This window comes from Komagataeibacter sucrofermentans DSM 15973, assembly GCF_040581405.1.
Classification (GTDB): Bacteria; Pseudomonadota; Alphaproteobacteria; order Acetobacterales; family Acetobacteraceae; genus Komagataeibacter; species Komagataeibacter sucrofermentans.
Window position 1 is genome coordinate 2,236,660 of record NZ_CP137157.1, and the last position, 114,858, is coordinate 2,351,517.

Annotated in this window: 105 protein-coding genes and 2 tRNA genes (1 of these 107 only partly in view); 29 read left to right on the plus strand and 78 right to left on the minus strand. The window is 64.5% G+C overall.

The window, feature by feature from the left end:
* The 9 genes from R5N89_RS10610 to rpmH all read right to left on the minus strand — a co-directional run bounded on the left by R5N89_RS10610 (position 1) and on the right by rpmH (position 7,092).
* Positions 1–642 (minus strand): hypothetical protein, encoded by a 642-nt coding sequence (locus R5N89_RS10610; RefSeq protein WP_208624602.1) that lies wholly within the window; start codon positions 640–642, stop codon positions 1–3.
* Entirely contained in the window at positions 642–1,796 is a 1,155-nt protein-coding gene (gene dapE, locus R5N89_RS10615; protein WP_110566911.1) for a succinyl-diaminopimelate desuccinylase, read from the minus strand. Before dapE ends, R5N89_RS10610 begins: the two co-directional genes overlap by 1 nt.
* Positions 1,797–1,832: 36 nt before the next feature.
* A complete protein-coding gene (gene dapD, locus R5N89_RS10620; RefSeq protein WP_078526649.1) occupies positions 1,833–2,681 on the minus strand; it encodes a 2,3,4,5-tetrahydropyridine-2,6-dicarboxylate N-succinyltransferase in 849 nt (282 codons plus the stop codon).
* Between the two features lie 139 nt (positions 2,682–2,820).
* Entirely contained in the window at positions 2,821–3,726 is a 906-nt protein-coding gene (argB, locus tag R5N89_RS10625) for an acetylglutamate kinase (RefSeq protein WP_110566651.1), read from the minus strand.
* Between the two features lie 81 nt (positions 3,727–3,807).
* The gene (gene yihA / locus R5N89_RS10630) at positions 3,808–4,491 is read right to left on the minus strand and encodes a ribosome biogenesis GTP-binding protein YihA/YsxC (RefSeq protein ID WP_373320371.1); all 684 of its coding nucleotides are present in this window, start codon (positions 4,489–4,491) and stop codon (positions 3,808–3,810) included.
* Positions 4,488–6,251 carry a membrane protein insertase YidC gene (gene yidC / locus R5N89_RS10635; RefSeq protein ID WP_110566653.1) on the minus strand — a complete coding sequence of 588 codons (1,764 nt, stop codon included), beginning with the start codon at positions 6,249–6,251 and terminating at the stop codon, positions 4,488–4,490. Before yidC ends, yihA begins: the two co-directional genes overlap by 4 nt.
* Positions 6,251–6,535 carry a membrane protein insertion efficiency factor YidD gene (gene yidD / locus R5N89_RS10640; protein ID WP_110566655.1) on the minus strand — a complete coding sequence of 95 codons (285 nt, stop codon included), beginning with the start codon at positions 6,533–6,535 and terminating at the stop codon, positions 6,251–6,253. The genes yidC and yidD overlap by 1 nt, the downstream gene beginning before the upstream one ends.
* The gene (gene rnpA, locus R5N89_RS10645) at positions 6,532–6,882 is read right to left on the minus strand and encodes a ribonuclease P protein component (RefSeq protein WP_061271552.1); all 351 of its coding nucleotides are present in this window, start codon (positions 6,880–6,882) and stop codon (positions 6,532–6,534) included. Before rnpA ends, yidD begins: the two co-directional genes overlap by 4 nt.
* Before the next feature lie 75 nt (positions 6,883–6,957).
* Entirely contained in the window at positions 6,958–7,092 is a 135-nt protein-coding gene (gene rpmH, locus R5N89_RS10650) for a 50S ribosomal protein L34 (RefSeq protein ID WP_078526639.1), read from the minus strand.
* 152 nt (positions 7,093–7,244) lie between these two features.
* Here rpmH and R5N89_RS10655 point away from each other — a divergent pair, with 152 nt between their 5' ends.
* Positions 7,245–7,472: a hypothetical protein gene (locus R5N89_RS10655; RefSeq protein ID WP_110566915.1), complete on the plus strand. Its 228-nt coding sequence runs from the start codon at positions 7,245–7,247 to the stop codon at positions 7,470–7,472.
* 6 nt (positions 7,473–7,478) lie between these two features.
* Here R5N89_RS10655 and gloA read toward each other — a convergent pair whose 3' ends face one another.
* The 20 genes from gloA to folK all read right to left on the minus strand — a co-directional run bounded on the left by gloA (position 7,479) and on the right by folK (position 26,750).
* Positions 7,479–7,874: a lactoylglutathione lyase gene (gene gloA / locus R5N89_RS10660; RefSeq protein WP_110566657.1), complete on the minus strand. Its 396-nt coding sequence runs from the start codon at positions 7,872–7,874 to the stop codon at positions 7,479–7,481.
* 14 nt (positions 7,875–7,888) lie between these two features.
* Entirely contained in the window at positions 7,889–8,758 is an 870-nt protein-coding gene (locus R5N89_RS10665) for an LpxI family protein (RefSeq protein ID WP_110566659.1), read from the minus strand.
* Positions 8,748–9,599 carry an acyl-ACP--UDP-N-acetylglucosamine O-acyltransferase gene (gene lpxA, locus R5N89_RS10670; protein ID WP_110566917.1) on the minus strand — a complete coding sequence of 284 codons (852 nt, stop codon included), beginning with the start codon at positions 9,597–9,599 and terminating at the stop codon, positions 8,748–8,750. The genes R5N89_RS10665 and lpxA overlap by 11 nt, the downstream gene beginning before the upstream one ends.
* 102 nt (positions 9,600–9,701) lie before the next feature.
* Positions 9,702–10,187: a 3-hydroxyacyl-ACP dehydratase FabZ gene (gene fabZ, locus R5N89_RS10675; RefSeq protein WP_078528062.1), complete on the minus strand. Its 486-nt coding sequence runs from the start codon at positions 10,185–10,187 to the stop codon at positions 9,702–9,704.
* A 93-nt stretch (positions 10,188–10,280) separates the two neighbouring features.
* Complete coding sequence (lpxD, locus tag R5N89_RS10680) at positions 10,281–11,363, minus strand: UDP-3-O-(3-hydroxymyristoyl)glucosamine N-acyltransferase (protein WP_244192020.1); 1,083 nt, start codon at positions 11,361–11,363, stop codon at positions 10,281–10,283.
* 10 nt (positions 11,364–11,373) lie between these two features.
* On the minus strand, positions 11,374–12,228 hold the full coding sequence (locus tag R5N89_RS10685; RefSeq protein WP_110566919.1) for an OmpH family outer membrane protein: 855 nt from the start codon (positions 12,226–12,228) through the stop codon (positions 11,374–11,376).
* 7 nt (positions 12,229–12,235) lie between these two features.
* Entirely contained in the window at positions 12,236–14,653 is a 2,418-nt protein-coding gene (gene bamA / locus R5N89_RS10690; protein ID WP_110566662.1) for an outer membrane protein assembly factor BamA, read from the minus strand.
* Positions 14,654–14,845: 192 nt separating this feature from the next.
* The gene (gene rseP, locus R5N89_RS10695; protein WP_110566664.1) at positions 14,846–15,955 is read right to left on the minus strand and encodes an RIP metalloprotease RseP; all 1,110 of its coding nucleotides are present in this window, start codon (positions 15,953–15,955) and stop codon (positions 14,846–14,848) included.
* Between the two features lie 48 nt (positions 15,956–16,003).
* Positions 16,004–17,161: a 1-deoxy-D-xylulose-5-phosphate reductoisomerase gene (dxr, locus tag R5N89_RS10700; RefSeq protein ID WP_110566666.1), complete on the minus strand. Its 1,158-nt coding sequence runs from the start codon at positions 17,159–17,161 to the stop codon at positions 16,004–16,006.
* Between the two features lie 43 nt (positions 17,162–17,204).
* Complete coding sequence (locus R5N89_RS10705) at positions 17,205–18,050, minus strand: phosphatidate cytidylyltransferase (protein WP_110566668.1); 846 nt, start codon at positions 18,048–18,050, stop codon at positions 17,205–17,207.
* Positions 18,034–18,708: a polyprenyl diphosphate synthase gene (gene uppS, locus R5N89_RS10710; protein ID WP_244192037.1), complete on the minus strand. Its 675-nt coding sequence runs from the start codon at positions 18,706–18,708 to the stop codon at positions 18,034–18,036. The genes R5N89_RS10705 and uppS overlap by 17 nt, the downstream gene beginning before the upstream one ends.
* Positions 18,709–18,839: 131 nt before the next feature.
* Complete coding sequence (gene frr / locus R5N89_RS10715; protein ID WP_061271562.1) at positions 18,840–19,406, minus strand: ribosome recycling factor; 567 nt, start codon at positions 19,404–19,406, stop codon at positions 18,840–18,842.
* A gap of 63 nt (positions 19,407–19,469) precedes the next feature.
* Positions 19,470–20,210 (minus strand): UMP kinase, encoded by a 741-nt coding sequence (gene pyrH / locus R5N89_RS10720; RefSeq protein WP_110566672.1) that lies wholly within the window; start codon positions 20,208–20,210, stop codon positions 19,470–19,472.
* 118 nt (positions 20,211–20,328) lie between these two features.
* The gene (era, locus tag R5N89_RS10725; protein WP_110566674.1) at positions 20,329–21,243 is read right to left on the minus strand and encodes a GTPase Era; all 915 of its coding nucleotides are present in this window, start codon (positions 21,241–21,243) and stop codon (positions 20,329–20,331) included.
* The gene (gene rnc / locus R5N89_RS10730; protein WP_110566676.1) at positions 21,240–22,016 is read right to left on the minus strand and encodes a ribonuclease III; all 777 of its coding nucleotides are present in this window, start codon (positions 22,014–22,016) and stop codon (positions 21,240–21,242) included. Before rnc ends, era begins: the two co-directional genes overlap by 4 nt.
* Before the next feature lie 2 nt (positions 22,017–22,018).
* A complete protein-coding gene (lepB, locus tag R5N89_RS10735) occupies positions 22,019–22,825 on the minus strand; it encodes a signal peptidase I (RefSeq protein WP_373320370.1) in 807 nt (268 codons plus the stop codon).
* 120 nt (positions 22,826–22,945) lie between these two features.
* Positions 22,946–23,359, minus strand: coding sequence for a holo-ACP synthase (gene acpS, locus R5N89_RS10740; protein ID WP_110566680.1), 414 nt, complete (start codon positions 23,357–23,359; stop codon positions 22,946–22,948).
* A 7-nt stretch (positions 23,360–23,366) separates the two neighbouring features.
* The gene (locus tag R5N89_RS10745) at positions 23,367–25,658 is read right to left on the minus strand and encodes a bifunctional (p)ppGpp synthetase/guanosine-3',5'-bis(diphosphate) 3'-pyrophosphohydrolase (protein ID WP_110566921.1); all 2,292 of its coding nucleotides are present in this window, start codon (positions 25,656–25,658) and stop codon (positions 23,367–23,369) included.
* Between the two features lie 76 nt (positions 25,659–25,734).
* Positions 25,735–26,130, minus strand: a complete 396-nt coding sequence (gene rpoZ / locus R5N89_RS10750; protein ID WP_110566682.1) for a DNA-directed RNA polymerase subunit omega — start codon at positions 26,128–26,130, stop codon at positions 25,735–25,737.
* 80 nt (positions 26,131–26,210) lie between these two features.
* On the minus strand, positions 26,211–26,750 hold the full coding sequence (gene folK / locus R5N89_RS10755; protein ID WP_244192021.1) for a 2-amino-4-hydroxy-6-hydroxymethyldihydropteridine diphosphokinase: 540 nt from the start codon (positions 26,748–26,750) through the stop codon (positions 26,211–26,213).
* Positions 26,751–26,943: 193 nt separating this feature from the next.
* Here folK and R5N89_RS10760 point away from each other — a divergent pair, with 193 nt between their 5' ends.
* Positions 26,944–27,561, plus strand: a complete 618-nt coding sequence (locus tag R5N89_RS10760) for an NYN domain-containing protein (RefSeq protein ID WP_110566684.1) — start codon at positions 26,944–26,946, stop codon at positions 27,559–27,561.
* 62 nt (positions 27,562–27,623) lie between these two features.
* Here R5N89_RS10760 and R5N89_RS10765 read toward each other — a convergent pair whose 3' ends face one another.
* Positions 27,624–29,117, minus strand: coding sequence for a malate:quinone oxidoreductase (locus R5N89_RS10765; protein ID WP_110566686.1), 1,494 nt, complete (start codon positions 29,115–29,117; stop codon positions 27,624–27,626).
* Between the two features lie 321 nt (positions 29,118–29,438).
* Positions 29,439–30,392 carry a bifunctional enoyl-CoA hydratase/phosphate acetyltransferase gene (locus R5N89_RS10770; protein WP_110566688.1) on the minus strand — a complete coding sequence of 318 codons (954 nt, stop codon included), beginning with the start codon at positions 30,390–30,392 and terminating at the stop codon, positions 29,439–29,441.
* Positions 30,393–30,693: 301 nt separating this feature from the next.
* On the opposite strand from R5N89_RS10770, the gene R5N89_RS10775 reads away from it, so the two are divergent.
* Positions 30,694–31,569, plus strand: a complete 876-nt coding sequence (locus R5N89_RS10775) for an NAD(P)-dependent oxidoreductase (protein ID WP_110566690.1) — start codon at positions 30,694–30,696, stop codon at positions 31,567–31,569.
* 101 nt (positions 31,570–31,670) lie between these two features.
* Here the strand turns inward: R5N89_RS10775 and R5N89_RS10780 are convergent, their stop codons facing one another.
* Entirely contained in the window at positions 31,671–32,519 is an 849-nt protein-coding gene (locus tag R5N89_RS10780; protein ID WP_244192039.1) for a squalene/phytoene synthase family protein, read from the minus strand.
* Between the two features lie 129 nt (positions 32,520–32,648).
* On the opposite strand from R5N89_RS10780, the gene R5N89_RS10785 reads away from it, so the two are divergent.
* On the plus strand, positions 32,649–33,257 hold the full coding sequence (locus tag R5N89_RS10785) for a superoxide dismutase (RefSeq protein ID WP_110566925.1): 609 nt from the start codon (positions 32,649–32,651) through the stop codon (positions 33,255–33,257).
* Positions 33,258–33,314: 57 nt separating this feature from the next.
* Here the strand turns inward: R5N89_RS10785 and R5N89_RS10790 are convergent, their stop codons facing one another.
* On the minus strand, positions 33,315–34,757 hold the full coding sequence (locus R5N89_RS10790; protein ID WP_110566694.1) for a sugar porter family MFS transporter: 1,443 nt from the start codon (positions 34,755–34,757) through the stop codon (positions 33,315–33,317).
* A gap of 90 nt (positions 34,758–34,847) precedes the next feature.
* Complete coding sequence (gene yajC, locus R5N89_RS10795) at positions 34,848–35,237, minus strand: preprotein translocase subunit YajC (RefSeq protein ID WP_110566696.1); 390 nt, start codon at positions 35,235–35,237, stop codon at positions 34,848–34,850.
* Positions 35,238–35,409: 172 nt separating this feature from the next.
* Here yajC and R5N89_RS10800 point away from each other — a divergent pair, with 172 nt between their 5' ends.
* The 3 genes from R5N89_RS10800 (at position 35,410) to mutT (ending at position 38,686) form a co-directional block, all read left to right on the plus strand.
* Positions 35,410–36,282 (plus strand): ATP-binding protein, encoded by an 873-nt coding sequence (locus R5N89_RS10800; protein ID WP_110566698.1) that lies wholly within the window; start codon positions 35,410–35,412, stop codon positions 36,280–36,282.
* Positions 36,283–36,563: 281 nt separating this feature from the next.
* Positions 36,564–37,685 (plus strand): aromatic ring-hydroxylating dioxygenase subunit alpha, encoded by a 1,122-nt coding sequence (locus R5N89_RS10805; RefSeq protein ID WP_373320369.1) that lies wholly within the window; start codon positions 36,564–36,566, stop codon positions 37,683–37,685.
* Positions 37,682–38,686: an 8-oxo-dGTP diphosphatase MutT gene (gene mutT / locus R5N89_RS10810; RefSeq protein WP_110566700.1), complete on the plus strand. Its 1,005-nt coding sequence runs from the start codon at positions 37,682–37,684 to the stop codon at positions 38,684–38,686. The genes R5N89_RS10805 and mutT overlap by 4 nt, the downstream gene beginning before the upstream one ends.
* Positions 38,687–38,941: 255 nt before the next feature.
* Here the strand turns inward: mutT and R5N89_RS10815 are convergent, their stop codons facing one another.
* Complete coding sequence (locus tag R5N89_RS10815) at positions 38,942–39,853, minus strand: SMP-30/gluconolactonase/LRE family protein (protein WP_110566702.1); 912 nt, start codon at positions 39,851–39,853, stop codon at positions 38,942–38,944.
* An 82-nt stretch (positions 39,854–39,935) separates the two neighbouring features.
* Between R5N89_RS10815 and R5N89_RS10820 the strand changes: the two genes are divergently transcribed.
* On the plus strand, positions 39,936–40,694 hold the full coding sequence (locus R5N89_RS10820) for a molybdopterin-binding protein (RefSeq protein ID WP_110566929.1): 759 nt from the start codon (positions 39,936–39,938) through the stop codon (positions 40,692–40,694).
* A gap of 107 nt (positions 40,695–40,801) precedes the next feature.
* On the opposite strand, the gene R5N89_RS10825 is transcribed toward R5N89_RS10820, so the two are convergent.
* The 3 genes from R5N89_RS10825 to R5N89_RS10835 all read right to left on the minus strand — a co-directional run bounded on the left by R5N89_RS10825 (position 40,802) and on the right by R5N89_RS10835 (position 43,022).
* The gene (locus tag R5N89_RS10825) at positions 40,802–41,758 is read right to left on the minus strand and encodes an acetyl-CoA carboxylase carboxyltransferase subunit alpha (RefSeq protein ID WP_110566931.1); all 957 of its coding nucleotides are present in this window, start codon (positions 41,756–41,758) and stop codon (positions 40,802–40,804) included.
* Positions 41,759–41,881: 123 nt separating this feature from the next.
* Positions 41,882–42,802: a tyrosine recombinase gene (locus R5N89_RS10830; RefSeq protein WP_110566704.1), complete on the minus strand. Its 921-nt coding sequence runs from the start codon at positions 42,800–42,802 to the stop codon at positions 41,882–41,884.
* A gap of 16 nt (positions 42,803–42,818) precedes the next feature.
* Complete coding sequence (locus tag R5N89_RS10835; RefSeq protein ID WP_110566706.1) at positions 42,819–43,022, minus strand: hypothetical protein; 204 nt, start codon at positions 43,020–43,022, stop codon at positions 42,819–42,821.
* Between the two features lie 134 nt (positions 43,023–43,156).
* Here R5N89_RS10835 and aroB point away from each other — a divergent pair, with 134 nt between their 5' ends.
* The 5 genes from aroB to R5N89_RS10860 all read left to right on the plus strand — a co-directional run bounded on the left by aroB (position 43,157) and on the right by R5N89_RS10860 (position 50,065).
* Entirely contained in the window at positions 43,157–44,890 is a 1,734-nt protein-coding gene (gene aroB, locus R5N89_RS10840; protein ID WP_110566708.1) for a 3-dehydroquinate synthase, read from the plus strand.
* A gap of 288 nt (positions 44,891–45,178) precedes the next feature.
* The gene (locus R5N89_RS10845; RefSeq protein WP_110566710.1) at positions 45,179–46,399 is read left to right on the plus strand and encodes an OmpA family protein; all 1,221 of its coding nucleotides are present in this window, start codon (positions 45,179–45,181) and stop codon (positions 46,397–46,399) included.
* 405 nt (positions 46,400–46,804) lie between these two features.
* Complete coding sequence (locus tag R5N89_RS10850; RefSeq protein WP_110566712.1) at positions 46,805–47,917, plus strand: OmpA family protein; 1,113 nt, start codon at positions 46,805–46,807, stop codon at positions 47,915–47,917.
* 363 nt (positions 47,918–48,280) lie between these two features.
* The gene (locus R5N89_RS10855) at positions 48,281–49,393 is read left to right on the plus strand and encodes an OmpA family protein (protein WP_110566714.1); all 1,113 of its coding nucleotides are present in this window, start codon (positions 48,281–48,283) and stop codon (positions 49,391–49,393) included.
* Positions 49,394–49,525: 132 nt separating this feature from the next.
* Positions 49,526–50,065, plus strand: coding sequence for a GtrA family protein (locus tag R5N89_RS10860; protein WP_244192022.1), 540 nt, complete (start codon positions 49,526–49,528; stop codon positions 50,063–50,065).
* Here the strand turns inward: R5N89_RS10860 and tenA are convergent.
* Positions 49,987–50,691, minus strand: a complete 705-nt coding sequence (tenA, locus tag R5N89_RS10865; RefSeq protein WP_110566716.1) for a thiaminase II — start codon at positions 50,689–50,691, stop codon at positions 49,987–49,989. The two genes, R5N89_RS10860 and tenA, sit on opposite strands and share 79 nt — an antisense overlap.
* A gap of 156 nt (positions 50,692–50,847) precedes the next feature.
* Between tenA and alaS the strand changes: the two genes are divergently transcribed.
* From alaS to R5N89_RS10880, 3 genes are all read left to right on the plus strand, one after another.
* Positions 50,848–53,499: an alanine--tRNA ligase gene (alaS, locus tag R5N89_RS10870; protein ID WP_110566718.1), complete on the plus strand. Its 2,652-nt coding sequence runs from the start codon at positions 50,848–50,850 to the stop codon at positions 53,497–53,499.
* 295 nt (positions 53,500–53,794) lie between these two features.
* A complete protein-coding gene (locus tag R5N89_RS10875) occupies positions 53,795–54,484 on the plus strand; it encodes a carbonic anhydrase (protein WP_110566720.1) in 690 nt (229 codons plus the stop codon).
* 40 nt (positions 54,485–54,524) lie between these two features.
* A complete protein-coding gene (locus R5N89_RS10880) occupies positions 54,525–55,358 on the plus strand; it encodes an endonuclease/exonuclease/phosphatase family protein (RefSeq protein WP_110566722.1) in 834 nt (277 codons plus the stop codon).
* 14 nt (positions 55,359–55,372) lie between these two features.
* Here the strand turns inward: R5N89_RS10880 and R5N89_RS10885 are convergent, their stop codons facing one another.
* A complete protein-coding gene (locus tag R5N89_RS10885; protein ID WP_110566724.1) occupies positions 55,373–55,720 on the minus strand; it encodes a hypothetical protein in 348 nt (115 codons plus the stop codon).
* 122 nt (positions 55,721–55,842) lie between these two features.
* On the opposite strand from R5N89_RS10885, the gene R5N89_RS10890 reads away from it, so the two are divergent.
* Positions 55,843–56,616, plus strand: a complete 774-nt coding sequence (locus R5N89_RS10890) for an NADPH-dependent F420 reductase (RefSeq protein ID WP_110566726.1) — start codon at positions 55,843–55,845, stop codon at positions 56,614–56,616.
* Here R5N89_RS10890 and R5N89_RS10895 read toward each other — a convergent pair.
* Complete coding sequence (locus R5N89_RS10895) at positions 56,595–57,143, minus strand: HdeD family acid-resistance protein (protein WP_110566728.1); 549 nt, start codon at positions 57,141–57,143, stop codon at positions 56,595–56,597. The genes R5N89_RS10890 and R5N89_RS10895 overlap by 22 nt on opposite strands.
* Before the next feature lie 307 nt (positions 57,144–57,450).
* On the opposite strand from R5N89_RS10895, the gene rpsD reads away from it, so the two are divergent.
* The 4 genes from rpsD (at position 57,451) to R5N89_RS10915 (ending at position 61,958) form a co-directional block, all read left to right on the plus strand.
* On the plus strand, positions 57,451–58,068 hold the full coding sequence (gene rpsD, locus R5N89_RS10900; RefSeq protein WP_025437534.1) for a 30S ribosomal protein S4: 618 nt from the start codon (positions 57,451–57,453) through the stop codon (positions 58,066–58,068).
* 118 nt (positions 58,069–58,186) lie between these two features.
* On the plus strand, positions 58,187–59,749 hold the full coding sequence (locus R5N89_RS10905) for a peptide chain release factor 3 (protein ID WP_110566730.1): 1,563 nt from the start codon (positions 58,187–58,189) through the stop codon (positions 59,747–59,749).
* A 65-nt stretch (positions 59,750–59,814) separates the two neighbouring features.
* Entirely contained in the window at positions 59,815–61,179 is a 1,365-nt protein-coding gene (gene cysS / locus R5N89_RS10910) for a cysteine--tRNA ligase (protein WP_110566732.1), read from the plus strand.
* Positions 61,176–61,958, plus strand: coding sequence for an RNA methyltransferase (locus tag R5N89_RS10915; protein ID WP_208624605.1), 783 nt, complete (start codon positions 61,176–61,178; stop codon positions 61,956–61,958). The genes cysS and R5N89_RS10915 overlap by 4 nt, the downstream gene beginning before the upstream one ends.
* A gap of 118 nt (positions 61,959–62,076) precedes the next feature.
* On the opposite strand, the gene gltX is transcribed toward R5N89_RS10915, so the two are convergent.
* The 4 genes from gltX to R5N89_RS10935 form a co-directional block, all read right to left on the minus strand.
* Positions 62,077–63,414, minus strand: a complete 1,338-nt coding sequence (gene gltX, locus R5N89_RS10920; protein ID WP_110566737.1) for a glutamate--tRNA ligase — start codon at positions 63,412–63,414, stop codon at positions 62,077–62,079.
* A 146-nt stretch (positions 63,415–63,560) separates the two neighbouring features.
* Positions 63,561–63,926, minus strand: coding sequence for a hypothetical protein (locus R5N89_RS10925; protein ID WP_078526548.1), 366 nt, complete (start codon positions 63,924–63,926; stop codon positions 63,561–63,563).
* A gap of 14 nt (positions 63,927–63,940) precedes the next feature.
* Entirely contained in the window at positions 63,941–65,110 is a 1,170-nt protein-coding gene (locus R5N89_RS10930) for a nicotinate phosphoribosyltransferase (RefSeq protein ID WP_110566739.1), read from the minus strand.
* Positions 65,111–65,141: 31 nt separating this feature from the next.
* Positions 65,142–66,545: a class II 3-deoxy-7-phosphoheptulonate synthase gene (locus R5N89_RS10935; RefSeq protein ID WP_110566741.1), complete on the minus strand. Its 1,404-nt coding sequence runs from the start codon at positions 66,543–66,545 to the stop codon at positions 65,142–65,144.
* Positions 66,546–66,852: 307 nt separating this feature from the next.
* On the opposite strand from R5N89_RS10935, the gene R5N89_RS10940 reads away from it, so the two are divergent.
* Positions 66,853–67,197: a hypothetical protein gene (locus tag R5N89_RS10940; RefSeq protein WP_110566743.1), complete on the plus strand. Its 345-nt coding sequence runs from the start codon at positions 66,853–66,855 to the stop codon at positions 67,195–67,197.
* A 167-nt stretch (positions 67,198–67,364) separates the two neighbouring features.
* Here the strand turns inward: R5N89_RS10940 and gorA are convergent, their stop codons facing one another.
* Both gorA and R5N89_RS10950 read right to left on the minus strand, forming a co-directional pair.
* Entirely contained in the window at positions 67,365–68,765 is a 1,401-nt protein-coding gene (gene gorA / locus R5N89_RS10945; protein ID WP_110566745.1) for a glutathione-disulfide reductase, read from the minus strand.
* Between the two features lie 132 nt (positions 68,766–68,897).
* Positions 68,898–69,776, minus strand: a complete 879-nt coding sequence (locus R5N89_RS10950) for a ferredoxin--NADP reductase (protein ID WP_110566747.1) — start codon at positions 69,774–69,776, stop codon at positions 68,898–68,900.
* 293 nt (positions 69,777–70,069) lie between these two features.
* On the opposite strand from R5N89_RS10950, the gene R5N89_RS10955 reads away from it, so the two are divergent.
* Positions 70,070–72,538, plus strand: a complete 2,469-nt coding sequence (locus R5N89_RS10955) for a helicase-related protein (RefSeq protein ID WP_110566750.1) — start codon at positions 70,070–70,072, stop codon at positions 72,536–72,538.
* A 95-nt stretch (positions 72,539–72,633) separates the two neighbouring features.
* Here the strand turns inward: R5N89_RS10955 and serS are convergent, their stop codons facing one another.
* The 8 genes from serS to R5N89_RS10995 all read right to left on the minus strand — a co-directional run bounded on the left by serS (position 72,634) and on the right by R5N89_RS10995 (position 80,065).
* Positions 72,634–73,899: a serine--tRNA ligase gene (gene serS / locus R5N89_RS10960; protein WP_110566752.1), complete on the minus strand. Its 1,266-nt coding sequence runs from the start codon at positions 73,897–73,899 to the stop codon at positions 72,634–72,636.
* Entirely contained in the window at positions 73,899–74,708 is an 810-nt protein-coding gene (gene tatC, locus R5N89_RS10965) for a twin-arginine translocase subunit TatC (protein WP_208624606.1), read from the minus strand. Before tatC ends, serS begins: the two co-directional genes overlap by 1 nt.
* A 7-nt stretch (positions 74,709–74,715) precedes the next feature.
* A complete protein-coding gene (gene tatB / locus R5N89_RS10970; RefSeq protein WP_110566754.1) occupies positions 74,716–75,276 on the minus strand; it encodes a Sec-independent protein translocase protein TatB in 561 nt (186 codons plus the stop codon).
* Positions 75,277–75,354: 78 nt separating this feature from the next.
* Positions 75,355–76,050 (minus strand): SMC-Scp complex subunit ScpB, encoded by a 696-nt coding sequence (scpB, locus tag R5N89_RS10975; protein ID WP_244192023.1) that lies wholly within the window; start codon positions 76,048–76,050, stop codon positions 75,355–75,357.
* Positions 76,050–76,871 (minus strand): ScpA family protein, encoded by an 822-nt coding sequence (locus R5N89_RS10980; RefSeq protein ID WP_110566937.1) that lies wholly within the window; start codon positions 76,869–76,871, stop codon positions 76,050–76,052. Before R5N89_RS10980 ends, scpB begins: the two co-directional genes overlap by 1 nt.
* A gap of 57 nt (positions 76,872–76,928) precedes the next feature.
* Positions 76,929–77,903: an SPOR domain-containing protein gene (locus tag R5N89_RS10985; protein WP_110566756.1), complete on the minus strand. Its 975-nt coding sequence runs from the start codon at positions 77,901–77,903 to the stop codon at positions 76,929–76,931.
* Complete coding sequence (gene argS / locus R5N89_RS10990; protein ID WP_110566758.1) at positions 77,900–79,705, minus strand: arginine--tRNA ligase; 1,806 nt, start codon at positions 79,703–79,705, stop codon at positions 77,900–77,902. Before argS ends, R5N89_RS10985 begins: the two co-directional genes overlap by 4 nt.
* A 111-nt stretch (positions 79,706–79,816) precedes the next feature.
* The gene (locus tag R5N89_RS10995) at positions 79,817–80,065 is read right to left on the minus strand and encodes a hypothetical protein (RefSeq protein ID WP_244192024.1); all 249 of its coding nucleotides are present in this window, start codon (positions 80,063–80,065) and stop codon (positions 79,817–79,819) included.
* Between the two features lie 128 nt (positions 80,066–80,193).
* On the opposite strand from R5N89_RS10995, the gene R5N89_RS11000 reads away from it, so the two are divergent.
* The 3 genes from R5N89_RS11000 (at position 80,194) to R5N89_RS11010 (ending at position 81,720) form a co-directional block, all read left to right on the plus strand.
* The gene (locus R5N89_RS11000; protein WP_244192025.1) at positions 80,194–80,394 is read left to right on the plus strand and encodes a hypothetical protein; all 201 of its coding nucleotides are present in this window, start codon (positions 80,194–80,196) and stop codon (positions 80,392–80,394) included.
* Between the two features lie 178 nt (positions 80,395–80,572).
* Complete coding sequence (locus tag R5N89_RS11005; protein WP_078526520.1) at positions 80,573–80,938, plus strand: iron-sulfur cluster assembly accessory protein; 366 nt, start codon at positions 80,573–80,575, stop codon at positions 80,936–80,938.
* On the plus strand, positions 80,935–81,720 hold the full coding sequence (locus tag R5N89_RS11010) for an exodeoxyribonuclease III (RefSeq protein WP_110566760.1): 786 nt from the start codon (positions 80,935–80,937) through the stop codon (positions 81,718–81,720). The genes R5N89_RS11005 and R5N89_RS11010 overlap by 4 nt, the downstream gene beginning before the upstream one ends.
* Here R5N89_RS11010 and R5N89_RS11015 read toward each other — a convergent pair.
* The 16 genes from R5N89_RS11015 to R5N89_RS11090 form a co-directional block, all read right to left on the minus strand.
* Positions 81,695–82,585: an EipB family protein gene (locus R5N89_RS11015; protein ID WP_244192026.1), complete on the minus strand. Its 891-nt coding sequence runs from the start codon at positions 82,583–82,585 to the stop codon at positions 81,695–81,697. The two genes, R5N89_RS11010 and R5N89_RS11015, sit on opposite strands and share 26 nt — an antisense overlap.
* A gap of 5 nt (positions 82,586–82,590) precedes the next feature.
* Positions 82,591–84,387, minus strand: a complete 1,797-nt coding sequence (gene aspS, locus R5N89_RS11020) for an aspartate--tRNA ligase (RefSeq protein WP_110566762.1) — start codon at positions 84,385–84,387, stop codon at positions 82,591–82,593.
* A gap of 134 nt (positions 84,388–84,521) precedes the next feature.
* Entirely contained in the window at positions 84,522–85,613 is a 1,092-nt protein-coding gene (gene mtnA, locus R5N89_RS11025) for an S-methyl-5-thioribose-1-phosphate isomerase (RefSeq protein ID WP_110566941.1), read from the minus strand.
* Positions 85,614–85,920: 307 nt separating this feature from the next.
* Positions 85,921–87,807, minus strand: a complete 1,887-nt coding sequence (htpG, locus tag R5N89_RS11030) for a molecular chaperone HtpG (protein ID WP_110566764.1) — start codon at positions 87,805–87,807, stop codon at positions 85,921–85,923.
* Positions 87,808–88,023: 216 nt separating this feature from the next.
* On the minus strand, positions 88,024–88,653 hold the full coding sequence (locus R5N89_RS11035; RefSeq protein WP_110566767.1) for an NUDIX hydrolase: 630 nt from the start codon (positions 88,651–88,653) through the stop codon (positions 88,024–88,026).
* Complete coding sequence (locus R5N89_RS11040) at positions 88,650–89,108, minus strand: cupin domain-containing protein (protein ID WP_110566769.1); 459 nt, start codon at positions 89,106–89,108, stop codon at positions 88,650–88,652. The genes R5N89_RS11035 and R5N89_RS11040 overlap by 4 nt, the downstream gene beginning before the upstream one ends.
* A gap of 149 nt (positions 89,109–89,257) precedes the next feature.
* Positions 89,258–89,920: a hypothetical protein gene (locus R5N89_RS11045; protein WP_110566943.1), complete on the minus strand. Its 663-nt coding sequence runs from the start codon at positions 89,918–89,920 to the stop codon at positions 89,258–89,260.
* 11 nt (positions 89,921–89,931) lie between these two features.
* Complete coding sequence (locus R5N89_RS11050; protein ID WP_110566776.1) at positions 89,932–92,139, minus strand: beta-glucosidase; 2,208 nt, start codon at positions 92,137–92,139, stop codon at positions 89,932–89,934.
* 213 nt (positions 92,140–92,352) lie between these two features.
* Positions 92,353–92,823, minus strand: coding sequence for a cellulose biosynthesis protein BcsD (gene bcsD / locus R5N89_RS11055; protein ID WP_061271618.1), 471 nt, complete (start codon positions 92,821–92,823; stop codon positions 92,353–92,355).
* Complete coding sequence (locus tag R5N89_RS11060) at positions 92,823–96,803, minus strand: cellulose synthase subunit BcsC-related outer membrane protein (RefSeq protein ID WP_110566779.1); 3,981 nt, start codon at positions 96,801–96,803, stop codon at positions 92,823–92,825. The genes bcsD and R5N89_RS11060 overlap by 1 nt, the downstream gene beginning before the upstream one ends.
* Positions 96,804–96,805: 2 nt before the next feature.
* Positions 96,806–99,208: a cellulose biosynthesis cyclic di-GMP-binding regulatory protein BcsB gene (locus tag R5N89_RS11065; RefSeq protein WP_354680679.1), complete on the minus strand. Its 2,403-nt coding sequence runs from the start codon at positions 99,206–99,208 to the stop codon at positions 96,806–96,808.
* A 7-nt stretch (positions 99,209–99,215) separates the two neighbouring features.
* Positions 99,216–101,480: a UDP-forming cellulose synthase catalytic subunit gene (gene bcsA, locus R5N89_RS11070; RefSeq protein WP_110566783.1), complete on the minus strand. Its 2,265-nt coding sequence runs from the start codon at positions 101,478–101,480 to the stop codon at positions 99,216–99,218.
* Positions 101,481–101,655: 175 nt separating this feature from the next.
* Positions 101,656–102,690, minus strand: coding sequence for an endoglucanase (locus R5N89_RS11075; RefSeq protein ID WP_244192028.1), 1,035 nt, complete (start codon positions 102,688–102,690; stop codon positions 101,656–101,658).
* Positions 102,687–103,781: a glycosyl hydrolase family 8 gene (locus R5N89_RS11080; protein WP_110566785.1), complete on the minus strand. Its 1,095-nt coding sequence runs from the start codon at positions 103,779–103,781 to the stop codon at positions 102,687–102,689. Before R5N89_RS11080 ends, R5N89_RS11075 begins: the two co-directional genes overlap by 4 nt.
* 592 nt (positions 103,782–104,373) lie before the next feature.
* Positions 104,374–104,449, minus strand: a tRNA-Glu gene (locus R5N89_RS11085).
* A 77-nt stretch (positions 104,450–104,526) separates the two neighbouring features.
* Positions 104,527–104,883, minus strand: a complete 357-nt coding sequence (locus R5N89_RS11090) for a hypothetical protein (RefSeq protein WP_110566788.1) — start codon at positions 104,881–104,883, stop codon at positions 104,527–104,529.
* Between the two features lie 48 nt (positions 104,884–104,931).
* Between R5N89_RS11090 and R5N89_RS11095 the strand changes: the two genes are divergently transcribed.
* Together R5N89_RS11095 and rpoH are read left to right on the plus strand one after the other, a co-directional pair.
* Positions 104,932–105,903, plus strand: coding sequence for an RluA family pseudouridine synthase (locus R5N89_RS11095; RefSeq protein WP_110566790.1), 972 nt, complete (start codon positions 104,932–104,934; stop codon positions 105,901–105,903).
* 243 nt (positions 105,904–106,146) lie between these two features.
* Positions 106,147–107,043: an RNA polymerase sigma factor RpoH gene (gene rpoH, locus R5N89_RS11100; RefSeq protein ID WP_110566792.1), complete on the plus strand. Its 897-nt coding sequence runs from the start codon at positions 106,147–106,149 to the stop codon at positions 107,041–107,043.
* Between the two features lie 199 nt (positions 107,044–107,242).
* Here the strand turns inward: rpoH and R5N89_RS11105 are convergent, their stop codons facing one another.
* The 5 genes from R5N89_RS11105 to argC all read right to left on the minus strand — a co-directional run bounded on the left by R5N89_RS11105 (position 107,243) and on the right by argC (position 112,190).
* A complete protein-coding gene (locus R5N89_RS11105; RefSeq protein ID WP_110566946.1) occupies positions 107,243–108,532 on the minus strand; it encodes an adenylosuccinate synthase in 1,290 nt (429 codons plus the stop codon).
* 89 nt (positions 108,533–108,621) lie between these two features.
* Positions 108,622–109,773, minus strand: a complete 1,152-nt coding sequence (locus R5N89_RS11110; RefSeq protein WP_110566948.1) for an ATP phosphoribosyltransferase regulatory subunit — start codon at positions 109,771–109,773, stop codon at positions 108,622–108,624.
* An 83-nt stretch (positions 109,774–109,856) separates the two neighbouring features.
* Positions 109,857–111,029, minus strand: coding sequence for a phosphoserine transaminase (locus R5N89_RS11115; protein WP_110566794.1), 1,173 nt, complete (start codon positions 111,027–111,029; stop codon positions 109,857–109,859).
* Between the two features lie 65 nt (positions 111,030–111,094).
* Positions 111,095–111,178, minus strand: a tRNA-Leu gene (locus R5N89_RS11120).
* Between the two features lie 76 nt (positions 111,179–111,254).
* The gene (argC, locus tag R5N89_RS11125; protein ID WP_110566796.1) at positions 111,255–112,190 is read right to left on the minus strand and encodes an N-acetyl-gamma-glutamyl-phosphate reductase; all 936 of its coding nucleotides are present in this window, start codon (positions 112,188–112,190) and stop codon (positions 111,255–111,257) included.
* Between the two features lie 95 nt (positions 112,191–112,285).
* Here argC and mazG point away from each other — a divergent pair, with 95 nt between their 5' ends.
* The gene (gene mazG, locus R5N89_RS11130) at positions 112,286–113,080 is read left to right on the plus strand and encodes a nucleoside triphosphate pyrophosphohydrolase (RefSeq protein ID WP_110566798.1); all 795 of its coding nucleotides are present in this window, start codon (positions 112,286–112,288) and stop codon (positions 113,078–113,080) included.
* Positions 113,081–113,172: 92 nt separating this feature from the next.
* Here mazG and R5N89_RS11135 read toward each other — a convergent pair whose 3' ends face one another.
* Together R5N89_RS11135 and hflX are read right to left on the minus strand one after the other, a co-directional pair.
* Positions 113,173–114,009: an inositol monophosphatase family protein gene (locus R5N89_RS11135; RefSeq protein ID WP_110566800.1), complete on the minus strand. Its 837-nt coding sequence runs from the start codon at positions 114,007–114,009 to the stop codon at positions 113,173–113,175.
* 239 nt (positions 114,010–114,248) lie between these two features.
* Positions 114,249–114,858, minus strand: the 3' portion of a protein-coding gene (gene hflX, locus R5N89_RS11140) for a GTPase HflX (RefSeq protein WP_110566802.1). 701 nt of this gene lie beyond the right edge of the window; only the last 610 of its 1,311 coding nucleotides appear in the window; the start codon falls outside the window, past its right edge; the stop codon is at positions 114,249–114,251.

The following is a 114,858-nucleotide window of genomic DNA, read 5'->3' on the forward strand; positions in this document are numbered from 1 at the left end:
TTAATGCGGCTGGGCCTGCTGGACCATCAGCGGGTAGAGAAAATCATGCCATGCCCGCTGATGCGGCGAAAGCAGCCCTGTTGCGGCAACCAGCAGCCCAAGGCTACCCAGAATGGCAAGGACCAGCACCACAGCCTGCCCGCGCCGCAGCAGCAGTCCCACGCGGGCGACGTACCAGGTCAGCCACAGGCTGTAGCCAAACTCCACGCCATTGAGAATGCCCGCCCCCGTTGCCGATTGCAGCAGCCTCGGCGAGGAAATCGCCATGAGCAGCGCCACCACGAGGCCAACAAACAGGGTGACCCAGTCCGTCCACCATGTCGCGGTGATATAGCGCATCCACAGCCCTTCACGCTTCCAGTGGCGGGCCAGGGCATTGGTCACGACCGCAGGCAGCAAGATCAGGCATAGCGCGAACAGCACCTTGACGCCGCTGATGGCCTGCGGGGCAGTACCCAGCGTCAGGCCGCCAAGCACCAGCCACATCGCCAGCCGGGGCGCGAGGGCAGCGAGCACGGAATCGCGCGTATTGCCAAAATAGGCGATTCCTTCCGCGCGCCCCCGTCCCAGCAGCATCATGCCTTTGAGAATACCGCCAAACCCTGATGCGTTCGGGGTTGGAGAGGGGCCGCGATCGGACATTAGCCCATTACCTTTTCAAGAAAACCACAATAGATCGCCGTCAGCTGCGTCAGGTCGGTCAGCGCCACATGCTCATCCACCTTGTGCATGCTGGCCCCGACAAGACCGAACTCGGCCACCGGGCAGTAGCGGCTGATGAAGCGGGCGTCAGACGTGCCGCCCCCCGTATCGAGCCTGGGCACCTGGCCCGTTACCGCGCGCACGGCCCGGCGCAGGGCCTCGACAGGAGCATCGGGACTGGTGAGGAAGGATTCCCCGCTGATGGCAATGGCCACATCAGCCTTTGGCGCATGCCGGGCCACCACCGTGCGGATCCAGCCTGCAAGGTCCGCGCCGGTATGCAGGTCGTTGAAGCGGATGTTGAGCCGCGCCTGCGCCCGTGCCGGTATGACATTGGTGGCCGTATTGCCCACGTCAAGGCTTGTGACCTGCAGGCTTGAGGGTTCAAACCACTCGCTGCCCGCATCAAGCGGGGCCGCCGTCAGTTCGCCAAGCAGCGGAAGCAGCCGGTGAATGGGGTTATCCGCCCGGTGCGGGTAGGCCACATGCCCCTGCGTGCCGTGAACGGTAATGCAGGCATTGAGGCTGCCACGCCGCCCGATCTTGATGACCTCGCCCATCTCGCCCGGATTGGTGGGCTCGCCCACAAGGCAGAAATCGGGGATCTGCCCGTTGGCCTGCATCCACTCCAGCACGCGCACGGTGCCGTTGGTGGCAGGGCCTTCCTCATCACCCGTAATCAGCAGGCTGATCGTGCCCCGGGGCTCAGGCGTCTTTTGCAGGTAAAGGCGCACGGCGGCGACAAAGGCGGCAATGCCACCCTTCATGTCACACGCGCCGCGGCCGAACAGGATGCCGTCGTGTATTTCGCCGCCAAAGGGATCGTGCGCCCAGGCGGCATCGCCCACCGGCACCACATCCGTATGGCCCGCAAAGCACAGATGCGGCTGCCCCGTGCCAAGGCGGGCGAACAGGTTGGGAGTGCGGGCCGCCCCTTCGCCAAAGGGCAGCAGGGTCACGCTGAAGCCGATGCCCTCGAGCACGGCTGCGAGCGCGTTGATGCCACACCCGTCATCAGGCGTGATGGAAGGGCAGCGGATCAGTTCGCGCGCCAGTGCTATAACGCCACCGGGGTCCTGTTCCAAACCAGCCATTCCATCATCCGCCATCAGGTGTGTCTCCGTTGCCGATCAGCCGCGCAGCAGTTCGTTGATCGAGGTCTTGGAGCGGGTGCGCTCGTCCACGCGCTTGACGATCACCGCACAGTCAAGCGAAGGCAGCGGCTTGCCATCGGTCGAAGTGGCCTGGCGCGGCGGCAGGGTGCCGGGCACCACCACCGAGTAAGCCGGAACCCGGCCCATGAAGACCTCGCCCGTGGCGCGATCCACGATCTTGGTGGATGCGCCAAGGAACACGCCCATGGACAGCACGCTGCCGCGCTCGACCACAACGCCCTCGGCCACTTCCGAACGCGCGCCGATGAAGCAGCCATCCTCGATGATGACGGGCGCGGCCTGCAGCGGCTCGAGCACGCCACCAATGCCCACGCCGCCGCTGATGTGGCAGTTCTTGCCAATCTGCGCGCAACTGCCGATCGTGACCCACGTATCGACCATCGTGCCGCTATCAACATACGCACCGGCATTGACGAAGCTCGGCATCAGCACCACGCCCGGCGCGATATAGGCGGAACGACGCACGACGGAGCCGGGCACCGCGCGGAAACCGGCGGCGGCAAAGGCGGCCTGGTCCCAGCCAGCAAACTTCAGCGGCACCTTGTCGTAGCTCGGCGCGCCCGCGCCACCGCCCTCGACCAGACGGTTGTCGTTGAGGCGGAAGGACAGCAGGACCGCCTTCTTGAGCCATTCATTCACCACCCAGCCGCCAGCGCCCGGCGTGGCCACGCGCAGCTTGCCCGAATCCAGCGCCAGAAGGGCGGCTTCAACGGCATCACGGTCGGCGCCTGTCGTGGTGGTGGACAGCGTCTCGCGACGCTCCCACAGGGCCTCGATCTGGCTCTGGAGGGATGTATCGGTCATATCTGCAAAATCCTGTCTGGGCTGGTTTTCCGGGCCTGTCGTGGCCGCAAACCTGTATTAATTTGCCAGCGGACCATGCGGAGGATCAGGGGGAATGTCAACGCATCCCCCCGCCCGCAAGCCCGCAAGGCACTGCGCATCATGCGCTGCGAATGAGGGTTCCAGGCCCGGCTTCGGTAAAGAGTTCGAGCAGGCAGGCATGCTGCACCCGGCCATCGAGAATGACGGCAGCCTTGGCACCGGCGCGCACGGCCTCAAGGCAGGTTTCCACCTTGGGGATCATGCCACCCGAGATCATGCCGCTGGCAATGCCCTTGCGGGCGTCCTCGGCGGTGAGTTCGGGGATCAGCTTGCCATCGCCATCCAGCACGCCCGGCACGTCGGTCAGCATCAGCAGGCGGCTGGCATTGACCGCGCCTGCGATGGCACCAGCGGCCGTATCGGCATTAATGTTGTAGGTCTCGCCACTGGCACTGCTGCCAATCGGCGCAATGACCGGAATCAGCCCCGAGCCAGACAGTGCATAGATCACGCGCGGGTCGATGCGCTCGGGTTCGCCCACGAAGCCAAGGTCGAGCAGGCGGTCGGTTTCAACGCCGTTTTCACGCGCGCGGCGAAGCAGCCTGCGCGCAGTGATCAGGCCGCCATCCAGCCCCGAAATGCCCACAGCCAGTGCGCCAGCGCGGTTGATGAGGCCGGCCACCTGCTTGTTCACCTTGCCGCCAAGCACCATCTCGATCACGTCGATCATGGCGGCATCGGTCACGCGCAGGCCGTCGATGAAGGTGGATTCGATCTGCAGGCGCTTGAGCATGGCGCTGATCTGCGGGCCACCACCATGCACCACGACCGGGTTGACCCCCACCTGCTTGAGCAGGGCGATGTCATGGCCAAACGCGGTGGAAAGCGTGGTGTCAACCATGGCGCTGCCGCCATATTTCACCACTACCGTATCACCCGCATAGCGCCGCAGATAAGGCAGCGCCCTGGCCAGAACCTCGGCGCGCGCCTGTGCGTCCTGATCAGCTGATCCTGTTCCTGTCATCCGAACGGTTCCTTCGCTCCTGACTGCTTCATATCCATTACCCCCGCCCTGTATCAGCGCAGGAGCAGGCGTGCATGCGGCCTAGACCGGGTTGGCGAGGCGGGCGAGTTCGGCCCGCAGTTCCTCGATCCCGGCCCCGGTCGTGCTGCTCGTGGCCAGCACATCGGGGAAGGCTGCGGCATGCGCGCGCACGATCTCGCCCACCGCGCGCAGCTTGGCTGCCAGCGCTGGCGGCTTGGGTACGTCGCACTTGGTCAGCACGACCTGAAAGGTCACGGCCGCGCGGTCGAGCATCTTCATGATCTCTTCGTCGCTGGCCTTGAGTTCCACCCGGCTGTCAAGCAGCAGCACCACGCGGCGCAGCGTGGGCCTGCCGCGCAGGTAGGAGAACATCATGCCCTGCCAGTCTTCCTTCACCGCCTTTGCCGCCTTGGCAAAGCCGTAGCCCGGCATGTCAACGAGCGTAAGACGGTCGGCAAGCTCGAAGAAGTTGAGCTGCTTGGTCCGCCCTGGCTCGGACGAGGCGCGCGCCAGCGCCCTGCGCCCGGTCAGCGCGTTGATAAGGCTGGACTTGCCCACGTTGGAGCGACCGGCAAACGCGATCTCGGGCAGGATCGGGTCAGGCAGTTGCCCGAGCTTCTGCGCGCCGAACACGAAGTTGAATTCACCGGCAAACAGCACGCGACCGGTTTCACGGTCGCGTTCCATTTCCTCTGGCGTGGGGGCTGGGGTCGAGAAATCCACGATGTTGGTCCCTGCGGTCATTTCTTCCCGGCGGGAAGCTTGGGCTGGCTCGCGGCCCCTGCGGCCTTGGCGTTCATGCGGCGCTGGATCACGGTCTGCTGCAGCATGGTCAGCAGGTTGTTCCAGCAATAATAGATCACGAGGCCAGCAGGCTGACGCGCCATGAAGAAGGTGAAGATGATCGGCATGAACTGGAACATCTTCTGCTGCGCCGGGTCAATCGAGGGCGCCGGGTTCAGCTTCTGCTGGATGAACATGGTCAGCCCGAATGCCATCGGCCACAGGCCAAGCTGGAGCATGGGCGAGATGACCGCAGGATCCCACGGGATCAGCCCGAACAGGGTGAACAGGTTTGTCGGGTCAAAGGCCGACAGGTCATGGATCCAGCCAAAGAACGGCGCGTGACGCATCTCGATGGTCACGTACAGATCCTTGTACAGGCACCAGAACACCGGGATCTGCAACAGCATGGGCAGGCAGCCGCTGGCGGGGTTCACGCCTTCCTGCTTGTACAGCCCGATCATCTGCTGGTTGAGCGCCATCTGGTCGTCTTTATAGCGCTCGCGCAGGGCTTTGATCTTGGGCTGGAGCTGGCGCATCTTGCCCATGGAATGAAACTGCTTGGTGGCCAGCGGGAAGAACAGCGCCTTGACCAGCAGGGTGAACGCCATCAGGGCCAGGCCAAAATTGCCCAGCATGGTGTTCAGCCAGTCCAGCACCGTGAAGATGGGGCGCGTCAGGAACGCAAACCAGCCAAAATCAACCGCTTTCCAGAAATCGGGGATATGCAGGCTGGACTCGTATTTCTCCAGCAGCGGCACTTCCTTCGCACCGGCAAAGACATGGCTTTCGGTGCTGGCCTCACCGCCTGCCGCCACGACAAGCGGGGCGCGCGCGGTAAAGCCGACATCATAGATGCCCTTGTCCCCGCCCTGCGAGAGGAAGGCGTAGTTGGCGGCCACATCGCTATCCTGCTGCGGAATGACGGCGGACAGCCAGTACTTGTCGGTAATGCCGGCCCAGCCACCCTGGCCGGACTTGGACCACGCGATATTGCCCGGCGGCACGGCCCCCTTGCGCAGCGACTTGTAGGAGCTTTCATCAAGCCGGTGGTCAATGACCGAGATCGGCCCCTCATGCACCAGGTAGCCGCCCGTCTCGACCGGGGTGTAGCCACGCTCCACGCGTGAGAACGGATAGAGGGAAACCCCCTCGCCGCCATGGTTGACCACCTTCTGCGTGACCGAGAACATGTAGTTCTGGTCAATGGCGATGGCGATCTGGAACACCTGGCCCTGGCCGTTATCCCAGCTCAGGGTCACGGGCTGCGCCTCGGTCAGCTTATCGTGGTCGGCGGTCCATACCGTATTGGCGTCGGGCACGCGCACTTGGCCGCCGCTGACATTGGTCCAGCCCACCTCGACAAGATTGGGCTGCTCTTCGCCACGCGGCGCGAGCACGCGCACCAGCGGGCTGCCGTCCTTGACGGTTTCATGGTAATTCTTGAGCACAAGGTCATCGAGCCGCGCGCCACGCAGGTCGAGCGAGCCCGCCACCCGGCCGGCATCGATCGTAATCCGCGGATCGGGCGCATCAGGCTTCGCCGCCTGGTCGGCAGCCGGGGTGGCCGCGCCATCGGCTGTGGCGGGCACGGGGGCCGGTGCGGGCGCAGGAGCCTGCTGCTCGACCGTCTTATGGTTCTGCTGTGGCAGGAAATATTCGAAACCGACCAGCACCACGGCAGACAGTGCCGTTGCCACCATAAAACGCTTGATATCCATCAGCGACCCGCCAGACTTTTACTGTTTTGCATGCCACAGCCGCAGGCCGTGCCGGGAACAGGGTCGTGACCGCCCGCGTTCCACGGGTTGCAGCGCAGGATGCGCCACCCGGCCAGCACGCTGCCGCGCCCTGCCCCATGAAGGGCAATCGCGTCACGCGCATAATGACTGCATGAAGGAGAGAAACGGCAATGCGCGCCCCATATGGGGCGGATCACCAGTTGATATGCGCGAATCATCGCGCGCAGCACATGGGCAGGCAGGCTGATGGAAGACGTACTCACGATCCTTCCTTCACCCCGGCCTTGCTCAGGGCCTTGCGGTAATCGGCCAGAAGCGACTCGAAGCGCCGCCCCCGCGTGCCAGAACGGCCTATGACCACGATATCGACGCCCTCAAGCGCCTGTTCGCGGCCCAGAATCCGCACCACCTCGCGCAGGCGCCGCCGCACGCGGTTCCGCACGACGGAATTACCTACTTTTTTGGTAACGGTAAAACCAAAGCGGGCGGCATCCGCATCACCGCGTTCAAGCGCCTGCAGCACCAGCCCCGGCATGGGGGCCTTGCGACCTTTGGCCGCGACCCGCAGGAACTCGGCGCGTTTTTTAAGACGCGTGGACTGATCGGCCACTTCAAGCCGCCCCTTTGTAGAGACATTCATCGTTGCGGGCTCCTGAAAGCCCGTAACGTAAAGACGTCACCTGCCTCAGGCAGAAAGACGCTTGCGGCCCTTGCTGCGACGGTTTGCAACAATCTTGCGGCCACCAACGGTTTCCATACGCGAACGGAAGCCGTGGCGACGCTTGCGGACCAGCTTCGAGGGTTGATACGTGCGCTTCACAACGGCACTCCCAGATTGACAATGACAGACAGGTTACGGAATAAATTCCATCAGGCCCCGCACCATGCGCACGACCCGAGCGGCGCCTTATACTGCCGCTTTCGGGCAACGTCAATGCTGCCCGTCCCTTGAGCCCGAACCGGATGATTTCCATGTCCAGCCCAGCCCCCGACTCCACCACCGCCATGACCGAAGCGCTCAGGCGGCACATCCACGACATCCGTGGCCACCTCTCGCCCGCCATGCTGCGGGCGGATTCGCTGGTGCTGAGCAAGGACGAGCGAACCCGGACTGCGGCGCGCGACATCATTGAAGCGCTCGAGGCCACCACGAAGGAACTCAGCGCCATGCGCCGCCTGCTGCCCGCGCGCCAGCCCTGAGGGCAGTCAGGCGTGGGGCTTTTCGATCAGTTCGATCTTGTAGCCGTCCGGGTCTTCTACAAAGGCGATGAAGGTCGTGCCAAATTTGACCGGCCCCGGCTCGCGCGTGACCTTGCCGCCACCCGCGCGCACCTTCTCCACCAGCGCCTTCACATCTGGCACGCCCAGCGCGAAATGGCCGAACCCGGTGCCCACGTCATAGCCGTCATCCTGGCCCCAGTTATAGGTCAGCTCAATTTCAGCCTGGCCGGAGGCATTGTCACCATAGCCAATGAACACAAGGGTGTATTTACCTTCCGGCACCACCTTGCGCCGCAGTTCCTGCATGCCCAGCAACTGGTAGAAGGCAAGGCTTGCCTCGAGGTTGCGCACGCGCACCATGGTATGGAGATAGGTTCCCACTGGCGTTTGTCCCTTCAGGTTGTTTTTGCGTCCCCGCCTGCAAATCCGGCCAGGAACACTCCGGCCTCATCCGCCATGGCAATGCAGGCGGCGGGATCGGTAATAAGCGTGGCCCCGGCCTCGATGGCAATGCCACGCAGTCCTGCCGCCACCACGCCAGAGACCGTGCGCGGCCCGATGGTGGGCAGGTCGGCGCGGCGCTCCTGGCCGGGCTTGGCCATTTTGACCAGAACGCCGCCGGGTCGGTCGGGTTGCCGCAACGTGCCCACGCGCCCGAGCATGCAATCGGTGCCTTCCAGTGCCTCGACCGCCAGCACCAGCCCACCCTGCACCACGCAGCCCTGCCCGATATCAAGCGCACCCAACTGGCGCACCACCCGGCGGCCAAGCTCCATGTCGGCCAGGGCAGCGTCATCAGGCGCGTACTGCCCCATCGCGCCCTGACGGGCCACGGAACCGGCAAGATATTCATGCGCGCCGCGAATGGTGAAGCCTTCCTCGCCCAGCACGCGCACGATTGCGCCAAGCAGGCCGTCATCGCCCGCGAACAGGGCCTTGCCGATGCGCGCGAGAATGCGGGCACCCGTGGCATCAGGCCGTAAATTGACAAGGGAAGGCCGCCGCACCGGGCCAATCAGCACCAAGTCACGGCAGCCATGTTCATGCAGGGCGGACAGGATTTCACCCGCCGCGGCAAGGCGGATCATGCGGTGGGGCCAGGGGCCGATCACATCCGGCTCGGCAAACCCCTGAAAGCCGACAATAAAGACCTGCCCCCCCGCCTGCGTTACCGCGCGGGCCACCTGCCCGGGCAGCGGGCCGCCACCGGCAAGGATACCGACACACTGCCCCGCAAGCCGACCGGCTTCCCGCTCAGGCGCCATCGCTCTCGATCATGTCGCCGCCCTGCACGCGCACAAGCCCGCGATGGCTGGGAGCTGCGATAAAATCGAGAATTTCAACCACGCGCGCATCATCGGCATAGGTCTTGCGCACATGCTCGAGCCGGGTCTGGAACACGGTGCCGGTGGCATGGGCCGCCTTGGGGTATAGCCCACGGAAGGCCTGGCGCATGCGCCGGATCTCGTCGGGCTGCACGCCGTTGCGCCGCAGCCAGATCCAGTGCAGCCCCACCAGCCGCGCCCGGTTGCCCAGCACGCTGCCATACGGGATCACATCGGCTTCCACGCCGCACACGCCGCCCACAAGCGCTGCATGCCCGATGCGCACGAACTGGTGCAGCGCCGCAGCGCCCATGATGCGGGCATCATCACCAATCGTGACATGACCGCCCATGACCACGTTATTGACGATGATCACCCCACGCCCGAGCGTGCAGTCATGCGCCACATGGGAGTTGGCCATGATCAGGCAGTCCGGCCCGATGCGGGTGACGCCCGTGCCGGTGGCCGTGCCACGATGGATGGTTACGTTTTCACGGATGATGGTCCGGGGCCCCACCACGCATGCGGTCGGCTCGCCCCTGTATTTCAGATCCTGCGGCGCCATGCCCACGGTGGTGAACGGGTAGCACACGACCCCTTCGCCCAGCGTGGTATGCCCGTCAATCACCACATGCGAGATCAGTTCGACATTATCGCCAATCTCGACATCCGGCCCGACCGTGCACCACGGCCCGATCCGGACCCCGCTGCCAATGCGCGCCCGGCTGGAAACAATGGACGACGGATGGATTTCAGGCGCTTTGTCACGCCGTTCATCCAGTTGGGTACCGTTAGATGAACTTCCTGCCAGAATAGCCTCCATCCCCGCAAGTAACTATGGCTTCGAAAACCGCAGCCGCACAGCGGCCCGTTCCCTGCGGGATTACCCCATGATCATGGCGCTGAACGTCGCCTCGGCAACGGACACGCCATCAACGCGCGCAACGCCCTTGAACTTCCAGACATTGGCGCGGCTGCGTTCCTTCTCCACATGAATGTGTAGCTGGTCGCCCGGGCCTACGGGGCGGCGGAACTTCGCGCCATCAATGGTCATGAAATAGACCAGCTTGCCCTCGAAGGCCTGCCCGAGCGTCAGCACCACGAGGGTTGCTGCGGTCTGGGCCATCGCCTCGATGATGAGCACGCCCGGCATGACGGGGCGGGCAGGAAAATGCCCCTGGAAATGCGGCTCGTTGACCGTGACATTCTTGATGCCGACCGCCGACTGCCCCAGCACGATATCGACCATGCGGTCAATCAGCAGGAACGGATAGCGATGGGGAATCGCTTCCATGATCCGCATGATGTCAATCGATTCCAGGGTCGCAGGCTTTGCGTCCGCTGGCAGTGCCTCTACTTCTTTATCCACGTCGTCCAACCACTTGTTCGGTAAGGAGGGAAAGCCTGCCACCAGATGGGCCAGGCGCCTCCTACCGGTTGAATATCTGATGACGTCTGGCGATCAGGCCTTGTCAGCCTTTTCCCCGCCGCCATCCTGCGTCGTTTTCCTGGCCATTCGACGCAGAAAGGCCACGTTCCGGAAAAATTCCCGGAAAGGCATCGCCGGACTGCCGATCACGTCGGCCCCGGCATCCACATCGGACATGACACCACACTGCGCCCCGATCCGGGCCTTGGCACCGATCTTGATGTGTCCGATCAGCCCGGCCTGCGCCGCGACGGTCACGAAATCACCCAGTTCGGTGGAACCGGAAATCCCCGCCTGGGACACGACGATACAGCAGCGTCCCAGCCGTGCATTATGGCCAATCTGCACCAGATTGTCGAGGCGCGAGCCTGCGCCGATCACCGTATCACGGATCGACCCGCGATCCACCGTGGAATTGGCGCCGATCTCGACCCCGTCTTCCAGAATGACACGGCCAAGCTGCGGCACATTCTCGAAGCCTTCGGGCGTGACGGCAAAGCCGAACCCGTCCTGACCGATACGCGCGCCGGGCAGCAGGGTCACCCGCTCGCCCAGCAGCGCGTGCGAGATGGCGACATGCGCGCCAATGCGGCAGCGCGCGCCGATCTCGACACCCGCGCCAATGCTGACATGGGTGCCGATATCCACCCCCGCCCCCACGCGCACCCGCTCACCGAGCACGGCAAACGCGCCAATGGCGGCGGTAGGATCGATCTCGCAGCCCGCGCCGATCACGGCGGTAGGGTGAATGCCGGGCGCCACCGGCGGCGCGGGATAGAACAGGGCGGCAATGCGCGCCCAGGCCTGATACGGCGCGCGCGACACCAGCACCGCCGCATGCGCGGGCACCTTGTCCGCAAAGGCGGGGGCCACGATCACGGCCCCTGCGTCCGTGCCTTCAAGCAGGGGCAGGTAACGCCGGTTATCAAGAAAACTGACCTGCGCGCGCGTGGCGGATTGCAGGGGCGCTATGCCGGTAAACCGGCGCGCCTCACCACCATCCTTCGCTGCACGCAGCTCGGCCCCGCTACACCGGGCCAGGTCAGCCAGCTCAAAAGGCCCCTGCGTGACAAAGAAGCGTGGATCGCCCGGTATGTTGTCCGGCGTCACTGTCATGAAACGAACCTTAATGCTTGGCGGGTGCTGTAGCCGCCGGAGCGGGTGCGGGCCTGTCGGCATCGGCCGTGGTGGGCATGGTGCCCGATTTTGCCAGCACTTCAGGGTCGGCATCCGCTGCGGGGATGAAGACGGTAGGCAGCACCGCGTTGAGCTGGGTTGCCACCTGCTGCGTGATGTCAAGCGGCTCCTGGCTCAGGGCCACCTGCTCGCGGTGCAGCACAAGGTTCATGCTGCGGCTCGCGGCCACCTGGCGAATGATCTGGACCAGTTCACGCTCGATCTGGCCAAGCGCCACCTGGGCTGCCTCCTGGATCACGCGGTTGCGGTTGCGAAAATCCTTCTGCGCCGCCATGACCCGCTCCTGCAGCTTGCGCTCCTGGGCCTGGATCTGGTCCGACGACATGGTCTTCGCCTGGCCCTGCAGCTTCTGCTGCTCATCGCGCCAGCCCGCCTGCTCCTTCTGCGCCTCGCGCGCGAGGTCATCACGCCGGGCGCCAAGCACGCGCTCGGCCTGCTGGGCCGCACTCGACAGGCGCATCACCTCGGGCACGCTGATCACGCCAATAACGGGTGCCGGCGGCGGCGCGCTCTTGGGCACGTCAGGCGCCTTGGGCACGGGCGGCAGCGGCAGGATCGGCGGATTCTGGGACTGCGCTTCCTCCGTATCGACCGGGGCAGCGGCGAGCGGCATGGGCGGAGCCGCCTCATGCTGGGGGGCACGGGCTGCGGGCTGCGCGGCCTTGGGCACGAACCACCCGGCATTGCCGCCGGTTCCCTGCGCATGCGCGCTCGATACAGCCTGATATCCCCACCCGAGCAGAGCGGTTGCGGCAAGCAGACGGATGCCGGATTTACGCAACATTATCACCTCAGAATTGTTGGCCGAAGCCGAAGCGGAGCAGCTGGGTCCTGTCATTGGTTCCCTTGTGCAGGGGAACACCCAGATCGATATTCACAAGACCGAACGGACTCTTCCACGCAATGCCCACGCCTGTCGAGACAACAGGCGTCAGCGTATCGTCATAGACCGGCGTATATTTCGGCCAGTCCTTCATGGAGGTGTAGCGACGGCGCACGCGCAGGCCGTCAAGGCCACCCATATCCACGAAGTAACGCCCCTTGATGCCCATGGCCGAGGCAAACGGAATGGGGAAGTCCACCTGCGCCGAGGCCGTGTACATGAACCGGCCGCCAAGGAAGTCCTGCTGCGAATGCATCGGATGCCCGTCACGTGCGGGAATCGCGTAGCTTCGCGGCCCGACGCCACCATCCATGAAGCCGCGCAGCGAGTTACCACCAAGGTAGAAGTTATCGATGATGTCGCTACGGCCGCCGCCCCAGTTCACGATCTCGCCCGCGCCGCCACGGAAGCTGACGGTCCATTCATGGTTACCCATGATGCTGTCGAGCGGGATATAGTAGGCGGCATCGACCTTGCCACGCACATAGCGCTCGTTACCACCGATACCCGCGAAGTCACCGCCCACGCGTACCACGAAACCTTTATGCGGCTGCTGCCGCCGGTCGCGTGTATCATATGTCAGGGTGGTACTCAGCTGCGACAGCAGCGACCAGCCGGACTGATCCTGCACGTAGTACGATGAATCCGACCACGTATCGTCCACCTGCCGGTCGGTCAGCGTATAGTTCCACGACTGCGACAGATGGTTGTTGTAGGAATAACCCATCCGCAGCGTGATGCCATACCGGCCTTCAGAATAGCTCTGATAGGTCATGTAATGGTTCTGCATGCCGAAGATGTCGATGCCGGCCACGAGGTTGCGGTTGAGGAAATACGGGTCGGTCAGCGAGATGTCGGCCTGGTCTTCATAATACGCGGCAGTGCCGGTGAAGCCGGCATCAATGCCGGTGCCGAGCAGGTTATGCTGCTTGAGGCCAAGGTTGCCGAGCACGCCGGCATCGGTCGAATAACCGCCACCAAGCGAGAACTCGCCGGTGGGCTTTTCCACCACGTCAGCCGAGATGTTGACCTTGTCCGGCGCGGAACCCGGGGTCTGGTCGATCGACACGGTCTTGAAGAAGCCGAGATCTTCAAGAATCATCTTGGAATATTTGCGGTCGAGCGGGGTGTACGGGTCGCCTTCGGCCATGGGCAGCTGGCGGCGGATCACCTTGTCCTCGGTAATGGTGTTGCCATTGATGTCGATGCGCTCGACATACATCCGCGGCCCTTCGCTGATGTCAAACAGCAGGTTGACGGTGCGCTTTTCAGGGTTGCGGGCAATCTCGGGGTGCACCATGGCAAAGGGATAGCCCTTGCCCTGCAGCAGTTCCTGCATGTTGGTGGCGTTATGCTGGATCGCGCTGCCATCGTACCACTGCCCATGGAAGAGCGTGATGTACTTCTTCATCGAATCCGCCGAGACGTGCCGCAGCGAGGACTGCACGCTCATCTTGTTCAGGCGGTAGCGCGGGCCTTCTTCCATCGTATAGGTGATGTAGAAGCTCTTGCGGTCGGGCGAGAGTTCGCCCGTGGCGTTCTTGACCTGAAAATCGACAAAGCCGTTCTTAAGGTAGAAACGATGCAGCAGTTCGGCGTCATATTTGATGCGCTCGGGGTTGTACTGGTCGCTTGAGGCAAAGAAGCGGTACCACGCCGTCTCCTTCGAAGAGACGATACCCGCGAGCTGCGCGCTGCTGAACGACTTGTTGCCAACGAACGTGACCTTCTTGATCAGGGTCTTCTGCGCTTCGTTGATATGGAAGATCACATCCACCCGGTTATGCGCGAGCCGGATGATCTGGGGGGTGACGGTGGCGGCGTAACGCGCCTTTTCGGCATACACGCCCAGAATCTTCTGCCGGTCGGCCGAGATGCCCTGCGGCGAGTAAACCGCGCGCGGACGGAGCGAGATGACCTTGGTCAGGTCCTCGTCCTTGGCGGCGTGATTACCCTCGAACACGCTGCGGTTGACGATCGGATTCTCGACCACGTGCACTTCAAGCACGTTGCCCACGCGCTTGAGCGTCACATCATGGAACAGGCCGGTGGCATAGAGAGTCTTGAGCGAACGGTCGAGCAGATCCTGATTGAACCGGTCACCGGGCTGCACGACCATGTAAGACAGGATGGTGCTGGTCTCGATCCGGCTGTTGCCCTTGATGTCAACCGCCTCGATCGGGTCCTCCAGCGGGGGGGGCTTGATCGCCTCGACCTGCGGGGCCTGCGCTTCTTCCCCGCCGGCGGGCGCCATCTCTCCGCCGAATGGCGTGTTCTGTGCCGCTTCATCCTGTGCGTAGGCGCCAACGGTCCAGAACAGCGGCACAACGCAGGCAGACGCAAGCAGCGCTGAACGTTTACTCGACAATATCGCTATTCCTCACCACTCGGCATGCGGATCAGCCATGCATTAAGACCGGATGGAGGGCCGGCTCCCTTCCTGTCATGTATCAGCCTTGGTGGCGCACCTATCCGATATACACCACAATGTGCAAGCACTTGTATCACTCAGTGCACCTTACCCGTGTCCAGCGCGCGAGGCGAGCCACTGAAATAGCCCAAAATGTGACAGGTCGTTAAATGTCGAAAACAGGAACAGCCCGGCAATGAGGGCAAAGCCAACCTGAAAGCTGACTTCCTGCACCCGGCGTGAAACCGGCCGCCCCAGAATAGCCTCAAAAATATAAAATACCAGCCGTCCGCCATCAAGAATCGGCACCGGGAACAGGTTGATCAGGCCAAGATTGATCGACAGCAGCGCCATGAAGGAAACGAGGCTCGCAACACCATACTGCGCCACCTGCCCCGACATCTGGGCGATGCGCAGCGGGCCGCCAAGATCCTTGGTGCTGTGCTTGCCGGTAATCATCTGCCACAGCCCGTCGAGTGTCTGGACCGAGACGTTCCACGTCTCCTGCACCGCCGAGACAAAGGCGCGTGGCAGGGACTGTGGCTTGCCGATTTCAACCGCGAAGACCACGCCAAGCTGGCCGTGCGGCGTACCGCCCTTTTCCGTAACACTGCCGATATGGATGGGCAGCGTGCTGTCACCGCCATTGCGGTGAATGCCCAGCGTGGTGTCCACGCCCGCGAGCCCGCCCACAAAGGTGCGCAGGTCGGTTGCGTCACGCACCGCATGGTCGCCCACGCGCGTGATCACGTCGCCCTTTTCCACCCCGGCCACCGCGGCGGAACTTCCCGGCGCCACCACATCAACCTGATTGAGCACATGAGGCTGGCCAGACGTGGCGTACAGCCCGGTAAACAGCACGATGGCGAGCAGGAAGTTGAAGACAGGTCCCGCCAAGATCACGATGGCCCGCGACCCCACCGGCTTGTCATGGAAGGTGCGGCCGGGCTGCCATGCGGCCTTCTGTTCCTCGGTCGCGTCTTCCGGGCCTTCGAATCCATGCGGGCGCACGTAGCCGCCCAGCGGCACCGGGCACAGGCGCCATTCCGTGCCCACGCTGTCATGCCAGCGCAGCAGCGGGCGGCCGAAACCGATCGAGAACACCTCGACATGCACGCCACGCCAGCGGGCGGCAAGATAGTGACCAAGTTCGTGGATGAAGACCAGCACTCCCAACACAAGGGAGAACGCCAGAAGGGTCCGGATCAGATCATGCATGAATGCTAAGCTATCCCCCGATGGCCGCCGTGACCATCCACAATCACATCAAGCCGCGCGGGCAGCAGTACGCAGGCGGGCGATGCGACGGGCCTCGCCATCCCAGTGCAGGACTTCTTCCAGCGTATCCGCGCGCTGCGGGCCGATGGACTGCATCACGTCCTCGACGATGCGGGCAATATCAAGGAAGCCGATTTCGCGCTTGAGGAAGGCCTCGACCGCAATTTCGTTCGCCCCTGACAGGATGGCGGGCATGGCCCCGCCCACGCGCAGGGATTCGCGCGCAAGGCGCAGCGCGGGGAAGCGGACCTCATCAGGCGCTTCAAAATCAAGCCGGGCCAGGGCCGCAAGGTCAAGCCGGGGCGAGTTGGTGGGCATGCGCCTGGGCCAGGCCAGCGTGTGGGCGATGGGAATGCGCATGTCGGCCGAGCCAAGCTGTGCCACGATGGAGCCATCGGTATACTGCACCATGCCATGCACGACCGATTGCGGGTGCACGACCACGCCAAGCTTGTCCTCGGTCACGTTGAACAGGCGGGCCGCCTCGATCAGTTCCAGCCCCTTGTTGAACATGGTGGCGGAATCGATGGTGATCTTGGCCCCCATGGTCCAGGTCGGGTGCTTGAGTGCGGCTTCAAGCGGGGCCTTTTCCATTTCCTCCAGCGTAGCGCGGCGGAACGGGCCACCCGATGCGGTGAGGATGATCTGCTCGACCTCATCGGCCTGCTTGTCGGCCATGGACTGGAATACGGCGTTATGCTCGGAATCGACTGGTAGCAGCGTGGCCCCCGCATCGGCCACGGCCTTGAGCATGACATCGCCCGCGCAGACCAGCGCCTCCTTGTTGGCAAGGGCCACGGCATTGCCGTTCTTGACCGCCGCCAGCGTGGGCTCCAGGCCGGTTGCGCCCGTAATGGCCGCCATGGTCCAGTCAACCGGCAGGCTTGCCGCCTCGATTACGGCCCTGCGGCCGCCAGCCGTCTCGATATCCGTGCCTGCCAGCAGGGTTTCCAGTTCCGGCAGCAGGCTTTCATCGGCAATGACCGCGCGGCGTGCGCCCAGAGCGCGGGCCTGCTCGGCCAGCTTCGCCACATTGCGCCCGCCCACCAGCGCGCCGGTGCTGAACTGCCCGGGCGCCTGCAGCAGCAGGTCCACCGTAGAGCAGCCGATGCTGCCCGTACTGCCCAGAACGGAAACTGTCTTCATTGCAACCTTATTCCCCAAAACGTCCCATGCCGGGACCGTGGCTTCAGTGCTGGCCCACATACCAGAAAGCCGCCCGCCCCGCCGCCCCCAAAGACAGCAGGGCCGCCATGGGGGCCGCGACCAGCAGCCCGTCAAAACGGTCGAGCAGGCCGCCATGGCCGGGCAGAATGGTGCCCGAATCCTTTACGCCACGCGCCCGCTTGAGCGCGCTTTCCGCAAGATCACCCATCTGGGCCGCAAGTGCGATCACCCCGCCAAACACCGCGCCCCGCCACAGCACGCCCGGCTGGACCGTGGGCATGAGACCTGCAATCAGCATGCCGCCCAGCACCGCGCACACAAGCCCGCCGATGGAGCCTGACCAGGTCTTGGCGGGTGAAATGCGCGGCGCCAGCTTGGGCCCGCCAAACAGGCGGCCCGTCATGTAGGCCCCGGTATCGCTCAGCGCCACGCAGGACACGACAAACAGGACCACGCCCGCGCCCGGATCGCTCATGGTGCGCAGCCACAAAAGCGATAGCCCGGCACAGCCGATGGCCACCTGCCCCGCCCCGAGTGCGGGGCCAAGCACGAGACCCGCCACCATGACCAGCAGCGCGCCGCTCCAATGACCAGCCACAGCGGCAATGCCGATGCACGCGGCCCAGGCCATGCAGAGCTGGCCGCGTCGCGTCTCAAGCCCGAAGCCGAACATCCGCGCCCACTCGACCGCCATGCCCGCCATGGCCAGCACGATCATCGCGCCATAAAGCAGGCCGCCATACCACACGCACAGCCCGACGCACGGTATCAGCACCGCAGCCGACAGCACGCGCGCGCGCAGATCTTTCCAGTTGCCGGATTTTACAGGGGGAGCGGAAACCGCCGCTCCTTCAGGTCGGTCTTGCACCGAATCGCCTTTCACGCCGCGAATAGATCTCGAGCACCGTATCGAAATGCGCTTCGTCAAAATCCGGCCAGGGCGTGTCAAGAAAGACCAGTTCGGCATAGGCCGACTGCCACAGCAGGAAGTTCGACAGGCGGCTCTCGCCACTGGTGCGCACCACAAGGTCGGGGTCTGGCATGCCTGCGGTCAGCAGCGCGCTGGCAAAGACGGACTCGTCAATCTCGTCAGCCGCGATGTCGCCCCGCGCCACGGCCTGCGCCATGCGCGCCGCCGCCTGCACGATATCCGCCCGCCCGCCATAAGACAGCGCAAGAACCAGCACCAGCCGGTCATTGCCCATGGTCACCTGCTCGGCACGCCGCGCTTCTTCCTGAATGTCAGGGGGGAAGCGTGTCAGGTCGCCGATGATGCGCAGCCGCACCCCTTCGCGCGACAGTTCAGCCACCTTGTGGCGCAGGTAATAGCGCAGCAGCCCGGTCAGGTCAGCGACCTCGCCGGGCGTGCGCCGCCAGTTTTCCGATGAAAAGGCATAGAGCGTGAGCCATTTCACGCCCCGCTTGATAGCCACCGTAACAGTACGCTGCACCGCCTCCGCCCCGGCGCGGTGGCCCGCAAGCAGCGGCAACCCCCGCGTATTGGCCCAGCGCCCGTTGCCATCCATGATGATGGCAACATGCTCGGGCAGGCACGCAGCGCCTGCAACCGGATGATCTGACCCGGACAAGACCTGATCGTCCTCCTTAGTCATGCGCGATAGGGGGTGGGAAAAGCGGGGCAGGATGCACGGATGGGTCAGACCTGCTTGATCTCGCGTTCTTTTTCGACCAGCAGGTCGTCCACACGCTTGACGTACTGGTCGGTCAGCTTCTGGATCGCGTCAGACCATGTCTTGACGTCGTCCTCGCTGATGTCGCCCGCCTTCTCCAGCTTCTTGGTCTGGTCCATGCCATCGCGGCGCACGCCACGCACGGCAATCTTGCCATTCTCGGCATATTTGCCAGCGGCGCGGGCCAGTTCGTTACGGCGCTCTTCCGTCAACTGCGGAATGGGCACGCGCACGGTCTGGCCATCAGCCGCCGGGTTCAGGCCCAGACCCGCATCGCGGATCGCGCGCTCGACAGCGCCCACCAGCGTGCGGTCCCACACCTGCACGGTCAGCATGCGCGCTTCAGGCACGGCAATGGAGCCGACCTGGGTCAGCGGCACTTCGCCGCCATAGGCTTCAACCCGCACCGGCTCAAGCAGGGCCGGGCTGGCGCGACCCGAACGCAGGCCCGCGAAATCACGGCGCAGGCTTTCGATGGCGCCGTCCATGCGGCGGGTCAGATCCGCCAGCAAACTTTTCTGATCGACAGACACTGTGGCCCTCCTTTTAATAATCAGTCCATCGCCGCAGGGCCTGCGCCCCGGGCACGGCGTATTTCAGTCCGCCGCCACGATGGTGGTAAAACGCCCTTCGCCCCGCATCACGCGCGAGAAGGGTTCCTTCCCGTGAATGTTGAAGACCACGATGGGCAGGCGGTTCTCGCGCGCCAGGCTGATGGCGGCGGCATCCATGACATTGAGGTCATTGGCCAGCACATCGCGATAGGTCAGGGTGTCATAGCGCGTGGCATCGGGGTGCTTGCGCGGGTCGGCGGAATATACGCCATCGACCTGCGTGCCCTTGAACAGGGCGTCGCATTCCATTTCCGCTGCCCGCAGCGCGGCACCCGTATCGGTGGTGAAGAACGGGTTGCCGGTACCTGCGGCGAAGATCACCACCCGCCCCTTTTCCATATGCCGCACGGCGCGGCGGCGGATATAGGGCTCGGCGATGGAAGACATGTGGATGGCGGTCATGACCCGCGTGGGCACGCCGTGGCGCTCGAGCGAGTTCTGCATGAGCAGCGCGTTGATCACGGTAGCCAGCATGCCGGCGTAATCGCCCTGCGCACGGTCCATGCCCCGGGCCGCCGCCGCAACGCCACGGAAGATGTTGCCACCGCCAATGACAAGGCACACCTCAACCCCGGTCTGCGCTACGGCCGCCACGTCAACCGCAATGGCGTCAACCGTTGCCGGATCGACGCCGTAGGACCCGCTCCCCATCAGGGCCTCGCCTGACACCTTGAGCAGAACACGCTTGTATGACGGGGCGGGGGATTTGACGGGCTGGGTCATTGGGCCTCGGAACAGGTCAGGCAAACAGGGCTAGGGACGGGCAGGCCGCCCGGCCATGCCCTGTCATATAGACGGATGCCCCCCCCCCACAAGCCGATGATGCCGCTCTTTTAAGGATTCAGGAAATGTCATCCAGGCCGATGGCCCGCAGGCGGGCGCGCTCCTCGTCCCATCCCGCGCGTTCCTTCACGTTGAGGAAAAGGTGGCACGTGCGCCCCAGAAGGCGGCCAAGCTCGCGCCGCGCCTTTTCGCCAATGGCGCGAATCCGGCTGCCATGCTCGCCGATCAGGATCGCCTTGTGCGAGGCGCGCGTGACGTAGATCGTCACCTCGATGCGCACCGAGCCATCGGGCCGTTCCACGAAGCTTTCCGTCTCCGCCGTGGCGGCATAGGGCACTTCCTGGTGGGTCTGCAAAAACACCTGCTCGCGCACCATCTCGGCGGCCAGCAGGCGGTCGGGCAGGTCGGTCAGGTCATCTTCGGGGTAGAGATAGGGGCTCGTGGGCAGTTCGGCCGCCAGGCGGTCGAGCAGGTCGTCCACCCCCTCGCCCGAGCGCGCGCTAACCATGAACACATGCTCGACCGGCAGGATGGAGGAAAGCGCCGCCGTGAGCGGCAGAAGCGCGTCGCGCTTCACGAGGTCGGTCTTGTTGAGCACCAGCCACAGCCTGCGCTTCTGCTCGGCCAGGCGGGTGGCGATCGCGCGCAGCGCATCGGTCATGCCCGCGCGGGCATCGACGATGAGCAGCGTGATGTCCGCATCTTCCGAGCCGGTCCAGGCAGCGGCGACCATGGCGCGGTCGAGCTTGCGCTTGGGCTGGAAGATGCCCGGCGTATCGACAAGCAGCATCTGGGTCGTGCCGCGCATGAGAATGCCCAGCACCCTGAAGCGCGTGGTCTGCGCCTTGGGGCTGACGATGGACAGCTTGGTGCCCGCCATGCGGTTGAGCAGCGTGGACTTGCCCGCGTTGGGCGCCCCCACAATGGCCACGAAACCGCAGCGTGTCGTATGATCTGTATCCTGGCCGGTCATTGTCCCTGCCCTTTACGGTTCGTGGTTATGGCGGCCTGGCTGTCCACGCCCAACTGGCGCAGCAGGTCCGATGCGGCATCGCTTTCAGCCGCGCGCTTGCTGCCTGCAATGCCCTGGCCGGTCTTGCCCTGCGCATCGACCGCAATGACAAAACGCGGCGCGTGCGATGGCCCGTCCGATGAAACGACACGGTATTGCGGCAGCGGCAGGCCGCGCCCGAGCACCCATTCCTGCAACGCCGTCTTGGGGTCCTTGGGCGGGCGGGCCTGGGCTACGATGGCCTCGCGCCACATGCGCCGCACGAAGGCGCGGGCCGGGTCGAGCCCGCCATCAAGATAGAGCGCGCCGAGCAGCGCCTCGACCGCATCAGCCAGCACGGTGGCCATCTGCCGCACGCCTGCGCGCGCTTCATGCTCGGCTACGTCGAGCGCCGATTGCAGCCCCATCTCATGGGCCACCTGCGCCAGCACCGTGCGCGAGACCAGATGGGCATGCCGTGGGCCAAGGGCGCCTTCCTGCTCATCGGGGAAGCGCTCGAGCAGCCATTCGGCCATGACCAGCCCGAGCACCCGGTCCCCTATGAACTCGAGGCGCTCGTTCGATCCCGCCCCGCGCCGGGCCACACTGAGGCGCGTGCGGCGGTTGCCGCTGCGCTCATGCGCCGCCGAGCGGTGCGTGAGCGCACGCAGCAGCAGCTCGGGGCGGATGAAGTGATAGCCCAGGCACGCCTCCAGCCGCCTGATCTCGGCTGCGGGAACGCGCTCGACCTCCATGATCAGTGCACCCCCATGAACAGGCGGCCCCAGCGGATCTCGGTGGGCCAGTACCACACCTGCCAGAACGGGTGCGCGTTATCGACCGACATGAAGATCCACTTCGCCTGCCCCACCAGGTTCTCCATCGGCACGAAGCCGAGATCCTGCGGCTCATCGCCCATGAAGCGGCTGTCGGCGCTGTCGTCGCGGTTGTCGCCCATGGCGAAGAAATAGCCCGGCGGCACGACATATTCCGGCGTGTCGTTCTTGCCGCCCTCATCGGTCAGCTTCAGGATATCATGCGCCACCGGGCCATGGCCGCCACTGCCGGGCAGGATCTCGCGGTAGCGGTCGCCCTCCATGCGGGTGCGATGCTCGTCGATGGCGGCATAATCGCCCTCGGCCTCGCGGGGCACTTCGCTGCCGTTGAGGTAGAGCTTGCCCTCGCGCATCTGCACCGTATCACCCGGCAGGCCAACGATGCGCTTGATGTAGTCGATCGAGGTATCCTTGGTGAAGCGGAACACCGCCACGTCGCCGCGATGGGGCGTAGCGTTGAAGATCCGCCCCTCGAACAGGTTGGGTGCGCCTGGCAGCGCGAAATGCGAGTAGCCATAGCTGTATTTGGCCACCCAAACGTAATCGCCCACCTGCAGCGTCGGGATCATGGAGCCGGAGGGGATGTTGAACGGCTCGAACAGCACCGTGCGCACGGTCAGCGCCAGCACGCCGGCTATGACCACGGTGCGCACGAGTTCCATCAGCCCGCCGGAGCGGCGTTCGGTCTCGGCCTGCGAGAGAATTGTCTTGTTATCGTCCATTGACATGTCTGTATCTTCAATCCGGCTCTGGCATCGACCGGACAGGCTGCGCCGGACGAATAACGTGCGGATCAAGCCCACGCACGCCCTGCCTGTCAAGCATTGCCCAAGGGCGGCCTGCGGGCATCAGGCCGTGGCTGCCCTCTCCGCCATGATCATGACCTGAGCAAAGGCATAGGGGTGCTCATCGGTCATGGTCAGGAATATGCGGGCTTCATGGCCTGCGGGCAGCATGCTCTCAAGTCGTGCCTGCGCCCCGCCCGTAAGCCGCATGACCGGCTGCCCACCGGGCAGGTTTTCCACGCCAAGGTCGCTATGGAACACGCCACGGGCAAAGCCGGTGCCCAGCGCCTTGGCGCAGGCCTCCTTCGCCGCCCAGCGCTTGGCGTAGGTGCCAAGCCGCGCATTGCCCTGCCTGCGCGCGGCCGCCTGCTGCTCGCGCGCGGTGAACACGCGGGTGATGAAGCGCGTACCGTGCCGGGCGAGGACCGTCTCGATCCGCCGCGCATCGCACAGGTCCGAACCGATGCCGATCAGCATGGCCTGACTAACCCCTTGCCCGTTCAACCTGCACCACGCCCTTGGCGGCCCGCAGCGCCACCATGATGGCGGTCAGGTGCCGCAGGTCGCGCACCTCGATATCGGCAAGGATCTCCATGAATTCAAGCTGGCGGTTGACGATGCGCAGATTCATCATCACGCCCTCATGCTTGGCGGCGATGTTGGTCAGCGTGGCCAGCATGGCGGGCTCGTTGGCCGTGACCACGCTCAGCCGCCCGGTATGGTGGCCGGTGGCGTTGCGCGCGATCAGGTCGTAATCCCAGTCCAGGTCCATGAACCGCTCGGGGGTGGCGGCAAAGGTTTCCAGCGTCTGGCAGCCCAGCGTATGCACCGTAATGCCCTTGCCGGTGGAGACGATGCCCACGATCCGATCGCCCGGCAGCGGGTGGCAGCACCCGGCAAAATGCACCGCCATGCCAGCACCCACGCCCGCAAGCGCCATGCCGCCCGCAGCCGGCTTGCGCCGCCCCGGACCACCACCCAGCGGCCCGCCCGCAGGCGCACGCATGGACAGGCCCGGCACCATGCGCGGGGCGCGCGGGGCGCGGCGCAGTTCGGGGTAGGCAAGCTGCACCACCTCGCGCGCGGACTGGTTGCCATTGCCCACGGCCACGTACAGGTCAGCCACGCTTTGCAGGCGCAGGTCCTTGAGCAGGCTTTCGAGCACCTTTTCCGAGCCATCCACCCCTTCCTGCCGGAAGGCCTTGGCCAGCGCCACGCGGCCACTTTCCAGATGGGCCTCGCGCTGCTGCAGCGCCACATGACGGCGGATGCGCGCGCGCGCCTTGCCGGTGGCGACAAACCGCTCCCATGAGGGCGAGGGCGTGCCGCCACGCGCGGTCATGATCTCGACCTGATCGCCATTCTGCAACTCGTGGCGCAGCGGCATCAGGCGGCCATTGATGCGGGCACCCACGCAGGTATCACCCACCTGGCTGTGCACGGCATAGGCGAAATCAACCGGCGTCGCCCCGCGTGGCAGCGAGATCAGCTGCCCCTTGGGCGTAAAGCAGAAAACCTGATCCTGATAAAGTTCGAGCTTGGTGTTCTCGAGGAACTCATCGGGGGCCGATGAATCCTCAAGGATGTCGAGCAGGTCCTGCACCCAGCGCAGGCCCGAGACCACGCCTTTGGTCGCACCCGTTGCCGCCGCATCGGGCAACTGCTTGTACAGCCAGTGCGAGGCCACGCCGTTCTCGGCCACGTCGTGCATTTCCGCCGTGCGGATCTGCACCTCGATCTTCTGGTTGCGCGGGTGGCGCAGCGTCACCCCGGTATGCAGGCTCTGGTAGCCGTTGGCCTTGGGGGTGGAAATATAGTCCTTGAACCGCCCGGCAATGACCGGATAGGCGGCATGCACCGCGCCAAGCGCGATATAACAGGCCTCGCGCGAGGGCACGATGATGCGGAAGGCCATGATATCGGAAAGCTGCTCGAAGGCGACATTGCGCCGCTGCATCTTTTCCCAGATGGAATAGGGCGTCTTTTCCCGCCCCGTCACCTCCACGCCTTCCAGCCCGGCATCGATGCACAGGGCCTGAAGCTCGCGACGGATCTCCTCGATCACGTCGGCCCCCTGCCCGCGCAGGTAGTTGAGGCGTGCGCGGATGGTGGCCATCGCCTCGGGCTCGAGGGCGGCGAATGACAGGTTCTGGAGTTCGACCTTGACCTTGTCCATGCCGATACGGCCGGCAAGGGGGGCGTAGATCTCCATCGTCTCGCGCGCGATGCGCTGCCTGCGGTCGATGCGCTGCACGTAATGCAGGGTGCGCATGTTGTGCAGGCGGTCGGCGAGCTTGACGAGCAGCACGCGGATATCGCGCGACATGGCCAGCACGAGCTTGCGGAAATTCTCCGCCTGCTTGGTGCGATCGGACTGGAGTTCGAGCCGGGTGAGCTTGGTTACGCCATCAACAAGTTCGGCAACCGTATCGCCAAACTGTTCGCGCAGCTGCTTCTGGGTAACGCCGGTATCTTCCACCGTATCGTGCAGGAGCGCTGTCACGATCGAGGCGGTATCGAGATGGAAGCCCGCGAGAATGTTGGCCACGGCCAGCGGGTGGGTGATGTAGGGGTCGCCGTTATCGCGCGCCTGCCCCGCATGGGCAGCCTGGGCCACGGCAAAGGCCCGGCGGATCAGTTCCGCATCGGCGGTGGGGTCGTACGCATGGATGCGCCGGATCAGCCCCTCGCATGAAAGGGCGCGCTCCCCGCCCTCATGCCGGGCGGGAAGGGTGGCCGCAGGCGCAGCCACGCCACCCGTGACAGGCACGGGCAGGGAAGAAGATGTCGTTTCCGATCGGGTCGGGTCAGTCACCTTCCACCCTCTCGTCAGGTGTTATGGGCGCCAGAAATTACCGGCCCCGTCCGCTCAGGGCCGACTCAACCGATGCCTCGAGTTCTTCAGCCGACATGCCGCTGGTGGAATGACGGGCCTCTTCCTCGGCCGAGACATCCTGCAGGCCGAAGATGTTCTGCTCGGTCGGGATCAGGTCGACCACTTCCTCATCGGCAGGCTCGGGCTCGGGCGCACGGGCGAGCGAACGCACGAGGTCGCTGCGGATCTGCTCGAGGTTAATGGTCTGGTCCGCGATCTCGCGCAGGGCGACAACGGGGTTCTTGTCGTTATCGCGGTCAATCGTCATTTCCTCGCCGCGCGACAGGGCGCGGGCGCGCTGGGCTGCCAGCAGCACCAGTTCAAAACGATTGGGAACCCGCTCAACGCAGTCCTCGACAGTGACGCGTGCCATCAGGCCTGAACTCCGGTTGTTAAATAGGTGTGTTGATAAGAATTTACCTTATTACGCCCCTGCCTGTCGTGATGCAAGCCTTATGCGCCCTCCGGCCCCGCCATGCGGCTGATGGCCTGCCCCGCGACACCGGGCAGGAAGGCGTCAATCCCCTGCCCTGTCACCGGGTCGCGCCAGTCAGGCATGACATCGCGCAGCGGCAGCAGCACGAAGGCGCGCTGCGTCGCGCGCGGGTGGGGCACGATGGGGTCAGGCGCCGCGCGCACTAGCCCACCCATGGAGATGATGTCGAGATCAAGCGGGCGGGCGGCGTTGGCTACCGTGCGCCTGCGCCCGGCGGCGGCCTCTATGGCGTGCAGTTGCCCCAGCAGCCAGGCGGGGTCGACATCGCCCGCCATGCGCACGACTCCGTTCACGTAAGGGGGCTGGCCCGAGGGCGGCACCGGCGCGCTCTCGTACCACGCCGAGACGCCCACCACCGAAAGGCCGGGAATGCGGGCCAGTTCGTCCACCGCCCACAGGCAGGTCATGGCCGCAGTTTCACCACTTTCCCGTGGCAGGTTGGCGCCCACCGCAATAAAGGTGTCTGTGATGCAGGAGATGGATTGCGGCATCTTCATCTGGAAACTATGGTCCGGCAGCCTGCGCTCGGTTAGTAATCCGACCGTCAGGGAACTTCTGTGAGGATATCTGCTTCTATATAACCGGACCGATTGCTACCGCACAACTTCCACATCACAATAAAATACATGCCAGTCGAAATTTAACACGATCGCAACATATTCACTTTTTTGTTTCAGGGACTGAACACAAATGTTTTTTCAACCCGAGGAGCGGCTCTGCCTTTTTATTGATGGCACCAGCCTGTATTCCGCATCACGTAACCTTGGTTTCGAGGTTGATTACCGCAAGCTGCTGCAATTCTTCCGCTCGAAGTCAAACGTATTGCGGGCCTATTATTATTCTGCCGTGCTCGATACCGAGGAATACTCCCCCCTCAAGCCACTGACGGACTGGCTGGTCTATAACGGCTATTCCCTCGTGACCAAGAACGCGCGCGAGTTCATCGACCATAACGGTCGCCGCCGCGTGCGCGGCAACATGGACGTGGAACTCGCGGTGGACATGATGGAAATGGCGCCGCGCATCGACCATGCCGTGCTGTTCAGTGGTGATTCCGATTTCCGCCGCCTGCTTGAATCCGTGCAGCGCCAGGGCGTGCGCACCACCGTGGTCGGTTCGATCAAGACTACGCCGCCGCTGATTGGCGATGAACTGCGCCGTCAGGCCGACCAGTTTGTCGAACTGGCTGACATCGCCACCCACTTCATGCGCCGCCACCTTGAAAACCGCCCGCCACGCCACAACAACAACGCGCCCCCGCCGGTGCGCCACCCGGCGGACCAGATGAGCGAACAGGACGGCGACTGATACAAAAAACCCGCCCGGGCCAAGGCCCGGGCGGGTTTTTTACACAAACGGGTTTTTAACCCTCAGCCATCAAGCTGCAGGGCGGTACGGGTGCGTTCGCGCACCTGCGCGCACAGGGCCGCATCCTGCCCGAGCTTGATGCCATAGGAGGGCACCATCTCGCGCAGCCGTGCCTCCCATTGCGGCAGGCGGTCGGCAAAGCAGCGCTGCAGCACCGTGAGCATGATGGGGGCTGCGGTGGAGGCACCGGGCGAGGCACCAAGCAGCCCCGCGATGGACCCGCCGCCACCGGTCACGACCTCCGTGCCGAACTGCAATACGCCGCCCTTCTTGGCGTCTTTCTTGATGACCTGCACGCGCTGGCCTGCGGTAATCAGCTCCCAGTCCTCCTTGCGGGCGGTGGGCACGAAATCGCGCAGCGCCTTGAGCCGGTCCTCGTTGGACTGCATGACCTGCTGGATCAGGTATCGGGTCAGTGGCATGTTGTCGCGCGCGACCGCCATCATGGCCCCGATATTGTCCATGCGGATGGAGCGCGGCAGGTCCAGCCACGACCCCTGCTTGAGGAACTTGGTCGAGAACCCGGCATAGGGGCCAAACAGCAGGCCCTGCTTGCCATCGATCACGCGGGTATCGAGATGCGGCACCGACATGGGCGGCGCACCGACCGAGGCCTTGCCATACACCTTGGCATGGTGCTGGCTCACCACATCGGGGTTGGTGCAGCGCAGGAACTGCCCGCTGACGGGAAAGCCGCCAATGCCGCGCGCTTCGGGGATGCCGCTTTTCTGGAGCAGGTGCAGGGCGCCGCCGCCTGCGCCAACAAACACGAATCTGGCGCGCACCTTGCGTTCGCCCCCGCCATGCACGGCACGGACCGCGATATCCCACTGCCCGTCGCCCGTGGGGGTCAGATCCTCCACCTCATGGGCAAGGTTGAGGTCAAAGCCGGGCTTGCTGGACAGCAGGTCGATCAGGCGATGGGTCAGTGCGCCAAAATTCACGTCCGTGCCCGCCGGGTGCCATGTGGCGGCCAGGGGCTGGCCAGGCGCGCGGTCGTGCATGACCAGCGGCATCCACTGGCGCAACTGGGCTTCATCGGTGGTGAACGACATGCCCTCGAACAGCGGATGCTGCTGCAGGGCCGCGTAACGGCGGCGCAGGAAATCGACATTCTCCGCCCCCCACACAAAGCTCATGTGCGGAATGGGGTTGAGGAAATCACGCGGGGAAGCGATCTGCCCGGTCTCGACAAGATAGGACCAGAACTGGCGCGAAACCTGAAAGGCCTCGTTCACGTTCACGGCCTTGGAAATATCCACCGTGCCATCGGGGCGCAGGGGGGTGTAATTCAGCTCGCACAGGGCGGAATGGCCGGTGCCTGCGTTGTTCCAGCCATTCGAGCTTTCCAGCGCCACGTCATCAAGCCGCCCGAACAGGGCGATGGACAGGCCGGGCTCAAGCTGGCGCAGCAGGGCGCCGAGCGTTGCACTCATGATTCCACCACCAATCAGGACCACATCGTAAGTGGAGGCGGATGAGGGATTCGAGGTCATGGCATTCTCCGGATCGGCATCGGAAACCCGCTGCGTGACTGTTCATCGGCTGGACCGGGCAGCCTGCCCGGCGGCGCGGGACACCCGGCCTGATTACATTCATGTTGGCGCCGGTGGCACCCGGCGCGCCGGCCCCATGCGCAATGGGCAACCGGACTGTCAGCCCTTTCCTTGCCACCATGTGCGCCAGGGCGCTGCATCATCTCTACGCGAGGACGCCATATTACCGCCCCAATGGCCCCCGGCCGCCTGCCCCCGGCACGGCAAAAACCGGCCCGCGCGCAGGCGCTGGCCTTTCCCTACACGCATCGCGGCGCGCCGTCATCCGCACTGATCCATGTGCGTGGGCAGAGTCCCGCCATAGCCGTGGCGGATCATCACCGCCGCTACCATGCATGACAGCACGCGCACCGCCACCTGGTCGGCCCGGCTGGTCAGGATGACCGGCACGCGCATGCCCATGACAATGCCCGCCGCCTGCGCCTGCCCGATGAAGGTCATCTGCTTGGCCAGGATATTGCCCGCCTCAAGGTCGGGCACCACCAGAATATCCGCCAGCCCCGCCACGGGCGAGACCACGCCCTTGCAGCGCGCGGCCTCGGGGCTGACGGCGTTATCAAGGGCGAGCGGCCCGTCCAACACGGCGCCCGTGATCTGCCCGCGTTCGGCCATCTTGCACAGCACCGCCGCATCCAGCGTGGAGGGGAGTGCGGGGTTGACCACCTCCACTGCCGAGAGCACCGCCACCTTTGGCTGCGGCAGGCCCAGCATATGGGCGAGGTCGATGCTGTTCTGCACGATGTCGCGCCGGGTTTCGAGGTCAGGCGCGATATTGACCGCCCCATCGCTCACCAGCAGCACGCGCGGGGCCTGCGGGGCATCAAGCACATAGACATGGCTCATGCGCCGGGCCGTGCGCAGCCCGCCCTCGTGGTGGCCAAGTTCGTGCAGGAAAATGCGCGAATGCAGCGAGCCCTTCATCAACGCCGCCACCTCGCCATCCCGCGCCATGCGCACGCCGTGGCGCGCGGCGTCCTCCGCCGTGGGCAGGTCAATAAAAGCGCAGCCTGCAAGCGACACGCCCGATGCCGCAGCCATCTGGCGGATATGCGCCTCGGGCCCGATCAGCGCCGGCTGGGCCAGACTGTTTCGCGCCACCTCGGCCGCGGCCTCAAGGGCGGGCAGGCTGCACGGATAGACCACGCCCAGCCGCATGGGGGCATGGCCGGACAGGGTAAGGGCCAGATCATCAAAAAAACGCAGGCTACGCATCATGCCTTCTTTCGGGTTGCGGGCAGAACCTGCTCCCCTGATGCCACAGCCCCCCGTATCCGCCCGCCATCATCTTTATGCGAGGGCGCAACCACCCCCGCTCCGCATGACACAGATGTGACCGCTGGCTGCCCCGGTTTGCGGGCACGCCCGCACGCGCGCCACCGTTCAGACCCAGGGCTGCGCCACCTGCGCAACAGGGCGACCGGCACCCCCCGTGACAGGCCCCACGCCCCTCATGCATGCTGGGGCACAATAGGGGCACGCGGCCTGAACGGCGCCCACCATTACAAGGAGACTATCCATGTCCACCGCTTCCCTGATCGGTTTTGTAGGCTTTGGCGCCATGGCGTCGCGCATGGGGGCCAACCTGGCCAGGGCGGGCCATAAGCTCGTGGCCTATACCCCCTCGGGCAAGGGGGGCGATGGCAGCACGCGCTTCGTGCCCACGCCGCGCGCGCTGGCGCAGGAGGCGGATATCGTGATCGTGTGCGTGCCGGATGACGAGGCGCTCGAGGCTTCGCTGCAGGGGCCCGACGGCGCGCTGGCGGGCATGAAGCCCGGCGGGCTGCTCATCAACACCAGCACCGTCGCCCCCGAGACCTCCGTAGCCCTGGCCGAACAGGGCAAGGCGCTGGGGCTGAGCGTGATCGACGCGCCCGTGGCAGGCAGCACGCCAGAGGCGGAATCAGGCAATCTGGTCGTGCTCGCGGGCGGCACGGCAGACGAGATCAGCCGCGCCCGGCCGGTGTTTGACGCCATTGGCCGCCTGACCATCCACGCAGGCCCCGCCGGCAGCGGCTCGAAGCTCAAACTCGTCATCAACGGCATCATGGGCGCGACCCTGGCCGTGGTGGCCGAAGGCGTGACCTATGGCCTGGCATCGGGGCTGGAGCGCGACATGCTGTATGACGCGCTTGATGCGGTGCCGGTCATCTCGCCACACCACAAGCGCAAGCTCAAGGCTGCGAAGGCAGGCGATTTCAGCCCGCAATTCCCCACTCGCCTCATGCAGAAGGACATGCGCCTGCTGCTGACCGATGGCGCCCGCCAGATGGCCCCCCTGCCCGCCATGGCCGCCGCCACCCAGAGCCTGTCGCTTACCCGCAGGCGCTACCCCAACGAGGATTATTCCGCCCTGTTCGCCGTGATGGAAGCCATGGTGGCCAATACGCCCTGAGAAAAGGCCGCCTGTATCAAAATGTTCTGGTGCAGCTTTTTCTGAACAAGGGTGGCACCAAAAGCTTTTGTTTTCATCAATATGCGGGTTCCAGGCCCACTTCAGATCCGCCCGCGCATCCGGGCTGCCATGACCGCCAGCCTGTCGCCCATGCCACGTGGCGGGCTTGCAGGCAGGGCGCGGGCTTTCATGTCGCGCAGGCCCATTACTGCGGGCAGGCTGGCCGCAAGGGCCGGGTGCGGCAGGCGTCCGCCCATGCGCGCCTGCGCCAGCCAGTCCTGTCCCTGCTGGCGCAATTTCATACGCAGGGCCTCGATCTGGCCGGGGCTGGCGTGGCCGGTGCGCAACCCGTCGCGCGTAAGACCCGCGTCAGCCAGCATGTCGTCTGGCAACGGGCAGCGGCCTGCGGCCAGCACGGCAGGCAGGTAACGCACCAGCGCCCCCACCCCGTACACCCCGCCATACAGGCGCACCCGCTCCAGCACCGGGCCAGCCTCGACGCCTGCCGCCATGGCCATGGCCACCTGCACGCCACCTGCGCCCGCCAGCATCGCAGCCTGCCAGTTTTCGCGGTCTGGCAGGCCGTCGAGTTCATTCTCGCGGGCCGTGATGATGGCCTCGATCGTGTCGCGCCGCACCCGCCCTTCGGCCAGCAGGCCAAGCAGCGCGCGGGCGGTGTCGTGGCGCTGGGCGTTGCCGCTTTCCACCACGTCGCGCCACCATTGCAGGCGGATCAGCCCAGCCATCGGCCCCGCCACCGACCACGAGGCAGGCGTTGCCACGGCACGCACGCATTCATGGTTGAAGGCGATCAGCACCATCGCCGCAGCCCTTGCGGCAGCAGGCAGGAACAGCGCGCAGAAGAAACGGTCCGGGTCAGCCGCGCGGGCGGCATGCAGCATGGACACGCCATCGTGCGCGACATGGGATGCATCCATCGGGCCGGTCATGGCGTTTGGTTCCGAAGGCATGGGAGGCGCACGTTCATATGTCCGTCACTTGACGCACCGGGCGCGCCCCCATAGCAATCTTGGTATGGCGGCCACGTGCCGCCCCTTGCAATTCCCAGGAGAATGTTCATGGCTTTCGAATTGCCGTCCCTTCCCTTCGCCTACAATGCCCTTGCCAACCGTGGCATGTGCCAGGAAACGCTGGAACTCCATCATGACAAGCACCATCAGGCCTATGTGACGGCGCTGAACGGGTTTGTCGAATCCAAGCCGGAACTGCAGGGCAAGTCGCTTGAGGAAATCATCCTCATGGTCAAGGGCAAGCCCGACCTTGCCCCCGTGTTCAACAATGCGGGACAGCACTGGAACCACATCCTGTTCTGGCAGAACCTGGCCCCCAAGGGCGGCGTGATCCCCGATTCCCTGAGCAAGAAGATCGTTGAGGATCTGGGCAGCATCGAGAAGTTCAAGGCTGACTTCAAGGCCGCTGCCGCCTCGCAGTTCGGCTCGGGCTGGGCGTGGCTGGTTCTGGGCTCCGACGGCAAGCTGAAGGTGACCAAGACCGCCAACGGCTCCAACCCGCTGGCCGAAGGCCAGGGCAAGGTGCTGCTCGGCCTCGATGTGTGGGAGCACTCCTACTACCTCGACTTCCGCAACCGTCGCCCCGACTACATCGTCAACTACCTCGACCAGCTCGCCAACTACGAGTTTGCCGAGGCGCAGCTTCAGTCCGCCTGATCGCGCATCAGGCACATCGGCTACGGAAAACCCGGCTTCGCGCCGGGTTTTTTGTATCTATCGCTTTTCGGGCGGGGCATCGCAGCCCAGCGCGCGCAGCTTCGTGCCGCGCATGAGTTCCGCCTCGATCTGCTCCAGCGTCATGCCCCGCGTCTCGGGCACGCGCAGCACCACCATGACCATGAATGCCGCATTGAGCGCCGCATAGACCCACAGCACCCTGCCCGCGCCCAGCACCTCAAGCCCGGTGAGGAAGGTGGCGCTGACCAGCATGTTGGCGATCCAGTTCGCGCAGGTGGAGCACGCCATGCCGAACTCGCGCCCGCGCAGCGGCAGGATTTCGGCGCAGAGCAGCCACGCCAGCGGCCCGGCTGAAAACGCGAAGGCCGCGACAAACACCAGCATGCACACCCCCATGAGCAGCCGCAGCCCCGGCATGGGCGGCACGCCGCCTGCCAGGATCATGGCCTGCCCCGCCATGGCCAGCGCCATGACCGCGAATCCGCCAATCAGCATGGGCCTGCGCCCAATCCGGTCCACCCAGAACGTGGCGACACAGGTGGAAAGCAGGTTGATGACCCCCACCCCCACCGGCCCCCACACCTGCACGTAATGGCTGTAGCCCACCAGCCCGATGATATAGGGCGCATAGTACAGCACCGCATTGATGCCCGAGAACTGCTGCGCCACCTGCAGGCCCACCGCCAGCCACATGGCGCGGCGGCAGTTGGGGTCGTTCATGAAATTGCCGATTCCGTCCTTGCGCGCCGCCAGCCGGGCCATGATGGCGTTGCGCTCGGCCATGACCAGCCGGGGCAGGCCGCGCAGTTCGATCAGCACGCGCCGCGCGTCACGCTCACGCCCCTGGGCAAGCAGCCAGCGCGGGCTGGGCGGCAGGAACATGACCCCCATCATGAACACGAGGCCCGGAAACCCCACGATGCCCAGCATCCACCGCCACACGCCAAAATAGGAGAACAGCCCGTCCGACACGAACGCCGCCAGCAACCCGCACGAGATCATGAGCTGATAGCCCAGAATCATCGCCCCCCGGCGGCCGGAATCGGCAATCTCGGCAATATAGAGCGGGGTGGTAAACGTGGTGGCTCCGGTGGCCACGCCCAGCAGCAGGCGGGCGAACAGAAGCATGCCGAACGATGAGGCCTCGGCGCACATCAGCGGGCCGATGACGAACAGCCCCGCCGTGAGCACCAGCGTGCGCTTGCGCCCCCATGCGTGCGAAAGCCATGCGGCGACGATCACGCCAAGGGCCGCGCCGAGCAGCATGATGGCCACGATCGATTCGCGCTGCAGGTCGGATAGGGTGAATTCCTGCGCGATCAGGTCGAGCGCGCCGGACATGACCCCTGTATCCAGCCCGAACAGGATGCCCGAAAGGGCTGCCAGCCCCCCGATCAGTCCCGCGCGGCCACGTATGGCCGGAGAATGGTGGGTGGCTGCAGGTTGGCCTGTCTGCGCGATACCGGGCTGCCTGTGCATCCTGCCTGCTCCTGCTGTTGACAGCAGCAACGATGCAGCCAGAGGGAAGTTCGCCCCAATCCGGGGCGAACATGAAGGCGTGGGGTGCGATCAGCCCTTTTTGGCGGTCTTTTCGGGCGTGCTGTCATTGGCGGGGGTGGCAGCGCTGGTAATGACCGAGCTGATGGTGTCGCGCAGCACGCTCACGCGCACGCCCGGCGCGATCTCGACCTCGACCTCGTTCGACTCCGCCGAGACCTTCTGCACCACGCCGATGATGCCGCCAGCCGTCAGCACCCGGTCGCCCCGGCGCAGCGCGGAAAGCTGGCCGCGCAACTGCTTCTGCTTGACCTGCTGCGGGCGGATGAGCAGGAAATAGAAAATGCCGAACATGGCCACATAGGGCAGCACCGCCATGATGCCATCGCCGCTCAGCAGGCCGCCACCAGTAGCCTGTGCATGGGCGGGCGTAGTCAGTAAGTCATTGAAAATAGAGGCCATTGCAATCTTTCCGGCAGAATGAAGGGTTGAACGGGTTGCAGGTTTGACATGCGGACCATAGTTTTCGCCTGTTTCCCGTCAAGGCGTTCGCCTGGCCCGTGTCAGCCAACGCGCTCCGGATTGCCCGGTGGCATGCGCCACCGCCCTGTCATGCCCGAAATCAGGATCGACGATGGACCAGACCACCCTCCCCGTTCTCGCACGCATTGCCGCGGCCCTCGAGCGCCTCTCGCCCCCCGCGCCCTCGCTTGCCGGGCTGGAGCAGGCAGATGCCTTCATCTGGCACCCTGCCCTTGGCCGCCTGACCCCCGTGGCCCACGTGGCGCATGTGGAGATGGGGCTTTTGCAGGGCATCGACCGGCAGCGCCAGATGCTGCTCGACAACACGCTGCACTTCGCGCACGGCCTGCCCGCCAACAACGCCATGCTGTGGGGCGCGCGCGGCATGGGCAAGTCCTCGCTCGTCAAGGCAGCGCATGCCCAGGCCAACCTTGTTGATGGCAAACCCGCGCCCCAGGGCAAGGGGCTGCTGGTGCTTGTCGAGATCCAGCGCGAGGATCTGTCCACCCTGCCCGACCTGCTTGCCCTGCTGCGTGAAAGCCCACGCCGGTTCATCGTGTTCTGCGATGACCTGTCGTTCGAGCGCGAGGATGCGGACTACAAGGCCCTGAAATCCGTGCTTGATGGCGGCATTGCGGGGCGGCCACACAACGTGCTGTTCTATGCCACGTCGAACCGCCGCCACCTCATGCCGCGCGAGATGATCGAGAACGAAAGCTCGAGCGCCATCAACACATCCGAGGCAACGGAGGAAAAGGTCTCGCTTTCCGACCGTTTCGGGTTATGGATCGGCTTTCACAACTGCGCGCAGGATACCTTCATGGACATGGTCCGCGCCTATGCGAAGGAACGCGCCCTGCCGATCAGCGATAAGGATCTCGTGCGCCGCGCCAATGCGTGGTCGCTCGGCCGCGGGGGGCGCTCGGGGCGCGTGGCCTTCCAGTTCATCGAGGATCTGAGCGCGGAACTTTCTGCCCGGCCATGATCCATCACAAGGATTGATCCGTGCGGCTGCTGGCATGCTGGGCGTGTTCCATCTCCCCCGATGGGTCACCACAGGCCAGCACAAGGTCCGATGCGAAAGGATGCGCCGACTACGTTACAAAACATGACGGCACTGAACCATTTGCCCTGCCCGTAAAAAACATCCTTAATATCGCCATGGCGGCAGGATAATGTTCGGAATGCGTCGCAATATATGTTGTACCCGACGTCCTGCCCATGGCACATCCGGCTGCCATGCCCTGTTAACAGTCAAGAGAGACAATGGATCAGTCGTTACCGCCTGACAGCATGCAGTCCTCCGCCCCGGCCAGCGGGCGGGATCTGCGCCGAATCCGTGCCAACCCCGATTTCTGGTATCCCGTTGCCTGGTCACGGGAACTGAAACCCGGCAAAACCATTGGCACCCGCTATGCGGGCCAGCCCATTGCCCTCATCCGCCCGCGTGAAGGGGGCAGCGTTTTCGCGCTTGAAGACCGCTGCGCCCACCGGCAGGTGCCCCTGAGCAAGGGCACGGTCAAGGGCGACTCCGTGCAGTGCTGTTATCACGGCTGGGCCTATGGCCGCTCGGGCCGATGCATTGACGTGCCCTATCTGGGCAAGGGCAAGCTGCCCAACGGCGTGCGCACCTACCCCGTGCGCGAGGTTGACGGGCTGATCTTCGTTTTCCCCGGTGATCCGGCCAAGGCGGAGGCAACGCCCTTCCCGCGCCTGGCGGAGGTGGCGAACCCCGCCTACAAGACCCGCCGCTTTGGGCAGCTGGTGCATTGCCACTACAGCTTCATGCACGAGAACCTGATGGATATGAACCATCAGTTCATGCACATGAAGCAGATGGGCCAGATGAAGCCGCGCTTCCTGGGCCAGGAACGCGGCCCCGGCCTGGTGGAGGCGCGCTACAGCTTTGCGCGCACAAGCGGCAAGCAGCCGATTGGCGAGGCGCTGATCTTTGGCCAGAAGCGCGATAACAGCGAGAAATTCGCCCATCGCGATGTCATGACCATCCGCACCACCTATCCCTACCAGACCCTTCATATCCAGACAGGCGACAACCCGCCGGTCATGGATCTGTGGATTGCCTACGTGCCGCAGGATGAGGCGGAACTGACCAACCGCGTGTTTGGCCTGCTCTCCATCAAGCGGCCCGGCATTCCCGGCGTGCTGGACCTGGCCTGGCCGTTCCTGACCGCGTTCACCGAGCGGATCTTCCGCGAGGACCGCGAGATCGTGGAACTGGAGCAGAATGCCTGGTACGAGCAGGGCGGCGACCGCAACCAGGAAATCTTCCCGGTCATCAACAACCTGCGCTCCCTGCTGGTTGAATGCGGCCTGCCCGCGCAGGATGATACGCCCGCACCGGTTGCACGGGGTGCGGCCTCGGCATGATGGATCAGGGGGGACATGGTTCGGCCACCTTACTTGAGGCCGGCGAATATCGCCTGCGTGAAGTCCGCACATCTGATGCGGGCACGATGCACAGGCTGATCAATGACTGGAGCGTGGTGCGGATGCTCAGCCGCGTTCCTTTCCCCTATTCGCTGGCCATGACCGAGGACTGGATCGCCTCCACCATCGAACAGTCGCAGCATGGCGAGGCCTATCACTTCGCCATCACCTGCCCCCAGTCCGACCAGCCCGATGCCCTGATCGGCTGCATCGGGCTGCGCATCAACGCGGCCGACCGCTCGTGCTCGCTGGGCTACTGGGTGGGCCGCGCGCACTGGAACCGCAAGGTGGCCAGCACCACGGCGGGCCGACTTGCGCGCTGGGCGCTGGCCAACCTGCCGGTGGACCGGCTCACCGCATCCGCAGCACACGACAATCATGCCTCGATCGCGGTGCTCAGGCGCATCGGCTTTCGAGAAAATGGCGTCAGCACGCAGGAATTCGTCTCACGCGGGGGAGAATACCCGGTGCGCCTGTTCGAGGCGCGGCATGCCGACCTGTCAGGCGAGGAGATGATGGAAGAGACCGAAGCAGGCGATACGCGCCGGATCGTGCTGGTGGCCGCCGTGGCGCTAGTGGATTCGGATGCCCGCGTGCTGCTGGCCCGCAGGCCCGAAGGCAAGTCCATGGCCGGGCTGTGGGAGTTCCCCGGCGGCAAGGTGGAAGCGGGCGAAACCCCCGAGGCCGCCCTGATCCGCGAACTTGATGAGGAACTGGGGCTGGACGTGGCGCGCTCGTGCCTCGCCCCCTTCACCTTCGTCTCGCATGATTACGGGCATTTTCACCTGCTCATGCCGGTTTATGTCTGCCATCGGTGGAAGAACACGCCCACTGCGCGCGAAGGGCAGAAGCTGGAATGGGTGCCCGCCGAGAAACTGCGCGACTACCCCATGCCCGATGCCGACCGCCCGCTGATCCCGCTTTTGCAGGATCTGTTGTAGGAACCGGGCCGCTCATGCAGCCACCGGGGAGGCATATGATCCACCCCGGACAGCCTGCGTGCAGGCCACAAAAGCGGCCCGTTTTGATCCGACGGTCAAAATTCACCGGGACCATGACGGATAAGAAACAATAAAAGTGTCCGGGGCCGCCTTTTCCAGAAAAAAGGCGGCGGGATGGGAAGCTTTTTTGAAAAAAGCTCCACCAAAAATTTCGTTTTATTGTCAGCATTTTATGGGCATCGCCTACCCCAAATTCTATCCCGGCTGGGCATCAGACGCACGGGCAGGGAAGGCATGCGGCACCTGCCCCGGCACATCCACGCGCAGGCTGAACAGGCTGCCTGCCTGCGGGTAGCGGGCCAGCACGTCATCAGGCGTGTTCTTGCGCGCCGTGGTGACGTACAGCGTGCGCAGGTCCGCCCCGCCAAAGGCCACCTTGGTCACGTTTTGCGCTGGCATGGCAATCGGCTCAAGCCGCGTGCCATCGGGGCGGAAGCGCTCGATCCGCCCGCCATTCCACACACCCACCCACAGCGTGCCCGCGCTGTCCACCACCACGCCATCGGGGTAGCCATCTTCCACGCGGGCAAAGACCCGCCGGTTCGACAGGCTGCCATCAGCCGCAAGGTCAAACACGTAAATCACGCCCGCAGGCGAATGGTTATGATAGAGCCGCGTGCCATCGGGCGAGATGCCGGGGCCGTTGGTTACGACATAACCTTCGTCATGCCGCAGCAGGTCAAGTCCGTGCGCCTGCCGGGTCACGGAATACAACGCGCCGGAGGGCGTGCCCTCGCCATCATCCATGGTGCCGAACCACAGTCGCCCTCTGGAATCGACGCAGCCATCATTGATGCGGTTGCCCGGATGCTCCGGCTCGATTGCCAGCATGCGCTCGAACGCGCCGGTGCGCGGATCAAGCCGGTAAAGCCCATCTTTCAGCCCGCAGACCAGCGTGCCGTCACTGACCGGCACGACAAAGCCGGGCCGCGCCGGTGCCTGCCACGACGCCTTTGCCCCGCTGGCGGGGTCCAGCCGGTGGATGGCCTGCCCTACGATATCGACAAAATAGAGCGCCTGCTCGCGCGTGGACCACACCGGTCCCTCACCAAGTTGCGCCCTGATATCCCATACGCAGCAGGGGTGTTGCGTGGCTGGCGTGTTCATGCGTTCTCCTTTGGGTTAAGCTGGGGGTCGTTACAGGGTGGAGCCAGAATGCGCCCGCCCGCAACCAAGTGGAATGCCGATCATGAACCCCACCGCCTGCCTGCTGGTCATTGGCAACGAAATCCTGTCCGGCCGGACACAGGATGTAAACGTGCAGTATATTGCCCGCCGCCTGTCGGAAACCGGCATCACGCTCAGCGAGGTACGGATCATTCCCGACATCCGCGCCGTCATTGTCCGTAACGTGACCGAGGCGCGGGCAGCATATGACAATGTGTTCACCACCGGCGGCATCGGACCAACGCATGATGACATTACCTCCGCCTGCGTTGCGGAATCGTTCGGCGTACCGTGGGTGCACCACCCCGAGACCTTCAGCCTGCTAGAAGCCCATTTCGCGCCTGGTGAGTTCAATGCCGCCCGCCAGCGCATGGCCACCATGCCGCAGGGGGCAACACCCATCCGCAATGCGGTTTCGGTGGCACCCGGCTTTACCATGGGCAACGTGCATGTGATGGCGGGCGTGCCCCGCATCATGCGCGCGATGTTTGAGGAAGTGCTGCCCACCCTGCCCCACGGCACGCCCGTTACCTCACAGGCATGGCATGCCAATGGCCTGTATGAAGGCACGCTCGCCGCCCCGCTCGAGGCGATACAGGAGCGCTACCCCGCCATTGACATCGGCTCCTACCCCTACCGGCTTGATGAGAGCCAGCGCGGGGTGTGCCTGCTATGCAAGGGTACGGACACGCAGGCCGTAAGCGAAGCCGCCACCGCCGTGCGCGATCTGATTACCCGCCTTGGCTTCGCGCCGCTGCCGGGCGAGCCTGCCAAGGGCTGAACTGATTGAAAAAATAAAGGTTTTTGGCGCCGCCTTTTTTCAAAAAGGCGGCGTTCTTCGAAGCCTAAAAAAAAGCTTCACCAAAAACTTTTAGCTGACCAAAGCCCTCAGGTGACGGCTTCACGCCCCATGGCCAGGAATTTTTCGCGGCGCTGCGCCTTGAGCAGCACCGGATCCTTGGCCAGCAGGCCGGGCAGTTCGGCGGCAATGGCGTCGCCCACCGCGCGGATGGCGGCCTTGGGGTCACGCTGCGCGCCACCAAGCGGCTCGGGAATGATCCGGTCGATCAGCCGCAACTGGAGCAGATCCTGCGCCGTGATCTTGAGCGCATCGGCTGCGGTGGCGGCCTGCTTGGGGTCGCGCCACAGGATGGAGGCGCAGGCTTCGGGCGAGATGACGGAATAGATGGCGTGCTCGAGCATCATCACCCGGTCACCCGCGCCAAGGGCCACGGCGCCGCCGGAGCCACCCTCGCCAATCACGGTGGCGATGACGGGCACCGGCACGTTCAGGCAGGTCTCGATGGAGCGGGCAATGGCTTCCGCCTGGCCACGGGCTTCGGCATCGATGCCGGGCCACGCGCCCGATGTATCGATAAAGGTCAGGACCGGCAGGCCGAATCGCCCCGCCAGCTTCATCAGGCGCTGGGCCTTGCGGTAGCCCTCGGGCCGGGCCATGCCGAAATTGTGCTTGAGGCGGGTCTCGATCTCGGCGCCGCGCTCGGTGCCGATCACGACCACGGGCTGGTCATTGAACCGGCCCACGCCGCCAATGATGGCCTTGTCATCGCCAAACAGCCGGTCACCCGCCAGCGGCGAGAACTCGGTAATCAGCGCATCGATGTAATCGACCGTGTGCGGGCGCTGGGCGTGACGGGCCACCTGCACCTTCTGCCACGGGGTCAGCTTGGCGTAGGCCGTACGCAGCTGCCGGTCGGCTTTTTCGCTCAACCGGGTGATCTCTTCCGCGATGTTGATCCCGTCCGGACCGGACATCCTGCGAAGTTCGTCGATCTTGTTCTCAAGCTCGGCGACCGACTTTTCGAAATCTAGAAACTGGCGCATGCGCTGCCGATAGCACAGCCTGCGTGCCAGCCAAACATTTTCACGCACGGAATTCGGCCTGCCATGCATTTTTGTCCATTCCGCCCTGCCTGCCGTGGCGCGCGGATACCCGCTGGCAGCCCTTTAATCCGCGCTGTCATGCTCGTGTGCCAGCGGGTGGTGCCGGGCCACGGCATCACGCAGGCGGTCGAGCATGACGTGGGTATAGATCTGGGTGGTGGCGATATCCGCATGGCCGAGCAGCACCTGCAACGCGCGCAGATCCGCCCCGTGGGCCAGCAGGTGGGTCGCGAAGGAATGGCGCAGCACATGCGGCGACAGGCGTTGCGGGTCCAGCCCCGCGCGCAGCGCCACATCGTGCAGGATGCGGTCGAATCCCTGCCGGGTCATGGGCTGGCGCGCGCTGCGGCCGGGAAACAGGTACGGGCTTTCGCGCCCGGCATCGAGCGCCATCAGCGCACGCGCCGCCTCACGCGCGCGGGCCGACATGGGCACCATCCGCTCGCGCCCGCCCTTGCCGCGCACCAGCATCATGCCCGGCGCCGCATCAAGCGCGCGGCGGGGCAGCGACAGCAGTTCCGATATGCGCAGGCCCGAGGCATAGAGCATCTCAAGGGCGGCGCGCGCCACCATGAGCCTGCGCCTGCGCGCGGGGGTTGCATCGGGCTCGGGCACGCAGGCGGCCAGCAGTTCCGTGACCTCGGGCTCGGACAGGAATCGCGGCAGCGGCGTATCGAGCCGGGGCGCTTCAAGCAGGGCGGCGGGGTTGTCGGGCCGCATGCCCTCACGGGCCAGAAACAGGAAATACTGCTTGAGGCACGACAGCCTGCGCGCCTGCGTGCGCGCAGCCAAGCCCTGCCGCGCAAGCCCCGAAAGGTAGTCGCGCAGGTCACTCTCGCCCGCCGTGAGCGGCGTTACGCCGCGGGCGTGCAGGCCAGCATTCATATCCGCCAGATCGCGGGTATAGGCGCGGATGGTGTTCAGCGCCGCCCCGCGCTCGGCGGCCTGCATCTCGATAAAGGCATCAACGCCGCTTGCGCTCACCCTGCCCCCCGTCTGCTCAGCCCGGCGCCAGCGGGGCTACCGGCAGCGGGGCGGGCGCGCCGAGTGCCGGCAGGGCGGCAGGTGGCGGCGGGGCGGCGAAGGGCACATCCTTGTGCACATCCTCCTGCACCAGTGCGGGCGGAAAGGCCCCGAGCGCGAAAAAGCCCCCGATCACGCACAGGGCCAGAACACTGGCCAGGGCAATAACAATACGGATCATTCAACCGCTTTCCTATGCTGCGAACCCCGGCGGCCCCACGACCAGGCGCGCAAGCGTGCTGCCTCACCCACGCGGGGCTGGCCCTGACCACGGACTCTACCGGTCCTGTCCTGCTGTATGTTAGGTTGCGCGGCATGTCACGCCAGATTCCCCCCATTCGGCCCCAGCCGGAGTCCGCATCCCTTGCCATCCCCCTTGACCTGAACGCCGTTGGCCCCGCCAGCCCCCGGCAGCCGGGCAGCGGGCGCACCGTCGTGCTGGTCGGGCTGATGGGCGCGGGTAAGACCACGATCGGCCGCCTGCTGGCCGCGCGCCTGGGCGTGCCCTTTGTCGATTCGGATGAGGAAATCGAGCGCGCCGCAGGCTGCACCATAGCCGACCTGTTCCAGCGCTATGGCGAGGCCGAGTTCCGCCGGGGCGAGCGGCTGGTCATCCGCCGCCTGCTGTCCGGGCCGCCGGTGGTGCTGGCCACGGGCGGCGGCGCTTTCATGGATGGACGGACGCGCGCGAGCGTGCGCGAGCATGCCGTCTCGATCTGGCTGCGCTGCCCGCTCGATGTGCTGGTGCAGCGCGTGGCCGACCGCACGCACCGCCCGCTGCTCAACAACGCAACGCCGCATGCCGTGCTGGCCGACCTTATGCGCCTGCGCCACCCGGTCTATGCAGAGGCGGACATTATCGTTGATTGTGGAGATGACAACGTGGAACACAGCGCCGACCATGTGCTGCACGCCCTGCAGCACAACCAGCAGCCCCTGCGCGTGCCCGTGCGGCTCGACCGCGCCAGCTACGAGGTGCTGATCGGCCCCGACGTGATCCGCCGCGCGGGCGCGCTGCTGGCCCCGGTGCTGCCCCAGAAGCGCGTGATGGTGATTACCGACACCACCGTTTCGCCCCTGCACCTGCCCCGCCTGCTTGAAGCCCTGGCCGAGACCGGCATCCGCGCCGAGACCATCACCATCCCCCCCGGCGAAGGCTCAAAGAGCATCAGCCAGTACGAGCGCGTGACCAACGCCCTGCTCGAGGCGCATGTCGAGCGCGGCACCACGGTCGTGGCGCTTGGGGGCGGCGTGGTGGGCGACCTTTCGGGTTTCTGCGCCGCCACCACGCTGCGCGGCCTGCCGTTTGTGCAGATTCCGACCACGCTGCTCTCGCAGGTGGATTCATCGGTGGGTGGCAAGACCGGCATCAACACGCCCTTTGGCAAGAACCTGCTCGGCGCGTTTCACCAGCCCATCGCGGTGCTGGCCGATACCTCCACGCTCGCCACCCTGCCCGTGCGGGAACTGAAGGCCGGTTACGCCGAGATCGTGAAATCGGGCCTGCTGGGCGATGCGGGGCTGTTTGACTGGTGCGAGCGCCATGGTGCTGCCGTGCTGGCGGGCGATCCGGCCATGCAGGCCGAGGCCATCCGCCTCGCCTGCGCCTTCAAGGCGCGCGTGGTGGTGGCCGATGAGCGCGAGGAGCGCAAGACCGATGGACGCGCCCTGCTCAACCTTGGCCACACCTTCGGCCACGCGCTGGAAGCCGAGATGGGCTATGACGGCAGCCTGCTGCATGGCGAGGCGGTCTCGATCGGGCTGCGGCTGGCGTTCATGCTGTCCGTCCGGCTGGGCTACTGCCCGGCCGAGGATCTCGCGCGCGTCACCCACCACCTCGAGCGCCTGTCCATGCCCGCGCGCATAGGCGATACGGGGCGCAATTTCTCCGCCGCCCAGCTTGTGCGCAACATGCAGTGCGACAAGAAGATGCGCGATGGCCGCCTGTCCTTCGTGCTGGTGCGCGGCATTGGCCGGGGCTTTACCTGCCGCGACGTGCCCGACGAGACCGTGCTCGAGGTGCTGCGCGCGGATGGCTGCACGCCCTGAGGCCTCCCGCCTGATGCGCTGCCGGGGCCTGTGATATTCCGGTCACAGCCCCGTCCGCACCGATATTACGCCCCGTCACATTTACCTTATTTCAATCCTTGCCCCGCAAAACGATCCTGCCATGGATTGATGCGGATGAATGCGATAACGCACCCTGCCCTGACATCCCGCTGGCACTGAATGGCGGCGCATGCGCCGCCCGGATCAACCCGTATCAGGCCAGTGTGGAACATGCCCCCATCTCCACCAAATAAAGAAGGCGTCTGATCAAGCATCAAGGACGGGACCATGCGTCTTCGCGCGGCACTGCTGGCGACTGCATTGACGACAACACCGGTCATGGCCGCCATGGCCACGACCATCACCGGGCCTTACGTCGATATCGGCGGCGGCTATGACCTGACCCAGACACAGCACATGCATTCCTATGATGGGCAGGGCGTAAGCGAGTTCAACAAGAACTTAAATCTGCCCCCTGAGGAAGCAAAGTTCCTCGACTCTACAGTATCTCCGGCAACCCACGCCCGTGAAACCATGCATCATGGCGCGGGCTGGACCGGTTTTGCCTCCTTCGGCTGGGGCTTTGGCAACGGCCTGCGCGCGGAAGTGGAAGGGGCCTATAACTGGTCGGAAACCACCCGCTACACCACCACGTCCTATGGCGGCGGCCACGGCAAGACCAATGGCGCCGACCGCTCCTATGGTGGCTTTGTCAACGTGCTGTATGACATCGACCTCAAGCGCCTGTTCGGCATCGACGTGCCCGTAACGCCTTTCATCGGCGTGGGTGCGGGCTATCTGTGGCAGACCGTGAATGATGAAACGCCCCTCGCGAGCAGCATCATAAACGTGCGCCATAACGGCACCAATGGCAGCTTCGCCTATCAGGGCATTGTCGGCGCGGCCTATGACATTCCCGGCGTGCCGGGCCTGCAGATGACCACCGAATACCGCATGATTGGCCAGGTGGAATCCTTCAGCAACGGCAATCTTGGCCAGACCGTGATCAACGCCAGCAACCAGCCGGTGAACGACCACGATTCCATCCGTTACGACCACCGCTTCAACCACCAGTTCATCGTGGGCGTGCGCTATGCGTTCAATACCGCGCCACCTCCCCCGCCGCCCGCGCCCGCCATCGTGCCGCCCGCGCCAGTCGCGGCCCGCACCTACCTGGTGTTCTTCGACTGGGATGGCGCGGCCCTGACCCAGCGCGCGCGCGCCATCGTGGCGCAGGCGGCGCAGGCCTCAAGCCACGTGCAGACCACGCGACTTGAAGTAAACGGTTATACTGATAACTCCGCCGCCCATCCCGGCCCGCGTGGTGAGAAATATAACCTTGGCCTTTCACTGCACCGGGCGGAGAGCGTGAAGGCCGAGCTGATCCGTGATGGCGTGGCGGCCAGCGCCATCGACATTCATGGCTATGGCGAGGGCCACCCCCTCGTGCCGACCGGCCCGGACACGCGCGAGCCGCAGAACCGCCGGGTGGAAATCATCCTGCACTAGGCCTGAGCGCAATATACTGAAAAAAATGGAGAATCCGGCACGGGTCGCATCTGCCCGCAATCCGTGCCGGAGAATCCATTTCCGGCCCCGAAACGGGTTGGAAAAGACCTTCCGTTTACACCATTGTCCTATGCAAAATGAGGGGGGCTGGAAAAGCAGTTCAAAAAAATCCTTATAAAATCAGGGTTTTTTATAGACTGCTGCAAAGGGGACTGAAAGATATGTGTTTTTTTTGCCACACCTGCCCCGCATGGCGCATTTTGCCCATTCTCAAGCCGGGCCAGACAGGCTAATCCCCGCTTCATAGCTTGCGGGTAATCTCAGGCTGCCCTGTCTCGGGGCAAATCCCATTGCCCGATCACAAGACGGGGCTCTGCCCTGCAACAACAGATTAAGGACTGAAACATGCGTCTTCGCGCAGCGTTACTGGCAACCAGCCTGCTGGCAGCGACACCGTTCGCAGCCAAAGCCACGACCATCACCGGCCCGTATGTCGATATCGGCGGCGGCTACAACCTGACCCAGACCCAGCACATGCGCCCCGGCGGCACGGATGATGGCAACGGCTATGGTCGCGTTGGCCACCGTCATGGCTGGACCGGCTTCGGCTCGGTTGGCTGGGGCTTCGGCAACGGCCTGCGTGCTGAAGTTGAAGGCGCCTATAACTGGTCGGAAATCTATCGCAAGAGCGGTAGCGACAAGGGCAGCGACCGCTCCTATGGCGGTTTCATCAACGTGCTGTATGACATCGACCTGAAGCGTCTGTTCAACATCGATGTGCCTGTCACGCCGTTCGTCGGTGTCGGTGCCGGTTACCTGTGGCAGAACGTGAACAGCAACACCATGGTCGCCATGGGTGGCGCTGGCAGCCCGAACGCCCGCCTGCACGGCACCAATGGCAGCTTCGCCTACCAGGGTATCGTCGGTGCGGCCTATGACATTCCGGGCGTGCCCGGCCTGCAGATGACCACCGAATACCGCATGGTTGGCCAGGTCGAGTCCTTCGGCATGGGCTACATCAAGGGTGCAGCAACTGATGGCAGCAGCGGCGGCGTGCGCTTCGACCACCGCTTCAACCACCAGTTCATCGTAGGCGTCCGCTACGCGTTCAACAACGCGCCGCCGCCGCCGCCGCCGGCTCCCGCCGTCGTGCCGCCCGCACCGACCGCAGCCCGCACCTACCTGGTGTTCTTCGACTGGGACGGCGCAGCCCTGACCGGCCGCTCGCGTGAGATCGTGGCCGAAGCCGCACAGGCTTCCACCCACGTCCAGACCACGCGCATCGAGGTCAACGGCTACACCGATAACACCTCCGCCCATCCGGGTCCGCGCGGTGAGAAGTACAACCTTGGCCTGTCCATGCGCCGTGCTGACAGCGTGAAGGCTGAACTGATCCGTGACGGCGTGCCCGCCAACGCCATCGACATCCATGGCTACGGCGAAGCCCACCCGCTGGTGCCCACCGGTCCTGACACCCGTGAGCCCCAGAACCGTCGCGTCGAGATCATCCTGCACTGATCCCGACCCTATCGGTCAAAGGAAAGGGAGCCTCTGGGCTCCCTTTTTTTGTTTTTGAAACTTTGTTTAATGTTGTCAGAAGAGCCAGCACGACTGTGTTCTTCATGCCACAAAATCTGCAAAATCTTTTGCCATAAGATTGTTTGAAACAGTTAAAATCCTATATAAGTCACTGTTATAAAATAAAAAAATCTTCACCGCCTGTTAATCCACGCCGCATGTTACCTTTGTGCACGGCTGGAACAGCGGGCAACGCGGAACCACATGTCTGGCATCGTGTTTAAGTGAACAGATCGATTAATCATCGCATCACGGCAATGATGTCGTTTACAAAGAAGTAATAACATGAGGAAGGACCACCAGATGCGTCTCCGCTCTGCCCTGCTGGCAACCAGCCTGCTTGCAGCGACACCGTTCGCAGCTAAAGCCACGACCATTACTGGCCCGTATGTCGATATCGGCGGCGGCTACAACCTGACCCAGACCCAGCACATGCGCCCCGGCGGCACGGATGATGGCAACGGCTATGGCCGCGTTGGCCACCGTCATGGCTGGACCGGCTTCGGCTCGGTTGGCTGGGGCTTCGGCAACGGCCTGCGTGCTGAAGTTGAAGGCGCCTATAACTGGTCGGAAATCTATCGCAAGAGCGGTAGCGACAAGGGCAGCGACCGCTCCTATGGCGGTTTCATCAACGTGCTGTATGACATCGACCTGAAGCGCCTGTTCAACATCGATGTGCCTGTCACGCCGTTCGTCGGTGTCGGTGCCGGTTACCTGTGGCAGAACGTGAACAGCAACACCATGGTCGCCATGGGTGGCGCTGGCAGCCCGAACGCCCGCCTGCACGGCACCAATGGCAGCTTCGCCTACCAGGGTATCGTCGGTGCGGCCTATGACATTCCGGGCGTGCCCGGCCTGCAGATGACCACCGAATACCGCATGGTTGGCCAGGTCGAGTCCTTCGGCATGGGCTACATCAAGGGTGCAGCAACTGATGGCAGCAGCGGCGGCGTGCGCTTCGACCACCGCTTCAACCACCAGTTCATCGTAGGCGTCCGCTACGCGTTCAACAACGCGCCGCCGCCGCCGCCGCCGGCTCCCGCCGTCGTGCCGCCCGCACCGACCGCAGCCCGCACCTACCTGGTGTTCTTCGACTGGGACGGCGCAGCCCTGACCGGCCGCTCGCGTGAGATCGTGGCCGAAGCCGCACAGGCTTCCACCCACGTCCAGACCACGCGCATCGAGGTCAACGGCTACACCGATAACACCTCCGCCCATCCGGGTCCGCGCGGTGAGAAGTACAACCTTGGCCTGTCCATGCGCCGTGCTGACAGCGTGAAGGCTGAACTGATCCGTGACGGCGTGCCCGCCAACGCCATCGACATCCATGGCTACGGCGAAGCCCACCCGCTGGTGCCCACCGGTCCTGACACCCGTGAGCCCCAGAACCGTCGCGTCGAGATCATCCTGCACTGATCATATTAAAGGAAAGGGCGCAAAAAGCGCCCTTTTCTCTTTTTCCGGCCCGTTAATTATTCTATCAGACAGCCATTACGGGCCGGGCAATGCTTTGACATCAGTTTATTCCGCCAGCCTGCTTTCCCGGCAATGAAGGGTCATTCTGTGTTCAAAATCCGCTCTGAAAAGCTGCAGCAATTCATCAAATTCGGAATTGTTGGCGTATTGGGGCTGGGGTGGGACACCGCAACGCTTTATGGCCTGCGCCCCTTTGTGGGGCTGACCACGGCCACCATCGCCGCCTATTTCATTGCCGCCTCGATCAACTGGCTGATCAACCGGCTCTGGACCTTTCGCAAGGCAGGGAACCAGCACCATTTCTTCATTCAGTGGCTGCGCTTCCTTGCGGGTAACGCGCTGGGCTTTTTCCTGAACCGTGGCTGCGTGTTCATGCTGTTCCACACATCCCCGGTGTTCAAGGCCTATCCGTTCCTGGCGCTGGCAGCGGGTTCAGTGGCGGGCATGATGGCGAACTTCCATATCAGCCGCAAAATGGTCTTCCATTCCACGCCCTCCGCCACACCACAGAAAACAGCCGAAATCCTGCCCTTTCACGCCGAACGCCCCGTGCCCCAGAATGCAGTCTCGAGCCGCACCGCCGTGGTAAACGCACGCAACAAGGTCGGGTAACGCGCCTGCGCCCCATAGCGGGTGGCCAGCGCATCAAGCTGGCGAATGCCGTCTTCCACCAGTTGCGTATATTCATCCCCCCCATAAAGCGCGATCCATGACCAGTACGGATTGCCCTCGCGCCGTGTTAGCGGGCTTGCATGCAGCCGCGCGCCGACCTCCGCATAGCCGATCAGGCATGGGGCCATGGTCACCATCAGGTCAAGCAGATCACCCGTCTGGGCGCGGTCAAGTATAAAGCGGCTATAGGCAAGTAATTCGAGCGATTCTTCCGCGCTTTGCAGCGCCGCTTCTTCTATGCCCCACTGGCGGCAATAACCCACATGCATGGCCAGTTCGGTGTCGAGTATGCCCGCCATCAGGCTTGCGGCATGGCGCATGTCAGCCACCGTATCGGCCTTGTACACCGCCAGCGCGCAGGCGCGGGCATACTGGATGAGGTACAGGTAGTCCTGGATCAGGAAATTGCGGAACGCCCCGGGCGGCAATGTGCCATCCGCCACGCCGCGCACGAAGGGGTGGCGCACGAAGTCCAGCCACTGCGCCATGCAGTCACGGCGCAGGCGGCCCGCAAGCCCCGTGGTCAGCAGGGGCCAGTTACGTTCGGCCTGCCATTCATCGTCCATGTTCCGTCCTTTCATGCTGGGGTGCGTGCATGTCACGCATTCGCCATCTGGGGTTTACGCGCATGTTGGCACTTCCGGTCTGGTGCTACGTGCGCTAGGTGAATGAATCCGGTTTTACATCTATATCTTTCAATACAGGATCGTCTGTTTCCCGCCATGCCCACAACAAACGACATTCGTGCCACCTTCCTCGACTATTTTGCGGGGAACGGGCATCAGATCGTGCCGTCCTCGTCACTGGTGCCGCATAACGATCCGACGCTGCTCTTTACCAATGCGGGTATGGTGCAGTTCAAGAACGTGTTCACCGGGCAGGAAACGCGCCCCTACTCCCGCGCCACCACGGCCCAGAAGGTCGTGCGCGCAGGCGGCAAGCACAACGACCTGGACAATGTGGGCTACACCGCCCGCCATCATACCTTCTTCGAGATGATGGGGAATTTCTCGTTCGGGGACTATTTCAAGGCGGAAGCCATCGAACTGGCCTGGAAGCTGGTCACGGGCACCTTCGGCCTCCCCAAGGAAAAGCTGCTCACCACCGTCTATGCCGATGACGAGGAAGCAGCCGCCCTGTGGCGCAAGATCGCCGGCCTGTCCGATGACCGGATCATCCGCATCCCCACCTCCGACAATTTCTGGCGCATGGGCGATACCGGACCCTGCGGCCCGTGCTCGGAAATCTTCTACGACCACGGCCCCGAAGTGGCGGGTGGCCCGCCCGGCTCGCCGGATGAGGATGGCGACCGGTTTACCGAAATCTGGAACCTCGTGTTCATGCAGTATTTCGAGAACCCGCCCGGCACCCGCTCGCCGCTGCCGCGCCCGTCGATTGATACCGGGCTGGGGCTCGAACGCTTTGCCGCCATCCTGCAGGGCAAGCGCGACAATTATGATACCGACACCTTCCGCGCGCTGATCCTGGCCTCGGCCGAGGTCACGGGGCAGGACCCCGATGGCCCGTTCAACGCCAGCCACCGCGTGGTGGCCGACCACCTGCGCTCGACCTCGTTTCTGATTGCCGATGGCGTGCTGCCATCCAAGGACGGGCGTGGCTACGTGCTGCGCCGCATCATGCGCCGCGCCATGCGCCACCTGCACCTGATGGGCACGACGGAGCCGACCTTCTACAGGCTCGTCCCCGCGCTGATCCGGCAGATGGGCGAGGCCTATCCCGAACTGATCCACGCCCGCGCCCTGATCGAGGAGACGATGAAGGGCGAGGAACTGCGCTTCAAGGCGATGCTCGACCGTGGCCTGTCGCTGCTGGCCGACGAGACCGAACGCCTCGGCGATGGCGCACCCCTGCCCGGCGATGTCGCCTTCAAGCTGTATGACACCTTCGGCTTCCCGCTTGACCTGACACAGGATGCCCTGCGCGGCACCAGCCACGGCGTGGACGTGGAAGGCTTCAACGAGGCCATGGACGTGCAGCGCAAGCGCGCCCGCGCCGCCTGGAGTGGCTCGGGCGACAGTGCAACCGAGACCGTGTGGTTCGAGGCCCGCGACACTTTCGGCGCGACCGAGTTCCTGGGCTACACCACCGAGACCTCGGATGCCGAGGTGCAGACAGTGGTGGTGGATAACGCGCAGGTCGAAGCCGCAGGCCCCGGCACGAAAATTGCCCTGCTGCTCAACCAGACCCCCTTCTATGGCGAAAGCGGCGGCCAGGTAGGCGATACCGGCACCATCACGGCGCCCGGCCTGCACATCGCCATCACCGATACCCAGAAGAAACTGGGCGACCTGCTGGTGCATTACGGCACCGTCATCGAAGGCACGGTCAAACCCGGCATGGCCGTGACCGCGCAAGTCGATCACGCTCGCCGCAGCGCCATCCGCGCCCACCATTCGGCAACGCACCTGCTGCACGAGGCCCTGCGCCGCCGCCTTGGCGCGCATGTGACCCAGAAGGGCAGCCTGAACGCGCCCGACCGCCTGCGCTTTGACGTAAGCCAGCCCCGCCCCATCACGCCGGAGGAACTGGCCGAGATCGAGGCCGAGGTGAATGCCCGCATCCGCGAGAACACGGATGTCACCACGCGGAGCATGACGCCCGAAGAAGCCATCGAGCAGGGTGCCATGGCCCTGTTTGGCGAGAAATATGGCGATGAGGTTCGCGTCGTGTCGATGGGCGGGCCGGAAGAAGGCCGCGCGGGCTGGTCGATCGAACTGTGCGGGGGCACGCATGTGCGCCGCACGGGTGATATCGGGCTGTTCCGCATCACGTCAGAAAGTGGCGTGTCGTCCGGCGTGCGCCGCATCGAGGCGGTAACCGGCCTTGCCGCGCAGACCGCGACGCTGGCCACCGAGGAACGGCTGAACCAGATCGCCGCCATGCTGCGCGTGCCCGCAGCCGAAACCCCGGAGCGCCTGGCCGTGGTGCTGGAAGAACGCAAGGCGATGGAGCGCCAGATTTCCGACCTGCAGCGCAAGCTGGCCTCGGGCAGCCAGGCCGCTACGAGCATTGTGGAAATCGATGGCATCAGGCTCGATGCCCGCAACGTGGGCGAACTGCCGCCCAAGGAACTCAAGCCACTGGCGGATTCGCTGCGCAAGGAAATCGGCTCGGGCGTGATCGCGCTCGTCTCGACCGCCGATGGCAAGGGCAGCATTGTCGTTGCCGCAACGCCGGACCTTGCCGAGAAGGTCGACGCCGTAACCCTGGTGCGCGCGGCAAGTGCTGCCATGGATGGCAAGGGCGGCGGCGGCCGGCGCGACATGGCGCAGGCCGGTGGCCCGGACATCAGCAAGGCCGATGCAGCACTTGAGGCCGTGCGCACAGCCCTGGCGCAGGCCGCCACCGCCTGATCCGACGGCCCAAAGTTTCCATACGCCAATGCAACGGCGCACCTCGGTGCGCCGTTGTGCTGTACGGAACATGCCGCAAGGCAGAAATACTTCAATGCATAAAGTTAATATTCATTAACTATATTATGATAACATAGTATTTCCGTATAACTTCATAGCGAAACAAATGGGACTGCCAGATGTTTTCATGATATAGATGAAGCGGGACATGCCTCTGACCGGTGCATTGCCCCTTGATGCCACGACAGGACATGACTTCACACCGGTCCGGACATTCAGGTGACAGGATATTACAATGGCCCATACCAATACTGCCCGGGAAACCCTCATCGACCTGCTGCACGGGGTGGAGCGTTTCAACACCGAAGTCTTTCCCCAGAATCGTGACCTCTTCGCCAGCCTGGCCGAGAGCCAGTCCCCCGATACGCTGTTCATCGCCTGCGCCGACAGCCGGGTGAACCCCAGCATGATCACCCAGACCCAGCCGGGTGACCTGTTCGTGCTGCGCAATATCGGCAATATCGTGCCTGCCTATGGCGAGATGCTCGGCGGCGTGTCATCGGCCATCGAATACGCGGTCAGCGCGCTCAAGGTGTCGCACATCATCGTGTGCGGCCATTCCAACTGCGGCGCGATGAAGGCCCTGCTCGACCCGCAGGCCAGCCACCTCGACAAGATGCCCACCGTGGCAAGCTGGCTGCGCAATGCCGAGGCCGCGCGCGCCGTGCTTGAGGCCACCGATGCCGGGCCCGCCACCGTGCGCAGCCTGTCCGAGCAGAACGTGCAGCTCCAGATCGCGCATCTGCGCACCCACCCTGCCGTGGCGGCGGGGCTTGCCCGCGGCACCCTGACGTTGCAGGGATGGTTCTATGATATTGCCAGCGGGGAAGTGGTGGTGCTCGATGAAACCTCGCGCACCTTCATCCATGTCGATGAAGCCATCGCCAAGCTGCGCGCCCAGCAGGCCAGCGACGCCACGGCGTAACCCCCTGCCATGGCCAGCCGCCGCACTGGCGGGGCTGGCCATGATCTGGGCTGCCTGTCCCGCATGGGCGGCAGGCAGCCTGAAGGTTTCAACATGGAACCTGGAATGGCTGACCACGCGCGCGCAGGGCGACCCCGCCCTGCCGCCCGATGTCAGGCCCCGCACGGCAGCTGACATGGCGCGGCTGGCGCATTATGCCACCCGCCTCGCCCCCGATATCGCGGCACTTGAGGAAGTAGACGACCCGGTGCTTGCCGCCCGGCTGTTTCCTGCGCCCGCCTATCATATCTTCATAACGGATGAACCGGTGGTGCAGCGCGTCGCCGCCGCCGTGCGCGCTGACCTGACTGTCGTGCGCCACCCCGATGTCACGGCGCTCGATGTCTATGCTGCCGATGCGCCGCGCCACCTGCGCGCGGGGCTGGACCTGACCGTCGGCACGGGTGCTGACAGCCTGCGCGTGCTTGTGGTGCACCTCAAGGCCGGATGCCGCGATTCAGGCCCCACCGACCGCAGGCCCGCCTGCGCCACCCTGCGGCGGCAGATGACCGTGGTGGAGGACTGGATCATGGAGCGGCAGGATGAAGGCGAGGCCTTTGTCGTACTGGGCGATTTCAACCGCCTGCTCGCCCCTGATGACCCGATGCTGCATGGTTTAAGCGAAAACGGTCCCCTCACGCTGGCTACCGCAGGCCATGCCAGCCCGTGCGGGGCGGGAACCTATTTCATCGATCATCTCATTATGGGTGGCGCGGCCCGCGACTGGCTTCAGCCGGACAGCCTGCGCGTGATGCTCTATCGCGACCGGGCGCAGGACGGCACCGCCCACCTGTCCGATCACTGCCCGGTCTCGGCACGGCTTTCGCTCCCCTGATGGGCAGGCAGTCCTTATTCCGGCCAGATGCCCGAAGCATGCAGGGCGCTCCACCCCACCATCACCACGATCAGCACAAACACCACGGCACCCATGAGCTGGAACAGTTCCTTATAGGGCATGAACGGGGGCGCTGCCGCCGCGTCGGCCGCGGCCTGGGTGGTGGCCACGGCATCATGCGGGGTGGCGACAACCTGCGTCTGGGCCTCGGGCACGGGGCCGGGATCGGGGGTCGTGCTCGCGGCCAGCGACGCTTCATCTTCCTGCACGGCCTCATGCAGGGCCTCAACCGGGTGTTCCACCCCTACGGGCACAGCGGACTGCGCCACCACGGCCGGATCCTGATCGGGGGTATCGGTCATTGACGCTGTACTCCTGCTTTGGCCAAGTCTATGCCATATAGGACAGCCCGGCACGATAACGAGGGCACAGGATAGGACATCCCGTGCCATACTGCCACATGCCCCATGAACAGGAGAGATGCATGCCAGCCCTGAAACCGACCCGCCGGGAGTGCCTTGCCGCGCTGGCCGCCAGCCTGCTGCCCGTGGCCCTGCCCGGCATGGCCCATGCGGGCACGCCGCTGCGCATCGGCATGATCGGGGCGGGGCATGTCGGCGCCACGCTGGGGCGGTTATGGACGCGGGCGGGCCATCAGGTCATGTTCAGCGCACTCGATCACGGGGAAGCGGAAAAACGGGCATCGGCGTTCTATCCCCTCGCCCGCGCGGGCACGGTGCAGGAGGCCGCGAAGTTTGGCGATGCCGTGGTGCTGGCCGTGCCCTATGGCGCCCTGCCACAGCTTGGCCACACGATCGGCTCCATCGTGGGCTCGAAGCCGCTGATCGATGTCACCAACCCCTATGGCTGGCGCGATGGCAAGATCGGGCGGCTGGCGCTGCGCAACGGGGCGGGGCTGACCACGCAGTCGCTCTTCCCTGCCGCCTCCGTGGTGCGGGCCTTCAATTCCGAGGACATGACCACGCTTGCCGCCCAGACATGGCGCACGCCGCCCCGCCTGGCCCTGCCCATGGCGGGCGACGTGATCCAGGCGCTGTACACGGCGGGCTGGCTGATCCATGACGCGGGGTTTGATCCGGTCATGGCGGGCCCGCTTTCAACGGCGAAGCTGTTCCAGCCCGGCGGCCCGGCCTTCGAGGCGCAGATGAACGCCACCGACCTGCGCCACCTGCTTGGCGTGACAGCCAACAACCCCGTTGACCGCGCGCTTGCCAGTCAGTTCGCAGGCGGGATGTAATTCGCCTGCCGCAGCGCGAAGCCGAACTGCACCCAGCCAATGCCCGCGGCGATCAGCTCAACGGCAATGAACGTGCCGATCAGCCACAGCCCCGACCACGGCAGGGTTATGTACAGGCACACACCCACCAGCAGGCTGATCAGCCCGCCAAGCAGGATGAACCACCACCCCTGCAGCCCGCGCTGCTGGAACGCCATGATGATGCGCGCGATGCCCGATATCACCAGGCAGGCGGAAATGAAGATGGTGATGACCATGGAGCCGGTGCTCGGCTCCTCCATCATCATCGTGCCCGCAAGGATATAGAGCGCGCCGCCCGCAATCGACATGAGCCGCCCGTTCCAGTCGCGCACCACGAAGGCGTGCACGAGCTGCACCGTGCCCGCCACGAACAGAAGCACGCCAAACAGGATGGTGCTGGCCAGCGAGACCGCCAGCGCATCCACCCATGCCATGATGCCCAGGCCGAACGAGATCGCACCCAGCCCCACAAACAGCGGCCAGCGCTGCGTAAGTGACGTATCCATTGACTGAAGTTCCTCCTGATTATTGATGGATGGATTCATCCGAGATGCTGTCCGTTTCATAACAGGCGGCCCCCCTGATGCGATACAGGCTTTGTGGCAATGATTGACACGCACCCCCCGGTACTTCTATACGCGCCCGACTGCCGGGAACGTGGACGATACGGCTGGTGCCCATGGGTGATTGCTCCCCGGTGCCGGTAATACGGATCGCGCCCGCCCTGTTCATGGGGAACAGGGCCTACCGGTGCCACACCATGGCCCGTGGCTCAGCCACAGGCCGTGCAGACAGAAGAGAAGAGAGCGCACCATGAGCAAGCGCCTTGAGAGCAAGTATAAAATCAACCGCCGCCTTGGCGTAAACCTGTGGGGCCGCGCCAAGTCGCCGGTCAACAAGCGCGAGTATGGCCCCGGCCAGCACGGCCAGCGCCGCAAGCAGAAGCCCTCTGACTTCTCCGTGCAGCTGATGGCCAAGCAGAAGCTCAAGGGCTACTACGGCAACATCGGCGAGAAGCAGTTCCGCAAGTATTACGATGAGGCCGTGCGCCGCAAGGGTGATACCTCCGAGAACCTGATCGACCTGCTCGAGCGCCGCCTCGATGCGGTGGTGTACCGCCTGAAGTTCGCGATCACCCCGTTTGCCGCGCGTCAGTTCATCAGCCACGGCCACATCACGGTCAATGGCCGCAAGGTCAACATCCCCTCCTTCCTGGTGCGTGATGGCGACGTGATCGAAGTGCGCGAGAAGTCCAAGCAGCTCGCCATCGTGCTCGATGCCGCCCAGAGCGGCGAGCGTGACGTGCCGGAATACATGGAAGTGGACCACCGCCAGATGAAGGGCTCCTTCCTGCGCAGCCCCAAGCTGTCGGATGTGCCCTATCCGGTGCAGATGGAACCGAACCTGGTCATCGAATTCTACTCTCGCTGATCAAGTCCCGGAACCGGGCAGGCGTGACGCCGGGCGTGGGGATTTTTCCCTGCGTCCGGCGTCCGCGTTTCTGGCCCCTGCCCGCTTCCGCCTCCCTTCCGCCAGGCCAGCCGCAGGAATGGACAAGACCGTGACCGCCACCGCCGCCGAAACCCCGCTTGCCGCCGAGATTACCCGCAGGCGCACCTTTGCCATCATCTCGCACCCTGATGCGGGCAAGACCACGCTGACCGAGCGCATCCTGCGCGCGGGTGGCGCGATCCAGATGGCGGGCAACGTACGGGCCAAGGGCGAGCGGCGGCGCACGCGCTCGGACTGGATGGGAATCGAGCGCGACCGTGGCATTTCGGTCGTGACCTCGGTCATGACGTTCGAATATGGCGGCTGCATCTTCAACCTGCTCGACACGCCGGGCCATGAAGACTTCTCGGAAGATACCTACCGCACGCTGACGGCGGTGGACGCCGCCGTGATGGTGATCGACGCCGCCAAGGGCATCGAGGCCCGCACGCGCAAGCTGTTCGAGATCTGCCGCCTGCGCGATATTCCCATCGTCACCTTCATCAACAAGATGGACCGCGAAGCGCAGGACCCGTTTGCCCTGCTCGATGAAATCTCGTCCTCGCTGGCCCTTGATGTCTCGCCCGCCACGTGGCCGGTGGGCCGTGCCGCCAAGTTTGTCGGCACCTACGACATCCATAAACGCGAACTGCATGTGACCGAGGAACTCGACCAAAGCGACCCGCGCATGGTGCAGCTTGGCGAGGAACTCGAACTCGTTGAAGCCGCCTTGCCGGAATTCGACCTTGAAAGCTTCAATGCAGGCCATCTGACGCCGGTTTTCTTCGGCAGTGCGATGAAAGAAATCGGCGTGACCGACCTGCTCGACGCGCTGGCCGCCTTCGGCCCGCCCCCGCGCGACCAGGCCACCGAGACGCGTAATGTCCGCGCCGATGAACCGGCACTCACCGCGCTGGTGTTCAAGATCCAGGCCAACATGGACCCCAACCACCGCGACCGCATGGCCTTTGCGCGCATCTGCTCGGGCAAGCTGCAGCGCGGCATGCGACTCAAGCACGTGCGCATTGGCAAGCAGTTCGCACTGCACACGCCGCAGTTCTTCTTTGCCCGTGACCGGCAACTGGCCGAGGAAGCCTTTGCGGGCGACGTGGTGGGGATTCCCAACCACGGCACGCTGCGTATTGGCGACACGCTGACCGAGGGCGAGGATCTGCGCTTTACCGGCGTGCCCTATTTCGCGCCCGAAATCCTGCGCCGCGTGCGGCTCGATGATGCGATGAAGGCCAAGAAGCTGCGCCAGGCCTTGACCGAACTGGCCGAGGAAGGCGTGGTCCAGCTTTTCCGCCCGCAGGATGGCGCGCCGCCCATCGTGGGCGTGGTCGGCACGCTGCAGCTTGATGTGCTGCAATCGCGCCTCAAGGGTGAATACGGGGTGGCCATCGGATTCGAGTCGACGCCGTATAACCTCGCCCGCTGGGTCACCGGCCCGCGTGACAGGCTGGAAGCGTTCTGCATGGCCAACCGCACGGCCATGGCGGATGATATTGATGGCGACCCGGTCTTTCTCGCCTCATCGGCGTTCATGATGAAGCGCACGGCGGAAGGCAACCCGGAGCTTACGTTCCATGACATCAAGCAGATCGGCCAGGAAATCGGCTGACCGCGCGGGCAAGGCCCTTATGGGGTCTTGCCTATCCCTGCCTGTCTGCCCCATCTAGGCGCATCATGTCCGACATACAGCCCCGCCTGCACCTGCACGATAGCAGGACACGCAGCACCGTTCCCTTCACGCCGCTCGCCCCTGACAACGTGCGGGTCTATTACTGCGGCCCCACGGTCTATGACCTGGCGCATATCGGCAACCTGCGCGCCATGCTGACCGCCGATGTGCTGGTGCGCCTGCTGCGCCACCTCTACCCACACGTGACCTACGTGCGCAACATCACCGACGTGGATGACAAGATCAACGCCCGCGCCCGCGCCAATGGCGAACCCATTGCCGACCTGACCGCGCGCACGATCCATGATTTCCATGAAGATCTGGCCGCCGTTTCCATCCTGCCGCCCGATATCGAGCCCCGCGCCACGCACCATATCGGCGAGATGCAGGACATGATCGCCCGCCTGATCGAAAGCGGCCATGCCTATGAGGCCGAGGGCCATGTGCTGTTCGCGGTCGACACCTACGCCTCCTACGGCGCGCTGTCAGGCCGCAGCCCCGATGATCTGATTGCGGGCGCCCGCGTGGAAGTGGCCCCCTACAAGCGCAATGCGGGCGATTTCGTGCTGTGGAAGCCATCCGATGCCGAAACGCCGGGCTGGGACAGCCCATGGGGCCGGGGCCGTCCGGGCTGGCATATCGAATGCTCGGCCATGTCGCACCGCTATCTGGGCGAGAGCTTCGACATTCATGGCGGCGGCTCGGACCTTCTGTTTCCGCACCACGAGAACGAGCGCGCGCAGAGCATGTGCTGCCACCCGCACGGGCACTTCGCCAATCACTGGGTGCATAATGCCATGCTGCTGGTGAACGGGGAGAAGATGTCGAAATCGCTCGGCAACTTCCTGACCGTGCGCGATGTGCTGCGTGACACGCCTGCCGAGGCCCTGCGCCTTCTGCTGCTGCGCGCGCAGTACCGCTCGGTGCTGAACTTCACGCGCGAAGGGCTGGACGAGGCCAAGCAGATGCTTGACCGCTTCTATCGCGCGCTCGAGGCCTTTGACCCCGCGCAGGACACTGTCGCGCCGCCTGAAAGCGTGGTGAGCGTGCTGTGCGATGACCTGAACACCCCCCGCGCACTGGCCGAGATGCACACGCTGGCTGACAGGGCCGTGGCGGGTGACAGCCTAGCCGCAGCCCAGCTCAAGGCGGCAGGCAACCTGATCGGCCTGCTGCAGGATACGCCGGAAACATGGTTCCGTGGCGGGGCGAAAGTCGATCCGGCCGAAATCGAGCATCTGATTGAAGAACGGCTGGCCGCCCGCAAGGCGCGTGACTTCGCCCGCGCGGACGAAATCCGCAACACCCTCGCGGCACAAGGCATTGTGCTGGAAGATGGCCCGCAGGGCACGACATGGAGGCAGGCATGACCGGCCGTGATGGCGGGGCGGATATCGGCCCCATTGGCAACAGCCCGGTCGTGATCCTTGTCCGGCCCCAGATGGCCGAGAACATTGGCACCACCGCGCGCGCCATGGCCAATGGCGGGTTGTTCCACATGCGCCTCGTCGCCCCGCGCGATGGCTGGCCGCTTGAGCGCGCGTGGCGCAGCGCCTCCGGCGCCGACCGTATCCTTGAATCCGCACAGGTGTTCGACACTGTGGATGATGCGGTGGCCGACCTGCACCACGTCTTCGCCACCTGCCCGCGCCCGCGCCATATCGTCAAGCCCGTGCTGACGGCACGCGGCGGGGCTGCCGAGCTGCGCGAGATGACCGATCGCGGCCTGAAAGTGGGCCTGATGTTCGGCCCCGAGCGCGCAGGGCTGGATAACGAGGACATGGCCCGCGCCGATGCCCTGATCCGCTACCCGCTCAACCCCGCCTTCATGTCGCTCAACCTCGCACAGGCGGTAATGATCATGGCCTATGAGTGGTGGATGGCGAAGGACGATACCCCACCGCGCACGCTCATGACCAACGAGACGCATGTGGCCACCCGGGGCGAACTCGACAACTTCATGCGCCACCTGATTGGCGACCTTGATGAATGTGGCTTCCTGCGCAATGAGCAGAAGCGCGCGGGCATGGTGCGCAACCTGCGTCACTTCTTCCTGCGCGGCGAGGTGACGGAGCAGGAGCTGCGCACGCTCCATGGCGTGGTGACCGAGCTTTCACGCGGGCGCAAGGCGCGGCAGGGCAGCAAATAATAAAAGTTGGTGCCGCCTCTTTTCAAAAAGGCGGCATTCTCTGGAGCTTTTTGAAAAAAGCTTCACCAGACACTTCTTTTACAAAAAAGGCCCGGTGCGTAACCGGGCCTTTTTTGTATCAGCGTGCAGCGACCTGAAGCCGGTCGGCCACGCGGGCGCGGCCCATGAGCGGCAGCAGGTCACGCATTTCCGGCCCGCTCTCCTCGCCCGTCAGCGCCAAGCGCAGGGGGTGGAACAGGGCGCGACCAGTGCGCTCCGTGCTCTCTTTCACCGCAGCGGTCCACGTCTTCCACGTGGTTTCATCCCACGGCTCGGCAGGCAGCGACTCCAGTGCGTGGAGCAGGAAGGGGCGGTCGGCCTCATCAATCACGGGCGGCACGATCTCGCCCGCCACCACATCCCACCAGTGGCGCAGTTCACCTGCCATATCCACATTGCCCCGCACGGCCAGCCAGAAGGCTTCGGTCGCCCCCTCGGGCAGGCGGGCGCGGATTTCCTCAAACGGCATCGCGTGCATGATGCGGCGGTTCAGCCCCAGCAACTGCCGCATGTCAAACCGCGCTGCTGAACGCGAGACACGGCCCGGGTCATAGGTCCTGGCCAGTTCATCAAATGACAGCGGGGCCGGGTCATCCGCGCTGCCAAGGCGGGCAAGGTAGGAGACGATGGCCGAAGGCTCGACCCCATCCTGCCGCAGGGCCCGAATCGACAGGCCATCAAAGCGCTTGGACAGCTTGCCCCCGCCCTCATCCAGCAGCAGCGGCAGATGCGCGAAGGTGAAGCGGTTGCGCTTCGCCCCCAGCGCCTCGGCAATGTCGATCTGCACGCCGGTATTGGTCACGTGGTCCTCGCCACGGATGATGTGGGTAATGCCCAGTTCCATGTCATCCACCACCGAGGCCAGCGTGTACAGCACCGTGCCATCGGCCCGCACCAGCACGGGATCGGAAATGGCAGGCAGCTTGACCCGGCACGAACCCATGACAAGGTCGTTCCATTCCACCGTGCGATGATCGGACAGCCTGAAGCGCCAGTACGGCACCTTGCCATTGGCCTCGGCCTGTGCGCGCTGCGCGGGCGTCATGCGCAGCATGGCGCGGTCATAGACCGGCGGCTTGCGCATACGGATGCGGGCCTCGCGCTTTGAGGCCAGTTCCTGCTCGCTCTCGAAGCACGGATACAGCCGCCCGCTGGCCTTGAGCGCCTCGATGGCCAGCGCGTAGCGGTCCAGACGGTCGGACTGCCGCACAAATTCATCCCACTCCACACCCAGCCAGCGCAGGTCATCCTGCAGGGCCTGCACGTATTCCTCCTTCGAGCGGGCACGATCGGTATCGTCAATCCGCAGCAGGAAGCTGGCCTTGTGGCGGCGGGCAAACAGGGCATTGGCAATGGCCTGACGCGCATTGCCAACATGAATCAGCCCGGTCGGGCTAGGCGCAAAACGGAGTTTCATGCCCCTTATATGCGGCGATTACGCCCCGAACGCCAGAGAGCACGCCTGCTCGCGCGCCCTGGCATGGATAAAAGTTTTCAGGTGTCGCCTTTTTTCAAAAAGACGGCGTTCTCTGAAGCTTTTTGAAAAAAGACCCTGCGGGGCTTTTACGCTTCGTCCTCATCATCGCCCCGGCGCGGGTCGAAGGCGCGCCAGTCGCGCTCCATGGGGGTGGCCGCATGGGCTGCGAAATCATCGAGTTCATTGGCTGAGCGCCAGCCCTGCTCGCCTGCTTCAAGCACCTCCGCATCCTCGCCAAACGCGAACCAGGCCTTGAGGATGTCGGCCGCCGAAAGGCCTGCCATGCGGCAGCGCTCGATGCTGTCACGCACATAGGCGCGGGCAAAGGCGTTGGCCTGGATCAGGTCGGGAAAACCGCCCACTTCCTCGACAATATTGTCCTCGGCACCGCCTGACAGGTCGATGATGCGCACGCGCCAGCCGCCCTCGGGGGCAAAGATGTTTTCTGACAAGATGAAGCCTTTCGTTATTCGGGAGCGTGTGGCGTGCGGCGCAGCAGGAACTCGCGCCCCGCCTTGACCCGGGGCACGTCGTCATACGCCACGATATCCGCCGTGGCGTAAGTCTCGGACCAGCGATCAGGGATGAACGAGCCCGTGCCGATCACATCCACCGGGGCATGGGCATCGGCCATGCTCAGGCATTTTTCCACGCTGAAACCCGATGAGGCGATAATGCGCACATGCGGGAACCCCGCCTCATCCAGCACCTCGCGCATGCGCCAGATGGCCGCCGCCGAGACCCCGGTGCCCACAAGGTGGCTGAGTTCCTTGTCCGAGCGGTAGCGCCGGATGGTGCCCGGCGTGTGGCGCTCGAGCACGTCATAGGAGGATTGCGGGTCCAGCCCTTCAAGAAAGCGGCCCCCATGCGTGTCGAGCCGCACGGACAGCCGCCCCTGCGCCGCAAGTTCGGGAAAGTGCCGGCACACTTCCAGCGCGTCCGTCACCTCGCGGCCAAAATAGTCAACCAGCACGACAAGGTCCATTGCGGGATAGACCTCATGGAACATCTCGGCCGCCCGCAGGGTCGAGCCCGCATAGCCTACCAGCGCGTGCGGCATGGTGCCTAGGCCATGGTTGGTGCCAAAATAATGGGCCGTGGCATCATTCGCGCCGCCAATGAAGCCATGCGCCCCTTCCTTCTGGGCGGCATGGCTGCCAACAGAGGCGGCATAGGCCATCTGCTCCTGCATGCCAAAACCCGCGCAATGGCGGGCTTCCATAGCCAGAAAGCGCACATGTGGCAGCGCCATGGCCATCTGATAGGCATTATGGGCCGCGACGCAGGCCGGGCCAAGGCGCTGGAGCGCCAGTGTCTCAAGCGGGGCAAGGGCTGCGAACGAGCCGGTTACGTAGGCCAGCGGCTCGCCCGCCCCCACCCATGTACTCTCGGGGTACAGAACCGTGGTGTCGATGGTGATGCCGCCCGCGCTGCCCACCGCGCGCAGCCACTCGGTCATGAGCCGGGGGGCGGAAATGACGGGGCGGCGCAGGAAGATGGCATATGTCACCTTCCTGTCGCCAAAATGCTCCACGATGGCGCGCGTGCGGTTGAAATACGCATCCGTGCGGGCTGCGATCATGTCATCCGCCGCGCTGGCCAGCCTGTCACGGCCTGCCGGTTCACCCTGGGTCATTTACCCTCCGTTCCCGCTTTTCAGGGCGGGGTCAGCGTGCCCCGCCAGCCATCCGGTGCATCCGCGTCTTCAGTTCCTCAGACAGACGGAATGCCATCTCCAGCGACTGTTCCGCATTCAGGCGCGGATCGCAAAAGGTTTCATAGCGCTCGCCCAGATCATCTTCCGTCAGGCGATGGGCGCCACCGATGCATTCGGTCACGTTCTGGCCCGTCATTTCAAAATGCACGCCGCCGGGGCTGGCGCCCGCGGCCTCGAACACATCAAAGAAGCCGTGGATCTCGGACAGGATGGCATCGAACGAGCGGGTCTTGACGCCTGTCGAGGTCGAACTGGTGTTACCGTGCATGGGGTCACACAGCCACGTGACGGTGCGACCCGTGGCCATCACTTTCTCGAGCAACGGCGGCAGGTGATCGCGCACCTTGCCCGCCCCCATGCGCGAGATGAGCGAGATGCGCCCGGCTTCATCCGAGGGGTTGAGAATGTCGAGCAGCTGCTCGAGGTCCTCGATGGTGGTGGTGGGGCCAACCTTGATGCCGATGGGGTTGCGCACGCCACGCAGGAACTCGACATGCGCGCCATCGGGCTGGCGGGTGCGATCACCGATCCATACGAAATGGGCCGAGCAGTCATACCATTCGCCCGATGTCGAATCGATGCGGGTCAGCGCCTGCTCGTAGGGCAGCAGCAGGGCCTCGTGCGAGGTGTAGAACTCGGTCTCGTCGATCTGGGGCGTGGTGGTGGCGTTCAGGCCGCACGCCGCCATGAAGTCCAGCGTCTCGCCAATGCGCCCGGCCAGTTCGCCATAACGCTGCGCCAGCGGCGAGCGCTCGACAAAGCCGAGGTTCCAGCGATGCACCTCATGCAGGTTGGCATAACCGCCGCTGGCGAATGCGCGCAGCAGGTTCATGGTGCCAACCGACTGGAAGTAGCCGGTTTCCATGCGCTTCGGGTCAGGAATGCGCGCGGCTTCGGTAAAGTCGGAGCCGTTGATGATGTCACCGCGATAGGACGGCAGGGTCACGCCGTCCTTCGTCTCGGTATCCGATGAGCGCGGCTTGGCGTACTGGCCCGCCATGCGCCCGATCTTGATGACCGGCACCTTGGCGCCAAAGGTCAGCACCACCGCCATCTGCAGCAGCACGCGGAAGGTGTCGCGCACGATATCGGCGGTGAATTCGCTGAAGCTTTCGGCACACGCCCCACCCTGCAGCACGAAGGCCTGCCCCGTGGCGGCCTTGGCCAGGTGGGCGCGCAGGCGGCGGGCCTCACCGGCAAAGACCAGCGGCGGGTAGCGGCGCAGGCGGGCCTCCACGCCGCTCAGGGCTGTCTCGTCGGGGTATCGCGGCATCTGCCGCGCGGGAAACGACCGCCAGCTCTCCGGCGTCCAGGCCTGCCGGGAAGAACTGTTGTGGCTGTGCGTCGCACTCATGGGTCGGATCCTAATTCCTCTTGATACAAGACACCCTTTCCACCCGCAGGCGGAAGGGCCGCCTTTATGTCGAAAAAACCAGCATATGGCAAAGCCTGTTCGCGGCGCTTTGTGATATGGGTGGCGGGACAGGCCCCATAAATGTTGCATGGGAGCCACAAGTCAGGCTGCTTGCGGCCCCTTGGGGTCGTATTGCGCAGCAGGCCCGCCCATATGTAAAAGAGGTATGGTTGGCCTGCCACGTCACCGCTTCCCTTAGCAAAAAAGCCTTGGCATGCTGCCCTCTCAGGTAAAAGGATTACGGATCATGGCCACCTCACGTGGGAAACTCATAACCGCCCTCTCGGCCGGGCTGTGCCTGTTGAGCGTGACGGCCATGGCGGCCCCGGCCAGCCAGGACGACACCAGCAGTTCAGATCAGGACCGGATGACTGTTCACGGCCAGCGCGGCCATCTGCCGCCCGGCTATGAGGAAGCACCGTCGATGGAACTCAACCACGGCCCGGACCCCGATCATCTGGAGCACGTGCATCGTGATTCGGTCACGGGCACGGACCTGTCGCGCTTCGGCACGGCCTACCAGAGCAGCGGGATCAACGGCGATGGCCAGCTTGGCGATTCCACCGGCAATGGCTGGGTTGCCCCCCGCTAAGCCGGATACAGAAAACCGCTGCCGGGGCTGACCCCGCAGCGGTTTTTTATTGGGCAGGGCCTGAATCCAGATAAAAGTTTTTGGTGAAGCTTTTTTCAAGAAGCTTCAAAAGACGCCGCCTTTAAAAAAAACGGCGCCCAAAAACTTTAACTGTTTTTGACCTTCTTTTAACCCGCGCTGCGCGGCGTAACCCGCGTGCGGGTGCGCATGGTCACGAATTCCTCCGCCGCCGTGGGGTGAATACCGATCGTGCGGTCCCAGTCGGTCTTTTTCAGCCTTGCCGTCACGGCAACGGCCAGCCCCTGCATGATCTCGGGCGCATCATCACCCAGCATGTGGGCACCGACCACCACCTGGCTGGCCTGATCGACCACCAGCTTCATCAACGTGCGCTGCGCGCGCCCGCTCAGCGTGTTGCGCATGGGGCGGAAGCGGCTGACATACACATCCACATCCCCTTCCTTCGCTGCTTCCGCCTCGGTCAGGCCAACGCTGGACAGGGTGGGGGTAAAGAACACCGCCTTGGGCGTGGTGGCATAGCACCATTCGCGCGGGGGCGCCTTGCCAAACAGGCGGTCGGCAAGGTTATGGCCCTCGGCAATGGCGACCGGGGTCAGGTTGAGGCGGTTGGTCACGTCGCCTATCGCGTAAATGCCGGGCACCGTCGTCTCGCTCTTGTCATCAACGATGATGCGCCCGTTCTCCTCCATCGCCACGCCAAGCTGCGTAAGCCCCAGCCCGGTGATCTTGGGGTGGCGGCCGGTAGCGAAGAATACGCAGTCGGTCTCGATGCGGGTGCCATTATCAAGATGCACCACGAAGCTGCCATCGGCCTGTTTTTCAATCGCGGTGGGCGAGGCCGCCACGTGCTGGCGGATGCCACGCAGGTCGATCGCATCATGCAAAGCGTGGCGCAGATCGGCATCGAAGCCACGCAGCGGCAGGTTCTGGCGGTAGACCAGATCAACCGATGAGCCCAACCCACGGAAGATACCGGCGAACTCCACGCCAATATAACCACCCCCCACCAGACACACGCGGGCGGGGCGCTCTTCAAGGTGGAAGGCCTGATCGGACGAGATGGCGTATTCCACCCCCGGCAATTTGGGCAGGGTGGGCGTGGAGCCGACTGCAATGACAATGCGCGCGGCGGTGACGCGGCGCGGGGCTTCATGGGGCGCGAGTGGCGAGGGATCGATGCGCAGGGTGTGCGCGTCCTCGATGGTGGCGTGGCCGGTGAACAGGGCCACGCCAGCCTTTTCCAGCATCGAGACATAGATGCCGTTCAGCCGTGCGATCTCGCGGTCCTTGGCGGCGATCAGGGCGGCCCAGTCATTGTGGCCACGCTTCGTGTTCCAGCCAAAGCCGTGGCTGTCATCCACCCAGTCGCCATAATCGCTGGCCTGCACCATCAGCTTCTTGGGCACGCAGCCCAGATTGACGCAGGTGCCGCCCCAGTGGCGGCTTTCGGCTACGGCAACCCGTGCTCCGTGGCTGGCGGCAATGCGCGCGCAGCGCACGCCACCGGAACCCGCGCCAATGACAAACAGATCAAAATCATAACTCATGCCGGTTGTGCATCCTGTCTCGGCCGGACGGGACACAGCACGCCGCATTCCGGCAATGACCCGCCATGCGCGGGGCGGGGCCAATAAAAAACCCCGGCCATGGCAAAATGGCCGGGGGTGATGTGGGCGGGATCAGCGCTCGGCGAACGCCTTTTCCACCACGTAAGCGCCGGGGTGGGAGTTGTTGCCCTCGTCGAAGCCACGCTCCTGGAGCATCTTCTCGGTATCGGCCAGCATCTCGGGCGAGCCGCAGATCATCACGCGGTCATGCTCGGGGTCGAGTTCGGGGATGTTGAGATCGGTGAAGATCTTGCCCGTCTCGATCAGCTTGGTGATGCGGTCGGTCACGGCAAACGGCTCACGCGTAACAGCCGGGTAGTACAGCAGCTTGCCCTTCACGTCCTCGCCCAGGAATTCATGCTCGGGCAGTTCGTGGCGGATGTGGTTGGCATAGGCCAGCTCACCCGAAATGCGCACCGTGTGGCTCAGGATCACGTGCTCGTAACGCTCGTAGCATTCCGGGTCCTTGATCAGGCTCATGAAGGGCGCAAGCCCCGTGCCGGTGGACAGGAAATACAGGTTGCGGCCCGGGCGCAGGTTATCAAGCAGCAGCGTGCCCACGGGCTTGCGGCCGATCAGCACCTTGTCACCCACCTTGACGTGGCGCAGGCGCGAGGTGAGCGGGCCATCAGGCACGGCGATGGACAGGAATTCGAGGTGGTCCTCGTAATTCGCGCTGGCAATGCTGTAGGCGCGCAGCAGCGGCTTGCCCTCGACCTCGATGCCGATCATCGTGAACTGGCCGTTCTCGAAGCGCAGCGCAGGGTCGCGCGTGGTGGTGAAGGTGAACAGCCGGTCGGTCCAGTGATGCACGGACAGCACGGTCTCGGCATTCAGGTGGCCGTATTCCTTGGTGGGCTCGGCAAGGTGGAACACGCCGGGCTGCCCCTCGACCGGGGCGAGGCCGGTGAGCATGGTCTCACTGGTTGGCATAATCAACGTATCGGACATCTGGTTATCATTCTCCCGGCTGGATATGACGCAGACACAGGATTTCCTGAAACATGCGCCGCCCACAACGATATGGCTAAGGGGGGCATGTTTAGGCCATCCACAACGTGGATTTCCAGCACAAAACAAACATATCACGCACCACGGGCGGCTGAACCTGCCGCATAAGGCCCGTTCCGGGGCGCGCGTGTCACGTCAAACGCGTACGATGAAGGCTTCTATTCAATGATTTCCCATGCCGATGCAAGCCGGAGTCCATTGTCCCCGCCGCATGGATGACGCACATAGGAAGCATGAGTTCAGAATTTTCCGATCGCGACGCGTCCACCGCAGCCCCTGCCGCGCTGGCGCTTGATGCGGCCATCGCCGCCACCGGCCTGCATGTTGAAACGCGCGAGCGCCCCAAGCTCGAGCGCGTGATCGCCCGCACGCTCGCCCCCGGCGCTGACCGGGTGGATGACGCAACCTTCCGCGCCGCCCTGTGCACCGTGCGCCGCAAGCCGTGGGGCTCGCGCCTGATGGACCTGACCCGCCGGGCAGGCCAGGTCTGGGTCACCCGCGCGGATACCGAGGCCGCAGCGAAAACGGTCGAGACCCCCGAGCCCGATGACGCCACCCTGCTCGCGGCCCTGACCCCCGTGCTGCACGAGAAACTGCGCGCCCAGGGTGATACCCCGCAGATGGCGGTGGAGAACATCCGCTCCGACCTGTTCGATGGCACGGGGCGCATGCTCTCGCCCGGTGAACTGCACACCCTGGCCCTGGCCGTGGCGGATGCCTTTGCCGTGGCCGACCCCGCAGCGTTTGCCGCCAGCCTCGATGCGGCGGAAAGTAGCCGCAAGGATCGCGATGCCCGCATAGAGGACACGGCGCGTGCCCGCCGGCGCGAGGAAGTGCAGCGCCTGCGCGAGTGGGAAAAGAGCCTTGTGCCCTTCAGCGACGTGCCCGGCCTGCTGCGCTGCTCGCAGCGCGAGGCCCTGCGCTGGATTGCCGAGAACCGCCTGCCCGTCGCCCGCCGCGTACCGCAGGCGGGCGGGCAGGAACGCTGGGAGTTCGACCCCACCGAACTCATGGCCCTGCGCCAGAATCTGCCCGAATGGCGGCGCGAGGGACCGGAAAGCGACAAACGCGCCCCCCTCGCCCCCGATCTGGGCAATAAACGCGTGGGCAATGCCGTGATCGCGCAGGTGGCGGCGCTCGACCGTTACGCAGCCCATTTCCGTACCGCGCGCGCGCTCAACCGCCGCATCACGCTGGTGACCGGGCCGACCAACAGCGGCAAGTCGCACACGGCGCTTGATGCGCTGGCACGCGCCGAGAGCGGGCTGGCGCTGGCGCCGCTGCGCCTGCTGGCCCATGAGTTTCGCGAGTCGCTGACCGCGCGCGGCGTGCCGACCTCGCTCGCCACGGGCGAGGAACGCATTGACGTGCCCGGCAGCCGCCACCTTGCCGCAACGGTCGAGATGTGCCCGCTGAACAACCCGGTCGATGTCGCCATCATCGACGAAGCCCAGATGCTGACCGATCCCGACCGGGGCGCGGCCTGGACGGCGGCAATCATGGGGGCCCCTGCGCGGCACCTGTTCATCCTTGGCGCGCCGGACTGCATCCCCATGGTCCGGCGCATTGCCGAACTGTGCGGCGACCCGGTGGATGAAATCCGCCTTGAGCGCAAAAGCCCGCTGGTTGCCGCCGAACGCGCGGTCAGCCTGCCCGAATTGCAGAAGCATGATGCGCTGATTGCCTTTTCGCGCCGCGAGGTGCTCGACCTGCGCGCCCTGCTGCTCGCCCACGGCAAGCGGGTGGCGGTGGTGTATGGCGCGCTCAGCCCCGAAGTGCGCCGGGCGGAGGCGCAGCGCTTCAATAATGGTGATGCCGATATCCTGATCGCAACCGACGCCATCGGCATGGGGCTGAACCTGACCATCCGCCGCGTGGTGTTTGCAGCCCTGCGCAAATATGACGGCAACCAGACCCGCGACCTCAACCCGCAGGAAGTCAAGCAGATCGGTGGCCGCGCCGGGCGCTTTGGCAAGCATGAACAGGGTGTGGTGGCGGTGCTGGAGGGCGTGGGCAGCCCGTCCTTCATCCATGCCATGCTGGCCGCCCCGCCGCAGCCGATCGAGGACATGCGCCCGCAGGTGCAGCCCGATGCCGACATCGTGCAGGCGGTTGCCGCCGAGATCGGCTCGGACAGCCTGTTCGGCGTGCTGGTGCGCATCCGCCGCGCGGTGCTGCGGCGCGATGACCCCAATTACCGGCTGGCCAACATGGAGCAGGCCTTCGCCATCGCCACAGCACTCGAAGGCGTGCCGGACCTGACACTGGCCCAGCGCTGGGTCTATGCCATGTGCCCCGTCGATGACCGTGATAACGGCATCCAGCGCCTCGTGCACTGGGCGGCGGACCACGCCGCAGGCAACAGCGTGCCGCCGCCGGGCACGGGCCGCCTGCCCCCTGCCGAACGCGCCGAGCGCACGGAGCTTGAACGCGCCGAAAAGCGCCACAAGCGGCTGGTGGCATGGCGGTGGCTGGCCCTGCGCTTCCCCGAGGCCTACGTCAACCGCGAGGATGCGGAGGAAACCACGGCCCGGCTGAATGACTGGATCGAGGACGTGCTGCGCCAGCAGAGCGTGCGCGCACGCGCGACATCCGCCTCACCCTTCCGCCCCGACAGTCGCGCCAACCCGCCGGGCCGCAGGGGGGCCAACCGCGATGGCGGCCCGCCCAAGGGCAAACGCCCGCACCGTAAAAGACGCTGAACGGAAAGAAGTTTTTGGTGAAGCTTTTTCCAAAAAGCTTCAAAAGAACGCCGCCTTTTTGAAAAAAGGCGGCGCCCAAAAACTTTTATCTGCTGTCAGCGGATGACTTCAATTCCACCCATATAAGGCCGCAGCACCTCCGGTACGGTGATGCTGCCATCCTCGTTCTGGTAGTTTTCCATCACCGCAATCAGCGTGCGGCCCACCGCAAGGCCGGACCCGTTGAGCGTGTGCACGAAGGCGGGCTTGCCGTCGGCCGCGCGGTAGCGGGCATTCATGCGCCGGGCCTGAAAGTCGCGCGTGGTGGAACACGACGAGATCTCGCGCCAGGCCTTCTGACCGGGCAGCCAGGCCTCGAGGTCGAAGGTCTTGGCCGCGCCAAAGCCGGTATCGCCCGCGCATAGCAGCAGGCGGCGATAGGGAATGCCCAGCTTCTTTAGCACCATCTCGGCACAGCGGGTCATGCGCTCGTGCTCGGCGTCGCTTTCCTCGGGCGTGGTGATGCTGACCATCTCCACCTTCTGGAACTGGTGCTGGCGCAGCATGCCGCGCGTATCACGTCCTGCCGCCCCCGCCTCGCTGCGGAAGCATGAGGAAAGGGCCACCAGCCTGCGCGGCAGCACATTGGCGGGCAGGATCTGGCCCGAAACGCTGGCCGTCAGCGGCACCTCGGCGGTGGGGATGAGCCAGCGGCCATCTTCGGTGCGGAAGGACTGGTCGGCAAATTTGGGCAGCTTGTCGGTGCCGTACATGGCCTCGTTATTGACCAGCACCGGCACGGCAGTTTCCTCGTAGCCGTTATCGGTGGTGTGCAGGTCGAGCATGAACTGACCGAGCGCACGCTCCATGCGGGCGAGCGCGCCACGCAGCACCACGAACCGCGCACCCGACAGGCGCGATGCGGTCTCGAAATCCATCAGGCCGAGGGCTTCACCGAGTTCAAAATGCTCACGCGGGGTGAAGCTGAATTCGCGCACCACGCCATTGCGGTGCACTTCCACGTTCGCACTTTCATCCGCCCCATCGGGCACGGAGGCGTCAAGCCGGTTAGGCAGGCTTTCGAGCGTGCCGCGGACCTGGCTGTCAAGTTCATCCACGCGGGTCTGGAGTTCCTCCATCCGCGCCTTGCCGTGTGCCACGCGCTCTTCCAGCGCCGAAGTATCCGCGCCGGATTTGCGTAAACCCCCGATCTCTTTGGAGATTTTCTTGCGGCTGGCCTGAAGCTCCTGCAGTTCGGTCTCGGCGGCGCGGCGCTCCGTGTCCAGCAGCAGCACGCCATCAGCCACGGCGGGCGCCCCGCGCCGTTTCAGGGCGGCGTCAAAGCCTGCGGGGTCGGCGCGTAGGGCACGCAGGTCGTGCATCAGGGGGTCTCCTCGGTTTCTTCAGGCGGTCTGCGCGGCTCGACAAGGCGGGCGCAGAGAATGGAAATTTCGTACAGCCCGATCAGCGGCACGGCCAGGCCGGTCTGGGTAATGACATCGGGCGGGGTCAGGATGGCGGCGGCCACGAACGCGCCCACATAGGCGTAGCGGCGCACCTTCGCCAGTCCCTTTGACGTGACCAGCCCCACGCGGGCCATCAGCGTCAGCACCACCGGCAGCTCGAACGCCATGCCGAACGCCAGGATCAGCTTCATCACCAGCGAAAGATATTCCGACACCTTGGCCTGAAGTTCGATCTGCAGGCCGTCCTGCCCGTCCGCCGTCTGGAACGACAGGAAGAACTTCCACGCGGCGGGGAAGATGAAATAATAGGCCAGCGCCGCGCCAAGCGCGAACATGATGGGCGTGGCAACGAGGAAGGGCGCAAAGGCCCGCTTCTCGCTGCGGTACAGGCCGGGTGCGATAAAGATCCACGCCTGCACCGCCACCATGGGGAAGGACAGGCAGGCCGCGCCAAAGAAGGCGACCTTCATGTAAGTAAAGAAGGCCTCGTACAGCGCGGTATAGATCAGGTGCGGCTGCTCGCCTTTCTGGCGCATGATGTCGCCCAGCGGCTTGGCGAGGAAGAAGTAGATCTGCTCGGAATAGTAGTAGCAGACCGCAAAGCACGCCACGAACGACACCATCGACCACAGCAGCCTGCGCCGCAGTTCAACAAGGTGCTCGAGCAGCGGCATGGGCTGGTCATCAATGGCGTCCGGGTTCGGGTTTTCGTCTTGGGCGTCCATCGTGTTCCTATTCCTGCCCTGCGGGGGTCACGCCAACGCGCTGGCCACGGTGAATGACCCGGACTGGCGGCAGGAAGGCGGGAGGGGTAAGGCGCGGCAGTTCGGCGGCAATGCGCCGGGCGGTGCGCGGCGGCAGGAAATCGGGCGCATCGGGTGCGTCCTCCTCCGCAGGGCTGTCATCAACAAGGGGCGGAATGTAATGGCGTGAGGGAATGGCCTGCTCGGGCAGGGCCGATGCAGGCGTTGTTACGGGTGCCGACATGGCGGACTGCGCCGCCTCATGCGTATCATCAAGCGAGCGGCGCAGGGCGCCATCCCCATCAATCGCACTCATGATCTTGTCGCGCACGTTCATGCGCTTGAGCCTGCCAAGCTGGTCGCGCGCCTCGGTCAGGTCGGCCTCGCGCACCATTTCATCCACATGCGACTGGAACTCGGTGGCGAGGCCGCGGGCCTTCTTGATCAGCCCGGTTACGGTGCGGATGGCAACAGGCATGTCCTTCGGCCCGATCAGCAGCAGGCCCACCACCCCGATCAGGGCAAATTCAGACCATGCAAAATCGAACATCAGCCGTTCCTTCCCTACCGCGCCCGCCCCTTGCGGTCCGCGCAGAACCGTACACCATCATCCTGCCCCGCACACCTATCACGCCCCGGGCGCGTCAGGAACCTCATCCGGCGCATCATCGCCACCCTCCACCGCCTGCGGGCCATCAGGCGGTTCGGGTGCTGCATCGGGCACATCCACCAGCAGTTCCTCGCGCCGGGGCAGGTCGCCCAGATCCTTGAGGCCAAAATGGCGCAGAAAGCCGTTTGACGTGCCCCACAGGATCGGCCGTCCCGGCACTTCCTTGCGGCCCAGCGGCATGATCAGTTCGGCCTCGAGCAGGGTGTCGAGCACCTGCTGGCTCAGGCTTACGCCGCGGATTTCCTCGATTTCGGCGCGCGTGCAGGGCTGGTGGTAGGCGATGATGGCCAGCGTTTCCATGGTCGAGCGCGCCAGCCTGCGCGGACGCGGCATCACGCGCGTCAGGCGCGGAGCCAGATCGGGGGCGGTGCGGAACTGCCAGCCCCCCGCCACCTCGACGAGTTCCACCCCCCGCCCGGCATACTGCGCGCCAAGGGCGGCCAGCGTCGCCGCCACATAGGCATCGCGGTCAGCGGTATCATGCGGGATGCCGCCCTGCGCGCCAAGCACCTCGGCAATGGCGCGGGTGCTGAGCGGGTCGGCGCGGGCAAAGATCAGGGCCTCGACAAGGCGCAGCGAAAAATCCCGCACCGTGATGTCTTCCACCACGTCCTGCACCGGCAGGATAAGGTCAGGCTGCTCGGGGTCGTTCATCAGGGCCTCTCCCCTTCAGGTTGCATTGGGGTGGCGGGGTCTTCCGCCACCCGCTCACGCAGCAGGATACGGCCAAACTGTTCCGCCTGCCGCAGTTCGATCGTGCCATTACGCGCCATCTCCAGGCTGGCCAGCAGCGTGCCCGCCACGGCGGCCCTGCGGCCGGTCTCGGCCAGGGGGCCAGCACTGTCCACCCCCGCGGCAGGCGGCAGAAAGGCCTCCAGCCCGCACCAGTCTACAGGCATGAGCGTGCCCAGCATGCGCCGCAGCCGCGCCAGCGCGTCCTGCACGGTCCAGAACCGTGGCGGGCGCGGCTGGTAGGTGGCCTTGCGCGCGCGCCGCCGCATGGCGGCCATATAGCCGCGCATGAGTTGCGGCACATCCACCGCCAGCCCCGAGCGGTCAATCGCTACAAGGCTTTCGGCCTGCCCGCGCTCAAACACTTCATGGCCAAGCTGGTCGCGCGCGCCAAGCCAGCGGCCAAGCTGCACCATGCGCTCAAGTTCGAGCAGGCGCTCGTGCAGCAGGGTAGCTGCGTCCTCGGCATCGGTGTCCTCGCCATCATCCTCGGGCAGCAGCAGGCGCGACTTGAGCCAGGCCAGCCATGCCGCCATGACCAGCCAGTCCGCCGCCTGCTCCAGCCGCACGGCAGGGATGGAGCGCACCACCGCCAAAAACTGCTCGACAAGCTGAAGGATGGAAATGCGCCACAGATCCACCTTCTGCGCCCGGGCGAGTTCAAGCAGCAGGTCCATCGGCCCGTCGAACCCGTCAAGATGCACGATGGGCGAAGTCGGCTGCCCCTGCGTGGCGTCAGCCATGGGGGCGGGCGTGCCAGCCGCCCGCCCTGCCTCCTCTGGCCGGGTCATGGGGTGCGCTCAGGAATGGACCGGTTCACACGGCAGGCTTTTGGCCTTGACCTTCTCGCACACCGATGCGGCCTGCGCCTTGCTCAGCCCCTTGATGCGCAGGCGGTAGAACGTCTTGCCACTGCGCTCCGCCTTGATGACGGCAGGCTGGTAGGAACCGAACACGCCGGGGTAGCGGCTGAGCAGATGGCTCCAGTTTTTCAGCGCTGCCTCCTGCGAATCAAGGGCGGCCAACTGCACGCTGTAGGCGCCACTGCCCTCATTGAGGGCGCGCGGCACCGGCGGCGGCAGGGCAGCGGGTTCCTCCTCGGCCTGCTTTACCGGTTCCGCTGGCTTCTGGGCGGCCTCCTGCGGGGCAGGCTCGGGCTGGGTGGCAGGCTGCTCGGCGGGGGCTGCGGCGGTCGCAGGCGGCGGGGTGGCATTGCCGCCATCGGCGCTGTCGCTGCCCGGTGGCGGGGCATACTGCCGGGCCATGGCATCGGGCTGGGGCTGCTCGGGCGGGGGCGAGAGGCGCATCACGCCGCCATCAGCGGCCATGCCATCGCCTGCGCCCAGAATCTGCATGCCACCCGGATCAGCGGGCTTGACGCGCACCGGCCCCGGTGGCGGGCCAAGCACTGCAATGCCGCCTTCATGATGGCCAAACAGAGACCAGCCACCAATGGCAATGACCAGAATGCCGCCAAGCCCGGCCGCGCCATAGACCAGCTTGCGGGTCAGCGGGTCATCGCCGAGCAGGCTGCTGCCTGCAAGGCGCGCCAGCAGGGCCTTGAAATCAGTCCCGCCCCTGCTGCCACGCGGCGGCGTGCGCGGGCCGATGTCATCGGCTGGCTCCATGGGCGAGCGCGTGTTCAGGTCGGGGTTGGAATCAGCCCCCATGCGCTCGCGCGTGGCGGGGCGCTCGGCATAGGGATCGGGTGCCGCGGGGTTGTTCCGAAGATCATCGGAACCACCATTGCGCTGCGGGGTATCGTCAGGACTCATCGCATCTCCTCGACCGGCTGCACGCCGAGCACGTTCAGGCCCGACCGCAGCACGGTTGCCGTCGCCTCGACAAGGGCGAGCTTCGTGCGGGTTGTGGCCACGTCATCTTCCTGCACGAAGCGCAGGGTGGTGTCATCCTTGCCCCGGTTCCACAATGCATGGAAATCGGAGGCCAGTTCATTGAGATAGAACGCAATGCGGTGCGGCTCATGCGCGCTCGCCGCCGACTCGACCATGCGCGGCCACTGCGCCATGCGCTGCAAAAGGGCCAGTTCCGCATCCGCGCCCAGCCCTGACAGGTCGGTCGTGGCCAGTTCGGCCGGCGTGAGGCCGCCGGGCAGCCTGCCCGCATTGGCAAGGGCTGCCGCCGCGCGCAGCACCGAGCAGCAACGCGCATGGGCGTACTGCACGTAAAACACCGGGTTGTCGCGGCTCTGGGCCACGACCTGATCCAGGTCGAACTCCATCTGCGCATCGGCCTTGCGGGTGAGCATGGTAAAGCGCACAGCATCCCGCCCCACCTCGTCAATCAGGTCGCGCAGGGTGACGAACGTGCCCGCGCGCTTGGACATGCGCACCGGCTGCCCATCACGCACGATGCGCACGATCTGGCACAAAAGCACGTCAAGCACCGGGCGGCCATCAGTAGCCAGCGCCGCAACAGCAGCCTTCATGCGGGTGACGTAACCGCCATGGTCGGCACCCCATACATCGACCAGCACATCAGCCCCCCGACGGATCTTGTCGGCATGGTAGCCAATGTCATTGGCGAAGTAGGTGTTCGACCCATCGGACTTGCGCAGCGGGCGGTCGACATCATCGCCAAATTCGGTGGAGCGGAACAGGGTCTGGGGGCGGGCTTCCCAGTCATCGGGCAGCTTGCCCTTGGGGGGCTCGAGCACGCCTTCGTAGATCAGGCCCTTGTCTTCCAGCTTCCTGATGGCGCGGTCGGTCTCGCCATCAGCCAGGATACCGGCCTCGCTGGTGAACACGTCATGATGCACGCCGAGGGCGGCCAGATCCTCGCGGATCATGCCCATCATGGTATCGACCGCCTCTTTCTTCACGGTCTCGAGCCACAGGGCTGGATCGGCGGGCCTGAGGCCGGGGGCGGCAAGGCTTTCGCCATGTTTTTTGGCCAGCGCCTCGCCCACGGGCACAAGGTAGTCGCCGCCATACTGGATGGCGCCGCCGGGCACCACGGCTGCGAATTCCTCTTCCGTCACGGTGGTGTGGAGCGCCTGCAGGTAACGCCAGTACGTGGCCCAGGCCAGCGCGATCACCTGCGCCCCGGCATCGTTGATGTAATATTCCTTCGTGACCTCATAACCCGCCTTGGCCAGCAGGTTGGCCAGCACGTCACCCACCACGGCGCCGCGGCAGTGACCCACATGCATCGGCCCGGTGGGGTTGGCCGAGACATATTCCACATTCACCTTCACGCCACGGCCAGCGCTGCTCGTGCCGTAGGCCTCGCCTGCGTGCAGCACGTCACGCGCCACGGCCTGCCACACGGCGGGGGCGAGGCGCATGTTGACAAAGCCGGGGCCTGCCACCTCGGCCTGCGCAATGCCCGGCACGCTGGCCAGCGCCGTGACCAGTTCCGCCGCGATCTCGGCCGGGCGGCGACGGGCCGCCTTGGAGATGACCAGCGCCGCATTGGTGGCAAGGTCGCCATGTGCGGGGTCGCGGGTGGGCGTAACCTCGACACGCTCAAGGGCTGCTGGGGGCAGGTCGGGCATGGTGGCGCGCAGCGCATCGCGCACATGCGTGAGGTAACGGGCGAACAGACTGTCTGACATGCGGCTTGGTTTCCCAACAGATAACGGTAACAGGCCCTGTGGCCCGGCATGGTATGGCCCGCCGGCATCGCGCAAAAGCGGTGGCAGGCGGAAGATCGTGCTGCGCGTGTTTCACCCCGGCGAGGACAGGTCCGTCAACCGTCGATATGCCTCAATGGTGCAGCAACCGGTCATACCGGCACTATAATCGGCCACCACCCGGCATGCACCTGCCATATCATCCGCCGCGCAGGCGGCAGGGGCTGGCGCGCTGGTGCCATCGGGCAGCAGGGTCATATCGGTGCCGAGAATGGTAAAGATCGATTCGACCGTAAGCCGCGCATACAGGAAATGGCGGATAGCCAGATTGACCCCGGCCATGGCCGGGCTGCAGACCACCACAGGGCGGCCGGCGTGGTGGATGTGATCGGCGCAGGGCGGGCAAGGTTACGCTGCGTCTGGCCGATCAGGTCCATGGCCAGCGTGTTGATGGCGTGGCGGATGGTTTCATGACGCAGGCGCGGATCGGCCTTGCTGGCATGCCGCGCAAGCGCTGCGGCACGGGCGGCTGCGAGGGCCGCACCCACTCCCGGCAGGCTTTCGGGTTCCTCGATATGCAGAAGCCCTGCGCGCAGGCCGTCATCAAGGTCATGGACATGCAGGCGATATCATCGGACAGGGCGGCGAGCTGTGCCTTGGCCTCGGGGTAGAGCCTGCTACGGGCCTTAGCGGTCTGGACAGCGTAGGGTGCAGTGCTCATATAGGATCAGGACCAAGCCATGGATGAAACGGTAAAGACCATAACTGCCGTACATCCATAACCCGCCCGCAGCCCACCGCCAACATGAAGTGGCCCCGGCCTGCGTGCACAGATCATGGTGAAACCCGATGTCCACGCCCCCTTCCCCCCCGGCCGAGATGTTCCGCGTATCGGATTCGGCGGCCAATCGCCTGCGCGAGATCCTTGATGAGCAGCCCGCCGCCCCCACGGGCGAGCCAGCCCTGCGGGTGGCGGTCGAGGCGGGTGGCTGCAACGGCTTTCAGTATAAATTCGCGCTTGAACCCGAAACCCGGCCCGATGATATCGTCATTGCCGCAGGCACCGCCCGCGTGCTCGTTGACCCCGCCAGCATGGACCTGCTGAGCGGCGCCGTGCTTGATTTTGATGACAGCCTGATGGGCGCGCATTTCACGGTGCGCAACCCGCAGGCGGCCTCCTCGTGCGGGTGTGGCACCAGCTTCTCGGTGGAATGATGAAATTCGTTACCTGGAACGTCAATTCCATCCGCCAGCGCCTTGACCATGTGCTTGACTACCTTGCCCGCGAGCAGCCCGACGTGCTGGCGTTGCAGGAGATCAAGTGCGCCACCGAGATCTTCCCCGCCGAGGCCTTCAGGGAAGCGGGCTATAACAGCATCGTGGTGGGGCAGAAAAGCTATAACGGCGTGGCCATCCTTACGCGCCTGCCGCATGAGGTCATCCACACCGCCCTGCCCGGCTGGGAAACCGACCCGCCGCAGGCCCGCTACGTGGAAATTCGCGCAGGCGGGGTGATCTTTGGCAATCTGTACCTGCCCAACGGCAATTCCGGCGGCAGTGCGGGCTACGACTCCAAGCTTGCCTTCATGGACGCACTCGCCCTGCACGCCCACGCCATGCTCGCGGCCGGGCAGGACTTCGTGCTGCTTGGTGACTACAATGTCTGCCCCACCGATGAGGACTGTGCTCCCGGCGCGCTCTCGCCCGATGATGCGCTGCTGCGCCCGGCCACCCGTGCCGCCTTCCGCCGCCTGCTCTGGCTGGGCCTGACCGATGCGCTGCGCGCGCTGCACCCCACCGGGCGGTTCTATACGTTCTGGGATTATCAGGCTGCCGCCTGGCAGCGTGACAGCGGGCTGCGCATCGACCATGCCCTGCTCTCGCCCCGCCTGGCCGAACGGCTGCTGAGCGCCCTGCCTGCGCGCGATGAGCGCGGCAAGGCCCAGCCATCGGACCACGTGCCGCTGGCCGTTACAGTGGCCGACGCGGCGGGCTGAGGGGCGTGGCTGGCGGGCAGTGCTCGGGTGCTGGCAGCAGCCGGAACTCGCGCAACGTGCCCGCCAGCCTGAACTGCCCGAAATCAAGGTCGAGCCTGTCGGCCACGCCATTGGCGAAGTAGCGCATGCCCTGCTCGAATATCGGCCCCATGTCACGCGTGGTGGGGTTGTAGTAGGCAATATGCACCCGCTGCGCCCCAAGGGGGGCAAGGGCTGCAAAAGGCGTTGCGACCGGCGGCGCCTCGCGGGCCAGCAGCAGCACGTAGGTATTCAGCGCCCCGGTCTCGACCGTGCCATCGAACAGGGGTGGCGCGATCTCGGTCTGGCCCGCCTGCCCTGCCGCGATCACGCGGGTGGTGTGCGCTACGGGGAACAGCGTGCCCGCGGGCAGCGCCACGTCATGCACGCCGGGCGCGGTATAATGCACCCTGCCGCCGGTGGGGCGCATATGCGCCTCGCCCGCTATGCGCGGGCTGGGCTGGCCGTTTTCACTCTGGTCTGCGCGGAAGATGAGGGATGAGCCATCCTTGTCCTCCAGTACCGCGTAATCGGAATCGCTGTTGTGCTCGTCACCGCCCCGCCCCACGCTGCGCACATGCAACTGCTGCTGGGTGGACCAGGCCGTGCACATGTCGGACAGCACGAAGGTCAGCTTTCCCTCCGCCGTCACCACATCGCCATTGCCCACGGCGGACAGGACAAGGTCATACACCGCCCGGTGCGCCGCCATGCCCGCGGCCGGGGCGGCCAGCGCCTGGCCATGCCACAGCCCCGTAGCCACCATGGCCGCGATCACGCCACGCTGATACGCCCGCCGCACCACAATGCGGCGCGCCGTGAGGGAGGAGTCCTTCACGGCGGTCATGGCGCTCAGTCCTTTTTCTGGCCGGGCTTGGGGCGCGGCAGGTCGAGGGCGAGCGAGAGTTCCTTGAGCCGCTGCGGCTCGACGGGGGCGGGCGCGCCCATCATCAGGTCCTCGCCCTGCTGGTTGAGCGGGAACAGGATCACCTCGCGGATGTTCGGCTCATCGGCGAGCAGCATCACGATACGGTCCACACCCGGCGCCGAGCCACCATGCGGCGGCGCGCCATAGCGGAAGGCGTTGAGCATGCCGCCAAAGCGGGCCTCGACCTCGCTGGCGGGATAGCCCGCGATCTCGAAGGCGCGGATCATCACATCAGGCTGGTGGTTACGGATCGCGCCTGAGGAGAGTTCGATGCCGTTGCACACGATATCGTACTGATAGGCCTTGATGGTCAGCGGGTCCTGATTCTGGAGCGCGTCCATGCCACCCTGCGGCATGGAGAACGGGTTGTGCGAGAAGTCGATCTCGCCCGTTTCCTCATTGCGCTCGTACATCGGGAAATCCGTGATCCAGCAGAAGCGGAAGGCATTCTGCTCGATCAGGTCGAGTTCGGTTGCAACCCGGGTGCGCACGGCGCCCGAGAACTTGACCATCTCATCGCCCTTGCCCGCCACGAAGAATACGGCGTCACCCGCCTTGAGGCCGGTTTTGGCGCGGATGGCCTCGATGCGCTCGGCCTCGAGGTTCTTGGCGATCGGGCCCTTGCCACCTTCTTCGGCGAAGATGATGTAGCCCAGCCCACCGGCACCCGATTCACGCGCCCAGTTATTGAGCTTGTCAAAGAATGCACGCGGGCGGTCACCCGCACCGGGGGCGGGAATGGCGCGGATCTGGCCACCGTCGGCTGCGATGCGGGCAAATAGGCCAAAGCCGGAACCGGCAAACGCCTCGGTCACATCCGAGAGTTTGAGCGGGTTGCGCAGGTCGGGCTTGTCGCTGCCATAGACTTCCATGGCCGTGGCGTAGGGAATGCGCTCGAACGGCCCTTCGCTCACGATGCGGCCACCGCCGAATTCGCGGAACACGCCTTCCATCACCGGCTCGAGGGTCGCGAACACGTCTTCCTGTGTTGCGAACGCCATCTCGAAATCAAGCTGGTAGAACTCGCCGGGCGAGCGGTCGGCGCGCGCCGCTTCATCACGGAAGCACGGCGCGATCTGGAAATAGCGGTCAAACCCCGCCACCATGGCCAGCTGCTTGAACTGCTGCGGGGCCTGCGGCAGGGCATAGAACTTGCCCGGATGCATGCGCGCGGGCACGAGGAAGTCACGCGCCCCCTCGGGCGACGATGCGGTCAGGATCGGGGTCTGGAACTCGACAAAGCCCAGATCCGTCATCCGCTTGCGCAGGCTGGCGATCACCTGCGCGCGCAGCATGATGTTGCGGTGCACCTTCTCGCGCCGCAGGTCGATGTAGCGGTAGGTCAGGCGCAGGTCTTCGGGGTAGTGCTCACTGCCCGCCACCTGCAGCGGCAGCACATCGGCGCTGGACTGGACCTCGATCTCGCGCGCGCGCAGTTCGATCTCGCCGGTGGGCAGGTTGGGGTTTTTGGTTGCGCCATCGCGCAGCACCACTTCGCCTGTCACGGTCAGCACGCTTTCCACGCGCACGCGCTCGGCTGTTTCCAGCACGGGGGAGCCTGCGGGGATCACGATCTGCGTCATGCCGAAATGGTCGCGCAGGTCAATGAACAGCAGGCCGCCATGATCGCGCTTGGAGTGTACCCATCCGGAAAGGCGGGCCGTCTGCCCGGCATCGGCAGCCCGCAGGGCCGCGCAGCTATGGGTACGATAGGGATGCATGCTCTTGTCCTGATTCTACCAGATTTGGGGGGCGCGGCCACAAAGGGTCGCACCCGGTTGCAGGCGCGACAAAGCCAATCCCGCCCGCGCCTGTCAAGGTTATAGCTGCACGGCCCCTGTGCGCGGGGCCATGCTCACACGTATTCGGGGAAGAGATCGCACAGCCCGTCCGCCGTGGCGGGGCAGCGCCCGCGCTCGGTAATCAGGCCGGTCACGAGGCGCGCGGGGGTGACGTCAAAGGCCGGGTTGGCAGCCGGGCTGCCATCGGGCACAAGCTGCACGCCTGTCACGCGGCCCTCCGCATCACGCCCCTGGATGTGGGTGACCTCGCGGCCATTACGCTCCTCGATGGGAATTTCCTTCACACCGTCACTGATGGTCCAGTCAATGGTGGTCGAGGGCAGCGCAACCCAGAAGGGCACATTATTGTCACGCGCCGCCAGCGCCTTGAGGTAGGTGCCGATCTTGTTGGCAACATCACCTGTGCGGGTTACGCGGTCGGTGCCCACGATCACGAGGTCAACCTGGCCATGCTGCATCAGGTGACCGCCGGCGTTATCGGCAATGACCGTGTGTTTCACCCCATGGCTGCCCAGTTCCCACGCGGTGAGCGAGGCCCCCTGATTGCGCGGGCGGGTTTCATCCACCCACACATGCACCTCAATGCCACGGTCATGCGCCATGTAGATGGGCGCAAGGGCCGTGCCCCAGTCCACCGTGGCGATCCAGCCCGCGTTGCAATGCGTGAGGATATTGACCGGGCCGGGGCGGCGGGCGGCGATCTCCTCGATCAGTTCCAGACCCTGCCGGCCGATGGCCTCGTTCTGGATCACGTCCTCATCGCAGATGCGCCCGGCCTCGTCATAGGCGGCGGCCACGCGGTCGGCCTGGGGCGTGGTGCGCAGGCGGGTGAGCATGCGCCTGATGGCCCAGGCCAGGTTGACCGCCGTGGGGCGGGTGGCCGCAAGCAACGCCGCATCGCGCTCCATCGCTTCATCACTGCTGTCATGGCGCAGCGCCAGCGCCAGCCCGTAGGCGGCCACGGCGCCAATCAGCGGCGCGCCACGCACCTGCATGGTGCGGATGGCATGGGCCACCTGATCCCGCTCGGTCAGGCGCAGGATGTCAAGCGACCAGGGCAGACGGGTCTGGTCAAAGATGTGGACCGACCAGCCATCATCCGCATCCACCCAGACACTGCGATAAGAGACGTTATCAATTTTCATATAAGACTTGCCGCCATCCAAAAACCGGAACACAAAAAAGGGCGTGTAGGGAAGCATCCGGCCGAAGCGCGTTCAAGGCCCTGCCGCCTGAATACTTTGAATAAAGCCGCAGTTGCGGTTTTTCTGCCATAAGGCAGCGTAACCCGTTCCCGCATGGGCAGGATCATACAGGCAGTCAGCCCACAGGGCTACACCGGAACATGAAAAGCCCCCTGCCTTAAGGCAGCATGTGCCCTAAAAACGCAACATCCCGCCATGCAGGGCGCATGGCGGGATGCTTCGGGCGCATCATTCAGCGCAGGGTGGCTCAGCCCTGCGGGCCGTCCGTCAGCGGCAGGCGCGTCAGGATCGTGGTCAGACGCTGGGCGAAGCCGGTGGGGTCCTTCGGGCTTTCACCATCCTGAATCCGGGCCATGTCCATCAGCGTCAGCGCAATATCCTGCACCGGGTCGCCATTCTTCACGCGGGTGGCGAGATCGGCGATCAGCGGATGGGCGGGGTTGACCTGCAGCACCGGCGCGGTGTCGGGCACCTGCTGGCCGCTGCGCTTCATCAGCCGGATCATCTGCAGGTCCGGCCCGGATTCGGGGGCGGCCAGCACAACGGCGCTGTTAACGAGGCGGTTGGTGCCCTTCACGTCGGACACCGCATCACCCAGTGCTTCCTTCAGCGCGGGGATCACGACTTCCAGCGCGTCCTTTTCAGCCTGCGTTTCCTCCGGCGCGCCGAACTTTTCCAGATCGGTGTGGAACTGGCTGATATTGCGGATCGGCACGTCCTTGTACACGCCCAGCCGCTCGGGCCAGAACGAGTCCACCGGGTCAGACAGCAGCAGCACCTCGATGCCGCGTGCGCGGAAACCCTCAAGCTGCGGCGAGGAAGGCAGCATTTCCGTGCGGTCGCCGGTCAGGTAGTAAATGGCTTCCTGCTCGGGCTTCTTGCGCTCAAGGTAAGCATCAAGCGTGGTCCAGCCTTCCTGCGTGCTGGAGCGGAAGCGGGCGATGGCGGCGAGTTCCGTGCGGTGGGTCGCGTCGTCCCAGATGCCTTCCTTGAAGGTGGGGCCGAAATTGTCCCAGAACTTCTCGAAATCCGCCTCGTCCTTGCTGCGGGTCTTGAGTTCCGAGATCACGCGGTTGGTCACGGCCTTGCGGATGCGGGCGAGCACCGGGGTGGCCTGCAGCATCTCGCGCGAGACGTTGAGCGGCAGGTCCTCGGTATCGACCACGCCAGTTACAAAACGCAGCCACGGCGGCAGCAGGCCCGCATCATCGGTAATGAACATGCGGCGGACATGCAGGCGGATCTGGCTCTCGCGCACCGGCTCGGCGAACTCGAAGGGCTTGCTGCCGGGAATGAACAGCAGCGCGGAGAACTCCATCGTGCCTTCGGCATGCCAGTGCAGCGTGGCCCAGGGCGTGTCGAAGTTGTGGCTTACGTGGCGATAGAACTCGTTGAGCTGCTCTTCATCAATTTCGCCACGCGGCTTGCGCCACAGCGCGGTGCCCTTGTTGGCGGACGTTTCCTCGCCATCATCCTTGACGATGGTGATCGGCCACGAGATGTGGTCGGCCCATTTGCGCACGATGGTTTCAAGCTGCCACGAATCGAGGAAGTCGTTCGCATCTTCCTTGATGTGCAGGATGATGTCGGTGCCCGCCTTGTCACGCGTGGCGGGGCTGATGGTGTAGTTGCCCTTGCCGGTGGAGGACCAGCACCACGCCTCGTCACTGCCTGCGCGGCGCGAGATCACGTCTACCTTGTCCGCCACCATGAAGGCGGCATAGAAACCCACGCCGAACTGGCCGATCAGGCTCGGCTTGTCCTCGGGCTTGGCGTTGGCCAGTTCCTCACCAAAGGCACGGGTGCCGGAGCGGGCGATGGTGCCAAGGTTGCGGGCAAGGTCTTCCTTGCTCATGCCCGCGCCATCATCGCTGATGGTCAGCAGGCGGGCGTCCTTGTCGGGGTTGATGCGGATCTTGGCATCTTCGGGCAGGGCGCGCGCGCCATCGGTCAGGGCCTCGAAGCGGCGCTTGTCGGTGGCATCCGCCGCGTTGGCGACGAGTTCGCGCAGGAAGATTTCGCGCTCGGAATAGAGCGCATGCACCACAAGGTCGAGCAGGCGGCCGACCTCGGCGCTGAATTCATGCTGTTCGCCCGTGGCTTCGGGTGGGGTCGTGGTGGTCTGTTCGGTCATGGCTTATCCAGTCTGTCTGTTGCACTGCATCAGGTTACAATTTGTATTGGATATGGAAATCCCGGTCGGTTTTTCAATGGCCTGCATGCACAGCGCCCGCAAGCCATGCAGGGTGAGACTGCTTGCTGACCGGCCTGGCCAAATGCCACCCTTTTGAAAAAAGGCGACACCCAAAAACCTTTCCTGCTTTCACCAATACATTGTCTTTAAACGATTTTAATCAAAATCCGTGGGCAGGTCGGGGTTGGCGGCATGTTCGAACATGCGGGTCAGCTGATGGGGCAGCACGCGCCCAAGCGACAGGTCGGTAGGCAGGCTGTCGGCTGCAAACCAGCCAATCTCCGATGTCTCGATACTGGTCTCGGCGCTCCCACCGGTCAGTTCGCAGATGAAACAAAGCGTGCAGCATGAAAAGGGTGCGGGCGGATGGCCCTGCCGGTCGCGGTCCCACACGGCGGCGAGCTTGGTCACGCGCACGCTAAAGCCGCTTTCCTCGCGCACTTCCTTTACCGTATTTTCCACCGGGGTCAGGTTTACATCCGCCCAGCCGCCCGGCAGGGTCCAGCGGTCATGGTCCAGCACCTCGCGCACCAGCAGCATGCGGCCCTGCGCATCAAACACGGCGGCGCGCACCACCAGCTTGGGCGTGGCATAGCCGTCCTGACTGGTGAACAGGTCGAGCACGCGCTCCATGTCGGCATGACTGCCCGCGGCCATCATATCGGCTGCGATCTGCCTTATGCTTTCATAACGTTCGCGGTCGAACGGGCTTTCGGCATAGGTCAGGCCGCTCTGGGCCAGCGCCTGCAGGTCACGGGCCCAGATGAGCCATTGCGGGGTTGTCATGCATTGTCTCCTTGTGGCGTCCAGCCGGGCGGGGCCAGTTCAAACTGGCTGAAAACGAAGGCGGGGGCCACCTGGCAGCCCATAAGGCTCCACGCCCCCTCGCTCTGAGCCGCCTGCCATGCGCCCGGTGGCACCACCGCCTGCAACACCTGCCCCCGTGCTGGCAGCGGGCCAAGCACGATCCGCTCGATCGCGGCACCCTGCCTTGCGGCAATTTCCAGCACAAGCGGGCCGCCACCCTGCCAGCACCAGATCTCGGCTGCATCAACGCGGTGCCAGTGCGAGCGCTCGCCTGCCGCCAGCAGGAAACTGATGGTCGAGACCGCGCCACGCGGGCCATCGGGCGGGGTATCGCGCCATAGTTCGCGGTAGCTGCCGCCTTCGGGGTGGGGTTGCAGGCCCAGTAGCTGCCGCACGGTCTCGGCAGGGGTGTTGGGATCTCGCAAATCTGTCATGGGGGTTCTGGCTCCGGTCATGATCGCATGCTCCGGCGTAGCCCTCCTGCCGCCAGGCTGCAAACGGCAGGGGAACAGAGAATAAAAGTTTCCGGGTGCCGCCTTTTTTCAAAAAGGCAGCGTTCTTTAAAGCTTTTTGGAGGAAAGCTTTACCTCTGGCCCTGAGGCGTAAAAGCGAGGGTCTGGTCGGTATAGGTTTCCACCACCTCGCTGAACGGACGGCCCTGGCCGTCACGCAGTACCGCGCGCTGGCGCACGATTTCAGCCGGAGCCACGATCATCGTGCCGCCCTGCCCCACAACCGGTCCCGGCCATGGCGACCACAGCCGCGTAAACTCCAGCCGCTCGCGCGTAAAGTGCAGCGGCGCCACCACATGGCCGAAGGATGTGTCGGTTCCCTCCAGCGTGGCGTTCATCTGCGGGGTCAGCAGGGCGGGCACATACCAGTTATCCGCCACCGAAAGCACATATGGCCCGCAGACCAGCCGCACCTGCCGGTGCCGCACCGGTTGCGCAGCACTCACGCCCAGATCGGCCCGCACCCGCGCGGGCACGGGGTCGGGCTGCGGCAGGGCGACCTTCTGCGCCACGACAACGGGGCGTGCTGCCATATGGTGGGTAGCGCACCAGTCCTCCAGCGCCAGCGTGGCGCTGGGGTGGGTGAGCAGGGTTATTTCCAGTTCCTGCACGCTCATCATCAGGCGCGCGCGCTCGGCTGGCGTATCGGACCATGAAAGGCTGGCCGCCAGCATGGGGCTGGCAGGCAGCAGGCCCGCCCCCATCATCGCCGCTACACATACCCCCCTGCCCATGACATCCACCCTCAGGGCGCCATGGTCCGGCCATGCAGATGCATGGTGGTCTGCTGGCTGTCATCGGTGGCGCATGACGCAAGCCACACGCGGAAGGTGCCCGAGGGCACGCTCCACCGGTCATGTTTTCCATCGAAATGGGCCAGCAGGCGCGGCTCAAGCTGCACGGAAACCTGACGGCTCTCGCCCGGCGCCAGGCTGATGCGCTGCCAGCCCGCCAGGCGGCGCGCGCCACCATCGGGCAGGCCAACATAGACCTGCGGCACATCCACGCCCGCCCGCGTGCCGGTGTTGTGCACGTTGAACGTGGCCGTAACCTGCCCATGGCGTTCCGTCACCTTCAGCCCATCGGTGCTGAACGTGGTGTAGGTCAGGCCATAACCGAACGGATAGAGCGGCTTGAAGTGATTGCGGTCGAACCAGCGATAACCGACATCGCTGCCTTCGTCGTAAACCAGTTCCTGATCGGTATGGAACTGCATCTCGAACACGTTATCTGCCGTAACACCTGCAATATCGGGGTGGGCCAGCTGAGATTCCGCCTGCGGGAAGGTCATGGTCAGGTGGCCCGAGGGCGCAACCTTGCCAAACAGCAGCCGGGCAATGGCCGGACCACCGCCCGAACCGGGGAACCATGCCTCGAGCACGCCCGCCACGCTGCTGTTCCACGGCATCAGCACCGGGTCGCCGGTTTCCATCACCACCACCGTGCGCGGGTTGGCGGCGGCCACGGCCGTAATCAGCGCATCGGCATTGTCATCAAGGTGCATGCTGGGCGCGTCCATCCCCTCGAAGGTGAACTGCGTGGCATATACCACCACCACGTCAGCCGCCCGCGCGGCCCGCACGGCAGAGGCGATACTGGTGCCGGGATCATAGGTGATCCGGGCACCGGGCGCCTCGGCCTGCATGGCCTTGAGCGGCGAGGACGGGAAATAGACCGGATCACCCGGCCATTCCTTCTTGCCCGGCCCCTTCACCGCCTCGCCCCCGATGGGATCGACCTGGCTGGAGCCACCGCCCGAAATCACGCCCGCATCGGCATGGCCACCAATGACGGCAATGCGCGCGGTAGGCGAAAGCGGCAGGATGTTGCCCTGGTTGCGCAGCAGGACCGCGCCTTCTTCCTCATCCTTCTGGGCCACGAGGGTATCGGTCACGACATCAAGCGGCCCGCGCTGCGCCGGATGGTCCACAAGCCCCGCCGCGAACAGCGCGCGGACAACGCGCTCCGCCATGTCGTTGATGCGCGCTTCGGGCACGCGTCCGGCCTTGACGTCAGCAGCCAGCAGGGTGCGGAAATAGGGCCGGGCATCCGTATGGTCACCTGCGGATTCCTGATCCAGCCCCGCCAGCGCCGCCCGCGCGGAGGAATGCGTGGCCCCCCAGTCGGACATGACAAAGCCGGGATAATGCCAGTCCTGCTTCAGCGTCTTGTTCAGCAGGTACGGGTTTTCACACGCATACAGGTCGTTGACGCGGTTGTACGAGCACATGACCGCGCCCGGATGCCCGGTTTCAAGCGCGATCTCGAAGCCCAGCAGGTCGCTTTCACGCATGGCCACAGGGTCGATATCCGCGCTCATGGTCATGCGCGAGGTTTCGAGGTCATTCATCGCATAATGCTTGAGCGTGGAGATCACATGCTGCGACTGCACGCCTGCAATGGTGCTGCCCACCATGCGCCCGGTCTGCAGCGGATCTTCGCCCGCATATTCAAAGTTGCGGCCGCCACGCGGGTCGCGCGTCAGGTCCGCACCGCCGCCAAGCAGGATGTTGAAGCCGCTCTGCCATGCCTCGCGCCCGATCATGACACCGGCCTGCCGCGCCATGTCCATATCCCACGTACTGGCCGTGGACTGGCCCGACGGCAGCGAAACCGCTTCACCATTCCTGCGGATATGCGCGGGGTTGCGCACGCCAAGCCCCGCATCCGAAATCTGCAGGTCAGGCAGGCCCGAACCCTGGGGCGCGCGCAGGTATGCAGCCGACCCCAGGCCACCGGGAGGGGCCACGCTGCCGTTAAAGCCGCCGCCATCAACACTGAACAGCAGGGACATCTTGTCCTCAAGGCTCATGGAGGCGAGCACCTGCCGCGCCCGGGCATCGGCCTGGTCGCCCCCGCCATCATGCGCATGCCGGGCAAAGGCGGGCGCCTGGGCCAGCGCCATGCCACACGCCACGGCGGATAACAGGAATATCTTGCGGGACAGTCTCATGTGGCTGGCTCCTCCTTCAGGGGCTGGACAGTGACGACACGGGCAGCCGCCCGCCATCTCCTTGGCCCATTTGTGAAGCACCCTGCCCCCACGCCGCATGATCTAGCGCAAAAACAGGGCAAAGAGTGGAGGCCATATACGCAAAAACCCCGCCTACAGGGCATGAACACGCCTGTGGGCAGGGTTTTGACGCAAATGGCGCGACTGGTAAGGTCAGGTCGCGGCGCTGCGGGTGCGCATGTACAGGATGACCGTCTGGGCCGGGACCGAGTTCAGGTCTTCCGCGTCGATATCACGCGTCACGACATAATCACCGAAGGCGCCGGGCTGCGACGTGATCCAGCGGCCATAAAGCCCTTCCAGCACCGGGGCAAGCCATGTGCCGGCGGGTTCGCCCGCGCTGCCCACCTGCGGCAGGTCTTCATGCACGATGCGCATGGCCTGTTCTTCCGCCAGCAGGTCCAGCTTTACGTAGCCCCAGTTGATCATGGCCAGCAGGGCGTTCAGCTCGATCTGGAGCTGGTGGATGGTGTTGCACAGCGGCGGCTGGAAACGACCAGCCATACCCCGGCCGACCTCGCGCAACAGGTCATTCCTGACCTCGATCCCGGCCTGATCATCGATCTCCCAGGACAGTGCCTGCAGGAAAAGCGAAAAGTCCGGTTTTGCGTTCAAAGTTGTCATTACTGGTCCATAATAAGATAGTGTGCGGAAATCATGGCGCCGCTTTCAGTCCAGTTACCGGCCTTCTGATAGCGCCCCGAGAGATCAAGACGAACATTGCGTGTAAAGCGATAGCCCACCCTAGCATTAAAGCCGCCCGTAAGACCAGCAATACTATCCCCGGGATAGTAGGCGCTGTTCACCGTTTCCTGCGACAGATAATCCGTTGGCAGGGCATTCTGCACAAAGTTCGATGCAACGTAATTGGCACCGGACTGCAGCAGCGATGACGTGGGGAAGAAGGGCGCCGCGTGTTCATGGAACACCTGGTAGCCCACGCTACCCGTCACATCCCAGTCCAGCCGCTTGTGCTGGCCCGCATAACGCACCGGCACGGTTGCCGCATAATAGGACTGCGGCGAGAAGTAGCCGCCCTGCCCATAGGTATAGAAATCCTCGTTATGGGCATAACCGAAATAGGTCAGGCTCACGCCAATGCGCACCAGCATGTTGGCGTTATGCCACACCAGCGTATTGGCGCCGATGCCGGCTTCGCGCTCGCTGTTGCGCTGCACGTTCTTGCCGGTCTGGATCGCGTAGCCGCCACCACCATACAGGATGGTGTTGCCCAGCGTCGCCTCGACCTGACCGTGGAAGTGGTTGGTCACCACCCCACCCCATTCGCTACCCCACTGCTTGGTCAGGTCATGACCATAGACCTGACGCGCGTAACGACCGACCTCGCTGTTGTAGTTCGGATCACGCAGGCCACCATAGGACAGCACGCTGTTGGTGATCGACCGGCGCTCGGCGCTGACACGGAACGTGACCGGCCCCACGCGCGGCGAGAACTCGACCCCGCCCAGCACGTTGGTAATGGGGAAGCCGATGGGCGAGGCGCCGACATCAGCGCGCACCCAGCTATTGCCGAACTGCACATCCGGCGCAAACCCGGCCTCGCCTGCACCAGCCGCGATGCGCTGGGTATGGTTGGCGCTCAGGAAATCAAGCCCGCCACACGAACTGTGGCCCGCGCACTGGTTGGCAGCCTGCGTTGCCATGAACGTGCCATAACGCGGCACATCATAGACGGAGCCTGTGTTGAGCTGGCCCGACCAGATCATGGTTGGCGTGATCGAGAAGGTCAGGGCGGAAGCACCGGCCTGCAGCGGCAGGCGGCCCACGATGGGAATGTTCGCTTCCGTCAGGCGGCCCATGCCATGCTCGCCCGAACGCGACCGGAAGCCCAGCCCACCATCAATGGAGGGTGCAAGGTTTTCACGCAGCGTGTGGATCTGGCCAGCAATGGAGGAGAGCATCTGGTCCGACGTATCGGGCGATGCCGCCTCGGCACTGTAGGAGCCACCGGTCACCGGCGCGCCCAGTTCCACCTGATGCCCGTAGCCACGCGACTGGAACGGGTTGGTCGATGGCGGGGCAAGCGCTTCTTCCTGCGCCCCGACCGGACCAGACGCGGCCCGCGTGCCCTCGACCTGCTGCAGGCGCAGGTCATAGGCGCGGCGCAGGTCCTCGATGGTGCGCTGACCATGGCCATCGGCCTGGTCAGCTACGGCCATGGCCAGCCAGGCGCGGGCATCCATCGGGCTTTCCTGCACGCCATCCATCGCGAGACGGGTGGCAAGACTGTTGTGGTTGCTGTTGACCGCCGCCTGCACCGCCGCCTGCCGCGCATCAAGATCCTGCGGGTTGTGGCGCAGCACCGCAAGGTCGATCTCGAGCGCCTTGCCCGGCTTGCCGTGGCCGTTATACAGCCGCGCGAGCGCCAGCTTGGGCGATGTCGCCTCCGGGTCGGCCTGCAGGGCGGGCGCCAGATGATCGTAGGCCTGCGCCTGATCGCCACGCTGGTTGAGCAGATCGGACTGCGCCACCGAGATGCCCATGCGCAGTTGCTGCAATGTCTGCATCTGCTCGGGCAGCAGCGCATTGCCCGCGCCCGAACCCGTGCCATCCCCCAGCGGGGCCAGCAGGCGTGCGGCTGCCACCGGGTTGCTGATCTTCATGTATTCGGTGGCGTAGGACAGGCGCTGGTCGGGCGAAAGGTCGATGGTGCGCGTCGAGGCGATACGCAGCGCCATGCGCGCATGCACCATGTCGCCACGCTGGCGGAACAGGTCGGCCACCGCCACGCCACGCGCGCCGGTCGGATCAGGCTGGGAAAGGGCCTCGCGGATCAGCGGCACCGGGTTGGATACCATCGACAGGCGGCTGGCCAGGTCCTGCTTGATTTCCATTTCCTCGGCAATGGAACGGATCGCGGGGGAATAATCCGCGGGCGACAGACCGGCCAGAAGCTGGCGGGTCATCGCATCATTGCCACTGCCATAGGTATACAGGATACCGGCCTGGCGGTCCTGCGCGGTGACAGGATTGGCCAGGATGGGCTGCATCACGCGCCCGGCTTCAGCCACATCGCCCTGCTGCTGCAGCGCATTGGCAAGGTTGATGCGCACCCACGGGTCACGCGGGGCCTGGGCCATCGCTTCGCGCAGGATGGAAACCTTGCGCGCTGAATCCGATGTCTGCGACGCTGCCGCCATAAGGCCGGAAACCTCGATTTCCCCGACCTGGCTGGCATATTGCGGGCTCACACGCGACAGGAGCTGGCGTGCTTCCGCCGTGTTGCCCTGCGCCATGTCCACCCGCGCCAGCCCCATAAGGGCCAGCTGGTTATTGGGCTCACGCGACAGGATGCCACGATATTCCTGCTCGGCGGCGGCAACCTGCCCGGTCGAGCGCTGCAGGTCGGCCAGCATGAGGGTCGCGCCGGTGTACTGCCCGGGCTGGCGGGCCAGCGTGGCAAGCTTCTGCTTGGCCTCGGTATACTGATGGGCGGCAATCAACTGGCGAACGGCGGCATAGTCCCCGCTGACCGCCATGCCCGCAAGCGCCGGGCGCCAGCGATCGGCAGTCTTGGGGTCGGCGGCCATCGCCTCTTCAAAATAGCGGTGCGCCTCGGCGGTATCGCCCTGCCGCATGCTCACGAGGCCCATGCCACCCAGTGAATCAGCATCATGGGAGTTGATCTGCAACGCCGACTGGAAGGACTGTTCGGCAGCGGAAAGACGGCCCGCGTTGAGCTGCTGGTAACCGGCCTGCCGCGCAAGCCCCGCCTTGTCCGGCGGGCCGCCGGGGGGGTGAAGCATGTGTTCGCGCAGCGCGGCATCATTGGGGTGGGCGGAAAGCCACTGCTCCATGAGGGGCTGCGTATCGGGATTGACCGGCAGCCAGCTCAGGGTCTGGCGATAGGACTGCGTCGCGGCGGCAGCTTCGACCGGGGCCTGACTCTGGAAGGATTGCAGATCCTTGAGCCGGGTCAGGCCTTCCATGCGGGTCGAGGTATTATAGGTCAGGGCCTGGGCAAAGGCGAGCTGGGCGCGGTAATTCTGCGGGTTGGACGCAACGATCCCGGCCAGCCCCGCGCGCGCCTGGTCCCACTGGGTCGGCACGCCCGCCATGGTCTGGTAGTATTCCACCGCAAGCGAACGGGGCGGCTTGCCACCGTGGAACAGCTTCTGGTACCCCGCCACCGCCTGCGCGTTCTGGCCCGAACCCGCCAGCGAACGGATCTGTGACAGGTCGCTTTGGGAAATGGCCCGCTCGCTGAGCAGATCGCTCAGGTTGCTGACCGCCGTGCTGGCCGGGGCCACCTGCTGCAGGTGGCGCAGGGTATCGGCAGCGGCTTCGCGGTTGCCAACGGCCGCCTGGTATTCACCCTCCACTTCCAGCACGTCAGGGGCATCGGGGGCGATGCGCTGCGCATTCTGCAGGGCCTGGCGGGCATTGTCATATTGCTGCTGCTGAAGCCAGAAGCGTGCCTGCTGCAACAGGATCTGCCGTGGGGCCGCAGCCGGACTCGCGGCTGTGGAAGTCACGGCAGTGGAAGCCTGCTGCGCCCGCGCAACAGGAACCGCCACCAGCACCGTCATGCAACTGCTGGCCAGCAGGGCACCAGAAAGCGAAAGGGCGTATCGCCTGTTCATGATCACGTTCTCTGCCTTTCTTCCTGCAACTCCCGACGGCGGCGCAGAGCATGCTTGGTCAGGGCGCGCATCAGGACAGCCACCACCAGAAGGCAACCGAACAGGCCAACCACGACCACGCGGCTGGGATGGTTGTGCATATACCAGTCAGGCTTGAGCCACAGCGGCACGGTGCCAACCGTATACAGCGGCGAGCTGCGGTAGGAGGTCAGGTCATCCCCATGTGCCAGCACCAGATCACCCTGGATCTTGGCCTGGTTTTTCCGCTGCGCCAGGATCTGCACAAGGTTGTTGAGCCCCTGCCCGTCACCCGAAAGCAGCGCGAGAACGGTCCGACCCGATGCCAGCGGCGATTCCGCCTCGACCATCGCGGCCACGCCACCGGTCAGCGTGCTCTCGACATCGGTCGGGGCCGTGCTGTTGATGGCCGACATGGGATCCTGGAAAAGGTTCCACACGCCGCTCAGCGTCGAACGCAGGGCCATGTGCAGCCGCCCATCGGAAATCTGATAGGCCGAATTGCTCAGCAGCTGCGAAACATCACCGCTATTGGCCAGCGTGGACAGGACAATCAGGTTCCGGTCCGCCACGTCATTCACATGGTCGCTGGAGACCACATCAACGCCAGACACCGGATACCATGTCGTCGCCCCCATGAAGCCCATGAGGTCGAGATAGGCGCTGACAATCATGCCATTGGGGTGTTCGGGCAGCACCACGGCCGAGCGCGACAGGTCGGCATAGGTGGTGAACGGAAAGCCCGCACTGGCCATGAAGGCGAGGTTGGGCATCTGGGTGATGTGATAGGAGTTGGACAGATCGATCGTCGAATTGGGATCAATGCCCATATGGAACGTGCTCGGGCCGGGTTTGCAGCCCGGCTCGACCATCGCCGCCATCTCGAAATAGAACAGCAGCTGGTTCTGGCCAAAGACCCGGTAGGTCGGGATGGGCATGGTGTGCTGCTGCACGCTGTCATTATTACGATGGCCAAGGCCCACCCCATGCAGGAGCTGGTCCAGCGGTGAATCCGGCTCACGCAGCGGATAGGCCTCGAGATAGGTATCGTTGATGCCTACATTGAGCGACGAGCGCGACACATCCACGATCGGCCCCGGCGGCGCGCGGAAACGGACGTTCAGCTTGTACGGCCGATCGCGCCACGTATACAGGTCAGGCGAGACACGGAATGGCACCGCCAGCGCGCCAGGGGCGTAACCTTCAGCCTGCAGGGCGCTGTCTGGCACCAGTTCGCCCAGGCGGACCGGGCGGTTGGTCGGAATGAAGGAGGGCGCGTCATTCGCCACGCGGGCCCCGACCTCGATCGGCGCCACGTCCATGCGGTTGGCTGTCGGCAGGGTGCTCGAACCAAAACCGATGCCCTTGCTCGCGGTGATGACTTCATCACGGTCGCGCCCGGTTACGAGCAGGATCGTGCCGTTGGGGTCGGATGGATTGGCCACTTCCATAAGCGTGGGGCCACTGACCGCCTGGCGCCCGAGGGCGGAAGGCAGCTCGTCAGCCACGCCGACAACAACGGCGTTGCCCGTTTGCGGAATGGTGGAGAAGACCGGGAAGGTGACGCCACGGTAATCGGTCTGCTGGCCGAACCACGATGCCAGGATGCCCGTCGCCTTCAGCACTTCGGGATCAAATGTCTGTGCGAGAACGAACGGAATGACGATCTTCTGCTTTACGTTCTTGTCGAAGAACGGCTGGGGCAGACGCGACAGCTGGCGATGCGGGGGAAGCGGGATGGTGGTGATCTGCAGCTCGGAATGTTCGGACACGCTGGCCCAGAGCAACCCGTTGCTGGGGTCCGTGCAGCCCTTCGAGCTTGAAGCGAAGCTGAAATTCAGCCGGTTGCCACTGATGAAGAAGATGGGGTTGATATCAAACGAGAGCGGCCCAAATGTAGGGTGTGTGGGGTCAGGCCGCAGCGTGCCGATGAACTGTTCGTTCAGCGTGATCGTGACCGCGCTGGTGTCAGGCTGGAGGCTGGGCGACATCGCACCCGACACGACAAGCCGCGCCGAAGTCACGAGCTGGTCGGCCGGAATACCGAACTGCAGGCCCTGCAGCGTAGCAGCGCCCTGCATTTTGAGGGCACTCTGCGCACCAAGTTCCCTGAGGGAATATGTATGCACCGTCGCCACGTCAGACCCGGCGATGGCGTTCTCGGCATTGTCCACGACCGCATCAGCCGCGCTGGCTGCTGAGGCATCCGCCGCCGGGGTTGTGGCGGGCGGGGCGGCACTCGCGGCTGCGGGCGGAGCAGCCTGCGGCGGTGCGGCAGGGAGAGGTGGCAGGTCTGAACCTGCGGGCTGCGGAGCTGGCGCCTTGGAAGCAACAGGCGCAGCCTGTGCCCCCGTTGCAAAGACCAGCAGCGCGATCAGGGACACCATTTTCATATCACGAGGCCGCACGGCTGATCTTTCCTTCTTGTGTCTGTCCACTGTGGATGGTTGTGGGCTCCCTGCGCTCAACCGGTAGTGCAAGTGGTTTCTTTTTTGGACGACTATTGGCCATTATTTTGCCTTTTTTGCGGAACAGCGCCTTAATGCTGAGCAGCAGGCTCCACAGGCTGCGTAGCGGTCTGTCATCCTCATAATTGTTCCATTGCAGCCAGGCATCAGCCCGCCCGAACACGAAGCGGACAATATCGCGTTCCGTATCAAGGTCATTATTGTCCCATGTGAACACGGCCTTGCCATTCGTGCAGCGCAGCATGGTGGCGGGAATATCGATTTCCTCGCCATCAAGCACGGCATGGATACGTTTCTTGACAGGCCCCGTGGTGACATCGGGCAAGGGGATGTGCACGGCAACACCACCCATGGAAACATCCTGGGTCATGCCGTGCGTCGCATTATAATAGGTATGGGGCTGCCCTTCGGCAGGCGCATCGTAAACCGTTACCGGGATATGCGCTTCGACACGATGGTTGTAACGGACCTGCTTGGTCTCGCGCCCCACGGCAATGGCAGCGAAAAGGATGATGAGACTGATCAGCGCCCAGGCGCAGTTCAGGAGATAAGCGTTCCTGGCAATGACATCGAGCTGATTGAAACGCACGATCAACTCGAACAGACCGATCAGCAGGCCACCCATCATGATGGTGGCGAAAATGATGTTGGGGTAGGTCGCCCCAAGATCGAACTCTTCCTCCTCAAGCACGCCGCCCTTTTCCGTCACGTTGAATTTGCCCTTGGAGGGGAACAGCAGGGTGACGATGGTCACGCGCACCAGGAACAGCGCCATGGTGGTTTCGTACACCTCACTCCAGAACGAATAGCGCCAGCCCTTGTTCACCTTGGCGGCGGTTGCAATGGAGTGGAACATGTGCGGGAGGGCATAGGCCGCCACGGCCAGTGGCGCGGCGGCGATGATGTTCTGGCCCGCAAACAGGAACGCCAGCGGCGAGGCAAGGAAGATAACGCGCGGAATGGCGAAGAAGAACGACGTCATGGCCGAAAGATAGCAAAGCCGCTGGCCCAACTTCAGGCCGCGCCCGAGCATCGGGTTATCCACGCGGAAGATCTGGATCATGCCGCGCGCCCAGCGCATGCGCTGGCCGATATGGGTGGTCAGTCGCTCGGTGGCCAGACCACTGGCAACGGGAATGCGCAGGTAAGCGGTGGACCAGCCGCGGCGCTGCATGCGCAGGGCGGTATGGGCATCTTCCGTCACGGTTTCAACCGCAAAGCCGCCGATCGATTCAATGGCCTCACGCCGCAGGATGGCGCATGAGCCGCAGAAGAAGGTGGCATCCCAGAAGTCGTTGCCATCCTGGATGACGCCGTAGAACAGGTTGCCTTCCGGCGGGGTGCGGTAGCCCACGGCCAGGTTACGCTGGAACGGATCGGGAGAGTAGAAGTGATGCGGCGTCTGCATCAGGGCGATCTTGCGGTCAGCGACCATCCACCCCATGGCGATCTGCAGGAACGCGCGTGTCGGAATATGGTCACAATCCAGGATGAGAATGTAATCGCCGGAAGTCCGCTTAATGGCGTGGTTGAGGTTACCCGCCTTGGCGTGCGCGCTGTCGACACGCCCGATATACAGGGCGCCGCAATCCTTGGCGAACTGCTCGAATTCGGGCCGCACACCGTCATCAAGGATATAGACATTCACTTTATCGGGCGGCCAGTCGATGCCGAGCGCGCCCAGCACGGTCAGGCGCACGATGCTCAGCTGCTCATCATAGGTCGGGATGAAGATATCGACAGTCGGCCAGTCGTCAACATTGTCAGGCAGGGGCAGCGGCGCACGATGAAGCGGCTGGATTGTCTGGAAATAGCTGAGAAACAGCATGTACAGGGCATACAGCTCGGCCATGAGCAGGATTACGCCCAGTATGCCCTGAATCCATGTATTGAAGTCGAGCGTTTCGGTCAGGCGCCATGTCAGGTAACGCAGGGAAACCAGCGCGGAGAGCACCTCGAGAAAAATCTGGGTGCGCCGGCTCTTGCCACGCCCGACAACAAAAAAGATGACAACACATACAGCTGCCACAATTAGCTGCTCATTATTGTTCAGCGTAACCGTGGTCGCGGCAATAAGTGCACAAAGCCCCAGCGCTCCAACTATATAGCTGGCCCCACGCAGTGACAGTATCTTGTTGGAGATGCGGCCTAGCCTACTCTCCGTGGGTACTGGCGACTGAACCTCTGACATCAATAGCTCGTCCGATAATAAATACTGATAAAACAGGTAGATATATTCAAAAGAAAACCGTCAGACGCATTCGGTCCGTCATGTCGCCTTTCGGCCCGCCGCTTGTGCGGGATGGGGAAAACCTTCCCCCTTCTTTCCTTTGGCAGGCCGGGAGCAGACTGCTCCCGGCACGGTGTCAGGATTCGCCGTTCGTGCCTTCACGCTTGCGCAACAGGGCATCACGCAGGCTGGGCTTGGGCACCAGCCGATCCGTGGCCCGACCGCCAAGGGTCATGAACACTTCGGTCAGGGTCGGAGAATTGTCGGTCGGTGCAGGGCGGCCTGCCTGACTGTCATTCGGGGAACTCTTGTCAACTTTGGTCATTGTGGTCACCTTGGAAACAGGTTTTGAAACAGGCCGGGACACCGGTGCCGACTGGAACAGCCTTGCTGCGGGCGCCCGCTCACTTCCCGCACCAAAAAAGAAGCCTGGCCCTGTCAAACGCTGCCCACGCTGCTGCTGGGCCTTGGGCACGGGGGCCCAGTCCTCTGCTGCGATGGGGGGCGTGGCTGAAGCCGAGCCAAAAGCCGGGGCAGGACGGGGCGCCATGAAGGAAGACACCGCAGGTTTGGGGGGCGTCACTGGCGACAATGAGGGCCGCTCCTGCCTGACCGGCTGCGCCACGGCAGCAACAACCGGGGCCACGGGCGCGGGCTGCGGCGGCACGGGGGTCGCAACTGGCTGAGGGGCGGCCGCATATTCCGGAACCGTTACGGTTTCGGCGTGCGTGGCGGCATAGGTCTCGGGTTCGGCTGCGGGCGTATCGTCATGCGCAACATAAGGCTCGGGCGCGGCCTGTTCCGGCTCCGGCTGTGCGGCATAGGCATCATGCGCGGCAGGCGTGTAGGCTGTTTCCCCGTAGTGCTGCGGCTGTTCTGCTGCCTCAACAGGCGCAGCCTCAGGCGCTGCCGGGGTGGAATAGGTATCATCGTAGGAAGAAACGAAATGCTGCGATGCTTCTTCAGCGGCAGGAGCGTGCTCGGCTGCTGCGGCCTGCTCTGCGCCAGACTCGTCGTGCCTGACTTCTGGCCTGGGCGGGCGCTTCTGCTTGAAAGGGCGGTAGTGAAAACCTGCACTGCTGATACCGTAGCCATCCGTCAGCATACGGTCGACATCCTGCTGGTTGTCGATATTCACCTGCGTTCCTGCTTCCTTTTCAGGTGTGCTCACATCCCATCTCCCTGGTTCCGGGCGATATAGGCCAGCATCGTCAACGCGGCCGAATAGTAGTCGGGCGCATGATCGAGCGTGGGCAGTTCACCCGCCGAGGCCAGGCCCGTGCATGACGCCACCGCCAGATAGCCCGGCGGCGCATTATAGGGCGAACGCGCGCCGTTGGTCAGATCAACCCAGCCCGGCAGGGCGGATGCGCCATAATGGTTCCAGAACCGGCTGAAATCCGCCAGCAGTTCCGGGGTCAGCATATGCGCCCAAGACAAGTAGAGCGGCACGCGAATCGCATCATACGAGAAGCGCGGCGGCCAGCCCTTGGCAATGGAGAAGGCGTTGGTATGCAGGTTGATCGACAGCCAGTCCGGCGGGAGCTTCCATTCACCGAATCGTCCCTTGGCGATGATCTGCAGCCCGTCGCCCATCACCTTTGTCCACTTCGCATCACCCGTGAGCGCAAAGGCCTGCATGAGGGAGGGCATGACGTAATAGGACAGGTTCAGCGTGACCGTATCCTTGGTGAGAAACCCGACAGCGCCCGGCAGCAGCACCGTGTAGGGGCCGACGGACTTCGTCATGAGTTTCAGCACGTCGCCATAGATGTTCATGGCGTCCTGAATATAGTCGGCGCGCTTCCATCGCTTGCCGGCCCAAGCCAGGGCGAGGGCAATGAGCAGGTCCCCGTCGGTTGCGTTGTTCTTGTCGGCCACGGGCGGTTTGTGCCCGTCAAGGTAACGCCAGGAGAACAGGGCGTCATCCTTGTGCTGCAGGTTGGTGCGCGCCCAGACCCAGATTACCTCGAACGCCGCCTGGTCGCCCGCCGCAGCGGAAAAGAGCATGCCGTAGCCCTGCCCCTCGCTGTGGGATTCGCCGCTATTGCCCGTATCGATGATGCGCCCGTTGGGATGAAAATACTTGTCCCGGAAAATGGCCCACTGCTGGGCGATCTGCGGGTTGATGCCAATGGCATCATCAGCTTCAGCGCCGGAGGAAAGCATGGGAAAGCTGCCAGCCACAGCCATGACGGACAGAAAGGAGCGACGCCCCATCCCGGATACATGTTTTTGCAGCTTCATAAAATCCAACAGCATCTACCACCACACCCTCAAGAAGTCTGAACCCACGCCACTGCCTGGCCGAACGCCTGCTGCGCCCTCAATACCCTGCCACGCCATGACGCCTTAATCGGAAACTCCTCCATCCTGCAAGTCGAAGGCGACCATTCCGGGACAGACTTTATTACTGAAAAGGAGCATAACGTCTCTCCCCCCAGCGGCGAAACCGCCACCAGCGCCACAACTGGCTACAGGGAAGAAAAAGTTGCATTTTTGTCACGCAGGGGCAAATGGCCCTCTGTAAAAACCGTTGATAATTCCTAAGGAAATTAAAGAAGAGAAATATGGCAAACGATCGCCGTTCACTATGGTGTCATCTTTTGCAAAATTAAAAGACGGAAAATATTTTTAAATTTCAGACGCGATTGATCTGGATCAATGCTTTTTAGCAGACGGGCAGACCGCAGTATATAAGATGCTTTTATTATATATTAATATAAATAAAGTTGCCTTGCCATAGCGCAGACAGGCTTCTGGCAAAGATATTTATAAAAAAACGAAGTACATACGAAAAACCCGCCTTGCGGCGGGTTTTCATCAGTCAGTCTTTTATTCAGCCAGAACTGGCTGGCGTCCCGTAGGGGATTCGAACCCCTGTTGCCGCCGTGAGAGGGCAGTGTCCTAGGCCTCTAGACGAACGGGACAAAAGGCCGGTAGCCGCCTTCTAGGCGATGTTGCGGGGGCATGCAAGCAAAGAATCACGCACGCCCCGCATTTGTGTTCAGGGCTGCCCCAGCACCAGCCGCGCCGTGATGCGCCGCGCCAGTGGATCCCACACGATGATGCGGTCAGCCACGCCGCCGCCTGTCAGCGCCACGGCCAGCAGCCCGTCCGCCCGCGCGGTGAGCGACCGCACGCTCGTGCCGGGCGGCTCGTCCACCACAAGCGCTGCCTGTGCCGACATGTCCGGCCCGACCGCCGCCACGGGACCTGCCCCCGCCAGCGCGGCTGCTGGCGGGTGGGCAGGGTGCATCATGCGATGCACCAGAACCCCCACCAGCGCCAGCGACCCGAGGAACAGCAGAACCCCCATGCCGATCACTGCGGCGAGCAGCGCGCGCGATCCCTGTTTTTCCATTCCGTGCTTTCCGTTCCCGAATACCGTTTTTTCCGATAGACACATGCCATGAATGACACTGCCCCCCCTGCCCCGATCATCGCCACCGCCGATGATGCAGGCCAGCGCACCGACCGTTTTCTTGCCAATGCGGTCGAGAGCCTTTCGCGCTCGCGCATCAAGTCCCTTATGGAAAGCGGACACCTGCTGCGCAATGGCGATCCGCTGCGCGACCCGGCCGAACCGGTGCGGGCAGGCATGTGTTATGAAATTCACATCCCCCCCGCAATCCCCGCAACGCCGCAGGGCCAGGACATCGCGCTGACCATATTATATGAGGACCGCGACCTGATCGTGCTCGACAAGGCCGCCGGCATGGTGGTGCACCCGGCGCCAGGCAATGAAGATGGCACGCTGGTCAACGCCCTGCTTGCCCATTGCGGCGCGAGCCTGACCGGCATTGGCGGCGAAAAGCGCCCCGGAATCGTGCACCGGCTGGACAAGGACACATCGGGCATCATGGTCGCGGCCAAGACCGAAATGGCGCATCAGGCCCTGTCCCTCGCCTTTGCCGAGCGCCGGATCGACCGCGCCTACGAAGCCCTGTGCTGGGGCATCCCCACACCGGGCAGCGGGTCGTTCGATGGCGCGATCGGGCGCGACAAGCGCGACCGCAAGCGCATGGCGGTGGTGACCGGCGACAGCGGCAAGCACGCGCTCACCCACTACCGGGTGCTCAATACCTTCCACGGTGGCCTTGCGCATGTGGAATGCAAGCTGGCCACCGGGCGCACGCACCAGATCCGGGTGCATTTTGCCCATGCCGGGCATGCGCTGGTGGGCGACCCGGTCTATCTGCGCCGCATTCCTGCCGCCGCCCGCGCCCTGCCGCCCGGCGCGAAGGCGGCCGCGCTGGATTTTGGCCGCCAGGCGCTGCATGCACGCAGGCTGGGCTTCATCCACCCGCGCAGCGGCGAGGAGATGCTGTTTGAAAGCGCGCCGCCGGAAGACTTCCGCCAGCTTCTGGCCGATATTGCCTGATTAACAGGCATATTCATTGACAGGAGCAGGAACAATGCCTATGTTCGGTGATTGTTCGCCGGGGCCGACGCCCCCAGGCTAACTGGACGTCCTGTATGGAACTGCCCAGGATGGGGGTTGCATGCAGGGACGTGAGAAGTCCAGTCGTGCGTCTAGCAGAGTGATGATGCAACCCGCCCGGTCACAATGACGTTGAGCCGGATTACAGCTGCCCCCATCCCTCTGGTACAGGAGTCCGTTGCAATGGCCTCTTCTGCTCTTATTTCCGGTCCCGAAAACAACCTGTCCAAATATCTTCGGGATATCCGCAAATTCCCCATGCTCTCCCCCGAGGAGGAGCTTCGCCTTTCCCATCGCTGGAAGGACAAGGGCGACACTGAAGCCGCCCACAAGCTTGTCACCTCCCACCTGCGCCTCGTGGCCAAGATCGCCATGGGCTATCGTGGTTATGGCCTGCCGGTGGGCGAACTGATCAGCGAAGGCAATATCGGGATGATGCAGGCCGTGCGCCGCTTCGACCCCGATCGGGGCTTCCGCCTGGCCACATATGCCATGTGGTGGATCCGTGCCGCGATACAGGAATACATCCTGCATAGCTGGTCACTGGTGAAGATCGGCACAACCGCTGCCCAGAAAAAACTTTTCTTCAACCTGCGTCGCCTCAAGGGCCAGATGCAGGCCATTGACGATGGCGACCTCCAGCCCGAGCAGGTCAACAAGATCGCCCAGTCCCTCGGCGTGCCCGAGCAGGACGTGGTGAACATGAACCGCCGCCTCGCCGCCCCCGACCACAGCCTGAACGCGCCGCTGCGCATGGATGGCGAGGGCGAGTGGCAGGACTGGCTGGTGGATGACAACGACAACCAGGAACAGACCCTGGCCGAGAGCGAGGAATATTCCGGCCGTCAGGCGCTTCTGGCCAATGCCATGAAGTCGCTCAACGATCGCGAGCGCCACATCCTGACCGAGCGCAGGCTCAAGGATGAACCGGCCACGCTTGAAGAGCTGTCGCATGTCTACAACATCTCGCGCGAGCGGGTGCGCCAGATCGAGGTCCGCGCCTTTGAAAAGGTGCAGGCCGCGATGAAGACCGAAGTCGCATCACGCCGCGCCCGACATGCCGAGGGGGCTGAAGCCTGAAGTAAAGGCGACGGTCTTTAAAGCTTTCTGGAAAAAGCTTTACCAAACACTTTTAAAATCAAAGCCCCGCGTGCCATTGGCTGCGGGGCTTTTTCTTTAAGATGTCACGCCTGCTGAAAACAGTAAGACGTTTAAAGCTTCAAAGGAGTGCTGCCTTCTGGCAAAACGGCAGCACTCCAAAACGCCTGTTCCGCTCCGATCAGTCCTCGAACGGGTCGCGCATCAGGATGGTGTCGTCGCGTTCGGGGCTGGTGGAAAGCAGGGTCACCGGCGCCTCCACCAGTTCCTCGATGCGGCGCACATACTTGATGGCCTGCGCGGGCAGTTCAGCCCAGGAGCGCGCGCCCTTCGTGCTGTCTTTCCAGCCTTCCATCGTCTCGAACACCGGGCGGATGCGCTGCTGCGCGCCGGGAGCCGAGGGGAAGTGCTTCGTGGTCTTGCCGTCGAGTTCGTAGCCCACGCAGATGCTGATCTCGTCCAGCCCATCGAGTACGTCCAGCTTGGTCAGGGCCAGGCCATTCACCCCGCCCACGCGCACCGCGCGGCGCACCAGCACGGCATCAAACCAGCCACAGCGGCGGGGGCGGCCCGTCACGGTGCCGAATTCATGTCCGCGCTCGCCCAGCGTGCGGCCCATGTCATCATGCAGTTCGCTGGGGAACGGGCCTTCGCCCACGCGGGTGGTGTAGGCCTTGGCAATGCCCAGCACGAAGCCGATGCTCGTCGGCCCCACGCCCGCACCCGTGCCCGCATTGGCGGCCACGGTGTTTGATGAGGTGACGTAGGGATAGGTGCCGTGGTCCACATCCAGCATCACCGCCTGCGCGCCCTCGAACAGGATGCGCGAGCCGCTGCGGCGGCTGTCATCGAGCAGGTCCCACACAGGCGCCATGAAGGGCAGCACGCGGGGGGCGACACCATTGAGGAAGTCGAGCAGTTCCTGCTTGGTGAAGGTCTCGGCACCCAGCCCCTTGAGCAGGGTGTTGTGGTGGAGCAGCAGTTCGTCGAGCTTCCAGTCCAGCGTTTCCGGCTCGGCCAGATCACACAGGCGGATGGCACGACGGGCGACCTTGTCCTCATAGGCGGGGCCGATGCCGCGCCCGGTGGTGCCGATCTTGCGCTCGCCGCGGGCGGCTTCGCGCGCGCGGTCAAGCGCGCCATGCACGGGCAGAATCAGGGGGGCGTTTTCCGCAATCTTCAGCGTCTCGGGCGTCACCTTCAGGCCCTGGGCGGTCACGCGGTCGATTTCCTTGAGCAGCGCCTCGGGGTCAACCACCACGCCATTGCCGATCACGCCCATCTTGCCGCGCACGAGGCCCGAAGGCAGCAGGGAAAGCTTGTAGGTCTGCTCGCCCACAACCAGCGTATGGCCTGCATTGTGGCCGCCCTGAAAGCGCACGACCACATCGGCGCGGCTGGCCAGCCAGTCCACGATCTTTCCCTTGCCCTCGTCACCCCACTGGGTGCCGATCACGGTCACGTTGGACATTTCATGCTCCTTGATATGCTGCCCGGCAGCCACTGCGCGGCCAGCCGGAAAAACGGGGTCGGTTCAGAAAAAAGAAATCAGTCGAAACTTCAGGCGCCATCCACCGGCACGAGCTGGCCATTCACCACCACCTGCGTGCAGGCCAGCAGGGCCGCCTGCGCCAGCGGGTCTTCATCCGGCCCGAGGGCGCTGACCGTGGCATAGCCCGCAGCCCGGAGGGCAGCCGCCTTTTCCGCTGGCGTGCCCCATGGCAGGAAGATGCGCGTGCGGCTGGGCAGGGCCGGCGCCGCGCGCAGGATGATGTCGGGCCGCAGGGTAATGCCACAGGCCGGTTCATCATCATTGGACAGGTAGCGCCCGCCCCGGCCCAGCTCCTCGCGCTGGCCTGCGGCATAAACGCTTACGCACACGCCGGTATGATACTGCCAGCCGCGAAACTCCACCGGGTCCACCGTCAGGCGGATGCCGGGCACGCGGGCCTCGATGGCGGCAACGGTGCCCGCCAGCCGCTCGCTCAGCGCGCGGACGGCGGGCGGCAGGTCAACCGCCGCGAGTTCAGCCAGCGCGCCCTGCGCCGGGCCTGCCGCATGCAAAAGGCGGATCAGCACCTCGGCCAAATCGCCGCCATGCCGTGCCACGGCAGCCGCATCCTTGCGGTCAAGCGCGCGCATGAGCGTGCTGCGCACAGGCCCCTCGAACCCGCCCGCATCAAGCAGGGCGGTGGTGAGCGCTGGCATGGTCAGGTCAAAGGAGACGCCGCGCACCTGCAGGGTTGCCAGGCACTCGGCGGCAAGGGCCACGATTTCCGCATCCGCATGCGGGCCATCGGGGCCGATCAGTTCCACGCCCGCCTGCGAGATCTGCCGATCCCCCTCACCCCGGTTGCTGGCCATAAGCACGCACGGCCCGGCATAGGACAGGCGCAGCGGGCGCGGCATGTCAGGCAGGCGCGTTGCGGCAATGCGGGCGATCTGGGGCGTCATGTCGGGCCGCAGGGCCATCATCCGCCGCGTATCGGGGTCCATCAGGCGGAAGGTCTGCGCCGCCACCGCCGCGCCCGAGCCAGACAGCAGGGTGGTCTCGAATTCCAGCAGCGGCGGGGTCACGCGGTCATAACCATGGGCCGCGAACACGCGCATCAGGGTCTCGACGCCCGCAGCCTCGGCCTCGGCCTCGGGGGGGAGCCGGTCCACGAACCCGGCAGGCAGAAGGGCTGGGTTGAACGGCGGGACATCAGTCATGGCAGGCCTATCGTGCTGCATCATGCCCGCAGGCACGCGGCCGGGGCATGATGGTTCGGACATGGAAAGGAGAAATGGAGGGATCAGGCGTGTTCGCGCCGCACCTGCTCATAAGCCCAGTCAAGCCACGGCAGCACGGCCGCGAGGTCTGCTGTCTCGACCGTGGCGCCACCCCACAGCCGCAGGCCCGGCGGGGCATCACGGTAGCTGCCCACATCCATCGCAACGCCTTCCTTGCCCAGCAGGGAGACGATCTTCTTCGCCGCCGCCGTCTGGGCTGCGTGATCGAGTGCTGCAAACCACGGGGCGACAATGCGCAGGCAGATGGCCGTGCTCGAGCGGTGCTCCGGGTTGGGCGCGAGGAACTGCGCCCAACCGGACTGCGCCTCCCATGCGGCAATCGCGGCAAGATTGGCTTCGCTGCGCGCGATCAGGCCCTTCAGCCCGCCAATGCTTTCGGCCCATTTCAGGCCATCAAGCGCATCTTCCACGCACAGCATGGAGGGCGTGTTGATGGTATCGCCTTTGAAAATACCCGCGATCAGGCCCTTGGCGTTGGTCAGGCGGAAGATCTTGGGCAGCGCGCGCGGCGCGGGGGTGGACACCAGGCGTTCCACCGCGCGGGGGGAAAGGGCCAGCATGCCGTGGGCCGCCTCGCCGCCGAGCACCTTCTGCCACGACCATGTCACCACATCGAGCTTCTCCCACGGCAGGTCCATGGCGAAGGCGGCTGATGTGGCATCACAGATCACCAGCCCGTCGCGCTGCGTGGGAATAGCGGCATCATAGGGCAGGCGCGCGCCAGATGTGGTGCCATTCCAGGTCAGCACCACGTCCCGCGACCAGTCCACCTGCGCCAGATCCGGAATCTCGCCATACCCGGCCTTGAGCACGCGGGCCTCGGGCAGTTCGAGCTGTGCAATGATGTCATTGGCCCAGGTGGCGGAGAAGCTCTCGAACGCCAGCACATCCACCGGGCGCGTGCCCAGAATGGACCACAGCACCATCTCGACCGCACCCGTGTCGGATGCGGGCACGATGCCGAGCACCCAGTCCTCGGGCATGCCCAGCATGGCCTTGGAGCGGGTAATGACCTCGTTGAGCCGTGCGCGCCCCTCGGTCGAGCGGTGCGAGCGCCCTACCAGCGCATCGGCCAGGGCATGGAGCGACCACCCCGGGCGCTTGGCGCACGGACCGGAGGAAAAGCGCGGATTGGCAGGCCGCACGGACGGCTTTGCAGTAAGGGCTTCAGGCAAGGGAGATAACGTCCTGTTCGCGACACGGCATTGGCACGGCAACACCGCCAACCGGTGCGCCAGACTGGTGCGAGAGGGGGGATTCGAACCCCCATGCCTTTCGGCGGTCGATTTTGAGTCGACTACGTCTACCGTTCCGTCACTCTCGCATACAGGCACCCCGCCCGGAGCGGGACGGATGATACCACGGCAATCAGTCCTTGGACGTCTTGCGGACCCGCTATATCACACCGGCGGCGGCGGCTCCAGCCCCAGCATCAACGCCAGATTCTGGATCGCGGCACCCGATGCGCCCTTGCCCAGATTGTCCAGTCGCGCGGTCAGCACGGCCTGGCCGAGTTCTTCATTGCCATGCACGCGCAGCTCCATCCGGTCGGTGCCCGCCAGCGCATCAGCCACCAGCTTGCCGCAGGGCTCGACCACACTGACACGGTCGGAGCCTGCATAATGCGCGGCCAGCACCGCGTGCAGGTCGGCCAAGCCGACATTGCCGGGCAGCAGATCGAGATGCAGCGGCACGGACACGATCATCCCCTGCGCAAAATGCCCGACCGAGGGCACGAACAGCGGCAGTTGCGCAAGGCCTGCATACAGCTTCATTTCGGGGATGTGCTTGTGGCCAAGCCCCAGCCCGTACAGCTCGAAGGCGGGACCGCCCTCACGCTCATGCGCCTCGATCATGCTGCGGCCGCCGCCACTGTAGCCGCTTACGGCATTGACCGTGATGGGGTAGTCATCAGGCACCAGCCCGGCCTTGACGAGCGGGCGCAGCAGGCCCACCAGCCCCGTGGGGTAGCAGCCGGGGTTGGACACGCGCGCCGCCTTGCGGATGCGCTCCGGCTGGGCCGCATCCATTTCGGGAAAGCCGTAAACCCAGGCCGGGTCGGTGCGGAAGGCGGTGCTGGCATCAAGGATGCGGGGCGCCTCGGCCCCCATGGCATCGGCCATGGCCACCGCTTCCTTCGCGGCGGCATCGGGCAGGCACAGCACCACCACGTCGACTGCGGCCATCATCTCGCGCCGGGCGTCAGCATCCTTGCGGCGGGCGGGGTCAATGGAGCGCAGCGTGACCGGCAGGTGCCGCAGCCGCTCGCGGATGCCAAGCCCCGTGGTGCCTGCCTCGCCATCGATAAAGACCGTTGCCTGTCCGTCGCTGCTCATATGCCATCTATCCTGATAAGAACTTCCCGCCTGGCGGTGCGCGATCTATACAAAACCTGCGCCCGACCGCAACATAAACAGGCAGGAACCACCCCATGCAAGACGCTGCCCCTTCCCTCCAACGCCTGCTTGGCATCATGGCCCGCCTGCGCGACCCCGAGAGCGGCTGCCCGTGGGACAAGGCGCAGGATTTTGCCTCGATCGCGCCCTACAGCATTGAAGAAGCCTATGAAGTGGCCGACACCATTGCCCGTGAGGACTGGGACGGCCTGCCCGATGAGTTGGGCGACCTGCTGCTCCAGGTCGTCTATCACGCGCAGATGGCCGATGAGAAAGGCCTGTTCGACTTCGCCACCGTAGCCACCCTGATCGGCGACAAGATGGTGCGCCGCCACCCCCATGTGTTTGGCGAGGCCGAAGCCCGGGCGGGCCAGTGGGAAAACGGCAAGGCGCTCGAACGTCTGGCCCGCAACCGGCGCGGCACGCTGGACGACGTGCCCGTGGGCCTGCCAGCGTTGATCCGCGCGCGCAAGCTTTCGGCGCGTGCCGCCCGCGTGGGGTTTGACTGGGATACGGTAGGCGAGGTCGCCGCGAAGGTGGATGAGGAACTTGATGAACTGAAGGTCGAGCTTGAAAGCGGCGACCGCGAGAAGATCTTTGATGAACTCGGCGATGTGCTGTTCACGCTCGCCACACTGGCCCGCAAGCTGGACATGGACCCCGAGGCCTGCCTGCGCCAGGCCAACGCCAAGTTCACCCGCCGCTTTACCGCCGTCGAGCACGATCTGGCCGACCGGGGGCTCGCACTGGCCGATGTGGACGTGAAAACCATGGAGGAAGGCTGGCAGGCGGTGAAACACCGCGAGCGTGCAGCAACAAAAAAGACTTAAAAATCAAAAGTTTTTGGTGAAGCTTTTTTTCAAAAAGCTTCGAAAGAGCGCCGCCTTTTTGAAAAAAGGCGGCACCCAAGAACTTTTATCTTTCAGGGAGCCGTCAGCAACAGGTCGTGCAGCGCCTGCCAGCTTGCGCGATCAGGCGCATAGAGCAGCCCGCCGCTACGGTCGGTCACGCGATAGGGCGCGCCATCAAAATGGGCGCTGTAGCCACCGGCTTCCTGATGGATCAGCCAGCCCGCCAGATGGTCCCACGGCAGGGTGCGGTTAAACAGCAGGAAATGGCAGCGCCCATCGACCAGCATGAGGTATTCATGCGCCGCACAACGGAAATCCCACGATCCCGCCACCTTGGGCAGGTTATGGGTCACCACATCACGCACGGGGGCTGGCAGGTAGCGCCATGAGGCATTGCCCGCCATCTCATGCGCGGGCACGGCGGGGGCAACCTGCAGGCGGCGCTCGCCCCCCTTGCCATCATCAAGCCACGCCCCCTGCCCGCGCGCGGCTATGGCCGCGATATTGCAGATGGGGTCCACAATCGCCCCGCCCACAACTTCGCCACCCGATACGGCAGACACCATCACGCCAAACAGCGGCACGCCCGCCGCGTAATTGGCGGTGCCATCAATCGGGTCGATGACAAAGGCCAGTTCAGCCGTGGCCAGGCCATCAAGCAGGTCAGGACTGGCGGCCACCGCCTCCTCCCCCACCACGAGGGCTTTGGGCCAGGCGGCCTGCAAGGCTGCGGTGAGGTCACGCTCGGTGGCTTCATCCGCCACGGTCACGATATCCATCGGCCCGCTCTTGCTGCGAATATCGGCACGGTCAAGGCAACGGAAGGACGGCATGACATGGCGCTGTGCTGCTTCACGCATCATCGCCACCACCTTGTGCATATCCGCCAGTGTGATCCGTTGCGTCATTGCCGCCTCCGCCCCTGTCCGTTGTTCAACCCGTCATTCCTGCGCCGGCGGGCGTCATTTTTCCACCCCGCGCGCCATCATGACCTGACCATCCAGAAAGCCTGCCTGTGCGGCCAGTTTTAAAAGACTCCCGCAACCATAAGGAAGTTTCTGATGAAGCTTTTTTTGGCAAGCTTCAGGAAATGCCGCCTTTTTGAAAAGAAGGCGGCATCCAGAAACTTCTCTTGATCCCGCAGTCCCTAATCGACCAGGCAGGTCACGACGCGACCGAACTGCATCTCGAAACGCGCACGGTTGGCAGGTGAAAGGCGCACGGTCATCTCGGCCCCTTCCTCCCCATCGGCACGCTCGGTCACCTCGCCATGCTCGTGCAGCCAGGCCATGGCCGCGCCCTCGGTTATGGGCACGCGGTAGCGCACGACTTCCATCGCGCGGGTCATGCGCTCGTCAATCGCGGCCAGCAGGTCGGGCAGGCCATCGCCGGTAATGGCGGAAATGACCACGTTGCCCGGTCGCGCGCCCACGGCGTCGCGCCCGCCAACGAGATCGGCCTTGTTCAGCACCTCGATCACACGCCCCTGCCAGTCGGCCTCGATCGTGCCGTTGCGCGCCATGCCCTCGAGCACCTCGATCACGTCATTGCGCTGCGAGGCGCTATCGGGGTGCGAGACATCGCGCACATGCAGGATGATGTCGGCCTCGGCCACCTCTTCAAGCGTGGCGCGGAAGGCGGCGATGAGTTCGGTCGGCAGGTCACTGATGAAGCCCACCGTATCGGACAGGATCACCCGCCGCCCCGATGGCAGCTGGATGCCGCGCATGGTGGGGTCCAGCGTGGCAAAAAGCTGG

Coding starts and splice junctions, on each gene's coding strand:
- serS (WP_110566752.1), bottom strand. CDS start 73,899: ATGCACGACCTGCGTGCCCTACGCGCCGACCCCGCAGGCTTTGACGCC.
- rpoH (WP_110566792.1), top strand. CDS start 106,147: ATGGCCTCTTCTGCTCTTATTTCCGGTCCCGAAAACAACCTGTCCAAA.
- R5N89_RS11005 (WP_078526520.1), top strand. CDS start 80,573: ATGTCCACGCCCCCTTCCCCCCCGGCCGAGATGTTCCGCGTATCGGAT.
- R5N89_RS11015 (WP_244192026.1), bottom strand. CDS start 82,585: ATGACCGCCGTGAAGGACTCCTCCCTCACGGCGCGCCGCATTGTGGTG.
- pyrH (WP_110566672.1), bottom strand. CDS start 20,210: ATGACCCAGCCCGTCAAATCCCCCGCCCCGTCATACAAGCGTGTTCTG.
- gltX (WP_110566737.1), bottom strand. CDS start 63,414: ATGAAACTCCGTTTTGCGCCTAGCCCGACCGGGCTGATTCATGTTGGC.
- R5N89_RS10895 (WP_110566728.1), bottom strand. CDS start 57,143: ATGGATACGTCACTTACGCAGCGCTGGCCGCTGTTTGTGGGGCTGGGT.
- argS (WP_110566758.1), bottom strand. CDS start 79,705: ATGTCAGACAGTCTGTTCGCCCGTTACCTCACGCATGTGCGCGATGCG.
- R5N89_RS10915 (WP_208624605.1), top strand. CDS start 61,176: ATGACCGGCCGTGATGGCGGGGCGGATATCGGCCCCATTGGCAACAGC.
- R5N89_RS11095 (WP_110566790.1), top strand. CDS start 104,932: ATGAATGACACTGCCCCCCCTGCCCCGATCATCGCCACCGCCGATGAT.
- R5N89_RS11045 (WP_110566943.1), bottom strand. CDS start 89,920: ATGGGCAGGGGGGTATGTGTAGCGGCGATGATGGGGGCGGGCCTGCTG.
- acpS (WP_110566680.1), bottom strand. CDS start 23,359: ATGCTGATCGGCATCGGTTCGGACCTGTGCGATGCGCGGCGGATCGAG.
- aspS (WP_110566762.1), bottom strand. CDS start 84,387: ATGCATCCCTATCGTACCCATAGCTGCGCGGCCCTGCGGGCTGCCGAT.
- yihA (WP_373320371.1), bottom strand. CDS start 4,491: ATGACCGCAGGGACCAACATCGTGGATTTCTCGACCCCAGCCCCCACG.
- R5N89_RS10880 (WP_110566722.1), top strand. CDS start 54,525: ATGATCTGGGCTGCCTGTCCCGCATGGGCGGCAGGCAGCCTGAAGGTT.
- R5N89_RS10875 (WP_110566720.1), top strand. CDS start 53,795: ATGGCCCATACCAATACTGCCCGGGAAACCCTCATCGACCTGCTGCAC.
- argC (WP_110566796.1), bottom strand. CDS start 112,190: ATGAGCAGCGACGGACAGGCAACGGTCTTTATCGATGGCGAGGCAGGC.
- R5N89_RS10610 (WP_208624602.1), bottom strand. CDS start 642: ATGTCCGATCGCGGCCCCTCTCCAACCCCGAACGCATCAGGGTTTGGC.
- R5N89_RS11080 (WP_110566785.1), bottom strand. CDS start 103,781: ATGCTGTTGGATTTTATGAAGCTGCAAAAACATGTATCCGGGATGGGG.
- R5N89_RS10800 (WP_110566698.1), top strand. CDS start 35,410: ATGGACCAGACCACCCTCCCCGTTCTCGCACGCATTGCCGCGGCCCTC.
- mtnA (WP_110566941.1), bottom strand. CDS start 85,613: ATGAAAATTGATAACGTCTCTTATCGCAGTGTCTGGGTGGATGCGGAT.
- era (WP_110566674.1), bottom strand. CDS start 21,243: ATGACCGGCCAGGATACAGATCATACGACACGCTGCGGTTTCGTGGCC.
- R5N89_RS10985 (WP_110566756.1), bottom strand. CDS start 77,903: ATGAGTCCTGACGATACCCCGCAGCGCAATGGTGGTTCCGATGATCTT.
- tatC (WP_208624606.1), bottom strand. CDS start 74,708: ATGGACGCCCAAGACGAAAACCCGAACCCGGACGCCATTGATGACCAG.
- argB (WP_110566651.1), bottom strand. CDS start 3,726: ATGACAGGAACAGGATCAGCTGATCAGGACGCACAGGCGCGCGCCGAG.
- folK (WP_244192021.1), bottom strand. CDS start 26,750: ATGAAGATGCCGCAATCCATCTCCTGCATCACAGACACCTTTATTGCG.
- lepB (WP_373320370.1), bottom strand. CDS start 22,825: ATGTCAATGGACGATAACAAGACAATTCTCTCGCAGGCCGAGACCGAA.
- rseP (WP_110566664.1), bottom strand. CDS start 15,955: ATGCATGATCTGATCCGGACCCTTCTGGCGTTCTCCCTTGTGTTGGGA.
- R5N89_RS11105 (WP_110566946.1), bottom strand. CDS start 108,532: ATGTCCAACGTGACCGTGATCGGCACCCAGTGGGGTGACGAGGGCAAG.
- R5N89_RS11010 (WP_110566760.1), top strand. CDS start 80,935: ATGATGAAATTCGTTACCTGGAACGTCAATTCCATCCGCCAGCGCCTT.
- R5N89_RS10835 (WP_110566706.1), bottom strand. CDS start 43,022: ATGATCCGTATTGTTATTGCCCTGGCCAGTGTTCTGGCCCTGTGCGTG.
- scpB (WP_244192023.1), bottom strand. CDS start 76,050: ATGAACGACCCCGAGCAGCCTGACCTTATCCTGCCGGTGCAGGACGTG.
- R5N89_RS10775 (WP_110566690.1), top strand. CDS start 30,694: ATGTCCACCGCTTCCCTGATCGGTTTTGTAGGCTTTGGCGCCATGGCG.
- dapE (WP_110566911.1), bottom strand. CDS start 1,796: ATGGCTGGTTTGGAACAGGACCCCGGTGGCGTTATAGCACTGGCGCGC.
- R5N89_RS10815 (WP_110566702.1), bottom strand. CDS start 39,853: ATGAACACGCCAGCCACGCAACACCCCTGCTGCGTATGGGATATCAGG.
- R5N89_RS10780 (WP_244192039.1), bottom strand. CDS start 32,519: ATGACCGGCCCGATGGATGCATCCCATGTCGCGCACGATGGCGTGTCC.
- R5N89_RS10685 (WP_110566919.1), bottom strand. CDS start 12,228: ATGTTGCGTAAATCCGGCATCCGTCTGCTTGCCGCAACCGCTCTGCTC.
- rpsD (WP_025437534.1), top strand. CDS start 57,451: ATGAGCAAGCGCCTTGAGAGCAAGTATAAAATCAACCGCCGCCTTGGC.
- R5N89_RS11050 (WP_110566776.1), bottom strand. CDS start 92,139: ATGAGACTGTCCCGCAAGATATTCCTGTTATCCGCCGTGGCGTGTGGC.
- R5N89_RS11065 (WP_354680679.1), bottom strand. CDS start 99,208: ATGGTGTCCCTGATCGCGCTGCTGGTCTTTGCAACGGGGGCACAGGCT.
- R5N89_RS10890 (WP_110566726.1), top strand. CDS start 55,843: ATGCCAGCCCTGAAACCGACCCGCCGGGAGTGCCTTGCCGCGCTGGCC.
- R5N89_RS11000 (WP_244192025.1), top strand. CDS start 80,194: ATGACGCAGGCGCGGATCGGCCTTGCTGGCATGCCGCGCAAGCGCTGC.
- R5N89_RS10905 (WP_110566730.1), top strand. CDS start 58,187: ATGGACAAGACCGTGACCGCCACCGCCGCCGAAACCCCGCTTGCCGCC.
- R5N89_RS11135 (WP_110566800.1), bottom strand. CDS start 114,009: ATGACGCAACGGATCACACTGGCGGATATGCACAAGGTGGTGGCGATG.
- R5N89_RS11090 (WP_110566788.1), bottom strand. CDS start 104,883: ATGGAAAAACAGGGATCGCGCGCGCTGCTCGCCGCAGTGATCGGCATG.
- yidC (WP_110566653.1), bottom strand. CDS start 6,251: ATGGATATCAAGCGTTTTATGGTGGCAACGGCACTGTCTGCCGTGGTG.
- R5N89_RS10790 (WP_110566694.1), bottom strand. CDS start 34,757: ATGCACAGGCAGCCCGGTATCGCGCAGACAGGCCAACCTGCAGCCACC.
- R5N89_RS10845 (WP_110566710.1), top strand. CDS start 45,179: ATGCGTCTTCGCGCGGCACTGCTGGCGACTGCATTGACGACAACACCG.
- bcsD (WP_061271618.1), bottom strand. CDS start 92,823: ATGACAACTTTGAACGCAAAACCGGACTTTTCGCTTTTCCTGCAGGCA.
- dapD (WP_078526649.1), bottom strand. CDS start 2,681: ATGACCGATACATCCCTCCAGAGCCAGATCGAGGCCCTGTGGGAGCGT.
- R5N89_RS11035 (WP_110566767.1), bottom strand. CDS start 88,653: ATGACAACCCCGCAATGGCTCATCTGGGCCCGTGACCTGCAGGCGCTG.
- mutT (WP_110566700.1), top strand. CDS start 37,682: ATGATGGATCAGGGGGGACATGGTTCGGCCACCTTACTTGAGGCCGGC.
- R5N89_RS10950 (WP_110566747.1), bottom strand. CDS start 69,776: ATGTCCGATACGTTGATTATGCCAACCAGTGAGACCATGCTCACCGGC.
- bcsA (WP_110566783.1), bottom strand. CDS start 101,480: ATGTCAGAGGTTCAGTCGCCAGTACCCACGGAGAGTAGGCTAGGCCGC.
- R5N89_RS10765 (WP_110566686.1), bottom strand. CDS start 29,117: ATGACCTCGAATCCCTCATCCGCCTCCACTTACGATGTGGTCCTGATT.
- rnc (WP_110566676.1), bottom strand. CDS start 22,016: ATGGAGGTCGAGCGCGTTCCCGCAGCCGAGATCAGGCGGCTGGAGGCG.
- R5N89_RS10805 (WP_373320369.1), top strand. CDS start 36,564: ATGGATCAGTCGTTACCGCCTGACAGCATGCAGTCCTCCGCCCCGGCC.
- R5N89_RS10665 (WP_110566659.1), bottom strand. CDS start 8,758: ATGGCGCCTGAGCGGGAAGCCGGTCGGCTTGCGGGGCAGTGTGTCGGT.
- R5N89_RS10855 (WP_110566714.1), top strand. CDS start 48,281: ATGCGTCTCCGCTCTGCCCTGCTGGCAACCAGCCTGCTTGCAGCGACA.
- R5N89_RS10980 (WP_110566937.1), bottom strand. CDS start 76,871: ATGGCTGACGCCACGCAGGGGCAGCCGACTTCGCCCATCGTGCATCTT.
- R5N89_RS10820 (WP_110566929.1), top strand. CDS start 39,936: ATGAACCCCACCGCCTGCCTGCTGGTCATTGGCAACGAAATCCTGTCC.
- R5N89_RS10770 (WP_110566688.1), bottom strand. CDS start 30,392: ATGATGCGTAGCCTGCGTTTTTTTGATGATCTGGCCCTTACCCTGTCC.
- aroB (WP_110566708.1), top strand. CDS start 43,157: ATGTCACGCCAGATTCCCCCCATTCGGCCCCAGCCGGAGTCCGCATCC.
- alaS (WP_110566718.1), top strand. CDS start 50,848: ATGCCCACAACAAACGACATTCGTGCCACCTTCCTCGACTATTTTGCG.
- R5N89_RS10785 (WP_110566925.1), top strand. CDS start 32,649: ATGGCTTTCGAATTGCCGTCCCTTCCCTTCGCCTACAATGCCCTTGCC.
- R5N89_RS10850 (WP_110566712.1), top strand. CDS start 46,805: ATGCGTCTTCGCGCAGCGTTACTGGCAACCAGCCTGCTGGCAGCGACA.
- rpoZ (WP_110566682.1), bottom strand. CDS start 26,130: ATGGCACGCGTCACTGTCGAGGACTGCGTTGAGCGGGTTCCCAATCGT.
- R5N89_RS10655 (WP_110566915.1), top strand. CDS start 7,245: ATGTCCAGCCCAGCCCCCGACTCCACCACCGCCATGACCGAAGCGCTC.
- R5N89_RS10995 (WP_244192024.1), bottom strand. CDS start 80,065: ATGGCCGGGGTCAATCTGGCTATCCGCCATTTCCTGTATGCGCGGCTT.
- R5N89_RS10760 (WP_110566684.1), top strand. CDS start 26,944: ATGTTTTTTCAACCCGAGGAGCGGCTCTGCCTTTTTATTGATGGCACC.
- R5N89_RS10860 (WP_244192022.1), top strand. CDS start 49,526: ATGAAGGGTCATTCTGTGTTCAAAATCCGCTCTGAAAAGCTGCAGCAA.
- tenA (WP_110566716.1), bottom strand. CDS start 50,691: ATGGACGATGAATGGCAGGCCGAACGTAACTGGCCCCTGCTGACCACG.
- dxr (WP_110566666.1), bottom strand. CDS start 17,161: ATGAAGACAGTTTCCGTTCTGGGCAGTACGGGCAGCATCGGCTGCTCT.
- R5N89_RS10930 (WP_110566739.1), bottom strand. CDS start 65,110: ATGACCCAGGGTGAACCGGCAGGCCGTGACAGGCTGGCCAGCGCGGCG.
- uppS (WP_244192037.1), bottom strand. CDS start 18,708: ATGGATGGCAACGGGCGCTGGGCCAATACGCGGGGGTTGCCGCTGCTT.
- gorA (WP_110566745.1), bottom strand. CDS start 68,765: ATGAGTTATGATTTTGATCTGTTTGTCATTGGCGCGGGTTCCGGTGGC.
- cysS (WP_110566732.1), top strand. CDS start 59,815: ATGTCCGACATACAGCCCCGCCTGCACCTGCACGATAGCAGGACACGC.
- R5N89_RS11060 (WP_110566779.1), bottom strand. CDS start 96,803: ATGAACAGGCGATACGCCCTTTCGCTTTCTGGTGCCCTGCTGGCCAGC.
- R5N89_RS11040 (WP_110566769.1), bottom strand. CDS start 89,108: ATGACAGATTTGCGAGATCCCAACACCCCTGCCGAGACCGTGCGGCAG.
- yajC (WP_110566696.1), bottom strand. CDS start 35,237: ATGGCCTCTATTTTCAATGACTTACTGACTACGCCCGCCCATGCACAG.
- R5N89_RS10935 (WP_110566741.1), bottom strand. CDS start 66,545: ATGAGTGCGACGCACAGCCACAACAGTTCTTCCCGGCAGGCCTGGACG.
- tatB (WP_110566754.1), bottom strand. CDS start 75,276: ATGTTCGATTTTGCATGGTCTGAATTTGCCCTGATCGGGGTGGTGGGC.
- mazG (WP_110566798.1), top strand. CDS start 112,286: ATGCAAGACGCTGCCCCTTCCCTCCAACGCCTGCTTGGCATCATGGCC.
- R5N89_RS10940 (WP_110566743.1), top strand. CDS start 66,853: ATGGCCACCTCACGTGGGAAACTCATAACCGCCCTCTCGGCCGGGCTG.
- htpG (WP_110566764.1), bottom strand. CDS start 87,807: ATGACCGAACAGACCACCACGACCCCACCCGAAGCCACGGGCGAACAG.
- R5N89_RS10955 (WP_110566750.1), top strand. CDS start 70,070: ATGAGTTCAGAATTTTCCGATCGCGACGCGTCCACCGCAGCCCCTGCC.
- R5N89_RS10885 (WP_110566724.1), bottom strand. CDS start 55,720: ATGACCGATACCCCCGATCAGGATCCGGCCGTGGTGGCGCAGTCCGCT.
- R5N89_RS10825 (WP_110566931.1), bottom strand. CDS start 41,758: ATGCGCCAGTTTCTAGATTTCGAAAAGTCGGTCGCCGAGCTTGAGAAC.
- lpxD (WP_244192020.1), bottom strand. CDS start 11,363: ATGACAGTGACGCCGGACAACATACCGGGCGATCCACGCTTCTTTGTC.
- R5N89_RS11110 (WP_110566948.1), bottom strand. CDS start 109,773: ATGACTGATGTCCCGCCGTTCAACCCAGCCCTTCTGCCTGCCGGGTTC.